General features: G+C 71.4%; 102 protein-coding genes, 3 tRNA genes and 1 riboswitch (1 of these 106 cut by a window edge). Of the genes, 58 read left to right on the top strand and 47 right to left on the bottom strand.

The annotated features are described in order from the left end of the window. Positions 1-1,052, top strand: the 3' portion of a protein-coding gene (locus ACIGEZ_RS06375) for a glycosyltransferase family 87 protein (protein WP_399826499.1). It extends 505 nt beyond the left edge of the window; the window shows 1,052 of its 1,557 coding nt (coding positions 506-1,557); its start codon lies off the left edge, out of view; its stop codon occupies positions 1,050-1,052. Positions 1,053-1,113: 61 nt separating this feature from the next. Here ACIGEZ_RS06375 and ACIGEZ_RS06370 read toward each other — a convergent pair whose 3' ends face one another. The 3 genes from ACIGEZ_RS06370 to ACIGEZ_RS06360 form a co-directional block, all read right to left on the bottom strand. After that, positions 1,114-2,145 carry an alanine racemase gene (locus ACIGEZ_RS06370; RefSeq protein WP_399826496.1) on the bottom strand — a complete coding sequence of 344 codons (1,032 nt, stop codon included), beginning with the start codon at positions 2,143-2,145 and terminating at the stop codon, positions 1,114-1,116. Between the two features lie 76 nt (positions 2,146-2,221). Next, positions 2,222-3,340, bottom strand: coding sequence for a lipid II:glycine glycyltransferase FemX (locus ACIGEZ_RS06365; protein ID WP_399826494.1), 1,119 nt, complete (start codon positions 3,338-3,340; stop codon positions 2,222-2,224). Between the two features lie 129 nt (positions 3,341-3,469). Then, a complete protein-coding gene (locus ACIGEZ_RS06360) occupies positions 3,470-3,769 on the bottom strand; it encodes a hypothetical protein (protein WP_399826492.1) in 300 nt (99 codons plus the stop codon). 245 nt (positions 3,770-4,014) lie between these two features. Between ACIGEZ_RS06360 and rpsF the strand changes: the two genes are divergently transcribed. The 4 genes from rpsF (at position 4,015) to rplI (ending at position 5,714) form a co-directional block, all read left to right on the top strand. Then, positions 4,015-4,305 (top strand): 30S ribosomal protein S6, encoded by a 291-nt coding sequence (gene rpsF, locus ACIGEZ_RS06355; protein WP_004950685.1) that lies wholly within the window; start codon positions 4,015-4,017, stop codon positions 4,303-4,305. 74 nt (positions 4,306-4,379) lie between these two features. Continuing rightward, entirely contained in the window at positions 4,380-4,955 is a 576-nt protein-coding gene (locus ACIGEZ_RS06350) for a single-stranded DNA-binding protein (protein WP_399826490.1), read from the top strand. Between the two features lie 57 nt (positions 4,956-5,012). Next, a complete protein-coding gene (gene rpsR / locus ACIGEZ_RS06345; RefSeq protein WP_128983236.1) occupies positions 5,013-5,249 on the top strand; it encodes a 30S ribosomal protein S18 in 237 nt (78 codons plus the stop codon). Between the two features lie 18 nt (positions 5,250-5,267). Beyond that, positions 5,268-5,714 (top strand): 50S ribosomal protein L9, encoded by a 447-nt coding sequence (gene rplI / locus ACIGEZ_RS06340; protein ID WP_399826488.1) that lies wholly within the window; start codon positions 5,268-5,270, stop codon positions 5,712-5,714. Between the two features lie 96 nt (positions 5,715-5,810). On the opposite strand, the gene ACIGEZ_RS06335 is transcribed toward rplI, so the two are convergent. Then, complete coding sequence (locus ACIGEZ_RS06335; protein ID WP_399826486.1) at positions 5,811-7,148, bottom strand: MATE family efflux transporter; 1,338 nt, start codon at positions 7,146-7,148, stop codon at positions 5,811-5,813. 442 nt (positions 7,149-7,590) lie between these two features. Between ACIGEZ_RS06335 and dnaB the strand changes: the two genes are divergently transcribed. Both dnaB and ACIGEZ_RS06325 read left to right on the top strand, forming a co-directional pair. Next, positions 7,591-9,054: a replicative DNA helicase gene (gene dnaB, locus ACIGEZ_RS06330; protein WP_399827567.1), complete on the top strand. Its 1,464-nt coding sequence runs from the start codon at positions 7,591-7,593 to the stop codon at positions 9,052-9,054. Positions 9,055-9,289: 235 nt separating this feature from the next. Continuing rightward, on the top strand, positions 9,290-10,672 hold the full coding sequence (locus tag ACIGEZ_RS06325) for a serine hydrolase domain-containing protein (RefSeq protein ID WP_399826484.1): 1,383 nt from the start codon (positions 9,290-9,292) through the stop codon (positions 10,670-10,672). Positions 10,673-10,759: 87 nt separating this feature from the next. Here the strand turns inward: ACIGEZ_RS06325 and ACIGEZ_RS06320 are convergent, their stop codons facing one another. The 4 genes from ACIGEZ_RS06320 to ACIGEZ_RS06305 all read right to left on the bottom strand — a co-directional run bounded on the left by ACIGEZ_RS06320 (position 10,760) and on the right by ACIGEZ_RS06305 (position 13,244). Beyond that, positions 10,760-11,212: a GNAT family N-acetyltransferase gene (locus ACIGEZ_RS06320; RefSeq protein WP_399826482.1), complete on the bottom strand. Its 453-nt coding sequence runs from the start codon at positions 11,210-11,212 to the stop codon at positions 10,760-10,762. Between the two features lie 28 nt (positions 11,213-11,240). Continuing rightward, positions 11,241-11,699 (bottom strand): MarR family winged helix-turn-helix transcriptional regulator, encoded by a 459-nt coding sequence (locus ACIGEZ_RS06315; RefSeq protein WP_399826479.1) that lies wholly within the window; start codon positions 11,697-11,699, stop codon positions 11,241-11,243. A gap of 124 nt (positions 11,700-11,823) precedes the next feature. Then, positions 11,824-12,687 (bottom strand): GNAT family N-acetyltransferase, encoded by an 864-nt coding sequence (locus ACIGEZ_RS06310; RefSeq protein ID WP_399826476.1) that lies wholly within the window; start codon positions 12,685-12,687, stop codon positions 11,824-11,826. Positions 12,688-12,692: 5 nt separating this feature from the next. Beyond that, the gene (locus ACIGEZ_RS06305) at positions 12,693-13,244 is read right to left on the bottom strand and encodes a DUF2269 domain-containing protein (RefSeq protein WP_399826474.1); all 552 of its coding nucleotides are present in this window, start codon (positions 13,242-13,244) and stop codon (positions 12,693-12,695) included. A gap of 77 nt (positions 13,245-13,321) precedes the next feature. On the opposite strand from ACIGEZ_RS06305, the gene ACIGEZ_RS06300 reads away from it, so the two are divergent. Both ACIGEZ_RS06300 and ACIGEZ_RS06295 read left to right on the top strand, forming a co-directional pair. Further along, positions 13,322-13,975, top strand: coding sequence for an HAD family hydrolase (locus ACIGEZ_RS06300; RefSeq protein ID WP_399826471.1), 654 nt, complete (start codon positions 13,322-13,324; stop codon positions 13,973-13,975). Positions 13,976-13,991: 16 nt separating this feature from the next. Beyond that, positions 13,992-15,260, top strand: coding sequence for a globin domain-containing protein (locus ACIGEZ_RS06295; protein WP_399827564.1), 1,269 nt, complete (start codon positions 13,992-13,994; stop codon positions 15,258-15,260). A gap of 17 nt (positions 15,261-15,277) precedes the next feature. Here ACIGEZ_RS06295 and ACIGEZ_RS06290 read toward each other — a convergent pair whose 3' ends face one another. The 5 genes from ACIGEZ_RS06290 to ACIGEZ_RS06270 all read right to left on the bottom strand — a co-directional run bounded on the left by ACIGEZ_RS06290 (position 15,278) and on the right by ACIGEZ_RS06270 (position 18,983). After that, positions 15,278-15,757: an NUDIX domain-containing protein gene (locus ACIGEZ_RS06290; protein WP_399826468.1), complete on the bottom strand. Its 480-nt coding sequence runs from the start codon at positions 15,755-15,757 to the stop codon at positions 15,278-15,280. A gap of 35 nt (positions 15,758-15,792) precedes the next feature. After that, the gene (locus ACIGEZ_RS06285; RefSeq protein WP_399826465.1) at positions 15,793-16,689 is read right to left on the bottom strand and encodes a LysR family transcriptional regulator; all 897 of its coding nucleotides are present in this window, start codon (positions 16,687-16,689) and stop codon (positions 15,793-15,795) included. A 238-nt stretch (positions 16,690-16,927) separates the two neighbouring features. Continuing rightward, positions 16,928-18,112 carry a cystathionine gamma-lyase gene (locus tag ACIGEZ_RS06280; RefSeq protein ID WP_399826462.1) on the bottom strand — a complete coding sequence of 395 codons (1,185 nt, stop codon included), beginning with the start codon at positions 18,110-18,112 and terminating at the stop codon, positions 16,928-16,930. Next, positions 18,109-18,600: a low molecular weight protein-tyrosine-phosphatase gene (locus ACIGEZ_RS06275; RefSeq protein WP_399826460.1), complete on the bottom strand. Its 492-nt coding sequence runs from the start codon at positions 18,598-18,600 to the stop codon at positions 18,109-18,111. Before ACIGEZ_RS06275 ends, ACIGEZ_RS06280 begins: the two co-directional genes overlap by 4 nt. A gap of 5 nt (positions 18,601-18,605) precedes the next feature. Then, positions 18,606-18,983, bottom strand: a complete 378-nt coding sequence (locus tag ACIGEZ_RS06270; RefSeq protein WP_399826457.1) for a phage holin family protein — start codon at positions 18,981-18,983, stop codon at positions 18,606-18,608. A gap of 51 nt (positions 18,984-19,034) precedes the next feature. On the opposite strand from ACIGEZ_RS06270, the gene ACIGEZ_RS06265 reads away from it, so the two are divergent. The 4 genes from ACIGEZ_RS06265 (at position 19,035) to ACIGEZ_RS06250 (ending at position 21,283) form a co-directional block, all read left to right on the top strand. Next, a complete protein-coding gene (locus tag ACIGEZ_RS06265; protein WP_399826454.1) occupies positions 19,035-19,352 on the top strand; it encodes a cupin domain-containing protein in 318 nt (105 codons plus the stop codon). A 149-nt stretch (positions 19,353-19,501) separates the two neighbouring features. Beyond that, positions 19,502-19,714 carry a DUF5326 family protein gene (locus ACIGEZ_RS06260; protein WP_399827563.1) on the top strand — a complete coding sequence of 71 codons (213 nt, stop codon included), beginning with the start codon at positions 19,502-19,504 and terminating at the stop codon, positions 19,712-19,714. A 232-nt stretch (positions 19,715-19,946) separates the two neighbouring features. After that, positions 19,947-20,711: an IclR family transcriptional regulator gene (locus tag ACIGEZ_RS06255; protein ID WP_399826452.1), complete on the top strand. Its 765-nt coding sequence runs from the start codon at positions 19,947-19,949 to the stop codon at positions 20,709-20,711. Between the two features lie 137 nt (positions 20,712-20,848). After that, positions 20,849-21,283, top strand: coding sequence for an SsgA family sporulation/cell division regulator (locus ACIGEZ_RS06250; protein ID WP_399826450.1), 435 nt, complete (start codon positions 20,849-20,851; stop codon positions 21,281-21,283). A gap of 15 nt (positions 21,284-21,298) precedes the next feature. Here the strand turns inward: ACIGEZ_RS06250 and ACIGEZ_RS06245 are convergent, their stop codons facing one another. Further along, positions 21,299-22,747 (bottom strand): YibE/F family protein, encoded by a 1,449-nt coding sequence (locus tag ACIGEZ_RS06245; RefSeq protein WP_399826447.1) that lies wholly within the window; start codon positions 22,745-22,747, stop codon positions 21,299-21,301. A 72-nt stretch (positions 22,748-22,819) separates the two neighbouring features. After that, positions 22,820-22,935: riboswitch (TPP riboswitch) on the top strand. On the opposite strand from ACIGEZ_RS06245, the gene thiC reads away from it, so the two are divergent. Beyond that, positions 22,929-24,704, top strand: a complete 1,776-nt coding sequence (gene thiC / locus ACIGEZ_RS06240; protein WP_399826444.1) for a phosphomethylpyrimidine synthase ThiC — start codon at positions 22,929-22,931, stop codon at positions 24,702-24,704. (Overlaps the previous riboswitch by 7 nt.) A 102-nt stretch (positions 24,705-24,806) precedes the next feature. Here the strand turns inward: thiC and ACIGEZ_RS06235 are convergent, their stop codons facing one another. The 3 genes from ACIGEZ_RS06235 to ACIGEZ_RS06225 all read right to left on the bottom strand — a co-directional run bounded on the left by ACIGEZ_RS06235 (position 24,807) and on the right by ACIGEZ_RS06225 (position 28,413). After that, positions 24,807-25,589, bottom strand: a complete 783-nt coding sequence (locus ACIGEZ_RS06235; RefSeq protein WP_399826441.1) for a hypothetical protein — start codon at positions 25,587-25,589, stop codon at positions 24,807-24,809. 160 nt (positions 25,590-25,749) lie between these two features. Beyond that, positions 25,750-27,012, bottom strand: coding sequence for a metallophosphoesterase (locus ACIGEZ_RS06230; protein WP_399826439.1), 1,263 nt, complete (start codon positions 27,010-27,012; stop codon positions 25,750-25,752). A 294-nt stretch (positions 27,013-27,306) separates the two neighbouring features. Further along, the gene (locus tag ACIGEZ_RS06225) at positions 27,307-28,413 is read right to left on the bottom strand and encodes a LacI family DNA-binding transcriptional regulator (RefSeq protein WP_046908646.1); all 1,107 of its coding nucleotides are present in this window, start codon (positions 28,411-28,413) and stop codon (positions 27,307-27,309) included. A gap of 358 nt (positions 28,414-28,771) precedes the next feature. On the opposite strand from ACIGEZ_RS06225, the gene hisC reads away from it, so the two are divergent. Next, a complete protein-coding gene (gene hisC, locus ACIGEZ_RS06220) occupies positions 28,772-29,869 on the top strand; it encodes a histidinol-phosphate transaminase (protein ID WP_399826435.1) in 1,098 nt (365 codons plus the stop codon). Here hisC and ACIGEZ_RS06215 read toward each other — a convergent pair. Continuing rightward, the gene (locus ACIGEZ_RS06215) at positions 29,866-30,252 is read right to left on the bottom strand and encodes a cyclophilin-like fold protein (RefSeq protein WP_399826433.1); all 387 of its coding nucleotides are present in this window, start codon (positions 30,250-30,252) and stop codon (positions 29,866-29,868) included. The genes hisC and ACIGEZ_RS06215 overlap by 4 nt on opposite strands. 201 nt (positions 30,253-30,453) lie before the next feature. Between ACIGEZ_RS06215 and ACIGEZ_RS06210 the strand changes: the two genes are divergently transcribed. The 4 genes from ACIGEZ_RS06210 (at position 30,454) to ACIGEZ_RS06195 (ending at position 38,453) form a co-directional block, all read left to right on the top strand. Then, positions 30,454-31,962, top strand: a complete 1,509-nt coding sequence (locus ACIGEZ_RS06210; protein ID WP_399826430.1) for a cytochrome ubiquinol oxidase subunit I — start codon at positions 30,454-30,456, stop codon at positions 31,960-31,962. An 18-nt stretch (positions 31,963-31,980) separates the two neighbouring features. Continuing rightward, positions 31,981-32,982, top strand: a complete 1,002-nt coding sequence (gene cydB, locus ACIGEZ_RS06205) for a cytochrome d ubiquinol oxidase subunit II (protein ID WP_399826427.1) — start codon at positions 31,981-31,983, stop codon at positions 32,980-32,982. Between the two features lie 79 nt (positions 32,983-33,061). Further along, positions 33,062-36,721: a thiol reductant ABC exporter subunit CydD gene (gene cydD / locus ACIGEZ_RS06200; RefSeq protein WP_399826424.1), complete on the top strand. Its 3,660-nt coding sequence runs from the start codon at positions 33,062-33,064 to the stop codon at positions 36,719-36,721. A gap of 19 nt (positions 36,722-36,740) precedes the next feature. Further along, the gene (locus tag ACIGEZ_RS06195; protein ID WP_399826422.1) at positions 36,741-38,453 is read left to right on the top strand and encodes a GAF domain-containing protein; all 1,713 of its coding nucleotides are present in this window, start codon (positions 36,741-36,743) and stop codon (positions 38,451-38,453) included. Here ACIGEZ_RS06195 and ACIGEZ_RS06190 read toward each other — a convergent pair. The 7 genes from ACIGEZ_RS06190 to ACIGEZ_RS06160 form a co-directional block, all read right to left on the bottom strand. Further along, entirely contained in the window at positions 38,450-39,310 is an 861-nt protein-coding gene (locus ACIGEZ_RS06190; protein ID WP_399826419.1) for a Cof-type HAD-IIB family hydrolase, read from the bottom strand. The genes ACIGEZ_RS06195 and ACIGEZ_RS06190 overlap by 4 nt on opposite strands. Positions 39,311-39,401: 91 nt before the next feature. Further along, a complete protein-coding gene (locus ACIGEZ_RS06185; protein WP_399826416.1) occupies positions 39,402-40,304 on the bottom strand; it encodes an LLM class flavin-dependent oxidoreductase in 903 nt (300 codons plus the stop codon). A 49-nt stretch (positions 40,305-40,353) separates the two neighbouring features. Further along, complete coding sequence (locus tag ACIGEZ_RS06180; RefSeq protein ID WP_399826414.1) at positions 40,354-40,812, bottom strand: hypothetical protein; 459 nt, start codon at positions 40,810-40,812, stop codon at positions 40,354-40,356. Positions 40,813-40,841: 29 nt separating this feature from the next. Next, complete coding sequence (locus ACIGEZ_RS06175) at positions 40,842-41,384, bottom strand: RNA 2'-phosphotransferase (RefSeq protein WP_399826412.1); 543 nt, start codon at positions 41,382-41,384, stop codon at positions 40,842-40,844. Positions 41,385-41,473: 89 nt separating this feature from the next. Then, positions 41,474-42,421 carry a MerR family transcriptional regulator gene (locus tag ACIGEZ_RS06170; RefSeq protein ID WP_399826410.1) on the bottom strand — a complete coding sequence of 316 codons (948 nt, stop codon included), beginning with the start codon at positions 42,419-42,421 and terminating at the stop codon, positions 41,474-41,476. 103 nt (positions 42,422-42,524) lie between these two features. After that, the gene (locus ACIGEZ_RS06165; RefSeq protein WP_399826408.1) at positions 42,525-44,315 is read right to left on the bottom strand and encodes an SDR family oxidoreductase; all 1,791 of its coding nucleotides are present in this window, start codon (positions 44,313-44,315) and stop codon (positions 42,525-42,527) included. After that, positions 44,315-45,187, bottom strand: a complete 873-nt coding sequence (locus ACIGEZ_RS06160; RefSeq protein WP_399826405.1) for a M24 family metallopeptidase — start codon at positions 45,185-45,187, stop codon at positions 44,315-44,317. The genes ACIGEZ_RS06165 and ACIGEZ_RS06160 overlap by 1 nt, the downstream gene beginning before the upstream one ends. A gap of 262 nt (positions 45,188-45,449) precedes the next feature. Between ACIGEZ_RS06160 and ACIGEZ_RS06155 the strand changes: the two genes are divergently transcribed. The 4 genes from ACIGEZ_RS06155 to ACIGEZ_RS06140 are packed head-to-tail and all read left to right on the top strand — an operon-like array spanning position 45,450 to position 49,006. Next, the gene (locus ACIGEZ_RS06155) at positions 45,450-46,418 is read left to right on the top strand and encodes an ABC transporter ATP-binding protein (RefSeq protein WP_399827561.1); all 969 of its coding nucleotides are present in this window, start codon (positions 45,450-45,452) and stop codon (positions 46,416-46,418) included. Then, on the top strand, positions 46,415-47,311 hold the full coding sequence (locus ACIGEZ_RS06150) for an ABC transporter permease (protein WP_399826402.1): 897 nt from the start codon (positions 46,415-46,417) through the stop codon (positions 47,309-47,311). The genes ACIGEZ_RS06155 and ACIGEZ_RS06150 overlap by 4 nt, the downstream gene beginning before the upstream one ends. Before the next feature lie 49 nt (positions 47,312-47,360). After that, the gene (locus ACIGEZ_RS06145; RefSeq protein ID WP_399826399.1) at positions 47,361-48,272 is read left to right on the top strand and encodes an ABC transporter ATP-binding protein; all 912 of its coding nucleotides are present in this window, start codon (positions 47,361-47,363) and stop codon (positions 48,270-48,272) included. Positions 48,273-48,286: 14 nt separating this feature from the next. Then, on the top strand, positions 48,287-49,006 hold the full coding sequence (locus ACIGEZ_RS06140) for an ABC transporter permease (protein ID WP_399826397.1): 720 nt from the start codon (positions 48,287-48,289) through the stop codon (positions 49,004-49,006). A 28-nt stretch (positions 49,007-49,034) separates the two neighbouring features. Here ACIGEZ_RS06140 and ACIGEZ_RS06135 read toward each other — a convergent pair whose 3' ends face one another. Next, positions 49,035-50,249: a CynX/NimT family MFS transporter gene (locus ACIGEZ_RS06135; RefSeq protein WP_399827559.1), complete on the bottom strand. Its 1,215-nt coding sequence runs from the start codon at positions 50,247-50,249 to the stop codon at positions 49,035-49,037. A 173-nt stretch (positions 50,250-50,422) separates the two neighbouring features. Then, a complete protein-coding gene (locus tag ACIGEZ_RS06130) occupies positions 50,423-51,106 on the bottom strand; it encodes a FadR/GntR family transcriptional regulator (RefSeq protein WP_399826395.1) in 684 nt (227 codons plus the stop codon). Positions 51,107-51,227: 121 nt separating this feature from the next. Here ACIGEZ_RS06130 and lpdA point away from each other — a divergent pair, with 121 nt between their 5' ends. Then, positions 51,228-52,631 carry a dihydrolipoyl dehydrogenase gene (gene lpdA, locus ACIGEZ_RS06125; protein ID WP_399826392.1) on the top strand — a complete coding sequence of 468 codons (1,404 nt, stop codon included), beginning with the start codon at positions 51,228-51,230 and terminating at the stop codon, positions 52,629-52,631. Positions 52,632-52,677: 46 nt separating this feature from the next. Further along, entirely contained in the window at positions 52,678-53,346 is a 669-nt protein-coding gene (locus tag ACIGEZ_RS06120; protein ID WP_399826389.1) for a rhomboid-like protein, read from the top strand. A 130-nt stretch (positions 53,347-53,476) separates the two neighbouring features. On the opposite strand, the gene ACIGEZ_RS06115 is transcribed toward ACIGEZ_RS06120, so the two are convergent. From ACIGEZ_RS06115 to ACIGEZ_RS06075, 9 genes are all read right to left on the bottom strand, one after another. Next, positions 53,477-54,283: an HAD family hydrolase gene (locus ACIGEZ_RS06115; protein WP_399826387.1), complete on the bottom strand. Its 807-nt coding sequence runs from the start codon at positions 54,281-54,283 to the stop codon at positions 53,477-53,479. Beyond that, positions 54,280-55,569 (bottom strand): serine--tRNA ligase, encoded by a 1,290-nt coding sequence (serS, locus tag ACIGEZ_RS06110; RefSeq protein WP_399826385.1) that lies wholly within the window; start codon positions 55,567-55,569, stop codon positions 54,280-54,282. The genes ACIGEZ_RS06115 and serS overlap by 4 nt, the downstream gene beginning before the upstream one ends. A gap of 423 nt (positions 55,570-55,992) precedes the next feature. Then, positions 55,993-56,928, bottom strand: coding sequence for a prephenate dehydratase (pheA, locus tag ACIGEZ_RS06105; protein ID WP_399826382.1), 936 nt, complete (start codon positions 56,926-56,928; stop codon positions 55,993-55,995). Between the two features lie 39 nt (positions 56,929-56,967). After that, on the bottom strand, positions 56,968-58,236 hold the full coding sequence (gene efeB, locus ACIGEZ_RS06100; RefSeq protein ID WP_399826380.1) for an iron uptake transporter deferrochelatase/peroxidase subunit: 1,269 nt from the start codon (positions 58,234-58,236) through the stop codon (positions 56,968-56,970). A gap of 4 nt (positions 58,237-58,240) precedes the next feature. Further along, a complete protein-coding gene (locus ACIGEZ_RS06095) occupies positions 58,241-60,142 on the bottom strand; it encodes a copper resistance CopC/CopD family protein (protein WP_399826378.1) in 1,902 nt (633 codons plus the stop codon). Between the two features lie 25 nt (positions 60,143-60,167). Beyond that, positions 60,168-60,635, bottom strand: coding sequence for a copper chaperone PCu(A)C (locus tag ACIGEZ_RS06090; protein WP_399826376.1), 468 nt, complete (start codon positions 60,633-60,635; stop codon positions 60,168-60,170). Next, positions 60,632-61,381 (bottom strand): SCO family protein, encoded by a 750-nt coding sequence (locus tag ACIGEZ_RS06085; protein ID WP_399826373.1) that lies wholly within the window; start codon positions 61,379-61,381, stop codon positions 60,632-60,634. The genes ACIGEZ_RS06090 and ACIGEZ_RS06085 overlap by 4 nt, the downstream gene beginning before the upstream one ends. Before the next feature lie 30 nt (positions 61,382-61,411). Continuing rightward, a complete protein-coding gene (locus tag ACIGEZ_RS06080; RefSeq protein WP_399826370.1) occupies positions 61,412-62,176 on the bottom strand; it encodes a YcnI family protein in 765 nt (254 codons plus the stop codon). A gap of 133 nt (positions 62,177-62,309) precedes the next feature. After that, positions 62,310-63,086, bottom strand: coding sequence for a hypothetical protein (locus ACIGEZ_RS06075; protein WP_399826367.1), 777 nt, complete (start codon positions 63,084-63,086; stop codon positions 62,310-62,312). Positions 63,087-63,333: 247 nt separating this feature from the next. Here ACIGEZ_RS06075 and ACIGEZ_RS06070 point away from each other — a divergent pair, with 247 nt between their 5' ends. Continuing rightward, complete coding sequence (locus tag ACIGEZ_RS06070; protein WP_399826365.1) at positions 63,334-63,771, top strand: ATP-binding protein; 438 nt, start codon at positions 63,334-63,336, stop codon at positions 63,769-63,771. A gap of 220 nt (positions 63,772-63,991) precedes the next feature. Here the strand turns inward: ACIGEZ_RS06070 and ACIGEZ_RS06065 are convergent, their stop codons facing one another. Beyond that, positions 63,992-65,464, bottom strand: coding sequence for an aminopeptidase P family protein (locus ACIGEZ_RS06065; RefSeq protein WP_399826362.1), 1,473 nt, complete (start codon positions 65,462-65,464; stop codon positions 63,992-63,994). A 182-nt stretch (positions 65,465-65,646) separates the two neighbouring features. Beyond that, positions 65,647-67,050, bottom strand: coding sequence for a PP2C family protein-serine/threonine phosphatase (locus ACIGEZ_RS06060; RefSeq protein WP_399826359.1), 1,404 nt, complete (start codon positions 67,048-67,050; stop codon positions 65,647-65,649). An 858-nt stretch (positions 67,051-67,908) separates the two neighbouring features. Here ACIGEZ_RS06060 and ACIGEZ_RS06055 point away from each other — a divergent pair. Continuing rightward, a complete protein-coding gene (locus ACIGEZ_RS06055) occupies positions 67,909-68,589 on the top strand; it encodes a bifunctional DNA primase/polymerase (RefSeq protein ID WP_399827556.1) in 681 nt (226 codons plus the stop codon). A gap of 263 nt (positions 68,590-68,852) precedes the next feature. Beyond that, positions 68,853-69,494: a hypothetical protein gene (locus tag ACIGEZ_RS06050; RefSeq protein ID WP_399826356.1), complete on the top strand. Its 642-nt coding sequence runs from the start codon at positions 68,853-68,855 to the stop codon at positions 69,492-69,494. A 199-nt stretch (positions 69,495-69,693) separates the two neighbouring features. Here the strand turns inward: ACIGEZ_RS06050 and ACIGEZ_RS06045 are convergent, their stop codons facing one another. From ACIGEZ_RS06045 to ACIGEZ_RS06035, 3 genes are all read right to left on the bottom strand, one after another. Continuing rightward, complete coding sequence (locus ACIGEZ_RS06045) at positions 69,694-70,671, bottom strand: DUF5926 family protein (protein ID WP_399826354.1); 978 nt, start codon at positions 70,669-70,671, stop codon at positions 69,694-69,696. Positions 70,672-70,863: 192 nt separating this feature from the next. After that, positions 70,864-71,466: an ATP-binding protein gene (locus ACIGEZ_RS06040; RefSeq protein ID WP_399826352.1), complete on the bottom strand. Its 603-nt coding sequence runs from the start codon at positions 71,464-71,466 to the stop codon at positions 70,864-70,866. A 95-nt stretch (positions 71,467-71,561) separates the two neighbouring features. Beyond that, a complete protein-coding gene (locus ACIGEZ_RS06035) occupies positions 71,562-72,386 on the bottom strand; it encodes a glycerophosphodiester phosphodiesterase (RefSeq protein WP_399826349.1) in 825 nt (274 codons plus the stop codon). Positions 72,387-72,550: 164 nt separating this feature from the next. Between ACIGEZ_RS06035 and ACIGEZ_RS06030 the strand changes: the two genes are divergently transcribed. Next, the gene (locus ACIGEZ_RS06030) at positions 72,551-74,134 is read left to right on the top strand and encodes a S1C family serine protease (RefSeq protein WP_399826346.1); all 1,584 of its coding nucleotides are present in this window, start codon (positions 72,551-72,553) and stop codon (positions 74,132-74,134) included. 88 nt (positions 74,135-74,222) lie between these two features. Beyond that, positions 74,223-74,307, top strand: a tRNA-Ser gene (locus tag ACIGEZ_RS06025). A 54-nt stretch (positions 74,308-74,361) separates the two neighbouring features. Here ACIGEZ_RS06025 and ACIGEZ_RS06020 read toward each other — a convergent pair. Continuing rightward, positions 74,362-75,270, bottom strand: coding sequence for a bifunctional DNA primase/polymerase (locus ACIGEZ_RS06020; protein WP_399826343.1), 909 nt, complete (start codon positions 75,268-75,270; stop codon positions 74,362-74,364). Positions 75,271-75,669: 399 nt separating this feature from the next. Here ACIGEZ_RS06020 and ACIGEZ_RS06015 point away from each other — a divergent pair, with 399 nt between their 5' ends. From ACIGEZ_RS06015 to ACIGEZ_RS05975, 9 genes are all read left to right on the top strand, one after another. Next, positions 75,670-75,975 carry a hypothetical protein gene (locus ACIGEZ_RS06015; RefSeq protein WP_399826340.1) on the top strand — a complete coding sequence of 102 codons (306 nt, stop codon included), beginning with the start codon at positions 75,670-75,672 and terminating at the stop codon, positions 75,973-75,975. Positions 75,976-76,246: 271 nt separating this feature from the next. After that, positions 76,247-77,419, top strand: a complete 1,173-nt coding sequence (locus ACIGEZ_RS06010; protein ID WP_399826337.1) for an acyl-CoA dehydrogenase family protein — start codon at positions 76,247-76,249, stop codon at positions 77,417-77,419. Further along, entirely contained in the window at positions 77,416-78,366 is a 951-nt protein-coding gene (locus tag ACIGEZ_RS06005; protein ID WP_399826335.1) for a bifunctional MaoC family dehydratase N-terminal/OB-fold nucleic acid binding domain-containing protein, read from the top strand. The genes ACIGEZ_RS06010 and ACIGEZ_RS06005 overlap by 4 nt, the downstream gene beginning before the upstream one ends. A 1-nt stretch (position 78,367) precedes the next feature. Next, positions 78,368-79,405: an acyl-CoA dehydrogenase family protein gene (locus tag ACIGEZ_RS06000; protein ID WP_399826333.1), complete on the top strand. Its 1,038-nt coding sequence runs from the start codon at positions 78,368-78,370 to the stop codon at positions 79,403-79,405. A 20-nt stretch (positions 79,406-79,425) separates the two neighbouring features. After that, positions 79,426-79,893, top strand: a complete 468-nt coding sequence (locus tag ACIGEZ_RS05995) for a MaoC family dehydratase (protein WP_399827555.1) — start codon at positions 79,426-79,428, stop codon at positions 79,891-79,893. Beyond that, complete coding sequence (locus ACIGEZ_RS05990) at positions 79,890-81,056, top strand: lipid-transfer protein (RefSeq protein WP_399826331.1); 1,167 nt, start codon at positions 79,890-79,892, stop codon at positions 81,054-81,056. Before ACIGEZ_RS05995 ends, ACIGEZ_RS05990 begins: the two co-directional genes overlap by 4 nt. Positions 81,057-81,108: 52 nt before the next feature. Continuing rightward, on the top strand, positions 81,109-82,212 hold the full coding sequence (locus ACIGEZ_RS05985; RefSeq protein ID WP_399826328.1) for a DUF1906 domain-containing protein: 1,104 nt from the start codon (positions 81,109-81,111) through the stop codon (positions 82,210-82,212). Between the two features lie 126 nt (positions 82,213-82,338). Next, entirely contained in the window at positions 82,339-82,986 is a 648-nt protein-coding gene (locus ACIGEZ_RS05980) for a SigE family RNA polymerase sigma factor (RefSeq protein ID WP_399826325.1), read from the top strand. A gap of 171 nt (positions 82,987-83,157) precedes the next feature. Next, positions 83,158-84,810: a long-chain fatty acid--CoA ligase gene (locus ACIGEZ_RS05975; RefSeq protein ID WP_399826323.1), complete on the top strand. Its 1,653-nt coding sequence runs from the start codon at positions 83,158-83,160 to the stop codon at positions 84,808-84,810. A gap of 39 nt (positions 84,811-84,849) precedes the next feature. On the opposite strand, the gene ACIGEZ_RS05970 is transcribed toward ACIGEZ_RS05975, so the two are convergent. Further along, the gene (locus tag ACIGEZ_RS05970; protein ID WP_399826320.1) at positions 84,850-88,788 is read right to left on the bottom strand and encodes a PAS domain-containing protein; all 3,939 of its coding nucleotides are present in this window, start codon (positions 88,786-88,788) and stop codon (positions 84,850-84,852) included. Positions 88,789-88,957: 169 nt separating this feature from the next. Beyond that, entirely contained in the window at positions 88,958-89,383 is a 426-nt protein-coding gene (locus ACIGEZ_RS05965) for an SSI family serine proteinase inhibitor (protein ID WP_399826317.1), read from the bottom strand. Between the two features lie 254 nt (positions 89,384-89,637). Between ACIGEZ_RS05965 and ACIGEZ_RS05960 the strand changes: the two genes are divergently transcribed. From ACIGEZ_RS05960 to ACIGEZ_RS05950, 3 genes are all read left to right on the top strand, one after another. Then, positions 89,638-89,728, top strand: a tRNA-Ser gene (locus ACIGEZ_RS05960). Between the two features lie 276 nt (positions 89,729-90,004). Continuing rightward, positions 90,005-90,077, top strand: a tRNA-Arg gene (locus tag ACIGEZ_RS05955). Positions 90,078-90,642: 565 nt separating this feature from the next. Next, complete coding sequence (locus ACIGEZ_RS05950) at positions 90,643-91,227, top strand: DinB family protein (RefSeq protein ID WP_399826314.1); 585 nt, start codon at positions 90,643-90,645, stop codon at positions 91,225-91,227. 25 nt (positions 91,228-91,252) lie between these two features. On the opposite strand, the gene ACIGEZ_RS05945 is transcribed toward ACIGEZ_RS05950, so the two are convergent. Beyond that, positions 91,253-91,381, bottom strand: coding sequence for a hypothetical protein (locus ACIGEZ_RS05945; RefSeq protein WP_399826311.1), 129 nt, complete (start codon positions 91,379-91,381; stop codon positions 91,253-91,255). Between the two features lie 544 nt (positions 91,382-91,925). Between ACIGEZ_RS05945 and ACIGEZ_RS05940 the strand changes: the two genes are divergently transcribed. The 15 genes from ACIGEZ_RS05940 to ACIGEZ_RS05870 all read left to right on the top strand — a co-directional run bounded on the left by ACIGEZ_RS05940 (position 91,926) and on the right by ACIGEZ_RS05870 (position 108,666). Then, entirely contained in the window at positions 91,926-93,035 is a 1,110-nt protein-coding gene (locus ACIGEZ_RS05940; protein ID WP_399826309.1) for a DUF6192 family protein, read from the top strand. 2 nt (positions 93,036-93,037) lie between these two features. Further along, on the top strand, positions 93,038-93,457 hold the full coding sequence (locus ACIGEZ_RS05935; RefSeq protein ID WP_399826307.1) for a RacP protein: 420 nt from the start codon (positions 93,038-93,040) through the stop codon (positions 93,455-93,457). 70 nt (positions 93,458-93,527) lie between these two features. Further along, the gene (locus ACIGEZ_RS05930) at positions 93,528-94,367 is read left to right on the top strand and encodes an IS5 family transposase (protein WP_399826305.1); all 840 of its coding nucleotides are present in this window, start codon (positions 93,528-93,530) and stop codon (positions 94,365-94,367) included. Positions 94,368-94,583: 216 nt separating this feature from the next. Further along, complete coding sequence (locus ACIGEZ_RS05925; protein ID WP_399826302.1) at positions 94,584-95,960, top strand: pentapeptide repeat-containing protein; 1,377 nt, start codon at positions 94,584-94,586, stop codon at positions 95,958-95,960. A 335-nt stretch (positions 95,961-96,295) separates the two neighbouring features. Beyond that, positions 96,296-96,763, top strand: a complete 468-nt coding sequence (locus ACIGEZ_RS05920) for a histone deacetylase (protein ID WP_399826299.1) — start codon at positions 96,296-96,298, stop codon at positions 96,761-96,763. A 90-nt stretch (positions 96,764-96,853) separates the two neighbouring features. Further along, entirely contained in the window at positions 96,854-97,876 is a 1,023-nt protein-coding gene (locus ACIGEZ_RS05915; RefSeq protein ID WP_399826296.1) for a Bro-N domain-containing protein, read from the top strand. Between the two features lie 68 nt (positions 97,877-97,944). Continuing rightward, positions 97,945-98,811, top strand: coding sequence for a DUF2797 domain-containing protein (locus ACIGEZ_RS05910; RefSeq protein WP_399826294.1), 867 nt, complete (start codon positions 97,945-97,947; stop codon positions 98,809-98,811). A gap of 94 nt (positions 98,812-98,905) precedes the next feature. Next, complete coding sequence (locus ACIGEZ_RS05905; protein ID WP_399826291.1) at positions 98,906-99,241, top strand: antibiotic biosynthesis monooxygenase family protein; 336 nt, start codon at positions 98,906-98,908, stop codon at positions 99,239-99,241. Beyond that, complete coding sequence (locus ACIGEZ_RS05900; RefSeq protein WP_399826288.1) at positions 99,228-100,340, top strand: amidohydrolase family protein; 1,113 nt, start codon at positions 99,228-99,230, stop codon at positions 100,338-100,340. The genes ACIGEZ_RS05905 and ACIGEZ_RS05900 overlap by 14 nt, the downstream gene beginning before the upstream one ends. A gap of 19 nt (positions 100,341-100,359) precedes the next feature. After that, positions 100,360-101,097 carry a response regulator transcription factor gene (locus tag ACIGEZ_RS05895; protein ID WP_399826286.1) on the top strand — a complete coding sequence of 246 codons (738 nt, stop codon included), beginning with the start codon at positions 100,360-100,362 and terminating at the stop codon, positions 101,095-101,097. Between the two features lie 5 nt (positions 101,098-101,102). Continuing rightward, positions 101,103-102,599, top strand: coding sequence for a sensor histidine kinase (locus ACIGEZ_RS05890; RefSeq protein ID WP_399826283.1), 1,497 nt, complete (start codon positions 101,103-101,105; stop codon positions 102,597-102,599). A gap of 63 nt (positions 102,600-102,662) precedes the next feature. Next, entirely contained in the window at positions 102,663-104,057 is a 1,395-nt protein-coding gene (locus ACIGEZ_RS05885; RefSeq protein ID WP_399826281.1) for a glycosyltransferase, read from the top strand. Then, positions 104,054-106,225, top strand: coding sequence for an ArnT family glycosyltransferase (locus ACIGEZ_RS05880; protein ID WP_399826278.1), 2,172 nt, complete (start codon positions 104,054-104,056; stop codon positions 106,223-106,225). Before ACIGEZ_RS05885 ends, ACIGEZ_RS05880 begins: the two co-directional genes overlap by 4 nt. 87 nt (positions 106,226-106,312) lie before the next feature. Continuing rightward, positions 106,313-107,851, top strand: a complete 1,539-nt coding sequence (locus tag ACIGEZ_RS05875; RefSeq protein WP_399826276.1) for a DHA2 family efflux MFS transporter permease subunit — start codon at positions 106,313-106,315, stop codon at positions 107,849-107,851. Positions 107,852-107,895: 44 nt separating this feature from the next. After that, positions 107,896-108,666 (top strand): TetR/AcrR family transcriptional regulator, encoded by a 771-nt coding sequence (locus ACIGEZ_RS05870; RefSeq protein WP_399826274.1) that lies wholly within the window; start codon positions 107,896-107,898, stop codon positions 108,664-108,666. 105 nt (positions 108,667-108,771) lie between these two features. Here the strand turns inward: ACIGEZ_RS05870 and ACIGEZ_RS05865 are convergent, their stop codons facing one another. Then, positions 108,772-110,436 (bottom strand): MDR family MFS transporter, encoded by a 1,665-nt coding sequence (locus tag ACIGEZ_RS05865; protein WP_399826272.1) that lies wholly within the window; start codon positions 110,434-110,436, stop codon positions 108,772-108,774. A gap of 74 nt (positions 110,437-110,510) precedes the next feature. After that, on the bottom strand, positions 110,511-110,972 hold the full coding sequence (locus tag ACIGEZ_RS05860; protein WP_399826270.1) for a MarR family winged helix-turn-helix transcriptional regulator: 462 nt from the start codon (positions 110,970-110,972) through the stop codon (positions 110,511-110,513). A 217-nt stretch (positions 110,973-111,189) separates the two neighbouring features. Between ACIGEZ_RS05860 and ACIGEZ_RS05855 the strand changes: the two genes are divergently transcribed. Then, complete coding sequence (locus ACIGEZ_RS05855) at positions 111,190-111,420, top strand: hypothetical protein (RefSeq protein ID WP_399826267.1); 231 nt, start codon at positions 111,190-111,192, stop codon at positions 111,418-111,420. Positions 111,421-112,567 lie beyond the last annotated feature (1,147 nt).

Here is a 112,567-nt window from a genome sequence, read left to right as displayed (position 1 = left end):
CCAAGACCCACCGCAGGCGCCCCTGGGACGCCCTGCTCGTCGCGCTGGCGCCGGCCTTCCTGCTCACCGCCACCATCAACTGGGACCTGCTGGCCGTCACCCTGGCGGCCGCGTCGCTGCTGATGTGGTCGCGGGGCCGCACGCTCGGCTCGGGCGTCCTGCTGGGGCTCGCCACGGCCGCCAAGTTCTATCCGGTGCTGCTGCTCCTGCCCCTGTTCCTGCTGTGCTGGCGGGCCGGGAAATGGCGTGAGTTCGGTACGGCGGTGCTCGGCGGGGCCGGCGCGTGGCTGGTGGTGAACCTGCCGGTGATGCTCCTCGCGCCGGAGGGCTGGAAGCAGTTCTACGTCTTCAGCACCGAGCGGAACGTCGACTTCGGGTCGGTCTGGCTGTTCCTCAGCCAGACCACCGGCGGGCAGATCCCGCCGGCGACCGCCAACATCTGGGCGCTGTTCCTGATGCTCCTGGCGGCCGCGGGCCTCACGTACCTGGCGTTCACCGCGCCCCGCAGGCCGCGCCTGGCCCAGCTGGCCTTCCTGATCGTGGCCGCGTTCGTGCTCACCAACAAGGTCTACTCGCCGCAGTACGTCCTGTGGCTGATTCCGCTGGCCGCGCTCGCCCGGCCGCGCTGGCGGGACTTCCTGGTGTGGCAGGCGTGCGAGGTCATGTACTTCCTCGCCATCTGGTTTTACCTGGCCTACACGAGCAGCGGGAACAAGCAGGGGCTGCCGACCGACGGCTACCAGTTCGCGATCGTCCTGCACGTCCTCGGCACGCTCTATCTGTGCGCCCTGATCGTCCGCGACATCCTGGTGCCCGACCGGGACCGGGTGCGGCAGGACGGCTCGGACGACCCCTCGGGAGGCGTCCTGGACGGCGCCGAGGACGTCTTCGTCCTGGGCAGGGCGGCGCATCCCGCGCGGCACGCGGCTCCGGCCGTGGAGGGCCCCCGAGTGGACTGGGGCGTTCCGGGGAGCGGTCCCCGGGCGGCGGCCCCAGGGAACGACCCCTGGGCGGCTCCCGGGAGCAACCCTTGGGCGGCTCCTCGGGAGTGAGCCCGGGAAGCGACGAGCGGCCCCTGGGGGACTCCCCCGGGGGCCGCTCGTCTCGGGCGGCTCAGCGCTCGACGATCCGGTCGAACTGGGTGGTGGTGTGGCGCAGGTGGGCGACCAGCTCGTCGCCGACCTGAGGCTCCTGGGCGTCGGCGGGTACGAACAGGATCGACACCTGCATGTGCGGCGGCTCGGCAAACCAGCGCTGCTTGCCGGCCCAGACGAACGGGGAGAGGTTCCGGTTGACGGTCGCGAGACCGGCGCGGGCCACGCCCTTGGCGCGCGGCATCACGCCGTGCATCGCCTTGGGGGCCTCGAGGCCCACGCCGTGCGAGGTGCCGCCGGCGACCACCACGAGCCAGCCGTCGGACGCGGCCTTCTGCTGGCGGTAGCCGAAACGGTCCCCCTTGGCGACGCGGGTGACGTCGAGGACCGAGCCGCGGTACTCAGTGGCCTCGTGGTCGCCCAGCCACAGCCGGGTGCCGATCCGGGCGCGGAAGCGGGTCTGCGGGAACTGCTGCTGGAGCCTGGCCTGCTCCTCGGCGCGCAGGTGGCTGACGAACATGGTGTGCAGCGGCAGCCGGGCGGCCCGCAGCCGGTCCATCCAGGCGATGACCTCCTCGACCGCGTCGGTGCCGTCCGGCCGGTCCAGGGGCAGGTGCAGGGCGAAGCCCTCCAGGCGTACGTCCTCGATGGCGGCGTGCAGTCGGCCGAGCTCCTCCTCGCGGACGCCGTGGCGCTTCATCGAGCTCATGCACTCGATGACCACGCGGGCCCCCACGAGGGCGTGTACGCCGTCCACGGAGGAGACGGAGCGGATCACCCGGTCCGGCAGCGGCACCGGCTCCTCGCCCCGCCGGAACGGGGTGAGGACCAGCAGGTCGCCGCTGAACCAGTCCTTGATCTTCGCCGCCTCGTATGTCGTGCCCACCGCGAGCATGTCGGCGCCGAACCGGGCGGCCTCGTCGGCCAGCCGCTCGTGGCCGAAGCCGTAGCCGTTGCCCTTGCAGACCGGGATCAGACCGGGGAACTGGTCGATCACGGTCTTCTGGTGCGCCCGCCAGCGCGCGGTGTCGACGTAGAGGGAGAGCGCCATGGCCGGCCCGGAACCTTTCTGGTGGCTGCGGTGTATCAAAGGTGTGTACGAGACTACGCAAGCCTCGGTCGCGTCGTCAGCGACGCGACATGTAGATGTCCAGGGCCTTGTGCAGGAGCTTGTTGAGCGGGAAGTCCCACTCGCCGACGTACTCCACCGCCTCGCCGCCCGTGCCGACCTTGAACTGGATCAGACCGAAGAGGTGATCGGTCTCGTCCAGCGAGTCGGAGATGCCCCGCAGGTCGTAGACGGTCGCGCCCATCGCGTACGCGTCGCGCAGCATCCGCCACTGCATCGCGTTCGAGGGCCGGACCTCGCGGCCGATGTTGTCGGAGGCGCCGTAGGAGTACCAGACGTGGCCGCCCACGACGAGCATGGTCGCGGCGGACAGGTTCACGCCGTCGTGCCGGGCGAAGTACAGCCGCATGCGGTTGGGGTCCTCGTTGTTGAGGACGGTCCACATGCGCTGGAAGTACGAGAGCGGGCGCGGGCGGAAGTGGTCGCGGACGGCCGTGATCTCGTACAGCCGCTGCCACTCGGCCAGGTCCTCGTAGCCGCCCTGGACGACCTCGACGCCGGCCTTCTCGGCCTTCTTGATGTTGCGGCGCCACAGCTGGTTGAAGCCCTTGAGGACATCGTCGAGCGAGCGGTTGGCGAGCGGGACCTGGAAGACGTAGCGGGGCTGTACGTCGCCGAAGCCGGCGCCGCCGTCCTCGCCCTGCTGCCAGCCCATCTTGCGCAGCCGGTCGGCGACTTCGAAGGCGCGCGGCTCGATGTGGGTGGCCTCGACGTCCCGCAGGCGCTTGACGTCCGGGTCCTGGATGCCGGACTTGATGGCGGCCGCGTCCCAGCGGCGGATGACGACCGGCGGGCCCATCTTCACCGAGAAGGCGCCCTGCTGCTTGAGGTGCGCGAGCATCGGCTGCAGCCAGTCGTCGAGGTTCGGGGCGTACCAGTTGATGACCGGGCCCTCGGGGAGATAGGCCAGGTAGCGCTTGATCTTGGGGAGTTGGCGGTAGAGCACCAGGCCGGCGCCGACGAGCTCGCCGGCCTTGTCGAACCAGCCGAGGTTCTCCGAGCGCCACTCGGTCTTCACATCCGCCCACGCCGGGACCTGGCAGTGGCTCGCCGAGGGCTGGCTCTGGATGAATGCCAGATGCTGCTCACGGCTGATGGTCCTCAGGGTCAGGCTCATGCGGGGCGCTCCTCGGCAGGTGTGTCCCCATCGGTTCAGGGGCTCCGGCTCTCGCGCCGAAGCCTACTGCGACCGGGGAGCGCCCCCGATGGGACGTGTGTCCCTCGGCCGGGCGGCCGACCCTTCGCCTCAGGTGAGGCCCCCGTAGAACATGCCGAGATAGAAGCCCACGGCCGAGGCGCCGAGGCCGACGATGAGGACGAAGCGTTCCCTGGTGGTGACGGAGATGAACTGTCCGTAGGCACCGGCCACGATGCCGATCAGTCCGGCCCAGGACGCCAGCGCGTGCAGGCTGTGGAACTGCGCGGTGATGAAGGAGAGGACGCCCAGGAAGAGCGTCACTCCCATCAGGGTGTCCTGGAGCGGGTGTGGTTTGCCGTCCGTCGCGAAGAGGGAGTGTCCGGGGTCGGGTCGCATTGCCTGTGCCATGGGGCACCTCCTGGCGTGCCAGCCGGAAGGCGGCGCATTGTGGCGCCGCCCACATCCGATGTGTACAGATTGCGTCCCCTCACCGCCGGATTTCAACCGCAAGCGGGTGACCGGGTACTCTGTACGGTCTGCACCGGTCTCTGCCCAGTCCACTGTCAGTGGTGGCGGATACCGTTGCTTACGCATCACGACCCTCCTGCCACGGAACGACCGTGGCCGCTGAGTCCAAAGGAGGTGGGTTCCACATGCGTCACTACGAGGTGATGGTCATCCTCGACCCCGATCTCGAGGAGCGCGCTGTCTCCCCGCTGATCGAGAACTTCCTTTCTGTCGTCCGTGAGGGCAACGGAAAGGTCGAGAAGGTCGACACCTGGGGCCGTCGTCGTCTCGCCTACGAGATCAAGAAGAAGCCCGAGGGCATCTACTCGGTCATCGACCTGCAGGCCGAGCCTGCGGTCGTCAAGGAGCTCGACCGACAGATGAACCTGAACGAGTCGGTCCTCCGGACCAAGGTCCTCCGTCCCGAGACCCACTGAGCATCTAGCTCAGAGGTCATCGGGTTTCGAGTAGCAGTAAGCAGCCAGAAGCAATCCCGCCGAGAGGTTCACCCATGGCAGGCGAGACCGTCATCACGGTCGTCGGCAATCTTGTCGACGACCCCGAGCTGCGCTTCACCCCGTCCGGTGCGGCGGTCGCGAAGTTCCGTATCGCGTCCACTCCCCGCACCTTCGACCGTCAGACCAACGAGTGGAAGGACGGCGAGAGCCTGTTCCTGACCTGCTCGGTCTGGCGTCAGGCGGCGGAGAACGTCGCCGAGTCGCTCCAGCGAGGCATGCGCGTCGTCGTGCAGGGCCGGCTGAAGCAGCGGTCCTACGAGGACCGCGAGGGCGTCAAGCGCACGGTCTACGAGCTGGACGTCGAGGAAGTCGGCCCCAGTCTCAAGAACGCCACGGCCAAGGTCACCAAGACCACCGGTCGCGGCGGCCAGGGTGGATACGGCGGCGGTGGCCAGCAGGGTGGCGGCGGTAGCTGGGGTGGCAACTCCGGCGGTGGCCAGCAGGGCGGCGGAGCTCCCTCCGACGACCCCTGGGCCTCCAGCGCCCCGTCTTCCGGCGGCCAGCAGGGCGGCGGTAGCTGGGGTGGTAACAGCTCCGGCGGCGGCTACTCGGACGAGCCCCCCTTCTAGGGCACTCCCCTCGAAGCAGCTCGCACCCAAACTTCTTGATCACACAGGAGAAACACCATGGCGAAGCCGCCTGTGCGCAAGCCTAAGAAGAAGGTCTGCGCGTTCTGCAAGGACAAGGTCGCGTACGTCGACTACAAGGACACGAACATGCTGCGGAAGTTCATTTCCGACCGCGGCAAGATCCGTGCCCGTCGCGTGACCGGCAACTGCACGCAGCACCAGCGTGACGTCGCCACGGCCGTCAAGAACAGCCGTGAGATGGCGCTGCTGCCCTACACGTCCACCGCGCGATAAGGGAAGGGTGACCGAAAAATGAAGATCATCCTGACCCACGAGGTCTCCGGCCTCGGCACCGCTGGCGACGTCGTCGACGTCAAGGACGGTTACGCTCGCAACTACCTGGTCCCGCGTGGTTTCGCGATCCGCTGGACCAAGGGTGGCGAGAAGGACGTGGCGCAGATCCGCCGCGCCCGCAAGATCCACGAGATCGCGACCATCGAGCAGGCCAACGAGATCAAGGCCCAGCTCGAGGGCACGAAGGTGCGCCTGGCCGTTCGCTCCGGCGACGCCGGCCGTCTCTTCGGCTCCGTGACCCCGGGTGACATCGCTGCGGCGATCAAGTCCGCGGGTGGCCCCGACGTCGACAAGCGTCGCGTCGAGCTCGGTTCGCCGATCAAGACCCTGGGCTCGCACCAGGTGTCCGTGCGTCTGCACCCCGAGGTTGCCGCGAAGCTCGGCGTCGAGGTCGTCGCCGCGTAACGCTGCCGCCGGGCAGTCTGCGCTCAGCAGCCGCTCAGCAGTAAGGAAGGGCCGCACCCCTCGGGGTGCGGCCCTTCCGCCGTTTCACGTGAAACATCAGCGCGTGGCGCCGGTGACGATCCAGCGGCCGGAGCGCACGCGGAACCAGAGCGTCGCCATGCGAACGGTCATCATCAGCGTCATCGCTCCCCAGAGAGCTGTGAGTCCGCCGCCGAGTGCGGGCACCAGGAGGGCGACGGGAGCGAAGACGGCCAGCGTCAGGAGCATCGCCCAGGCGAGGTAGGGGCCGTCGCCCGCGCCCATGAGCACGCCGTCGAGGACGAAGACCACCCCGGAGATCGGCTGGGAGAGCGCCACGACCAGGAGGGTGGGCATCAGGGCGTCCTGGACTGCGGAGTCGCTGGTGAAGAGCGGAGTGAAGAGCGGGCGGGTGAGGACGAGCAGCAGTCCGAGCACAGCCCCGGAGACCACGCCCCACTGGACCATGCGGCGGCAGACCTGGCGGGCGCCTTCAGCGTCCTCTGCGCCGAGATAGCGGCCGATGATGGCCTGGCCCGCGATGGCGATGGCGTCGAGGGCGAAGGCCATCAGGTTCCACAGGGACAGGATGATCTGGTGGGCGGCGACATCGGCATCGCCCAGCCGGGCGGCCACGGCGGTGGCGATCATCAGAACCGCGCGCAGTGACAGCGTACGGACGAGGAGCGGGGCGCCGGCCTGGGCGCTGGCCCGAATCCCGGCGGCGTCGGGGCGCAGGGAGGCTCCGTGCCGTCGGGCGCCGCGGATGACGACGTAGAGATAGGCGGCGGCCATGCCGACCTGGGCGATGACCGTGCCCCAGGCGGAGCCGGCGATGCCGAGGCCGGCGCCGTAGACCAGTCCGAGGTTGAGCCCGGCGTTGGCCACGAAGCCGGCGATGGCGACGTAGAGCGGCGTCCGGGTGTCCTGGAGGCCGCGCAGGACGCCGGTGGCCGCCAGGACGACGAGCATGGCGGGGATGCCGAGGCTGGAGATCCGCAGATAGGTGACGGCGTACGGCGCTGCCGTGTCTGAGGCGCCGAAGACGTCGATGAGCCAGGGCGCGGTGGGCAGGGTGAGCGCCACCACGGCGGCGCCGAGGAGCAGGGCGAGCCAGATGCCGTCGATGCCCTGGCGGATGGCGGACTGCAGATCGCCCGCGCCGACGCGGCGGGCGACGGCCGCGGTCGTGGCATAGGCGAGGAAGACGAAGACGCTGACCGCGGTGGAGAGCAGCGTCGAGGCGATGGCGAGTCCGGCGAGCTGGGGGGTGCCGAGGTGGCCGACAATGGCGCTGTCGGCGATCAGGAACAGGGGCTCGGCGACGAGTGCGCCGAAGGCCGGAACGGCGAGCGAGACGATCTCGCGGTCGTGTTGCCGACGAACGGCCTTGGGGGTCGCGGGAGCCTGATGCATGGGGTCAATCTAATCTTCCACAGGTAAGAGACGCAATGACATTGAGACCCTTACTTCGGCGGTGGGTGAGTCTTCGCGTGTGCGCCGTTTGTTCTGATCTTGGTTCCCGTGGAAAAGTTTTTCTCCCCCACAGCCCGTGGACGGAAAAACCGCAGGTCAGAGTGGCTTGAACGAGTCCGATATGAGTTTGTCCACATGGCTGTCCCCTGATCCGTGCACAGGTTCTGGGGAGTTCTCCACAGCATCTGGGCGTTCACCCACAGGCCCTGTGGATAACCAGATTGGCTGACGGTGCCCGCGGGCCTACCGTGGTCCGGCGCCCGACGCGCCAGAAGCGGAGTCAAAGCCTCTTGTTTGTCCGAGCCGTGGCGTAAGAAAGAGTGGCACGGCTAGGTCCGCGGAGCGGACGGGAGGAGGTGGCTTGGTGAGCATTCCCGAGCCCATGGACGATCCCTGGACCGACGGCGGACCAGGCGACCGGCTGCCTACCCGTACCCGCGGTGAGGCCCGGGGACGCGGCCGCGGTCGTGAGGACCAGCACGAGCGAGGGAGTGAGGGCTCCTGGGACGCCGGCATCTCCGGCTTCGAGCGGGTTCCCCCGCAGGACCTGGACGCCGAGCAGTCCGTCCTCGGCGGCATGCTGCTCTCCAAGGACGCCATCGCCGATGTCGTGGAGATCATCAAGGGCCACGACTTCTACAAGCCGGCCCACGAGACGGTCTACGCGGCGATCCTCGACCTGTACGCGAAGGGCGAGCCCGCCGACCCCATCACGGTCGGCGCCGAGCTCACCAAGCGCGGTGAGATCACCCGCGTCGGCGGCGCCTCCTATCTGCACACGCTGGTCCAGTCGGTGCCGACCGCCGCCAACGCCTCGTACTACGCGGAGATCGTCCACGAGCGCGCCGTGCTGCGCCGCCTCGTCGAGGCCGGCACCAAGATCACGCAGATGGGATACGCGGCCGACGGCGACGTCGACGAGATCGTCAACCGGGCGCAGGCCGAGATCTACCAGGTCACCGAGCAGCGCACGACCGAGGACTACCTGCCGCTGGGCGACATCATGGAGGGCGCGCTCGACGAGATCGAGGCGATCGGCTCCCGCAGCGGTGAGATGACCGGTGTGCCCACGGGCTTCACCGACCTCGACGCGCTCACCAACGGTCTGCACCCCGGCCAGATGATCATCATCGCGGCCCGTCCCGCCATGGGTAAGTCGACGCTCGCCCTGGACTTCGCCCGGGCCGCCTCGATCAAGCACAACCTGCCCAGCGTCATCTTCTCCCTCGAAATGGGCCGCAACGAGATCGCGATGCGTCTGCTCTCGGCCGAGGCCCGGGTGGCGCTGCACCACATGCGCTCCGGCACCATGACCGACGAGGACTGGACCCGGCTGGCCCGCCGGATGCCGGACGTCTCCGGGGCCCCGCTCTTCATCGACGACTCGCCGAACCTGTCGATGATGGAGATCCGCGCCAAGTGCCGCCGGCTCAAGCAGCGCACCGGCCTGAAGCTCGTCATCATCGACTACCTCCAGCTGATGCAGTCCGGCGGCTCCAAGCGCGCCGAGAGCCGCCAGCAGGAGGTCTCCGACATGTCGCGAAACCTGAAGCTGCTCGCCAAGGAGCTGGAGCTGCCGGTCATCGCGCTCTCCCAGCTGAACCGTGGCCCCGAGCAGCGCACGGACAAGAAGCCGATGGTCTCCGACCTGCGTGAATCCGGCTCGATCGAGCAGGACGCGGACATGGTCATCCTGCTGCACCGCGAGGACGCGTACGAGAAGGAGTCCCCCCGCGCGGGCGAGGCCGACATCATCGTCGGCAAGCACCGTAACGGCCCGACCGCGACCATCACCGTGGCCTTCCAGGGCCACTACTCACGCTTCGTGGACATGGCGCAGACCTGATCGAAGGCGGGACTTCCGTCGGAGTGCCCGCTGCTCGCTGCCCCGCGGCTTCGACCTCGACCCGCTCCGTGCCGTCCGTGTCACCGGCGCGGCCAAGGCGGTCCTCGCCTCGCTCGGGAAGTCCCTGGCCGAGGAGTCAGGGCCCCAGGACGTGCGCGTGAACACCGTCTCCCCCCGGCGTGGTCCGTTCTGAAATGAAGGAGAGAACGGCGGGGACTCGCGGCATGATCACCGCATGACATCTTCCTTGCAAGCCCTGCTGCCCAGTACCGAGCGCGCCCTGCTGCACCGGATCGCCGTCGCGCAGACCGAGGGCCGGGCGCCCTCGCTCGTCGGCGGCGTGGTCCGCGAGGGTGAGACGGTCTGGTTCGGGGCGCGCAGCTGCGTTGACGGACATGCCCCGGACGCCGATACGCAGTACCGGATCGGCTCGATCACCAAGGTGTTCACGGCGGTGCTGGTGATGCGGCTGAGGGACGAGGGGCTGCTCGGTCTCGAAGACCCCCTGGAGAAGCATCTGCAGGGCACCGGCGTCGGCGAGGTGACGATTGCTCAGCTCCTGGGTCACAGCTCCGGTCTCGGTGCGGAGGCGCCGTCGCCGTGGTGGGAGCGGACGCCGGGGACGCTGCGGCCGGAGCTGGCCGACGTGCTGGGGGAGCGGCCGATGGTGCATCCCGTCGGACGGGTGCACCACTACTCCAACCCGGGCTACACGCTGCTCGGTTCGCTGGTCGAGGCGGTGCGCGGGGTCTCCTGGGAGGAGGCGCTGCGCACCGAGATCCTGGAGCCCCTGGGGATGACGCGGACGACGCTCCAGCCTGTTGCGCCGCACGCCGGTGGCTGGGCGGTGCATCCGTGGGCCGATGTGATGATGCCCGAACCCGCCGAGGACCTGGGGCTGATGGCGCCGGCCGGGCAGCTCTGGTCCACCGTCGGTGACCTCTGCCGGTTCGCCGGCTTCCTGGCGCAGGGTGACGACCGGGTGCTCGCCCGCGCGTCCGTCGAGGAGATGAGGGTCCCCGCGGCGCCCTCGGCGGCCGCTGATCCGGAGTCGGGCTACGGCCTGGGCCTTCAGTTGGTGCGCAAGGACGGTCGCACGCTCATCGGCCACACGGGCTCGTTGCCGGGTTTCGTCGCCACTCTTTGGGTGAGCGTCGAGGACGGTCTCGCGGCGGTGGCGCTCGCGAATGCCACCTCGGGCCCCTTGGTGGGGCTCGTGGCCGCCGATCTCGTGCGGATCGTGGCGGAGGCCGAGCCGCGCGTTCCGGAGCCCTGGCGCCCCCTTCCCGAGGCGGAGGTCGACCAGGAGCTCCTGGCGCTGACGGGTCCCTGGTACTGGGGGACCTACGCCTTCGGGCTGCGGGTCGGGGCGGCGCGCGGGGTGACCCTGGAGCCCTTGCGGGGTGTCGGACGCCGGGCGGCCTTCCGGGCGCTGCCCGAGGGCGGATGGATCGGCCTCGACGGGTACTACCAGGGGGAGACGCTCCGCGTGGTGCGGCGCCCGGACGGCACCGTGAGCCATCTCGACCTCGGGTCCTTCGTCTTCACGCGCGAGCCGTACGAGCAGGGCGACGCGGTGCCGGGTGGCGTGGACGAGGCCGGCTGGCGCGGCCTCTGAAGCCGGACGGGCGCTGTTTCACGTGAAACAGCGCCCGCGCGATCAAGAACCCGGATCGCCGGCTCGCCGCATCGCAGACGCTGCGGATCACAGGCTCAGCTTGAAGCCCACATGTGAGGCCTCGAAGCCGAGTCGCTCGTAGAACCGGTGGGCGTCGGTGCGGGCGACGTCGGAGGTCAGCTGCACCAGCGCGCAACCCTGGGCGCGGGACTCCTCGACGGCCCACTCGATGAACCGGGTACCCAGTCCGCTGCCGCGTTCGTCGGCGTGGATCCGGACCCCCTCGATGATCGAGCGGGTCGTGCCCCGGCGCGAGAGCCCGGGAACGATCGTGAGCTGGAGGGTGCCGACGACCTTGCCCGCTCGCTCGGCCACGACCACATGCTGGTGGGGGTCCTGGGCGAGACGAGCGAAGGCGGCCTCGTACGGCGCGAGGTCGTCGGGCGACTCGCGCTGGGCGCCCAGGGGGTCGTCGGCGAGCATCGCGACGATGGCGGGAAGGTCGTCCTGGCGCGCCGGCCGTATCTCAAGATCGCTCATGGACGGCAGGCTACGCCTGCATGGCGGCTCAGACCGGGGCGCCGAGGCCCTCGACCACGCGGACCAGGGGGGCCAGCTCCGGGTTCAGGGCGGCTTCGTCCAGGGCTTCGCGCAGGGCGGCGTCGTTGGTGGGGCGGGCCTCGTCGAGCAGCTTCTGGCCGGCCTCGGTGACATCGGTGTAGATGCCGCGCCGGTCGGTGGCGCAGAGGTACCGGGTGAGCAGTCCACGGTCCTCGAGGCGGGTGACGAGCCTCGTGGTCGCGCTCTGGCTGAGGACGACGGCGTCGGCGACCTGCTTCATCTGCAGGTGTCCGCCCGGGCCGTCGTGCTGGCGGCTGAGGACGTCGAGGAGCGAGAACTCGCGCACGCTCAGACCGTGCCCGGACTCCAGGGCGCGCTCGATGTTCGACTCGATCCTGCCGTGCAGGAGGGAGAGAGCGCACCAGCCCTGGGAGAGGGCCGTCATTGCGGGGTCCGTCGCGGTCATCGTGTCTCCTCGGTTCCTCGGTGTCTCCCCGGTCCGGCTCCTTACCAGCGTAATCGATGAAGCGCAAAAGTCCGCGTGTGCAATTAAATCCGGTCGGCGGCCGCCTCGGCCTACCAGGGATGTCCTAGCCCGCCGCGACGGTCAGCGGGGCGAAGCGGCGGCGCCAGTCGCCGGGAAGGTCGGGGAGGGAGCGGATCATGATCGCCGTGGTGGCGATCTGCTCCAGGCCGTTCGCCTTCAGCCAGGTGGTGAGGGTCGTGTGGCGGGTGTCGACGTCCGTGCGCAGCGGGCGGTCCGTGGCGGCGGCCAGGGAGGCGACCAGGGCTTGCGCCGTGGCGGTGTCGCGGGCGATCAGCGGGCCGATGACATGGGTGTCCATGTTGGGCCAGATCGCGGCGAAGCCCGTGATCTCCCCGCCCTCTTCCGCGACCCTCAGATGATCGGCGAAGGCCGGCAGACGGGTGATCATCGGGGTGCGGTCCACGCCGAAGATCTCGTTGTCGAGCCGCAGCACCGCCTGGAGGTCCTCCGCGGTGGCCGGACGGATCGCGACGTCGGGCGCCGGCTCGGCGAAGTCGAAGCGGCCCCTGAGCATCTCGGCGTGGCCGACATCGGCGAAGCCCAGCTGCTCGTAGAGCGGCTGTCCGTTCGACGTGGCGTACAGGGTGAGCGGGGTGTCACCGGCCTCGGCGATCACATGCCGCATCAGCCGGCGGCCGATGCCCTGGCGCGCGTAGCGGTCGGAGACCAGCACCATGCCGATCGCGGCGAGGCCCGGGCCGTACGAGGTGACCACGCAGGCGGTCACCAGCCCCTCGCCGGACGGGTCGTCGATGCCGTACCCCTGCCCCGCCGTGAGCAGCAGGCCCCATTTGTACTCCTCCCGGGCCCATCCCCGGTTCTCGGACAGGTCGGCGCAGGCGAGGACGTCCTCCGAGGTGAGGCGCCGGATGGGGAGCTGATCAAGCGGGAGGTGCGATGAGGGCATGCGGCTCAGGCTGTCCGACCCGGCCGGGGCACGTCCACCGCTTTACGGGAAGTGGCCGGGGCGCGCGTGCGGGAAGTGGCCGAGAGGCGCAGGCGACGGCCGCGCCTGGTCAGCCCCCAGGGCTTGAGCACCGAGATCGCGGTCATGAAGAGATAGGCCGTGGTCGAGACGATCGGGGCCGCGACCAGGCTGACGTCCGGCACACCGGCCGCTGCCGCGTGGGTGATCCCCGGGCGGAGCGCGAAGATCGTCGCGGTCGCCGTGGCCAGGGTGATCCAGAACTTGATCCAGACCCATCGGTGCCGGGCCAGCCCCCAGGGGGTTCCCAAGGAGAGGACCAGGCCGCTCACCAGGGTCACCAGGGCGACCGGGGCCAGGAGCCAGTCCGCGAACACCTTCATCGCCCGGTATGCCGCCTGCGTCAGGGAGAGGTCCTGGGTCGTGTAGGCGGTGATGCCGAGCGTCAACAGTCCCAGGCTGAGGCCGAGCCAGGCCACGGAGACCGCCACATGGACGACGAGAAGTGCCCGCCGCGCGGGCCGCTGGAGATGTTTCACGTGAAACACGGTGCCGTCCGGCCGTCATCTGCCGCGTCTGACCGGGGGAGTAACCGGCCGTACTAGCCTCGGCGTACATGAGGACCATCGGCGGCAGGCGCAGGCTGCATCTTTTCGATCTCGACGGCACCCTGATCCACGGTTCGGCGGCCGCGGTGGAGATCTCGCGGCAGCTCGGGCTGAGCGAGGAGATCGCGGAGCTGGAGCAGGGCTTTCTGCTGCACGGGCTCACCCCGGACGAGTTCGCGGTCCGGGCGCGGGCCCTCTGGGCGGAGCTCACCCCGGAGCAGGTGACGGCGGCCTTCGAGGGTGCTCCCTGGCTGGCCGGCATCCGGGACGTGTGGGCGGAGATCCGGGCCGAGGGCGGCCACTGCGCGGTCATCTCCCTCTCACCCGACTTCTTCGTCGAGCGGCTGTTGTCCTGGGGAGCCGACGCGGCCCATGGGTCTCGCTGGCCGTCGGTCCCGTTCACCGAGCAGATCCACCGCCCCGGAATCCTCGACGCGTCGGCGAAGGTACGGATCGCGGGGGAGCTCTGCGAGCGGTTCGGGGTGGAGCCGGCCGACTGTGTGGCGTACGGGGACTCGATGTCCGATGCTGCGCTCTTCGCGACCGTCCGGGAGACCGTGGCCGTGAACGCGGACCACCACCTCGCGGACCTGGCCCGGCACCGCTACACCGGAACCGATCTGCGTGAGGCGTACGCCCTGGTCCGAAAGGGCGCAGCTTAGTCGCCCGCACGGGTCGATTGGCCGGGATTCCCACTTTCTGTCCGGGGCCGCCGCAGTACTGCCATCCTTCGACCACGGAGGCCGACTGCGGGGAGGCGAGGACATGACGAATGCTCCGGCTGCGGCCACGGACGCGCCGCCGCCTCGAATACCGGGGGCGCAGAGCCGTGTGCCGCCCCCGGCGCCCTCACTCGACGCGGTCCTGGTCCGCCGCACCCTGGCCGAGGTCGCACCTGTCGCCGACCGGCTGACCTCGTACTTCTACGCCCTGCTCTTCGTCCGCAACCCCGAGCTGCGCGCGATGTTCCCCGCTGCCATGGACACCCAGCGCGACCGGCTGCTCAAGGCTCTGCTCACGGCCGCCGAGCACCTGGACGACGCCCCCGTGCTCACCCGGTACCTCCAGAACCTCGGCCGCGGCCACCGCAAGTACGGCACCCGGTCCGTCGACTACCCGGCCGTCGGCGAGGCCCTGATCGGCGCGCTGCTGCGGTACGCCACCACCACCTGGGACGAGGAGACGGAGGCGGCCTGGATCCGTACGTACACGACGATCTCGCAGATCATGATCGACGCGGCGGCCGAGAACGAGCAGCACGCCCCCGCCTGGTGGCAGGCCGAAGTGGTCTCGCACGACCTGCGGACCCCTGAGGTCGCCGTGGTCACCCTGCGCCCCGACCAGCCCTACCCGTTCCTCGCCGGGCAGTACACGACGCTGGAGACCCCCTGGTGGCCGCGGATATGGCGGCACTACTCCTTCGCCTCGGCGCCCCGCCCCGACGGGCTGCTCACCCTGCACGTGAAGGCGGTACCGGCCGGCTGGGTGTCCAACGCCCTGGTGCACCGCGCCCGTCCGGGGGACGTGCTGCGCCTCGGGCCGCCCGCCGGATCGATGACCGTCGACCACTCCACCGACAACGGGCTGCTCTGCCTCGGCGGCGGCACCGGCATCGCACCGATCAAGGCCCTGGTCGAGGACGTCGCCGAGCACGGGGACCGGCGCCCCGTCGAGGTCTTCTACGGGGCGCGCAGCGACCACGACCTCTATGACATCGACACGATGCTGCGGCTCCAGAAGACCTTCCCCTGGCTGGCCGTCCGCCCGGTCACGGAGGAGCAGGGCAGGCTCCCGGACGCCCTGCGCCGGTACGGGCCGTGGGCCGAGTACGACGCCTATCTCTCCGGGCCGGTCGGCATGATCCGCAGCGGGGTCGACGCCCTGCGCGGCGCCGGTATCCCCACCGACCGGATCCGCCACGACCACCTTGAGGAACTGGTGCCCTGAAGCGTGCCCTGGGGCCGTCAGCCCAGGTCGGGGGCGTGCATCGCGCGGACGCCCTCGATGTTGCCGTCCAGGTAGTGGCGCAGGGAGAGCGGTACGAGGTGGACGGCGGCGATGCCCACGCGGCTGAAGGGCACCCGGACGATCTCGTACTCGCCCAGGGGCTCGTCGACCTCGGGACCGTGCCGCTGCGAGGTGTCCATCGACTCCAGCCGGCAGACGAAGAAGTGCTGCACCTTCACCCCGGAGACCCCGCCGTCGACGATGTGCTCGACGGTGTCCACGAAGCAGGGCACCACGTCGGTGATCTTGGCGCCGAGTTCCTCGTGCACCTCGCGGTGCAGGGCCTCGACGACGGTCGAGTCGGAGGATTCGACCCCGCCGCCGGGCGTCAGCCAGTAGGGATCCACCCCCGGCTTGGTGCGCTTGATGAGGATCAGGTCGTCCCCGTCGAGCAGGATGGCGCGTGCGGTGCGCTTTACCACAGGTCGTTCGGTCATGGGAAGAAAATGGCCCGTCCCCGGTGTCCTGAAACTCACCAGTCCTCTGCGGATCTCAGCAGCCACTCATGGGCCCGCGCGATGTGAGGCAGGGCGAGCGTGCCCGTACGGACGACGAGGAAGTAGGTGCGCAGGGGCGGCACCGGCGGGTCGAGCAGGGCCACGAGCCGGCCGCGCTCCAGGGCGTCCTCGCACAGATAGCGCGGCAGCACGGCGAGGCCGGCCCCGGAGGCGGCGGACTCGAGGACGGCCCGCAGGTCCGGGGCGATCACGGTCGCGGCGGCGGTCGGCTTGGTCTCGAAGACGGTCGCCCAGTAGCGGGCGACGAACGGCAGCGATTCGTGCACCTCGACCACGGGCAGCTGCTCCAGGACGACCGCGCCCCTGCTCAGCAGCAACCCGGGCGACAGCCGGGCGGCCCAGCGGGGCGCCGCGACCAGGGCGTGCTCCTCGTCGCAGAGCGGGGTGGCGGCGAACAGCCCGCCGCGCGGCCGTGCCGTGGCGACGGCCAGATCGTGGTGTCCGGCGGCGAGCCCGTCGAGGGTCTCCTCCGCACTGCCCAGGAAGGAGGCGCGGACCGCCAAGCCCTGGGCGACCAGCGGGGTCAGGGCGGGCAGCACGCGGGCCGAGGTGAACTCGGGCGGCCCGGCGACGTGCAGGGTGCGGACCCCGCTCTGCTCGTCCAGACCGGTCTCGGTGATCTCGACGAGTGCGTCCAGATGTGGGGCGGCGCGATGGGCGAGCTCGTCGCCGATGGTGGTGGGGGTGACCCCACGGGCCTGTCTGAGGAAGAGCGGGCGGCCGAGTTGCCGTTCCAGGGTGCGGATCTGGCTGGTGACCGCGGGCTGGGAGAGGCCGAGCAGCGCGGCGGCGCGGGTGAAGGAGCCGGCCCGGTGCACCGTGACGAACGTGCGCAGCAGGGTCAGATCCATGTCCGCCCCCTCCCGGCCGGGTGCGGCCGTTCGACTCAGGCGGCCCGCTGACGGCGCCTCAGGACCGTCCAACTATAAATAAGTCGATAGGTCTCTGTCGCTACGGTGATTGGACACTGACGCAGAGTCAACTAGCCTTGTTCAGGCGGTTGTCCGCTGAGGAATCCGCAGGGGGGACGGGGGCGTTCCGAGCCACGAGGGGGGAGGTTCGGAACGCCCCTTCACGCTGCTCCGCGCGCTATCCGGCGGCCTTGTCGAGCGCCCGCAGGACGTCCGCGATCAGGTCCTCCGGGTCCTCCGCGCCCACTGAGAAGCGGACGAAGCCCTCGGGCACGGCGTCCCCGCCCCAGCGGCCGCGCCGCTCGGCCGTCGACCGCACCCCGCCGAAGCTGGTGGCGTCGTCGACGAGCCGCAGTGCGTCAAGGAACCGGTCGGCCCACGCGCGGTCCGGCAGGACGAAGGAGACGACGGAGCCGAAGCGCCGCATCTGCCGGGCTGCGACCTCGTGCGAGGGGTCGCCGGGAAGCCCCGGGTAGCGCAGCCCGGTCACGTCCCGGTGCGCGGCCAGGGCCTCGGCGAGGGAGAGCGCGGTGGCGCATTGCCGGTCGATGCGCAGCTGGAGGGTGGCCAGGGACCGGTGGGCGAGCCAGGCCTCCATCGGGCCCGGGATCGCGCCGACGATCTTGCGCCAGCGCCGTACCTCGGCGGCTCGCCGCGGATCACGGCAGCTGACGTGGCCGAGCAGGATGTCGCCGTGCCCGGTCATGCCCTTGGTGTCGCTGGCGACGGAGAAGTCGGCGCCCAGCTGCAGGGGCCGCTGGCCGAGCGGGGTGGCCAGGGTGTTGTCGACGGCGACCAGGGCACCGGCCTCGTGGGCCGCGGCCACCATGCGGCGCAGGTCGCACACGTCGAGCCCGGGGTTGGACGGGGTCTCCAGCCACAGCAGCTTGGCGCCGTCCAGGACGGACAGCTGGGCGTCCCCGCCGGTCGGCGCGGTGCGGACCTCGATGCCGTACGCCCGCAGCTGTTCGTGCAGCAGGGGTAGCGCCTGGTAGCCGTCGTCGGGGAGGACGACGGCGTCGCCGGTGCGCAGCTGGGAGAGGAGGACGGCGGAGATGGCGGCCATCCCGGAGGCGAAGACCAGGGTCTCGACGCCGCTCTCCCCCGGTGCCTCCAGCTCGCCGATGGCGCGTTCCAGATGGGTCCAGGTGGGGTTCTCGTCGCGGCCGTAGGTGTACGGGCCGGTCGGGTCGCCGGGCAGGTGGAAGTGGGCCGCGAAGACCGGGCCCGGCAGGGTGGGCTCGTACTTCACGGGCTCGGGCAGCCCGGCCCGCACCGCGAGGGTCCCGTCGCCGAAGCCGCCGGTGCTCGCGGCCGCAGAGGCCGGGCCAGGGGCACGCCCCGTGCCGTTCGTGCTGTTCATGCCGTCCGTTCCTCCACCTCGTCGCGCACGGCGGCGAGCAGGCCCTCGCTCGCCGCCTCCACCATCTCCAGACACTCCTCGAACAGGTCCCGGCCGCCGTAGTAGGGGTCCGGTACGTCGAGGTCGGCGCCGGCGCCGGGGTCGTAGGAGCGCAGCAGTCGTATCTTGGCGGCTTCCTCGGGTGTACGGGCCAGCCGCCGCAGCTCCCGTACATGGCCCTCGTCGAGGGCGATCACCAGGTCGAGCGCCGCGAACCAGGAGGCGCGGAACCGGCGGGCGGTGTGTTCCGACCCGTAGCCGCCCTCCTCGAGGACGGCGACCGTGCGCGGGTCGGCGCCGTCGCCCTCGTGCCAGCCCCCGGTGCCGGCGCTGTCCACGACGACCGCGTCGGCCAGACCGGCCTCCGTCACACGGGCCCGGAAGACGTGCTCAGCCATCGGCGAGCGGCAGATGTTGCCGGTGCAGACGAAACAGACGCGGTACGGCATGGCCCTCAGTCCCCGTCGGGGAGTACGACGTTCAGCGCCCACGAGACGACGGAGATGATCAGGCCACCGAGGACGGCGGTCCAGAAGCCTTCCACGTGGAAGCTGAGGTCGAGCTGGTCGGCCAGCCAGGACGTCAGGAGCAGCATGAGCGCGTTGACGACGAGGGTGATCAGACCGAGCGTCAGAATGAAGAGCGGAAACGTGAGCAGCTTCACGACCGGCTTCACCAGGAAGTTCACCAGGCCGAAAACCAGCGCGACCAGGATCAGGGTCCAGGCCTTCTTGCCGGTGCTGTCACCGGTCAGGGTGATGTCCTGGATCAGCCAGATGGCCACCAGGAGCGCGCCCGCGTTGGCGAGCGTCTTGACTACGAAATTCTTCATGTGTCAGATCGTGGCAGACACGATCGGGCCAACGGCAGGGGCGGACGAGCGATGAAGGCATTCCGACTGGACGAGCTGGAGGCGGAGCGCGCCGCGAACGACGGCGCCTACCTCCAGTTCCTGCGCGAGCGGAACATGTCCGTCGGCCTGTACGCGCTCGACGCGGGGCAGCTCGACCCGCAGCAGCCGCACGGTCAGGACGAGGTGTACTTCGTGGTCAGCGGCCGGGCCGCGATCACGGTCGGGACGGAGACGACCCAGGTGGCGCGGGGCAGCGTGGTGTACGTGCCGGCGGGGGTGGCGCACAAGTTCCACCACATCACCGAGGATCTGCGGGTCATGGTGGTGTTCTCCCCGCCGGAGGGCTGACCCCCTAGGGGGCGGATCAGGGAAGTCCGGGGGCTGTGAGGCCCCCGTTCGCTTGCTGTGCGCCCCTAGCATCGAAGGTGTCCGGCGCAGAGAGCGCCGGCTGACCCTTCGGGCTCGGACTCTTCGGAGATGAGGTAAGCGCAATGGCGGTGAAGGAGATTCTCGCGGGGATGCCGTGGTGGGTGAAGTGGGTCGCCATACCGCTCATCGCACTGGTCGTCTTCGGCGGTCTGATCACCAGCGTCCTGACCTTCGTGGTCGGTCTGCTCTTCAAGCTGCTGGTCTTCGTGGCGCTGGTGGGTGGACTGATCTACGTCGTACGGAAGTTCACGTCCTCGTCCTCCTCGCGTGAGGACTGGTAGCACGAGTTATCTATGGGTACGGGCGTCCGCCGGGGATTAGCCCGGCCGAGGGAACGCGCAGGTGGAAAGGGAGTGTGCCCGCAGAGGCTGCTACTACATTGGTAAAGCTCTGCCGCCCCGGGACAACAGGCGTAGATCTCCCACCGGTTCCAGGCCGCGGCGGGCGCGCGGGGGCGGCCCCCGCGGGCGGGTGCGACGCACTCGTCGACACGCCTGGGGGTGACCTTTGGCCATGGCTTCGCAGCCCGCCGCTCCTACCCTGATCGGCTCGGTGCAGCGCGCGCTGAGACTACTGGAGGCCGTGGGCTCCCATGAGGACGGAGCCCCCGCCAAACAGCTCGCGCGCGAGGCGGGACTCCCGCTTCCCACCGCGTACCACTTGCTCCGCACCCTGACGCACGAGGGCTATCTGCGTCGCGAGAAGGGTGTGTTCGTCTTCGGCGACGCCGCCGGCCGTCTGGTCGGCGGCGGAGTTCTGCAGAATCGTCGCACCAAGATCGAAAAATCTCTCGCGCACTGGCGGGACGTGATCGGCGTCCCCGTCTACTTCGCGATCTACCGCGAGGGTGAGATCGAACTCGTCGCCGTCGCCGACACCCCCTCGTCCCCCGCCGTCGAGGAGTGGGCCGACTTCCGGGAGACCGGCCACGCGCACGCCATCGGGCAGTGTCTGCTCAGTCAACTCGATCTGAAGAGTCGTCAAGACCACCTCGACCGTCATCCGGTGGATGCCATCACGCCGTATACGGTGCGTAACCGCCGTGCCTTTTTGGATCGTTTGGGCGGAATGGGGCGAATGGAGCCCCTGGTGGAGCGTCAGGAATATGCGCTGGGCACGGTCTGTGCCGCCATCCCCATCACGGCGGGGTCCACGGCGGCCGCGGTGGCGATTTCCCTCCCCCTTCACCAGGAAGAACGGTTGCTGCCCGCAGTCGAATGGCTACGCAATGAGATCGGAAGGCTCTTCAGTTCCCTCGCGCTCTCTATCAGTATCTGAAAAATCACTCCTTGTGATCTGCTAGTGCGTGCACCACGATTGCGTCAAGAGGGCCATGGGGGATCATTCCTGGCCGTTTCGACCACAGCTTTCAGCAGAGTGTTTACACAACTGCTCCACCGACTGCGGGGTACATGATGCGAGAGACGGTTCAGGCCGAGGTCCTGATGAGCTTCCTCGTCTCCGAGGAGCTCTCCTTCAGGATCCCGGTGGAACTGCGATACGAGACCCGTGACCCCTATGCGGTGCGGATGACCTTCCACCTGCCCGGAGACGCTCCGGTGACCTGGGCGTTCGGGAGGGAGCTGCTGCTCGACGGGATCAACCGGCCCAGCGGGGACGGTGATGTGCACATCGCCCCGACCGAGCCCGAGGGCCTCTCCGATGTGATCATCCGGCTCCAGGTCGGCGCCGACCGCGCCCTGTTCCGGGCGAGCGCGCCCCCGCTGGTCGCCTTCCTCGACCGTACGGACAAGCTCGTCCCGCTCGGTCAGGAACGGACACTGGGTGACTTCGAGGACCACCTGGAGGCGGCACTCGGCCGGATTCTTGCGGAGGAGAACGCGGGCTGACGACGTCCCCGCACGTCACTTGGCCCGTCGCCGGCGTCCGCCCCCGCCGGCTCGGCCGGCCCGTCCGGCCCGTCCGGCCCGGACCGACCCCGGCTCGGTGGTCCCCGGGCGGTCGGCGGAGACCACCAGCGCCGCGAGTCCGGTGGTGACCGGGACCGAGGCGACCAGGCCGATCGACCCGACCAGCGTGCGGACGATCTCCACCGCCACCAGTTCGCTGTTGGCCACCGTCCCCACGCTGCTCTGGGCGATCGAGAACAGCAGCAGGAGCGGCAGCGCGGCACCGGCGTACGCGAGGACCAGGGTGTTCACCACCGACGCGATGTGGTCGCGGCCGATCCGGATTCCGGCCCGGTAGAGCGCCCGCGGCCCCATGCGCGGATCGGCCTGGTGCAGCTCCCAGACGGCGGAGGTCTGGGTGACCGTCACGTCGTCGAGCACGCCGAGCGAGCCGATGATGATGCTGGCGAGCAGCAGACCGGACATGTCGATCTGCGGGAAGAGCCCGTGGATGAGACCGGTGTTGTCGTCCGTGTTGCCGCTGAGTGAGGCCCAGCCGACGAAGAGCGAGCCGAGCAAGCCGATCAGCAGCAGCGACACCAGCGTGCCGAGCACCGCGACCGAGGTACGGGCCGACAGCCCGTGGCACAGGTAGAGCGCGATCAGCATGATCGTGCTCGATCCGACGACGGCGACCAGCAGCGGATTGGACCCCTGCAGGATCGCCGGGAGGATGAAGAAGGTCAGCACGACGAAGCTCGCGGCGAGCGCGATCAGCGCCATCACCCCGCGCATCCTGCCGACGAGCACGACCGCGAGCGCGAAGATGCCGGCGAGCAGGGCGATCGGCAGCTTCCGGTTCACGTCCGTGACCGAGTACTGCAGGTCGCGCGGCGCGTCGGGCGCGTACGCGACGACCACCCCCTGTCCCTCGTGGAGCTGCCGTGGAGCGTCGGGCTGCACGATCTCGGTGAAGGTACGGCCCTTGTTCGGACCGGTGGTGACGACGACGGTCGCCTTCGCGCACCGGCCCTGCTGGGCGTTGACCGCCTCGCGCCCCTCGGGGGTCGAGGTGTCGCCGGTCGGCGGGACCTGAGCGGCGTTCACGTCCTTGCAGTCGACGTGTTCGACGGAGCTGACCTTGCCCTGCTCGGTCTGCCGGTCGAAGCCGACCCCGGTGCGCTCGTGCGCGGGGGCGCCACCCGGCCACAGCACCGCGAGCCCGACCACCACGGCGGTGGCGAAGGGGATCAGGACCGCGGCGATGACCTTGCGCAGATGACGCGAGACGGGCGCGGCCGGACCGTGGCTGTGCGAGTGGCCGTGGCCCCCGTGTCCGTGGCCGCCGTCTCCGTGGCCGCCGGGCCCGTTGCCGGACTGTCCGTGGCCGCCGTGTCCGTCGCCGACGTGCCCGTCCTGCCCGTCGTGGCCGTGTGGTTCGGGGGTCTGCTCGGTGGAAGTCACCGACCGATCATCGCAAGAACGTAGAGAGACCCACTGTTCAGCACGCCAGGGATGGCGCTAGCGTGGTGACACCTTTGCACACGCGGGAGCTCGGAGCACCGGGCTGAGAGGGCGCTGACGATTCGCTGCGCCGACCGCCGAACCTGTTACCGGGTAATGCCGGCGTAGGGAGATCGGTCTCATGACCATTCAGGATGCACACACGCCTGCCTCCAGCCAGGGCGAGCGCACGCCGGGCTGGCACAAGGGATACGTCGAGGGCTCACGCCCCGACCTCCGGGTGCCCGTCCGTCAGGTGCACCTCACCAACGGCAAGGACGTGACGCTGTACGACACGTCCGGTCCGTACACCGACCCCACCATCGACACCGACGTACGGCGCGGTCTGCCGCCGCTGCGCGAGAACTGGATCATCGGCCGCGGCGACACCGAGGAGTACCCGGGCCGCCCGGTCCGCCCCGAGGACGACGGCATCAAGCACACCTCGCCGCGCGGCGGCGGTCTGAAGAACCTCGACGCGGTCTTCCCCGGCCGTCCGCGGCTGCCCCGCCGGGGCCGCGACGGGCAGGCGGTGACGCAGCTCGCGTACGCCCGCCGGGGAGAGATCACCCCGGAGATGGAGTACGTCGCGATCCGCGAGAACGTCTCCCCCGAGGTTGTACGGGAGGAGATCGCGGCGGGTCGCGCGGTGCTGCCGGCGAACGTCAACCACCCGGAGATCGAGCCGATGATCATCGGCAAGCGCTTCCTGGTGAAGGTCAACGCCAACATCGGCAACTCCGCGGTCACCTCCTCCATCGAGGAGGAGGTGGAGAAGATGACCTGGGCGACCAAGTGGGGCGCCGACACGGTCATGGACCTGTCCACCGGCCGCAACATCCACACCACCCGCGAGTGGGTGCTGCGCAACTCCCCCGTGCCGATCGGCACCGTGCCGCTCTACCAGGCCCTGGAGAAGGTCGACGGCAAGGCCGAGGAGCTGACCTGGGAGATCTACAAGGACACGGTCATCGAGCAGGCCGAGCAGGGCGTCGACTACATGACGGTGCACGCCGGCGTGCTGCTCCCGTACGTGCCGCTGACCGCCCGCCGCAAGACCGGCATCGTCTCGCGCGGCGGCTCGATCATGGCCGCCTGGTGCCTGGCGCACCACCAGGAGAACTTCCTCTACACGAACTTCGAGGAGCTCTGCGAGATCCTGGCGGCGTACGACGTCACGTACTCGCTCGGCGACGGCCTGCGGCCCGGCTCGATCGCGGACGCCAACGACGCGGCGCAGTTCGCCGAGCTGAAGACCCTCGGCGAGCTCAACACCATCGCCAAGCGCCACAACGTGCAGACGATGATCGAGGGCCCGGGCCATGTCCCGATGCACAAGATCAAGGAGAACATCGACCTCCAGCAGGAGATCTGCGAGGAGGCGCCGTTCTACACGCTCGGCCCGCTGACCACGGACGTCGCGCCCGCGTACGACCACATCACCTCGGGCATCGGCGCGGCGATGATCGCCTGGTGGGGCACGGCGATGCTCTGCTACGTCACACCCAAGGAGCACCTGGGCCTGCCCAACCGCGACGACGTGAAGACCGGCGTCATCACGTACAAGATCGCGGCACACGCGGCGGACCTGGCGAAGGGCCACCCGGGCGCCCAGGAGTGGGACGACGCACTGTCCGACGCGCGCTTCGAGTTCCGCTGGGAGGACCAGTTCAACCTGGCCCTCGACCCGGACACGGCCCGCGAGTTCCACGACGAGACGCTGCCGGCGGAGCCCGCGAAGACGGCGCACTTCTGCTCGATGTGCGGCCCGAAGTTCTGCTCCATGAAGATCTCCCAGGACATCCGCCGTGAGCACGGCGGCGACCTGAAGGCGGAGGAGATCGAGGCGGGCATGGCCGAGAAGTCGGCGGAGTTCGCGGCGTCCGGCAACCGGGTCTACCTGCCGATGGCGGAGTAGCCGCCGGGAGCTGCCCGGTACGGGACCGGCCCGCGAGCCACGGGGGGAGTCGCGGGACGGTCCCTTTCTGCTGTGTGCTGCTCCGGCCGCTCTGCTGCGGGGCTATTCCGGCCCGTGTTCCGGCGGGGCGTAGTCCGGGCTGGTGAAGTCCGGGCTCGTGAAGGTCGGGCGGGGGGACGGGGAGCCTTCGTTGGGGCTGGTGAAGTCCGGGCCGCTGTACCCGACCTTCGGTATGCGGCCGGCCGGCGGCTGGTGCTGTTTCGGGAGGGACGGCGGCGGCGGGGCGGCCAGGGCGTCGCGGAGGAAGGGCAGGATGCCGCGGTCCAGGAGGGCGCGGCACCAGGCTTGCCGGGCGCGGGAGAGTTCGTCGTCCGGGTCCGGGGCCGGGACTTCCGTGGCGCTGTTGCGCAGCGCCGTCACCAGCAGGCCGGCGGCGGCGCAGAGCAGGCCGGCCGCGGCGACGGCGCCGAAGAGGAGGCCCGCGGTCAGCAGGGTGTCGGCGAAGGCGGGCGCAGGGTCCAGCATCTTCAGGACCGCGCCGACCAGGAGGAGGATCACCGCCGCGGTGCCGGCGAGGATCGGGGCGAGGACGGTGACGATCGCGACGACGCCCGCGCCGCCCGTGTCGCTCAGCACCTCGCCCGTCCCGCTCGTGGAGCGGACCTGTTCGCGGACCTTCACGAAGTGGTCGTACTCGACCGCCGCGGCGGTCGTGATGAGCGCTGTCGCATTCAGCGCCATCGAGCGCAGCTGTGCCGTCGTGAGCCGGGTCCCGACCTCGGTGAGATCCGGCCGTTCGTGTGCGTTGCGCAGTGCGTCGTCGAGGACCCGCTCGAACTCGGCGCGGTCCTCGGTCAGCAGGTGCGGAGCCACGTTCATGTGCATCCCCCGATGCTCCGTAGGGCCTTCGGCGGCCGTGGTGAACGGCCCGTTGGGCGGAAACGGAGGAGAGCCTGCTACGGATGAGCCGATGGTATTGCGGTTACGGCACGCGGTGACAGGGTGTTTCGGGAAATCGACTTCCCCGGATGCGTAGGGTTATGCGTCAGGCGGGCAGCGGGAGTTGAACGACCAGCAGCTTTCCGGCCATGGTCACGCCGCCGTCCATCGCGATCGCCAGACCGTCCGCGTACACGTGCGGTCCGTCGACGACCGGGCGGTCGCCCTCCTCGCCGTCCTCCGTGCCGACCTGGCCGAGGAGGTACGGGATGGGGCTGTGGCCGTGCACGATCCGGCGGCCGCCGTAGGTGCCGAGCAGCTCCTGCACGGCGTGCGGGCCCGCGGCCTCGTCGCGGAAGGCGAAGCGCTTGGTGAACTTCCGGAACAGGTCCCAGACCTCGTCCGCGTCGTTCCGGTTGAGGATCTCGTGGACGGTGTCGTTGACGTCCGCGATGGTCTGGCCGTACTCCAGATATGCGGTGGTGTCCGAGTGCAGGAGCAGGTGCCCGTCCTCCTCCACCACGGCGTCGAGCCGGGACATCCACTGGAGGTGGACGTCCTGGAGCCGGTCCATGTCGTGCTTCTGGCCGCCGTTGAGCAGCCAGGCGGCCTGGAAGGTGGCGGTGCCGGCGCCCGAGCTGACCGGGGTGTCGCCGAACCGCTTGGCGCCGATGAGCAGCAGCTCGTGGTTGCCCATGAGGGCCTTGCAGTAGCCGCCGGCGGCCGCGGCCTCGGCGGACAGGCGCATCACGAGGTCGATCACGCCGATGCCGTCGGGCCCGCGGTCGGTGAAGTCGCCGAGGAACCACAGACGGGCGTTGCCCGCGGCCCAGCGGCCGTTGTCGTCGATCAGGCCCTGGGCGTGCAGCGCGGCGATGAGCTCATCCAGATAGCCGTGGACGTCGCCCACGACGTACAGCGGGCCGGTGCCGCCGTCGCCGGTGGGTGCGGGCCGGGGGACGGGGGTGACCTGCACCTGGACGGTGTCGCCGCGGTTGATGACCGGGAGGTCGCGCTCGGTCGGGGTGTAGCCCTCGGGCGGCTCGTCGTCGGGGTACGCGTTCCCGGGGTGGCCGCTCGCGACGGCGCCCAGCGGGACGGTTCCCGTCGGGGCGGTGCCCATGGGCACCGAGCCCGTGGCGTCTCCCGTGGCGACCGAGACGATGGAGGAGCCGCCGCCCAGGTGGAGCGTGGCGTCGGCGGGCACGGGGGCGGCGGGTGCCGCGTGAGCCACGGAGGCCGCGGGGACCTCGGCGGGGAAGGGCTCCACCGCGTGCCCCTGGACGGGCACCCGGGCATACGGAGGTACACGGAAGTCACGCAACGTCGCCGTGCGCACCACGGGTTCCTGCCCGGCCCCCTGTGTCATCGACCCCTCCACCACCTTCGCGATGCCCTGCACATCGCGGACCGGCCTGGTCGGGGTGGTCCGCGGTGTCGTCCGCCCATCATAGGAATGAGGTTCCTCCTGTGTGACGCACCAGGGGTGGTGAATCCGGGTCCACTCCGGGTTCACCGGTTGTTTCGCCCGAATTGAGAAGGTACAGACCGGGGATGTGGCCGGGCCGCACCGAGGTTTGCCCTCGACGCGGCCCAGAAGCTGCCCCCGATGCTGCCCTTTGAAGTGCCCCCTAAAGGAGCTCCCCGGCCTTTCGACCCCGGCTCAGTCCTTCGAGGGAGATCGCGGCGGGCTGACCGTCGTCCGCGGTGAGCGCCTCTGCGAGGAGGTGCGGACGATCAGCTCCGTCGGTATCACCTGTTCGACCGGTCCGTCCGTCTCGATCCCCTCGATGGCGTCGATGAGGAGCTGGACGACGGCCGTGCCGATCCGGCGCGGCTTGAGCGAGAGGGTCGTGATGGGTGGTTCGGTGTTGGCGTAGACGGTGGATTCGCTGCAGCAGACCAGCAGCAGGTCGTCCGGCACCCGCAGCCCGTAGCGGCGGGCGGCCGCGAGCAGGTCGGTGCCGTTCGGGTCGAACAGCCCGTACACGGCGTCGGGGCGGTCCGGGCGGGCGAGCAGCCGGTCGGCCGCGACGGCGCCCGCGCACGGGTCGTGCGCCGGATAGGCCTCGTAGACGGGGTCCTGGCCGACCCGCTCGCACCAGTTGAGGTACGCGGTGGTGGAGAGCCGGGTGTAGGTGTCGGTGGTGGTGCCGGTGAGCAGGCCGATCCGGCGGGCGCCTGCGGCGGCGAGATGGTCGAGGAGATCGAGGACGGCCGCCTCGTGGTCGTTGTCGACCCAGGCGGTGACCGGCAGGGTGCCGGCGGGCCGGCCGTCGGATACGACGGGTAGTCCCTGGCGGACGAGTTCGGTGACGACGGGGTCGTGGTCGGAGGGGTCGATGACGACGGTCCCGTCGAGCGCGACGTTCGACCAGACGTCGTGACGGGAGGTGGCGGGCAGGATGACCAGGGCGTAGCCGCGCGCGAGCGCGGCCGATGTGGCGGCTCTGGCCATCTCCGCGAAGTACGCGAATTCGGTGAAGGTGAAAGGTTCATCCCCGTACGTGGTCACGGTCAGGCCGATGAGTCCCGACTTGCCGGTACGGAGCGTTCGGGCCGCTGCCGACGGGCGATAGCCCAGCCGGTCTGCGACCTCGCGGACGTGACGGCGGGTGGCGTCCGGGAGCCGGCCCTTGCCGTTGAGCGCGTCGGAGACAGTCGTGATGGAGACCCCGGCGGCGGCGGCCACGTCCCGGATGCCCGCTCGGCCCTGCCGGCTTCCCCGGGTCTGTGCCCGGCTCACCTGGTGCTTCCCTGCTGCTGTCATGGCGAGCCGATAGTAGGGCGAGGGCGGTGGGTTGGGCCGGTCGCATATTCACGCGTTGACAGGCACGTTTCTGCATGATCATTAATGCCCAATGACCTTTGAAACCAAGTAAGTTGGGGCCATTTCCATGGGACCTGCGGTCCCCGGTACCCATGAGCCTGGCGAGGGGGCGAGGTCTCGAAGAGGTCTCAACTCACCTCTACGGGGGATGCGCGCCACGGCGCTCGCCACCAGCGCACGCCACCCCTGGGCGCGCTCCCCCTGTTGCCGCTCCGTTGTCCACAGCCCATTCGCAGGGGAGCCGAATCCTCATAAGGTGAGGAGCATTGGTGGTACGGACGGTCGAGGAGGCCACACTGTGAGCGAGACCAGCGGGACGAGCACCGGCAGCCCGAAGCTGCGCGCAGAGCTGGACGGCATCCCCACCTACAAGCCGGGCAAGCCGGCCGCCGCGGGCGGACCGGTCGCCTTCAAGCTCTCCTCCAACGAGAACCCCTATCCGCCGCTGCCGGGTGTGATGGAGAGCGCGCTGGCCGCGGCCGCGAACTTCAACCGCTACCCGGACCTGGCCTGTACGGGCCTGACGGCCGAGATCGCCGAGCGCTTCGGCGTCCCGCTCGCCCACGTGGCCACGGGCACCGGCTCGGTCGGGGTGGCGCAGTCCCTGGTGCAGTCCACCTCGGGCCCGGGCGACGAGGTCATCTACGCCTGGCGCTCCTTCGAGGCGTACCCGATCATCACGCGGATCAGCGGGGCGACCCCGGTGCAGGTGCCGCTGACCGACGGCGAGGTGCACGACCTCGACGCCATGGCCGAGGCGATCACCGACCGAACCCGGCTGATCTTCGTCTGCAACCCGAACAACCCCACGGGCACCGCGGTGCGCCGTGCGGAGCTGGAGCGCTTCCTGGACCGGGTGCCCTCCGACGTCCTCGTCGTGATCGACGAGGCGTACCGCGAGTTCGTCCGCGACACCGAGATCCCGGACGGCGTGGAGCTCTACCGTGACCGGCCGAACGTGGCGGTGCTGCGGACCTTCTCGAAGGCGTACGGCCTGGCCGGCTTGCGGGTCGGCTTCGCGATCGCCCATGAGCCGGTGGCGGCGGCGCTGCGCAAGACGGCCGTGCCCTTCGGCGTCAGCCAGCTCGCGCAGGACGCGGCGGTGGCCTCGCTGCGCGCCGAGGACGAGCTGCTCGGGCGGGTCGGCTCGCTGGTGGCCGAGCGGGCGCGGGTCCATGCGGGGCTCGTGGCCCAGGGCTGGACCGTGCCGGAGACCCAGGCGAACTTCGTCTGGCTGCGGCTCGGCGAGCGGACCATGGACTTCGCGGCGGAGTGCGAGCGGCACGGCGTGGTGGTGCGTCCGTTCGCGGGCGAGGGCGTCCGGGTCACGATCGGTGAGACCGAGGCGAACGACCTGTTCCTGAAGGCGGCGGAGGGCTTCCGCAAGGAGGCCTAGTCCACCTGGGCCACCGCCTCCACGCGGATCGGGTCGCCGTCCCGCACGGTGGCCAGGATCCGAGGGTCACCGTCGAGCGCGCCCAGGATGTTGCACGGGCTCGCCAGCCGCGGTTCGTCCCCGCGCGAGATGGGCGTGGGGCCGTAGGGGAGGGCGAGTGCGTCGCCCTCCGTCCAGAACGCCACCGTGCCGGGGGCGACCACCTGTCGGGCGTCGGGCTCGACGGCGACGGAGACCGGAGTGTCGAAGTAGACCTCCTCGCCCCAGGTCCGGGCGGTGGAGACGATCGGGAGAGCCCCCACGAGCGCCTTGCTCGTGGGGGTTTCGTCGAGGGTGGCCGTGGCGTGGCCGGCGGGCCATGAGATGCGTATCCGAAGGGTCATGGCCCGGATTCAACAATATGTTGAAGGTCTTGGGAAGGGGTGGCTTTCGGTAGGGGGACCCCGACTGAAGGTGCGGATTTCGTATGAGCCATAATGCTTGTGAATGTGAACGCGTTCACAAGCGTGGCCCTGTTTCTCCCTGGATGGGTGGGATTAAAGGGGCAAACTGCCGATGTGACCACGGCGATGTAAGGAGATGACGTGGACCTCGCTCTGGCGCCGGAGACTCTGGCGCGCTGGCAGTTCGGCATCACCACCGTCTACCACTTTCTCTTCGTCCCCATGACGATCTCCCTCGCGGCACTCACCGCCGGTCTCCAGACCGCCTGGGTGCGCACGGAGAACGAGAAGTACCTCAGGGCGACCAAGTTCTGGGGCAAGCTCTTCCTGATCAACATCGCCATGGGTGTCGTCACCGGCATCGTGCAGGAGTTCCAGTTCGGCATGAACTGGTCCGACTACTCTCGCTTCGTCGGCGACATCTTCGGCGCCCCGCTCGCCTTCGAGGCACTGATCGCCTTCTTCTTCGAGTCCACCTTCATCGGCCTGTGGATCTTCGGCTGGGACAAGCTTCCCAAGAAGATCCACCTTGCCTGCATGTGGATGGTCTCGATCGGCACGATCCTGTCCGCGTACTTCATCCTCGCGGCCAACTCCTGGATGCAGCACCCGGTCGGCTACCGCATCAACGCCGAGCGTGGCCGCGCCGAACTCACCGACTTCTGGCAGGTGCTCACCCAGAACACCGCCCTCACGCAGTTCTTCCACACCATGACGGCGGCCTTCCTGGTCGGCGGCGCCTTCATGGTGGGCGTCTCCGCCTTCCACCTGGCGCGCAAGAAGCACATCCCGGTGATGAGGACCTCGCTGCGGCTCGGCCTGATCACCCTGATCATCGCGGGCCTCGGCACCGCGATCAGCGGTGACCTGCTCGGCAAGGTCATGTTCAAGCAGCAGCCCATGAAGATGGCCGCGGCCGAGGCGCTCTGGGACGGCGAGGCACCCGCCCCCTTCTCCGTCTTCGCCTACGGCGACGTCGAGAAGGGCCACAACACCGTCGCCATAGAGATCCCGGGCCTGCTGTCCTTCCTCGCGAACGACGACTTCAGCTCGTACGTCCCGGGCATCAACGACGTCAACAAGGCGGAGCAGGAGAAGTTCGGCCCCGGCGACTACCGGCCGAACATCCCGGTCGCCTACTGGGGCTTCCGCTGGATGATCGGCTTCGGCATGGCTTCGCTGGCCATCGGAATCCTGGGCCTCTGGCTGACCCGCAAGAAGTTCATGCTGGCACCGGGGCTGCGGACCGGTGACGACGAGGTGCCGCATCTGGTCCTGTTCAAGCGGAAGGCGCTCAACCCCCGCCTGACCAAGTGGTACTGGATCATCGCCCTGTGGACGATGGCCTTCCCGCTGATCGCCAACTCCTGGGGCTGGATCTTCACCGAGATGGGCCGCCAGCCGTGGGTCGTCTACGGCGTGCTGCGCACACGTGACGCCGTGTCCCCCGGGGTCTCCCAGGGCGAGGTCATCGCCTCGATGACGGTCTTCACCCTCCTCTACGCCGTCCTCGCCGTGATCGAGGTGAAGCTGCTCGCCAAGTACGTCAAGGCCGGCCCGCCCGAGCTCACCGAGGACGACCTCAACCCGCCCACCAAGATCGGCGGGGACCACCGCGACCCCGACCGGCCGATGGCCTTCTCGTACTGAGGCTGAGGAGATCGAGGCATGGAACTCCACGACGTCTGGTTCGTACTCATCGCCGTCCTCTGGACCGGCTACTTCTTCCTCGAGGGCTTCGACTTCGGGGTCGGCGTCCTGACCAAGCTGCTGGCCCGCGACCGCACCGAGAAGCGGGTGCTGATCAACACCATCGGCCCGGTCTGGGACGGCAACGAGGTGTGGCTGCTCACAGCCGGCGGCGCCACCTTCGCCGCGTTCCCCGAGTGGTACGCAACGCTCTTCTCCGGCTTCTACCTGCCGCTGCTGATCATCCTGGTCTGCCTGATCATCCGAGGCGTCGCCTTCGAATACCGGGTGAAGCGGCCCGAGGAGAACTGGCAGCGCAACTGGGAGCAGGCCATCTTCTGGACCTCCCTGATCCCCGCGTTCCTGTGGGGTGTGGCCTTCGGCAACATCGTGCGCGGAGTGAAGATCGACCGCGAGATGGAGTACGTCGGCACGTTCTGGGACCTGCTCAACCCGTACGCCCTCCTGGGCGGACTGGTCACGCTCACCCTCTTCACCTTCCACGGCACGGTCTTCGCGGCGCTCAAGACGGTCGGCGACATCCGCACCAGGGCGCGGGTGCTCGCGCTCAGGCTGGGCCCGGTCACGGTGGCGCTCGCACTCGCCTTCCTCATCTGGACCCAGGTGGACAAGGGCGACGGCTGGAGCCTCCTGGCGATGGTGATCGCCGCGGTGGCGCTGGTCGGGGCGATCGGGGCGATCCGGCTCGGACGCGAGGGCTGGTCGTTCGCGCTCTCGGGCGTCACGATCGTGGCAGCGGTGGCGATGCTTTTCCTGGCGCTCTTCCCGAACGTCATGCCCTCGTCGCTCGACCCCGCGTGGAGCCTGACGGTGACCAACGCGTCGTCCAGCCCGTACACGCTCAAGATCATGACCTGGTGTGCGGCCATCGCGACCCCGCTCGTGCTGCTCTACCAGAGCTGGACCTACTGGGTCTTCCGCAAGCGGATCGGCACACAGCACATCGCCGAGGCGCACTAGCGGGCCTCTCCAGGCAGCCCTCAGCCCTCTCCAGGCGGCGCTGTCCCGCCGGCCCTCACCCAAGGGGAGCATGTTTCACGTGAAACCGATCGATCCGCGGCTCATGCAGTACGCCAGGGCCACCCGCGGCTTCCTCGCGGCCGTGGTCGTCCTCGGCCTCGTCGGGGCGGCGCTGGTCATCGCCCAGGCGATGCTCATCGCCGAGGTCGTGGTCGGGGGCTTCCAGAAAGGTCTGTCGGTTTCCGGGCTCACCACGCCCCTGCTGCTGCTCGCTGGCGTGGCGGCGGGGCGCGGGCTCGTCGCCTGGCTGACCGAGCTCGCCGCCCACCGGGCGAGCGCGGCGGTCAAGTCCGAGCTGCGCGGCCGGCTCCTCGCGCACGCGGCGCGGCTCGGACCGGGGTGGCTGAGCGGTCAGAGGGCCGGTTCGCTGGCCGCGCTCGCGACCAGGGGGGTGGCCGCGCTCGACGACTACTTCGCTCGCTATCTGCCCCAGCTGGGGCTCGCTGTGGTGGTTCCGGTGGCGGTCCTCGCCCGGATCGTCACCGAGGACTGGGTCTCGGCCGCCGTCATCGTGGTGACGTTGCCACTCATCCCGGTCTTCATGATCCTTATCGGCTGGTACACCCAGGCCCGGATGGACCGTCAGTGGAAGCTGCTGTCCCGGCTCTCCGGCCACTTCCTCGACGTGGTGGCCGGCCTGCCGACGCTCAAGGTCTTCGGCCGGGCGAAGGCCCAGGCCGAGAACATCCGGTCGATCACCGCGGACTACCGGCGGGCGACCATGCGCACGCTGCGGATCGCCTTCCTCTCCTCCTTCGCCCTGGAACTCCTGTCGACCCTGTCGGTCGCCCTGGTCGCGGTCGGCATCGGCATGCGACTGGTCCACGGAAGCCTGGACCTCTACACCGGGCTCGTCATCCTGGTCCTCGCGCCCGAGGCGTATCTGCCGCTGCGACAGGTGGGGGCGCAGTACCACGCGGCCGCGGAGGGGCTGGCCGCCGCCGAGGAGATCTTCGAGGTCCTGGAGAACCCGGTGCGGGCCGGCGGTACGGGGGCGGTGCCCGACTCCGTACGGCTTGAGCTCGACCGGGTGACCGTACGTCACGAGGGGCGCTCCGAAGCTTCGCTGGAGGCCGCTTCGCTGACCGTGGAGCCGGGGGAGACGGTGGCCCTGGTGGGGCCGAGCGGCGCCGGCAAGTCGACGCTCCTCGACGTGGTGCTCGGGTTCACGAAGCCGGAGGAGGGCGGCACGGTCCGGGTCGGCGGCGCGGACCTGGCCTCGCTGGACCCGGAGGAGTGGCGGGCGCGGATCGCCTGGGTGCCGCAGCGGCCGTACTTCTTCGCCGGGACGATCGCCGAGAACGTCCGCCTGGCCCGGCCGGACGCCTCCGGCGAGGCGGTATGGCAGGCCCTGCGGGACGCGGGTGCGGACGGATTCGTCGCGGAGCTGCCGGAGGGCGCGGACACGGCCCTGGGGGAGGACGGCGCCGGTCTGTCGGCCGGGCAGCGTCAGCGGCTCGCCCTCGCCCGGGCGTTCCTGGCCGACCGTCCACTGCTGCTCCTGGACGAGCCGACCGCCGCGCTCGACGGCGAGACCGAGGCGGCGGTCGTCGACGCCGTCCGCCGCCTCGCGGTCGGCCGCACCGTGCTCCTGGTGGTCCACCGGCCGGCGCTGCTGGCGGTCGCGGACCGGGTGGTACGGATCGGGGGCGGCGGCCCGGCGGCGCTGTCCGGCCCGGACGCCGAGGCGGGTTCGGCGGTGAGCGCGGCCGTCAGCGCGGCGGCCGCGGGCGACTCCCCCGCCGCCCCGGCCCTCCCCGCCGCCCCGGCCCTCCTCGACGCCCCAACCCTCCTCGAGACCCCTGTCCGGCTCGACTCCCCGGCCCGCCCCGACACCCCTGTCCTGCTCGACTCCCCCGACCTCCCCGGCTCCCCCGCCGGTCCCGCAGCGCCGGACTCCCCCGCCCGCTCGGTGTTCGGGCGCGTGCGCGCCATGGCAGGGGAGCTCAAGGGGCGGATGGCGCTCGCCCTGCTGCTCGGCAGCCTGGCGCTCGGCTCCGCCGTCGGACTCATGGCCGTGTCCGGCTGGCTGATCTCCCGGGCCTCCGAACAGCCGCCCGTGCTCTATCTGATGGTCGCCGTCACCGCCACCCGCGCCTTCGGGATCGGCCGGGCGGTCTTCCGCTACGCCGAGCGGCTCGTCTCGCACGACGCCGTCCTGCGGATGCTGGCCGACCTGCGCGTCGCCGTCTACCGGCGCCTGGAGCGGATCGCCCCCGCCGGGCTGCGCCGCACCCGTCGCGGCGACCTGCTCGCCCGGCTGGTGCAGGACGTCGACGCGCTGCAGGACTACTGGCTGCGCTGGCTGCTCCCGGCGGGCGCCGCGCTCGTCGTCGGCGCGGGGTCGGTCGGGTTCACCGCCTGGCTGCTGCCCGAGGCCGGTGCCGTGCTCGCCGTCGGCCTGCTGGTCGCCGGAGTGGCCGTGCCGCTGCTCGGCGCCGCCCTCGCCCGCCGCGCCGAGCGTCAGCTGGCCCCCGCGCGCGGCGCGCTCACCACCACCGTCGTCGACCTGCTGCGCGGCTGCGCCGAACTCACCGTCGCCGGAGCCCTGAAGGGCCGCGTCGAGCGGGCCGCGGCGGCCGATCGCACCCTCACCTCCATCGCCTCCCGGCAGTCCGCCGCCACCGCGCTGTCCGCCGGGCTCTCCGCCCTGGTCTGCGGTCTGACCGTCGCCGCGGCCGGGCTCGCCGGTGTGCAGGCGGTACGCGAAGGGCGGCTGGACGGTGTGGCCCTCGCCGTCGTCGTGCTGACCCCGCTCGCCGCCTTCGAGGCCGTCACCGGACTCCCCCTGGCCGTCCAGTACCGCCAGCGGGTCCGGCGCAGCGCCGAGCGCGTCTTCGACGTGCTGGACGCGCCCGTGCCCGTACACGAGCCGGAGGCGCCGGCCACGCCGCCGGCGGGCCCGTTCCCGCTGGAGCTCGTCGGGCTCACGGCCCGTCACGCGGGGCAGGACCGGCCGGCGCTCGACGGCTTCGGGCTCACCCTGGAGGCCGGGCGGCGGGTCGCCGTGGTCGGCGGGTCCGGCTCCGGCAAGACCACGCTCGCGCAGGTGCTGCTGCGCTTCCTGGACGCCGAGTCCGGCACGTACCGGCTCGGCGGCACGGCGGCCACAGCGCTCGACGGGGACGACGTCCGCCGCTTCGTCGGCCTCTGCGCGCAGGACGCCCACATCTTCGACAGTTCGCTGCGGGAGAACCTGCGGCTCGCCCGGCCCGGTGCGGACGACGCGGCCCTGCGCGCCGCGCTCGGCCGGGCCCGGCTCCTGGAGTGGGTGGACGGGCTGCCGGACGGGCTCGACACCCTCGTCGGCGAGCACGGCTCGCGGCTGTCCGGCGGGCAGCGCCAGCGCCTCGCGCTCGCCCGGACGTTCCTCGCCGACTTCCCGGTGCTCGTCCTCGACGAGCCGGCCGAACACCTGGACCTGGCCACCGCCGACGCGCTCACCGACGACCTGCTGCGGGCCACCGAGGGCTGCACCACCGTCCTGATCACCCACCGTCTGCACGGCCTCGACGCCGTCGACGAGGTGATCGTCCTGGACCGGGGCCGTACCGTGCAGCGCGGGCCGTACGCGCGGCTCGCGGCGGCCGACGGGCCGCTGCGGCGGATGCTGGAGCGGGAACGGGAGAGCGATCTGCTGCTCACGACGGCGAACACCCCGACTTTTCTCTCCAAATAGGACTTACTAGGCTCAGGGCATGACCGCCGCAGTGCCCGACGCCCCGGACCCGCTCGAAGCCGCGACCCAGGCGACCCGCAGCCTCCACGGGCTGTCCACCGAGCTCACGGCCCGCGTGCCCCAGCTCCTGGAGGCCATGCGATCCGTCGGCACCGGCCTGGAGCTGCACTCCACGCTGGACCGGATCTGCGAGACCGCGGCCGAGCTCGCCGACGCCCGCTACGCCGCCATCGGCGTGGTCGACGAGGAGGGCGACGGCCTCTCCGACTTCGTCACCTACGGCGTCGACGAGGACGTGGCCCGCCGCATCGGCCGCCGCCCCGACGGGCACGCGGGGCTGCTCGGCGCGCTCATCCGGGACCCGCAGACCATCCGGCTCACCGACCTTTCGGCCGATCCGCGCGCGGCCGGATTCCCGCCGGGCCACCCCCCGATGCGGAGCTTCCTCGGCGTCCCGATCCGGGTCCAGGGCGAGATCTTCGGCAATCTCTACCTCGCCGAGAAGAACGGCGGAGGCGACTTCAACGACTACGACGTCCACATGGTCCGGGTGCTCGCCACCGAGGCCGGGATCGCCATCGGCAACGCCCGTCTGTACGAGGCCGCCCGGCAGCGCGAGCGCTGGATCGACGGCTCGGTCGCCGTCACCACCGCCCTGCTCTCCGGCGGCGACGCCGACGACGCCCTGACCGTGGTCGCCGAGCAGGCCCGTCGGCTCGCCGACGCGGCCGTCGGCATCGTGCTGCTGCCGGCCGAGGAGGGCGGCCTGGAGATCGTCGCGGTCTCCTCGCCCCGCCCCACCAAGTGGCTCGGCGTGGTCATCCCGCCCGAGAGCCCCGTGGTGGAGCAGTTGATGGAGGGCGAGGCGGTGTTCGTCACCGACGCCTCCACCGACGTACGGATGATCCACCGGCTCTCGGCCCAGTACGGGCCCGCGATGCTGCTGCCGTTGCAGAGCGGCGGCCGGGTCCTGGGCGCGCTCGCCACGCCGCGGGCCCGCGGCGCCCGCGAGTTCACCGAGGCCGAGCGAACCCTGGGCACGCAGTTCGCCTCGCAGGCGGCGTTGGCCCTGATGATGGCCGAGGCGCAGCGGGACAGGGAGCGGCTCGCGGTCTTCGAGGACCGCGACCGGATCGCCCGCGACCTGCACGACCTGGTCATCCAGCGGCTCTTCGCCACCGGGATGATGCTGGAGAGCGCCCAGCGCAAGTCGGTCGTGCCGGCGGTGCAGGACGGCGTCGGCAAGGCCGTGGACGAGCTGGACGTGACCATCCAGGAGATCCGTACCGCGATCTTCGCGCTCCAGCAGGGGCCGGCCGAGGCGCCTTCGGGGCTGCGCACCCGGGTGCTGCGGGAGATCAACATGGCGGCCGTGCCGCTCGGCTTCAAGCCCGCCCACCGTTTCCTCGGCGCGATCGACGCGACCGTCGCCGAGCTCACCGGAAAGAACCTCGTCGCCGCCCTGCGCGAGGCCCTGTCCAACGCCTTCCGGCACGCGGGAGCGAGCCGGATCGAGGTCGTCGTGGACGCCACCGTGACCCTGCCGGACGGCACGGCGGGCGTCCGGCTCTCGGTCGCGGACGACGGCGTCGGGCTCCCCGAGGGCGGCCGGCGCAGCGGGCTGCGCAACCTGGCCCGCCGGGCCGAGTCGCTGGGCGGCGCGAGCTGGTGCGGCCCGGGGATCGGCGAGGACGGCGGTGGTACGACGGTGGTGTGGGAAGCCCCGCTCTAGCGCTCCCGTACGGCTTCGGCCACGAGCTGTTCGATGACGACGGCCACGCCGTCCTCGTTGTTGCCGACGGTGCGGCCGGAGGCGGCGGTGATCACGTCGGGGTGGGCGTTGCCCATCGCGTACGAGAGGCCCGCCCAGCTGAGCATCTCGATGTCGTTGGGCATGTCGCCGAAGGCCGCGACCTCCTCGGGCGCGATGCCGCGCTGGGCGCAGCACCGGGCGAGGGTGGAGGCCTTGGAGACGCCGAGACCGCTGATCTCGATGAGGGCGGTGGGGCTGGAGCGGGTGAAGGAGGCCAGGTCGCCGGCGGCCCCGCGGGCCGTGGCGAGGAAGGCGTCGGGGTCGAGCTCGGGGTGCTGGGCGAGCAGCTTGAGTACGGGGGCTGCGGCGCCGGGCGCCTCCTCGAACAGGAGCTTTTCGGCGGTGGCGACGGTGGCGCCCGGATCGAGGAAGAAGGGCGGGTACTCCGGCTCGTAGTGGATGCCGGTGGTGAGCTCGACCGCGAAGGAGGTGCCGGGGGCGGCCGCGCGCAGCGCGTGCACGACCTCCAGGGCGACCGGCCGCTCCAGCGGGCGGACCTCCAGGAAGGTGCCGCCCGCGTGGAGGTCGACGACCGCGGCGCCGTTGGCGCAGATCGCGAGGCCGTGGCCGTGGACGTGGTCGCTGACCACGTCCATCCAGCGGGCTGGGCGCCCGGTGACGAAGAAGACCTCGATGCCGGCCTGCTCGGCGGCGGCGAGCGCCGCGACGGTGCGCTCCGAGACGGACTTGTCGTCCCTCAGCAGGGTGCCGTCGAGGTCGGTGGCGATCAGCCGGACGGCCGGGGTGTCGGGGCGCGCGGAGTGGGGTGAGGTCACCGATCCATTCTTCCGCACAACGTGCACGGGCGTGCGAGGGGGCGCACATCTGAGTATGGGCATGTGGCCCCCGTGCGGCGCTTCCCGAGGCTCAACCCAGCTGGGCGACGGCCTCGGTGGCGATCTTCTCGAAGACGGCCTCGTCGGCGGCGAAGTCGGAGTCCGGGATCGGCCAGTGGATCACGATCTCGGTGAAGCCGAGCTCCTGGTGGCGGCCGGCGAAGTCGACGAAGGCGTCGAGGGAGCCGAGGATCGTGTTCTGCTCGGGGGTGAAGCCGGTGAGCAGGATCTTGTCCAGTTCCGCCGGGTCCCGGCCGATGTCCGCGCAGGCCTTGCCGAGCTTGTCGAGCTGACCGCGGATCGCCGCGAGCGACTGCTCCGGGGTGCCCGCCTCGTACAGCTTCGGGTCGCCCGTCGTCACCCAGCCCTGACCGTGGCGGGCCGCGAGCTTCAGGCCGCGCGGGCCGGTCGCCGCGACGGCGAACGGCAGTCGGGGGCGCTGGACGCAGCCGGGGATGTTCCGGGCCTCGACCGCCGAGTAGAAGGTGCCCTCCTGGGTGACGGCGTCCTCGGTGAGCAGCCGGTCGAGCAGCGGCACGAACTCGGCGAAGCGGTCCGCGCGCTCCCGCGGGGTCCAGGCCTCCTGGCCGAGGGTGGTGGCGTCGAAGCCGTTGCCGCCGGCGCCGATGCCCAGCGTGACGCGGCCGCCGGAGACGTCGTCGAGGGAGATGAGCTCCTTGGCGAGGGTGACCGGGTGCCGGAAGTTGGGCGAGGTCACGAGCGTGCCGAGGCGCAGCCGCTCGGTCGCCGTGGCGGCGGCGGTGAGCGTGGGCAGCGCGCCGAACCAGGTGCGGTCCCGGAAGGAGCGCCAGGACAGGTGGTCGTAGGTGTAGCCGGCGTGGAAGCCGAGCTCTTCGGCCCGCTGCCACTTGGCGCGGCCGCCCTCGTGCCAGCGGTCGACAGGAAGGATCACGGTGCTCAGGCGCAAGGTCATACCCACGAGCCTACGTCCGTCCCACGGGTCCCACGGTGCACTCCCGCGGTCAGCGGACGTTGCGGGAGAGCCAGGGGGTCAGGGTGCTCGGGAGGATGAGTTCCTTGTACGTCTCGTCGCCGGGCAGCGGCACGACGAGCCGCCAGCCGGGCGGGAAGAACCGGCCCTTCACGTGGGCGAGGCCGCCGTAGACGGCGCGGAGGAAGGCGGGGACGGTGTCGCGGGGGATGTCGTCGAAGGCGACGTCCTCGACCGTGATCCTCGCGTCGTCCTCGGGGTAGAGGCGCACGGAGACCGACGGGGTGCCGCCGAGTTCGACGAAGGCCTCGTGGGGGAGGGAGCCGTCCGGGTCGAGGACGGCGAAGGCGCCGGCGGAGGTGCGGCGTGAGGTCTGGTCGGCGCCTATGTCGTCGGTCACGATCATCTCCAGGTCGTACTCCTGGGCGATCTCACGGACGGCGGCGACGGCGGACTCGGTCGTGGGCAGGTGCTGGTGCGGGGATCCCATGGCAACGATCATGCCCCAGCGTTCAGGCCTCAGGGGAAGCGGATGAACTCCGGTGGTACGGCGTCGGTGAGCCAGACCCCGTTGGCACTGACGTGGAAGACGTGGCCCGCCCGGTGCATCGCCCCCGCGTCCACGCCGAGCACCACGGGGCGGCCGCGGCGGGCGCCGACCCGGGTGGCGGTCTCTCGGTCGGGCGAGAGGTGGACGTGGTGGCGGGCCATGGGGCGCAGGCCCTCCGCCCAGATGGCGGGGAGGCTGGCGGCGACCGTACCGTGGTAGAGGTACGCGGGCGGCTCGGCCGGCGGCAGGTCCAGGTCGACCCGGACGGTGTGGCCCTGGCTGGCCCGGATGCGGGTGCCCTCGATCGCGAAGCGCTTCTTGTCGTTGGCGGCGACGACGTGGTCGAGCTCGGCGCGGGTGATCGGGAAGCCGTGGTCTGCGGCGGCCCGCAGCAGGGCGTCGATCTCGGTCCAGCCGTGCGGGTCGAGGACGAGCCCGATGCGTTCGGGCTGGTGGCGCAGGTGCTTCGAGAGGTACTTCGACACCCTCACGGTGCGTTTCTCGTCATTCATGAATTCATTGAAGCCCCAGGTTTGATCCACAGCCAAGTGGGTTTATCCACAGGCCAATTGACGGTTCTGTGGACAACGGTTGTGGATCTTCAGGTGACTTGGTCAATTTGGGCGGTATGTTCGGCATTTGAGGCAAGAGTGTCCAATGTTCGCGTCTGCACCTCTCGTTCGGCTGCCGCAGCGATGAACGCCGACACGTTGTCCACACCAACGAGCCGCTGAACCGCCCGAATCGTCTCGGGCGGGAGCACCACCGCCCGCGGCTCGTCCTCCCTTACGGCGGGCGCGTCCGGTGAGAGGTGCTGCTGTAGGTGGCGGGTCGCGAACAGGCGCATCGCACGGGCGAGTTCCGCGTCCACCGTCTGCTGGGCGAGGGGCCTGAGGCGCCGCACCATGGTCGCCGCCTCGGCCGCGTCAGCGTCCGTCGGCGGACGGTGCTCCAGGTAACGGGCGAAGACATGCTCGGTCGTGAACTCCAGGAAACGGGAGGCGATGTGCTCGACCTGGCCGCGAAGTTCCCGCAGATGGCCCGTGATCGCGGACAGCGGCACGCCCGCCGCGTGCAACTCGGCGGCCACCGCCAGCTCTTGGGGGCTCGGGACCAGGAACTCCTCGGCCTCCCGGTCCGCGATGCGCTCCAGGACGCCGAGCTCGATCGCCTCCCGGACGGCCTCCTCGTCGGGCCGGCCGCCGAACCGCGCGTCGAGCTCGGCCCGCGAGATCCGGTCCGCCTCCTCGTCCGTCCACGGGCCGTCGACCTCGGCGACCAGACCGAGCACCCCGCCGAGACCCCGCCCGGCGTCCCAGGCCTCCAGGAGCTCCTTGATGGAGGCCAGGGTGTAGCCGCGGTCCAGCAGGTCCGCGATCTGGCGCAACCGGGCCAGGTGGGTGTCCCCGTACACGTTCGACCGGCCGCGCCGCTCAGGGCGGGGCAGCAGGCCGCGGTCCTGGTAGGCACGGATCGTCCGGACCGTGGCCCCGCTGTGATGGGCCAGATCCTCGATCCGGTACTCCGGCTGTGCTGACTGCTCGGACAAACCCGCTCCCACCCGACCGCTCCCTTCACCCCGCCGCCGCGGGGCCCCTCCTGCGAGGGATGGTACGACCGCCCCGCGCCGGGAGCCCCCGCGCCGAAGGCCGCTACGCCGGCGGCTGCCAGCGGGCCAGCGCCCGCAGGGCCCCCGGGGACAGCCGGGACAGCAGGTGCGCGCCCCGGGCCTCCGGGGTCACCGGCACGACGGCCTGGTTGCGCAGCACCGCGCGCAGGATCGCGTCGGCGACCTTCTCCGGCGGGTAGTTGCGCAGCCCGTACAGCCGGGACGCCTTCTTCTGGCGGCGCTTCTCCTCGGCCTCGTCCGTGACCCCGGCGAACCGCGCCGTGGCGGTGATGTTGGTGTTGACGAGGCCCGGGCAGATCGCCGAGACCCCGATGCCCTGGCCCGCGAGCTCCGCGCGCAGGCACTCGCTCAGCATCAGCACCGCCGCCTTGGACGTGCCGTACGCGGGCAGGGCTCGGGAGGGCTGGAAGGCCGCCGCGGAGGCCGTGTTGACGATGTGGCCGCCCTGGCCGCGCTCGGCCATCTGCGCGCCGAACACCCGGCAGCCGTGGATGACGCCCCACAGGTTGACGTCGAGGACCCGCTTCCACTCCTCGCTCGTGGTCGCGAAGAAGGAGCCGGTCAGACCGATGCCCGCGTTGTTGACCAGTACGTCGACCACCCCGTACTCGCTCGCCACCTTCGCGGCCAGCTTCTCCATCGCCTGCTCGTCGGCGACGTCGACCGTCTCGCCCCAGGCCCCGGGCGCGCCGATCAGCCGGGCCATCTCGGCCGTACGGGCCGCGCCCTCGCCGTCGCGGTCCACCGCCACGAGCCGGGCGCCGGCCTCCGCGAACGCGAAGGCGGTGGCCCGTCCGATCCCGCTGGCCGCGCCGGTCACCAGGACCAGCTGGCCGCCGAACCGCTCCGCGTACTCCGGCCGCACGCCGCTCTTGGCGGCGGTCTTCGGCGCCTTCGTCGCCGGGTCCTCGTTCGCCTCGACGAACTCGGTGATCCAGGCGGCGAGCTGGTCGGGCCGGGTGCGCGGCACCCAGTGCTTGGCCGGCAGCGTGCGCCGGGTCAGGTCCGGCACCCAGGTCGCCAGGTCGTCGTAGAGCCGCTCGGACAGGAAGGCGTCGCCGTTCGGCGTGATCAGCTGGACCGGAGTGTGGGCGTAGGCGTCGGCCCGCGGGCGGGAGAGCCTTGCCCGCACGTTGTCCCGGTAGAGCCAGGCGCCGTGCGCCGCGTCGCTGGGCAGGGACGGTGTCGGGTAGTCGCCGGCCGGGACCCGCTCGACCCGTTCGAGGATCTTCGGCCACCGCCTGCCGAGCGGCCCGCGCCAGGCGAGCTCCGGCAGCACGGGCGTGTGCAGCATGTACACGTACCAGGACTTGGCGCCCTGGCCGAGGAGCTGGCCGACCCGGCGGGGCGTGGGCCGGGTCATCCGGCTCTTGATCCAGTGGCCGAAGTGGTCGAGTGACGGGCCGGACATCGAGGTGAAGGAGGCGATCCGGCCCTCGGTGCGCGGGACGGTGACGAACTCCCAGGCCTGCACCGAGCCCCAGTCGTGGCCGACCAGATGGACCGGGCGGTCCGGGCTCACCGCGTCGGCGACGGCCAGGAAGTCGTCCGTCAGCTTCTCCAGCGTGAACCCGCCGCGCAGCGGCGTCGGCGCCGTCGACCGGCCGTGGCCCCGCACGTCGTACAGCACCACGTGGAAGCGCTCGGCGAGCCGGGTCGCGACCTGTGACCAGACCTCCTTGGAGTCCGGATAGCCGTGCACGAGCAGCACGGTCGGCCGGCTCTCGTCGCCCAGCTCGGCCACGCACAGCTCTATCCCGCCCGTACGGACCCAGCGCTCCCGCGCCTTGTCGAGCCCCGCGATTCCCGCCATCAGGCCGCCGCCCCTTCCTCGTTCGCGTACTCGCTCCAGCGCCGCACGTGCGGCAGGTCGTCGTCCAGCCAGAACGCGCTCTGCTCGGGGTCCTTCGAGTCGGTGACGACCAGGATCTCCTCGAACTTCGCGCCCGTGCCCCGGAACCCGAGGTGCGGCTCCACCGCCCACAGGCCCGGCTTGGGCGGGTGGTCGGAGAACCGGTACGGGGACCACAGCGGCGACCAGCCGTCCCGGTGGCCGTGCAGGGCGTCGCTCGCCAGGCCCTTGAGGGACTGCGTGCCGAAGCCGAACAGTGTGGGCGACCAGCGCCGCTCCTTCACCCGGTCGATCTTGTGGGCGATGACGCCGAAGGGATAGGCCCGGTGCCGGTTCGCGTACCCCTGGCGGACCATGAGCCGGTCCACGTCCTCGTAGATCTCCCGCAGCGTGCGGCGCTCGCGCACCTCGCGCAGGATCAGCTCCCGGTGCGCCTTCAGGTCGGCGAGCAGCTTGTCGTGGACGGGGTCGAGGCCGAGGCAGCCGGAGTAGCCGATGTCCGCCGTGTAGCCCTTGTAGACCGGGGCCATGTCGAGGATGAAGGGCATCCCGGCCTCGAGCCGCCGGCTGGTCGGGAAGAACTGCAGCGGGATCCTGAAGTCGACGAAGGCCGTGCGGTCGCCGAACCAGGCGAACGGCCGGTGGAACCAGTCCCGCACCCCCCGCTCGTACAGCCACTCGCGCTGCATCCGCGCCGCCTCGCGCTCGGTCACACCGGGCTTGAGCTGTCCCGCGACGGCCTCCGCGCACTCGTACGAGAGGCGCTGGACTTCCTTGAATCCCCGTAGCTCCGCGGCCAGTTCGCGCGTCACTGCCGTACCTGCTGAGGTCATGCCACCCGCCGTCCCGTGTGAGCAACCGTGTGAGCGTCCGTGCGCGCTACGCGTCCGTAACTTGCCACTGATGAATGTGACAATGCCTGCAGGCTGCGTCAAGGGGTGTGCACGAGCCCTGTGGAAAACGGCGCGCGGCCCGTGGCCGGAAAGACTTTGGTCTCGGCTCCCCTACGGGCTTGTACGCCTGGAGTCGGATACGGATCGAGCCGTTGGGCTGACGACTCCTGTGGCCCACGCCACTACCTTCTAAGACGTGACTGTGATCGCGACCGAAAGCCTCAGCAAGCGGTTCCCCCGGGTGACCGCTCTCGACCGGCTCTCCCTGGACATCGGGCCCGGTGTGACCGGACTGGTGGGTGCCAACGGAGCCGGCAAGTCCACGATGATCAAAATCCTGCTCGGTCTGTCCCCGGCCACGGAGGGCCGCGCCGAAGTCCTCGGGCTCGACGTCGCCACCTCCGGCGCCCGGATCCGCGAGCGCGTCGGCTACATGCCGGAGCACGACTGCCTGCCGCCCGACGTGTCGGCGACCGAGTTCGTCGTCCACATGGCGCGCATGTCCGGGCTGCCCGCGACCGCCGCCCGCGAGCGGACCGCCGACACCCTGCGCCATGTCGGTCTGTACGAGGAGCGCTATCGCCCCATGGGCGGCTACTCGACCGGCATGAAGCAGCGCGTGAAGCTGGCCCAGGCCCTCGTCCACGACCCGCAGCTGGTGCTGCTCGACGAGCCGACCAACGGCCTCGACCCGGTCGGCCGCGACGACATGCTCGGCCTGATCCGGCGGGTGTGGACCGACTTCGGCATCTCGGTCCTCGTCACCTCGCACCTGCTCGGCGAGCTCGAGCGCACCTGCGACCACGTCGTCGTCATCGACGGCGGCCGGCTGCTGCGCTCCAGCTCGACCAGCGACTTCACCCGGACCACCACGACCCTCGCGGTCGAGGTCACCGACTCCGACGCCCACCCCGACGGCACCGAGGCGCTCCGCGGTGCCCTGGCCGCCGCCGGCGTCAGCCTGCACGCGGGCGTGGAGGACGGGCTGCCGGGCGCCGGGCACATCCTGCTCCTGGAGGCGGCCGGCGAGGAGACGTACGACCTCGTCAGGGACACCGTCGCCGGCCTCGGCCTCGGCCTCGTCCGCATGGAGCAGCGCCGCCACCATATCGCCGAGGTCTTCAAGGCGAACGACCAGGCGAAGGAAGAGGAGGAGGTGCCGGCGCGATGAGCTCCCAGGCCCCCGAGACCACCCAGATCCACAACATCGGCTACCGCAGCTACGACGGGGAGCGCCTCGGCCGCGCCTCCGCGCGCCGGGCCCTGTTCTCCCAGTCGCTGCGCGGCTCCTACGGACTGGGCCGCAGCGCCAAGTCCAAGGTCCTGCCGATGCTGCTCTTCGCCGTGATGTGCGTGCCCGCCCTGATCATCGTCGCGGTCGCGGTCGTCACCAAGTCCTCGAAGCTGTCGATCGAGTACACGCAGTACGCGACCTTCCTCCAGATGGTGATCGCCATCTTCGTGGCCGCCCAGGCCCCGCAGTCGGTCTCCCGCGACCTCAGGTTCCGCACCGTTCCCCTCTACTTCGCCCGCCCGATCGAGCGCGTGGACTACGTGCTCGCCAAGTTCGGGGCGATGGCCTCCGCGATGTTCATCCTCACCGCCTCCCCGCTGCTGATCCTCTTCGTCGGCTCGCTGCTCGCCAAGATGGACTTCGCCGAGCAGGCGCAGATGCTCGGCCAGGGCCTCGTGTCCGTGGCGCTGCTCTCGCTGCTCTTCGGCGGTATCGGCCTCGTCATGGCGGCCCTCACCCCGCGCCGCGGCTTCGGCGTCGCCGCCGTCATCGCGACCCTGGTGATCTCGTTCGGGGCGGTCTCCACCCTCCAGGGCATCGCCTACGGCACCGACAACGTCGGCGCCGTCAAGTGGATCGGCCTGTTCTCGCCGATCACCCTCATCGGCGGAGTGCAGGACGCCTTCCTCGGCGCGCCCACGGCCGCCCCCGGCGGGGAGGCCGCGGCGCCCGGCACCGCGGTCGGCGTGGTCTATCTGCTGGTCGTCCTCGCGCTCATCGCCGGTTCGTACGGCGTGCTGATGCGCCGCTACCGAAAGGTCGGGCTGTGACCGCCTTCCCGTCGCCCACCACCACCCTTTCAAAGAATGGGCTGCGCCCATGAGCGTCCTCTCCATCGACCACGCCTCGCGCTGGTTCGGCAATGTCGTCGCCGTCAACGACGTCACCATGACCATCGGCCCGGGCGTCACCGGTCTGCTCGGCCCCAACGGCGCCGGAAAGTCCACCCTCATCAACATGATGGGCGGCTTCCTCGCCCCCTCCACCGGCACCGTCACCCTCGACGGGGAGACGATCTGGCGCAACGAGTCCGTCTACCGCACGATCGGCGTCGTCCCCGAGCGGGAGGCGATGTACGACTTCCTCACCGGTCGCGAATTCGTCGTCGCCAACGCCGAGTTGCAGGGCCTCGGCGACAAGGAGGCCCAGCGGGCCCTCGCCACGGTCGAGATGGAGTACGCGCAGGACCGCAAGATCTCCACGTACAGCAAGGGCATGCGGCAGCGCGTGAAGATGGCCTCGGCTCTCGTCCACGAGCCGTCGGTGCTGCTGCTCGACGAGCCCTTCAACGGCATGGACCCGCGCCAGCGCATGCAGTTGATGGAGCTGCTGCGCCGGATGGGTGCCGAGGGCCGCACGGTCCTGTTCTCCTCGCACATCCTGGAGGAGGTCGAGCAGCTCGCCGCGCACATCGAGGTGATCGTGGCCGGACGGCACGCCGCCTCCGGCGACTTCCGCCGCATCCGCCGTCTGATGACGGACCGGCCGCACCGCTATCTCGTCCGCTCCAGCGACGACCGGTCCCTGGCGGCGGCGCTGATCGCCGACCCGTCGACCGCCGGGATCGAGGTGGACCACGGGGAGGGCGGCCTGCGCATCCAGGCCGTGGACTTCGGGCGGTTCACCGAACTGCTGCCGCAGGTCGCCCGGGACCGGGGCATCCGGCTCCTCACGGTCTCGCCCTCGGACGAGTCCCTCGAATCGGTCTTCTCGTATCTCGTAGCGGCCTGAAAGGAGCCTGACCGATGTACAACCCCACAGTCGCCCGGCTCACCTACCGGGCCCTGCTCGGCCGCCGACGGGCTCTGATCCTGTTCGCGCTGCCGGCGATGCTCATCGTGATCGCCGCGGCGGTCCGCCTGTTCAACGGGGCCGACGACCAGGTCGCCGCCGACGTCCTCGGAGGCTTCGCGCTCGCCACGATGGTGCCGCTGATCGGCGTGATCGCCGGCACCGGCGCGATCGGCCCGGAGATCGACGACGGATCGATCGTCTACCTCCTCGCCAAGCCCGTGAAGCGGCCGACGATCGTCTTCACCAAGCTGATCGTCGCCATCGCCGTCACGATGGTCTTCTCGGCCGTGCCGACGTTCATCGCCGGCTTCGTCCTCAACGGCAACGGGCAGCAGGTCGCGGTCGCGTACACCGTGGCGGCCCTGGTGGCCTCCATCGCGTACAGCGCGCTCTTCCTCCTGCTGGGCACGGTCAGCCGGCACGCCGTCGTCATCGGTCTGGTCTACGCCCTGGTGTGGGAGGCCCTGTTCGGCTCGCTGATCTCCGGCGCCAAGACCCTCAGCGTCCAGCAGTGGGCGCTCGCCCTCGCGGAGAAGGTCACCGGCGACAGCCTGATCAGCTCCGATGTGGCGCTGCCGACGGCCGTCGTCCTCCTGATCGCCGTGACGGTCGGGGCGACCTGGTTCGCCGGCCGCAAGCTGCGGACGATGACCCTGGCGGGCGAGGAGTAGGACCCGCCGTGGCCCGGAGCCGTACGCGTCATCGGACCGTACGGCTCCGGGCCGCGAGCAGTCCCGCCGCGAGCGCCGCGGCGCACACTCCGAGCACGGCGGCGATCGGCGGCGTCCAGGAGCCGGTCGCCTGGTGCAGGGCGCCGGCGGCCAGCGGCCCGACCGCGGCGAGCAGATAGCCGACGGTCTGGGCCATCCCGGAGAGCCGGGCGGCCGTCGCCGCGTCGCCCGAGCGCAGCACGATCAGGGTGAGTGCGAGGCCCACCGCACCGCCCTGGCCGACCCCGAGGACCGCCGACCAGAGCCAGGCGCCCGCCACCGGGGCGACCATGAGCCCCGCGTACCCCGCCGCGACCAGCGTCGTCACCAGCACCACCAGCGGTCGCTGGCTGCGCATCCGCCCCGCGAGCAGCGGCACGGCGAATGCGCCCGCCACCTGGATCAGGTTGTTGAAGGCGAAGACCACACCGGCCGTCGACCGGCTCATCCCGTGGTCCGTGAAGATCGTCGGCATCCAGGCGATCAGGACGTACGACCACAGTGACTGGAGCCCCATGAACAGCGTGACCTGCCAGGCCAGCGCCGACCGCCACACCGACCGGGTGGGCGCCGCGCCGGCGGCCGCGGTCCGCGCCTCGTGTCCCGTACGGCTCCGGGCGATCAGCACCTGCGGCAGCCAGGCGAGCGCCGCCACCGCGGCCAGCAGCGACCAGAAGCCGAGCGAGGCCTGCCAGCCCCCGAGCGTGCGCTCCAGCGGCACCGAGGCGGCCGCCACGACCGTGGCGCCCGCGATCATGGCGCCCGTGTAGACGGAGGTCATGGACGCGGCCCGGTCCGGGAAGTCGCGCTTGATCAGGCCGGGCATCAGGACGTTCAGCAGGGCGATGGCCGTGCCGACCAGGACCCCGCCCGCGTACAGCGCGGCCGCCGACGGCAGCACCCGCACGAGGATGCCGGCGCCGAGCAGCAGCAGCGCCGCGAACAGCACCCGCTCGGCGCCGAACCGCCGCCCCAGCCAGGGCGCCACCAGGGCGCCGAGGCCCAGGAAGAGCACCGGCACCGAGGTCACCAGCGAGCTCGCGGCCGAGGACAGCCCGTACGCCCCGGCGATCTCGCTCACCAGCGGCGACACGCTCGCCAGGGCGGCCCGCATGTTGACCGAGGCGAGCACGATCCCGACCAGGAGCAGCACCGGGTGGGCGAAGAGCGCCCGCCGGGCGCCGGCGCCGGCGGCGGAGGGCAGGACTCCGGCCGCGGTGTCGACCGTGACATCCGCCGCGACACCTGCCGTGACATCCGCCGAGGCATCCGCCGCGCCACCTGCCGCGACATCCGCCGTGCCACCTGCCGCGCCACTCGCCGCGCCACCTGCCGAGGCATCCGTCCGCACATCCGTCCGGACATCCGTCTCGGCCGTCACCGTGCTTCCCCCACCAGCGCCGCCACCGTCTCCATCGGCACCCGCAGCAGCTCGCGCGCCCCCGCTTCCGCCGCGTCCGGATCCCCCGCCTCGATCGCGGCGACCAGCGCCTCGTGGGCGTCGATGTCGACCGGTGGCATCGCGTGGTCGCCGAGCGCCTCGACCAGGACCTCGTGCACCTGGGCGGAGAAGAAGCGGTAGACCTCGCGGAAGGCCGTGTTGTGGGTGGCCTCGACGACCGCGAGGTGGAAGGCGAGGTCGGCGTCCGCGTCGCGGTCGCCCTCCTCGCGCAGGGTGGTCAGGGCGGCTCTCAGCCGCAGCAGGTCGTGCGTGTCCCGCCGTACCGCCGCGAGCCTGGCCGCCTCCGCCTCCAGGGCGGCGCGCAGTTCGAGGACGTCGCGGGCGCCCGCGTGCCGTACGCCGTGCAGGACGGCTGCCGGATCGGCGGTGGACCTGACGAAGGTGCCGTTGCCCTGCCGCGACTCCAGGAGCCCGGCGTGCACCAGGACACGCACGGCCTCGCGCACGGTGTTGCGCCCCACCCCGAGGAGCTGGGCGAGCTCGTGCTCGGTGGGGATGCGGTCGCCGACGGCCCATTCGCCGTCCGCGAGCTGGGCCCGCAGCTGCCCGACCACGGAATCCACCAGCGAGGTCCGCCCCGCCGCCTTCAGCGCCGCCATCACCACACTCCTCAATTCGCCCGGTTGCCCAGTCATCCTACAACTGACCGCGCAGGGGGCACCGGACTACTGTGGCCTCGTACGCGGACACGAACACCCTCACCACTCTCGGGAGTCAGTCATGTCAGACCGCTTCGACGTCGTCGTACTCGGAGCTGGCCCCGGCGGCTACGTCGCCGCCATCCGCGCCGCCCAGCTGGGCAAGCGGGTCGCGGTCGTCGAGGAGAAGTACTGGGGCGGCGTCTGCCTGAACGTCGGCTGCATCCCGACCAAGGCGCTGCTGCGCAACGCCGAGCTCGCCCACATCTTCAACCACGAGGCCAAGACCTTCGGCATCAAGGTCGACGGCACCGTCTCCTTCGACTACGGCGAGGCCTTCCGCCGCAGCCGCACGGTCGCGGACGGCCGCGTCAAGGGCGTCCACTTCCTGATGAAGAAGAACGGGATCACCGAGTTCGACGGCCGGGGCACCTTCCTCGACGCGAACACCCTCCAGGTGGCGAAGTCCGACGGCACCACGCAGACCATCGCGTTCGACAACTGCATCATCGCCACCGGCGCCACCGCACGTCTGCTGCCCGGCACCTCCCTCAGCGACCGCGTGGTCAGCTACGAGGAGCAGATCCTCGCCGAGGACGCCCCGCAGTCGATCATCATCGCCGGCGCCGGCGCGATCGGCATCGAGTTCGCCTACGTGCTGAACAACTACGGCACCAAGGTCACCATCGTCGAGTTCCTCGACCGCATGGCCCCGCTGGAGGACGAGGAGGTGTCCAAGGAGCTCGCCAAGCAGTACCGCAAGCTCGGCATCGACGTCCTCACCTCCACCCGGGTCGAGTCCATCGACGAGTCCGGCCCGCAGGTCCGCGTCACCGTCACCGGCAAGGACGGCGCGAGCAAGGTCCTGGAGGCCGACAAGGTCCTGCAGGCGATCGGCTTCGCGCCGAACGTCGCCGGCTACGGCCTGGAGAACACCGGCGTCGCCCTCACCGAGCGCGGTGCGATCGACGTCGACGGCCGCTGCCGCACCTCCGTGCCGCACATCTACGCCATCGGCGACGTGACCGCGAAGCTGATGCTCGCGCACACCGCCGAGGCCATGGGCGTCATCGCCGCCGAGACCATCGCGGACGCCGAGACCATGGAACTCGACTACCCGATGATCCCGCGCGCCACCTACTGCCAGCCGCAGATCGCGAGCTTCGGCTACACCGAGGCCCAGGCCCGTGAGAAGGGCTACGACGTCAAGGTCGCCAAGTTCCCCTTCATGGCGAACGGCAAGGCGCACGGCCTCGGCGACTCCACCGGCTTCGTGAAGATCGTCGCCGACGCCAAGTACGGCGAGATCATCGGCGCCCACCTGATCGGCCCCGACGTCACCGAGCTGCTGCCCGAGCTCACCCTGGCGCAGCAGTGGGACCTGACCGTCCACGAGGTGGCGCGCAACGTCCACGCGCACCCGACGCTGGGCGAGGCCGTGAAGGAAGCGATCCACGGTATCGCCGGACACATGATCAATTTCTAAGGTTTCTCCCATAAATCACCCAGCTCGGGGTGATAGGCACGGATATGTGCCGAGTGAAACCTCACCTCATGCCCCGGGTGGCGAACCGTCCCGACCGATCAGGTCGTGGGTGCGTTCGTCGCCCGGTACGCATGTCTGGCTGGCCGTCATCGCGATCACCAGCCTGGTCCTCGCGTTCTCCCCGGACGGTCTCGAGCACTATCTGCTGCACCGCAACAGCAGCAATCTGTACGAGCTCTCCCGTCACCCGATGCGCGCACTGCTCGGCAGCGCCTTCTGGATCCAGAACCCGGCGAGCCTGCTGTTCTACGCGGTGCTCTTCGAGGTCTTCCACGCGCCGGTCGAGCGCTGGCTCGGCACGGCGAAGTGGCTTGTCGTGGTCGCCACGGCGCACATCGCGGCGACGCTCATCAGCCAGAAGGTGGTCCTGGAGGCCATCCAGGACCACGACGTGCCGCGCAGCATGGCGCACGTCGTCGACATCGGGGTGAGCTACGGGCTCGCCGCCTCGGCGGGCATCCTCACCTACCGGCTGCCCAGGCCCTGGCGCTGGTTCTACCTGGCGGGGGCCGTGGCCTTTTTCGCCGTACCGCTGGTCACCAACCACACGTACACCGACCTCGGGCACGCCATCTCGCTGGTGATCGGGCTCGCGTTCTGGCCGCTCACCCGGCATAAACCGGTGGTCCAGGGCGGGCCGACCGGCGCACACTAGGGGTACGGAAACGGGGCGGCCGCTTCGAGCGCGCGGGGGCGAAACCGCGCGGGCCGCCCCGCTTCTCAACGCCGGCGGTCACCTCTTGGCACGCCGCCAGTCACCTCTTGGTGCCGTCGCATCCCCGCCGTCACCTGCCGAGCAGGCGCTCCAGGACGACGGCGATGCCGTCCTCCTCGTTGGAGGCGGTCACCTCGTCGGCCACCGCCCGCAGCTCGTCGTGCGCGTTGCCCATGGCGACGCCGTGCGCGGCCCAGCCGAACATCGGGATGTCGTTGGGCATGTCACCGAAGGCGATCGTCTCCGCCGCCTTCACGCCCAGCCGGCGCGCCGCGAGCGAGAGACCCGTCGCCTTGCTCAGTCCGAGCGGCAGGACCTCGACTATTCCCGGCCCCGCCATGACCACGTCCACGAGCCCGCCGACCGTCTCGCGTGCGATCCGGGTCAGCTCGTCGTCGCCGAGCGTCGGGTGCTGGATGTAGAGCTTGGTCAGCGGCGCCGTCCACAGCTCGGCGGGGTCCTCGTACGGGAGGTACGGCAGTGGACCCTCCTGGACCCGGTAGCCGGGCCCGATCAGGACCGCGCCCTCCAGGCCGTCGCGGCTCGCGGCGAGGGCCAGCGGGCCGACCTCGGACTCGATCTTCGACAGGGCGAGGCCCGCGAGCTGCCGGTCCAGGGTCAGCGAGGTGAGCAGCCGGTGCTCGCCCGCGTGGTACACCTGCGCGCCCTGCCCGCAGACCGCGATCCCCTCGTAGCCGAGGTCGTCGAGGATGTGCCGGGTCCAGGGCACCGCCCGCCCGGTCACGACGATGTGCGCGGCGCCCGCCGCGGTCACCGCGGCGAGCGCTTCCCGCGTACGGTCCGAGACGGACTCGTCGGCCCGCAGCAGCGTGCCGTCGAGGTCCGTCGCGACCAGGCGGTAGGGGAAGGTGCTCACTTGGAGATCGGCTCCAGGACCTCACGGCCGCCGAGGTAGGGCCGCAGGACCTCCGGCACCCGCACCGAACCGTCCGCCAGCTGGTGGTTCTCCAGGATCGCCACGATCGTGCGCGGGACGGCGCACAGCGTGCCGTTCAGGGTGGCGAGCGGCTGCACGACCTTCTTGCCGTCCTTGTCGTCGCGCATGCGGACGGACAGGCGGCGGGCCTGGAACCCGTCGCAGTTGGAGGCGGAGGTCAGCTCGCGGAACTTGCCCTGGGTCGGGATCCAGGCCTCGCAGTCGAACTTGCGCGAGGCGGAGGCGCCCAGGTCGCCGGTGGCGACGTCGATCACCTGGAACGGCAGCTCCAGGGAGGTGAGCCACTGCTTCTCCCAGTCCAGGAGTCGCTTGTGCTCGGCCTCGGCGTCCTCCGGGGCGACGTACGAGAACATCTCGACCTTGTCGAACTGGTGGACGCGGAAGATGCCGCGGGTGTCCTTGCCGTACGTGCCGGCCTCCCGGCGGAAGCACGGGGAGAAGCCGGCGTAGCGCAGCGGCAGCTTGTCGGCCTCGATGATCTCGTCCATGTGGTACGCGGCGAGCGGGACCTCGGAGGTGCCGACCAGGTAGTAGTCGTCCTTCTCCAGGTGGTACACGTTCTCCGCGGCCTGGCCGAGGAAGCCGGTGCCCTCCATGGCGCGCGGACGGACCAGGGCCGGGGTGAGCATCGGGATGAAGCCGGCCTCGGTGGCCTGGGCGATCGCCGCGTTGACGAGGGCGAGCTCGAGCAGCGCGCCGACGCCGGTCAGGTAGTAGAAGCGCGAGCCGGAGACCTTGGCGCCGCGTTCGACGTCGATGGCGCCCAGCGCCTCGCCGAGCTCCAGGTGGTCCTTGGGCTCGAAGCCCTCGGCCGCGAAGTCGCGGATGGTGCCGTGGGTCTCGAGGACGACGAAGTCCTCCTCGCCGCCGACCGGTACGTCGGGGTGGACGAGGTTGCCCAGCTGGAGCAGCAGCGCGCGGGCCGACTCGGCGGCCTCGTTCTGCTCGGCCTCGGCGGCCTTGACGTCGGTCTTGAGCCGCTCCGCCTTCTGGAGGAGCTCGGCGCGCTCCTCGGGCGAGGCCTTGGGGATCAGCTTGCCGAGCGCCCTCTGCTCGGAACGGAGCTCGTCGAAGCGGACGCCGGACGACCTGCGCCGCTCATCGGCGGAGAGCAGGGCGTCGACGAGCGCGACGTCCTCTCCACGGGCGCGCTGGGAGGCGCGAACACGGTCGGGGTCCTCACGGAGCAGGCGAAGGTCAATCACCCCACCAGGCTACCGGTGCGCGCTCACGCGACCCCACCCGATATAGCCTTGCGTGTCGCTTTGCCCGAATTGCTTTCTTTATCCATTCTTTCCGTATTCGCCAAAGAATGGGTGATCAAGGCCGGTGGGTTCTCCACAGGAATGCCCAACGAGGGTGAGTTATCCACAGGCTGTGCGAAAGATCTGTGGACCACGGTGATCCCCTCCATTTTCCCACTCAATCGAGTGGGAATAGCTCGCCCCAAAGAGTTGATCTCCGGAGCGAGGGTGACGAATCGGTGACGGAGGGGCGGCAGCGATTTGTCGACCCGGTGGAAGAGGCTTGTCGACTTGTCCCCAGGTCGAGCCGCAAACCTGTGGATAACTTCTGTGGGTAACCGAAAAGTATGCAGGTAGGACCGGCTGTTCGTACCTGTGGACGACTCAGGCCCTGCCGTCCTGCGCCCGCGCCAGCCAGTCGGAGGCGTCGGTGAACTCCACATCCGAGGTTCCGCGCCGCAGCGGCCGCACGTCCTCGGTCGCGACACCCGCCCGCGGATACGAGCCGAGGAAGCGCACCTTCGGGCAGATCCGCTTCAGACCCATCAGCGCCTCGCCGACCCGGCGGTCCGCGATATGGCCCTCGGCGTCCACGGCGAAGCAGTAGTTGCCGATGCCCGCGCCCGTGGGCCGGGACTGGATCAGCATCAGGTTGACCCCGCGCACGGCGAACTCCTGGAGGAGTTCGAGCAGCGCACCCGGGTGGTCGTCGCCGAGCCACAGCACCACCGAGGTCTTGTCCGCACCCGTCGGCGCCGCCGGCCTGGCCGGCCGGCCCACGAGCACGAAACGCGTCTCGGCGTTCTCCGCGTCGTGGATCTCGGTGACCAGGGCCTCGAGACCGTACGTCGCCGCCGCGAACTCGCCCGCGAAGGCCGCGTCGAACCGGCCCTCCTGGACCAGCCGGGCCCCGTCCGCGTTGGACGCGGCCGACTCCCACAGCGCGTCCGGCAGATGGGCCCGCAGCCAGTTCCGCACCTGCGGCTGCGCCACCGGGTGACCCGTGACCGTCTTGATCTCCGACAGCTTGGTCCCGGGCCGTACGAGCAGGGCGAACGCGATCGGCAGCAGCACCTCGCGGTAGATCATCAGAGGCTCGCCCGAGGCCAGCTCGTCGAGGGTCGCGGTCACCCCGCCCTCGACCGAGTTCTCGATCGGCACGAGCGCGGCCGCGGCCTCCCCGTTCCTTACGGCGTCCAGCGCGGCCGGGACCGACACCATCGGGACGAGCTCCCGTGTCGCGGCCTCGGGCAGCGTACGCAGCGCGGCCTCCGTGAAGGTGCCTTCAGGACCGAGATACGTATACCGGGTGGCTGACATACGGTCACCCTAATGGCAGCGGGTCTTTCACGACTTCTCTTACGACTCCAGCAGCCGCTGCCCCACGTATTCGCCCTCCGCCGCCCCGCCGGGCACCGCGAAAAGACCGCTCGCCTCGTGCCGGATGAACGGCGACAGGGCGTCGCCCCGGTCGAGCTTGCGCTGCACCGGCACGAAGCCCCGCAGCGGGTCCGCCTGCCAGCAGACGAAGAGCAGACCGGCGTCCGGAGTCCCGTCGGCCCCGATTCCGTCGTGGAAGGAGAACGGCCGGCGCAGCATCGCCGCCCCGCCGTTCTGTTCGGGGGCGGAGATCCGGGAATGGGCGTTGTCGGGGATGACCGTCTTGCCGTCCGGGCCGATCTTGTCCAGATCCGGCTCGGTCGTCTCGGTCCCCCCGGTCAGCGGCGCACCGTCCGCCTTCCGCCGTCCGATCACCTTCTCCTGCTTGTCCCGGGCCAGCTTCTCCCAGTCGTCGAGCAGCATCCGGATCCGCCGGACGACCGCGTACGAGCCGCCGGCCATCCAGTCCTGGGCGCCGGCCGCGCCCTGGGGCACGAAGATCCGCCGGTCGAAGTCGGGGTCCGTCTGCTTGGGGTTGCCCGTACCGTCGATCTGGCCCATCAGGTTGCGGGCGGTCATCGGCCGGGCGGTGGCCCCGGCCGAACGGTTGAAGCCGTTCATCTGCCAGCGCACCCGCGCCGCACCCTCCGCGTCCTTCTGCAGCGCGCGCAGCGCGTGGAACGCGACGAGCGCGTCGTCCGCGCCGATCTGCACCCACAGATCGCCCTCCGAGCGCTTCGCGTCGAGCGCGTCGGCGGAGAAGGCGGGCAGGGGGTCGAGCTGCATCGGGCGGCGCGCGGTCAGCCCGGTGCGATCGAAGAAGGTGCGGCCGAAGCCGAAGGTCACCGTCAGGGAGGACGGCCCGGCGTCGAGTGCGATGCCCGTGTCGTCGGTCGCGGCCCTGCCCGCCATCAGCGCCTTCGCCGTGGCCGACCAGCGGCGCAGCAGCGCGGCGGCCTCCTTGCGGCCCGCGCCCGGGGCGAGGTCGAAGGCGACGAGATGCCCGCGGGACTGAAGCGGAGTGGTGATCCCCGCTTGATGTTTCCCGTGAAACATCACCTCGGTCGCACCGACCGTCGTGAGGGCGGGGGAGCCGGCGGACCCGGAGGACTTCTCCTCCCCTGCCGCGGAGATGCCGATGCCGCCTGCGGCGCCGATGACGACACCTGCCGCCCCCGCCGCGCCGACGGTGCCGAGCAGCCGCCGCCGGGAGATGTCGAGATGGTCGTTGCTCACGGTGTCGCTCACGGGGTCAGCCGATCTTCACGTTCTTGTCGATGGTGGTCTGGTCGATCTCGGAGGTGCGCACCGTCACCTGCATCAGCCACTCACCCGGCATCGGCAGCTGGACGCCGTTCGCGCTCCAGTGGCCGGTCTGGATGCGGTCGGGCAGCACGGGCAGCGGGCCGATCTGCTTCTCCTTGAGAGTGAAGGCGACCTTCACCTCGGGCACGTCCAGCGGCCGTCCGTTGGGCCGCAGCACGTAGATGTGCAGGGCGTTGGCGCCGGTCCGGCCGGGGTCGAGGGTGAGCTGCACGGTGCCCTTGCCGTCCACGCCGCCGGTGTCGAAGGGCAGCCGGACGTCGATCGGACGGTTGGGGACCGCGGAGGAGCCGGCCGTGGCCCTGCTCCGGCCCGCCTCCTCCTCGGTACGGGCCGGCTCGGTGGACGTCAGGACGGTGGTCACCGCGAGGAGCACCACCGCGACGGCGGCCTCGGTCAGCACCGAACGGCGCAGCCCGGCCCGCTCGGGGTCGGCGTCCCGCTCGCGCTTGCGCCGCGCGGTCGCGACGGCGGCGCGCTGCCGCGCGAGCTGCTCCGCGCGCTCGGCATCGACCTCTTCAGGGGCTTCGGCGTCCTCTCCAGGAGCCTCGGCGGCGGCCTCGGCATCGGCCCCCGCCGTCCCCGTCGCCGCCTCGCCCAGCCTGTGCACCCACCGCCGTGACACCCAGGCGATGCCCACGAGCACGGCGACCAGGCCGATCTTGACCAGGAGCAGCTGCCCGTACCGCGTGTCGGTCAGCGCCGACCACGTGCCGACCTGCCGCCAGGACTGGTAGACGCCGGTGGCCGCGAGCACGACGACCGAGCCGAACGCCACCTTCGAGAAGCGCTCGACCGCCGTGCGCTCGACCGACGGCTCCCGGTAGAGCGCGACGAGCAGCGCCGTGAGACCGCCGAGCCAGGACGCGACCGCCAGCAGGTGCAGGATGTCGACCGGCATGGCGATGCCCGGCTGCAGCCCGGTCGAGGCGTGCTCGGCGAGTGCCCAGGTGCCCGCGATGCCGGCCGCGACGACGGTGCCGCCGATCGCGAGCCCGAAGGTGAGGTCCTTGCGTTCCTTCTCGTCCGTGCGCCGGGTGTACGCGCCGAACAGCACGGCCACGAAGAGCGCCGCCGCGCCGAGCAGCAGCAGCCGCGAGGAGAGCGCGGCCCCGGTCTTCGTCTCCAGGACGGTCCGCAGCCCGCCCAGGTCGAAGACGTCGGCGAGCTTGCCCGAGCCCGTGTACGGGTAGCGCAGCAGCAGCATCGCCAGGGTGGCGGCGGTCAGCGTCAGCCAGCCCCGGACCACCAGGCGCTGCACGGGCCGTACGGTCGCCCCGCGCGGCCAGCAGGCGAGTACGAAGGCGCCGCCGCCGACGAGGACGACGAAGCCGGCGTACGAGAGGTAGCGCGCGATCCCGTAGAGCGTTCCGACGAGTCCGCCGCCCACGGTCTGATCGGGAAGCGCGACCGAGGTCTTGGAGGGGGCGCCGACGGAGAAGGTGAAGGCCCCGGCGACCGGGTGGCTGTCGGCCGAGACGGTCTGCCAGGCCACGGTGAAGGTGCCGTCGGGCAGGCCGGGCAGCAGCTCGACGCCGTACCGGACGATCGAGCCGCTGCACATGTCGCGGATCTCGCCGGTGTCGACGCGCTTGCCCGAGGGGTCGAGGACCCGGATGGAGTCGCCGCTCATGGCGACCTGTTCGGAGAAGGTCAGGTTGACCTCCTTGGGGGCGGTGGCGACCACCGCCCCGTCCTGCGGGTCGCTGCCGGTCAGTGCCGCGTGCGCGGACGCGGGGCCCGCGGTGGCGAGCAGCGTGCCCAGGAGCGCGGCCGCGACGAGCAGCAGCCGGACGAGGGCCGGTCCGAGGCGCGGGGCGGTGGTTGTCATCGGTTCTGTCACTCCCTCAACGAGCTCAGTGCTGCTTCGGGTTGTGGTTCGCCGCCTCGACGGGAAGGTCGACCTTGATGGGGTCGGACTTCTCGAAGTGGAGCTCGATGGCGACCTTCTCGCCCTGCTTCGGCTGCTTCTTCAACTCCATGAACATGATGTGGCTGCCACCGCGTTCGAGCTTGAGTTCGCCGTTCGCCGGGATGTCGAAGGACTTCACCTCCTGCATCTTCTGGTTCTTCGTCTCGTGGATCGTGACGTCGTCCGAGAGGCCGCTGGTGACGGAGGTGAGCTTGTCGGCGGCGTCGCCGCTGTTGGTGATGGTGAGGAAGCCGCCGGCCATGTCCATCACGGGCTGGGGCATGAACGCGCCGCTCACCTTGAGGTCCGGTCCGCTCTTGGAGTCGGCGGAGTCGGAGGACGAGCACCCGGTCAGCGCGAGCGCGGCGGTGAGCGCGACGGCGGCGGACAGGGCGGTGGTGCGGCGGTTCACGGGTTCTCCCCCTTGATGAGCTTGGGCAGGTCGGCGGCGTACTGGTCGGCGGTGGTGTCCTCGCCGTACAGGACGTAGCCCTGGTCGGACGTCGGCGAGAACGCGATCACCTGCGCTCCGTGCATGGAGACGACCGAGCCGTCCTTCTCCTTCTTCGGCGGGTCGATGCCGATGCCGATCGCGCGGGCGCCGGCCTGGATCGTCTTGAAGTCGCCGGTCAGGCCGGTGAAGGACGGGTCGCCGGCGGCCGGCAGCCACTTGCCCAGCTCGGCCGAGGTGTCCCGCTCCGGGTCGGTGGTGACGAAGACGACCTGGAGCTTGTCCTGGTCGGCCTTGGGGAGCTGCTTGCGCGCGATGGCGATGTTGCTCATGGTCAGCGGACAGACGTCCGGGCAGTGCGTGTAGCCGAAGTAGAGCAGCGTCGGCTTGCCCTTGGTCTGCTCGCGCAGGTCGAACTTCCGGCCCTGGGTGTCGGTGAGGACGAGGGCCGGCTTGGCGAACGGCCGGTCGAGGACGGTGGCGGCCTTGGTGTTGTCGCTGCCGCCGGAGACCTGGGCGACCGGCCCGGTCTTGGCGCCAGGAGCCTTGTCACCGCCCCCGAGGCCGACGGCGGCCGTGATGCCGATCGCCGCGGCGATCGCCACGACGGCGGCGATCAGCGGGGCGCGCCGGCCGGGCCGGGCGCCCTCCTGACCGCCGTCCTTCGCCGCACCGGGGTTCGCCGCGGCTGTCTTGTTCTGGGACATGACGCTTCTTTCGGGTGTCGGGGGCGGCTGTCAGGCCGAGCGGCGGCGTCCGGCGAGGACGCCGAAGGCGACTCCGGCGACGCCCACGAGGATGCCGATCACACCGAGCACGCGGGCCGCGTTGTCGGTGGAGCCGGACGCGGCGGCCTCCTCGTGGTCGCCGCCCTTGTCGTCGTGTCCGGCCTTGTCGCCGGCCTTGTCGTCCGCGGCCGGGGTGGCGGCGCCGCCGCCGTGGTGGTCGGCGCTCGCGGCGGTCAGCTTCAGGACCGGGGCGGGGTTCTCGGGCTCGGCCGCGCCCTCCTTCGGCTCCTCGATCCAGCGCACGACTTCGTTGTTGTCGTAGGTCTGGATCGCCTTGAGGACCAGCTGGTCGGTGTCCTCGGGCAGCCGGCCCATGGAGAGCGGGAACTGCTGGAACTGGCCGGGACCGATCTTCGAACCGTCCGCGGACCAGGTGACCTTGGCGACCGCCTCATTGATCTTCTTGCCGTGCAGCTCCAGCGGCTTGGCGAGCTTCGCCTTGGTGACCTCGACCTTCCAGCCGGGGACCGGCTGCGGCATCACGGAGGCCAGCGGGTGGTCGGTGGGGAAGTTGACCTCGACCTTGACGGTGGAGGCGTTGTCGCGCTCGTTCGGCACCTTCACGTTGACGGTCGCGTAGCCGCCCTTGGCGGCCTCGCCCTGCGGCTGCACGCCGACGTGCGCGAAGGCCGTGCCCGAGAGCAGCAGGACGGAGGAGAGGGCGACACCGCCGGCGAGGGCGGTACGGGTCAGGTGCGTACGGGAGACGCTCATGGCAGGACACTCCAGCTCAGGAGAAGGTCGGGAAAGTGGTGCAGGAAGTCGGCGCGCGGGCCGGGCGACCGGTAGGGCCGGCAGCCGGCGAGCGCGGACGACCGCGGATCCACTCCCTCGGAGCGGGTCCGCGTCAGGCTGCGAGGACGCAGGCGGCGGCGGGCGGGCCGCGCCTGATCACGGTGTGCTGGAGTGCCTCGGCGACCGGCGGCGGCGAGGAGTCGAAGCCGGTACGGGCGGGCCCGCGCGGCCCGGCGGCCGGAGCCCCCGGCAGCCCGGCGAGCAGGGCCCGTACGAGGTGGAGCGCGGCCCGCAGCGACCGTACGAGAGCGCACTCGGCGACCTCGACGGCGCCCTCGGCGGACAGCCGGCCCAGCCGGCCGAGCGCCAGGTCGCCGCGGCGCAGCAGCCAGCCGGTGGTCAGCGCGGCCAGCAGGTGGCCGAGCAGCATCGGCAGGCTGGGCACCAGTTCGGCGGCCTGCGCGGTGGCGGTCGCAGTGCCGGTCATGCCGGCCATGTGGTCGTGGATCCCGGCCGCGGCGGGTGCGGCGGGGGCGAGGCCCGCGTCGCTGACGATCCGGGCCGCGTCGGCGGGGTTGAGGGACGCGCCGCCCTGCCCGCAGACCAGCTTGGCGGCGAGCCGTACGAGGGCGTCGTCCGTTTCCGGTCCCATGGTGAGCCGGCGCTGCCCGAGCCCGAACAGGGCGTGCAGGCCGATCTGTCCGGCCGCCAGCGCGCCGACGATCACGGGCAGCGAGCGCTCGCGTCCGGTGAAGAGCACCGTGATGCCGAAGACGCCGAGGAACCCGGCGGCCATCGACCACAGCGCGATCCCCGCGCACGCGGCCAGCGCGTGGCCGAGCCCGGACAGCACGACGCAGACCGCGGTGAACACCGCGGCCCTCAGCATGCGAGACGCGAACCCGGGGGCAGACATGGCGGGGCCCATCATCGCACCAGGCCCGCCCCCTCCATGAGGCAGGTCCGGAAGATCACCCTTGGGGTCCTTCGGGCTGACATACACCGGCGCACGGGATGTGTGCATCCGCCGAACGAGGGCTCTTGCGGCGCCCAGGGGCTTATGGACCACCCCGCACGGCAATACGTAACGGTATGTCGTGCCGCAGCATGTCGAGCCGCAGCCAGGAGGCTGGAGCATGAGCATCTGGTGGTCCCTGCACCTGCGGCGCGAGGCTGCGAGCGTCCCGCTCGCCCGGCGGCTGCTGCTCGGCACGATGGAGACCGCGGGCGTCGACCCGGACGTGTCCTACGAGCTGTCGGTGGCCCTGACCGAGGCGTGCGCCAACGCGGTCGAACACGGGGGCGCCCTGGGCCGGAGCGAGGCCTCGCAGGCGTACCGGGTCACCGCCTACCTCGACGGCGAGACCTGTCGTATCGAGGTCGCCGACTCCGGACCCGGCTTCTCCGGGGACGCGTCGCCCGCCCCCGCGGACGCCGAGAACGGCCGGGGGCTGCGGCTGATCGAAGAGCTCGCCGACCACGTCCACTTCGGCCGTACCGGCAGGGGCGGAGCGCTGGTCAGCTTCGACAAGATCATCAAGTGGCGGCCGGACGCTCCGCTGGCGCTGACCTGAAGCCCCTACGGCCCTGCGTGGGCTCCGCACGCCCTGCGTGGGCTACGTACCGCCCTGCGTGGGTTCCGTACGCCCTGCGTGAGCTCCGTACCGCCCTGCGTGGGCTCCGTACCGCCCTGCGTGAGCTCCGTATGCACCGCTTGGGCTCCGTGCGTACGAAGGCCCCCGCCGAACGGCCGTCGGCGGGGGCGCTTCGAGGGATCGGTCAGCCCTCGACCGGTCAGGCCTTCAGGCCGGCCATCCACGCCTCGACCTCGTCGGACCGGCGCGGCAGCGTGTCCGAGAGGTTCCGGTTGCCGTCCTCCGTGACGAGGATGTCGTCCTCGATCCGGACGCCGATGCCGCGGTACTCCTCCGGCACGGTCAGGTCGTCGGCCTGGAAGTACAGACCCGGCTCGACGGTCAGGCACATGCCCGGCTCCAGGGTCGTGTCGACGTACGCCTCGGTGCGCGCGGCGGCGCAGTCGTGGACGTCCATGCCGAGCATGTGACCGGTGCCGTGGAGGGTCCAGCGGCGCTGCAGGCCGAGCTCCAGGACCCGGTCGACCGGACCCTCGACGAGGCCCCACTCGACCAGCTTCTCGGCGAGCACGCGCTGGGCGGCGTCGTGGAAGTCGCGGTAGGCGGCGCCGGGCTTCACCGCGGCGATGCCCGCCTCCTGCGCCTCGTACACGGCGTCGTAGATCTTGCGCTGGATCTCGCTGAACCGGCCGTTGATCGGCAGGGTGCGGGTGACGTCGGCGGTGTAGAGCTCGGTGGTCTCCACGCCGGCGTCGAGCAGCAGCAGGTCACCGGAGCGGACCGGGCCGTCGTTGCGGACCCAGTGCAGGGTGCAGGCGTGCGGGCCGGCGGCGCAGATGGAGCCGTAGCCGACGTCGTTGCCCTCGACACGGGCGCGCAGGAAGAACGTGCCCTCGATGTAGCGCTCGCTGGTCGCCTCGGCCTTGTCGAGGACCTTGACGACGTCCTCGAAGCCGCGGGCGGTGGAGTCGCAGGCCTTCTGGAGCTCGGCGACCTCGAACGCGTCCTTCACGAGGCGGGCCTCGGAGAGGTAGACGCGCAGCTCCTCGTCGCGCTCGGCGGTGACCTTGTCGACGAGGGCGGCCTCGATGCCGGCGTCGTGGCCGCGCACGTTGCGCACCGGGCCGGTGGCCTCCTTCAGCGCGGCGGCCAGCTCGCGGACGTCCTTGGCCGGGATGCCGAGCAGCTGCTCCGCCTCGGCGAGGGAGTGGCGGCGGCCGACCCACAGCTCGCCCATGCCGTCGAGCCAGAACTCGCCGTTCTCGCGGTCGGAGCGGGGCAGCAGGTAGATCGTGGCGGTGTGGCCGCCGGCCTTGACCGGCTCCAGGACGAGCACGCCGTCGTGCGTCTGGTCGCCGGTGAGGTACGCGTACTCGGTGGACGCGCGGAAGCTGTACTCGGTGTCGTTCGACCGGACCTTCAGGTTGCCGGCCGGGATCACCAGGCGCTCGCCCGGGAAGCGGGCGGACAGGGCGGCGCGGCGGTCGGCCGTGTGCGCGGCCTGGGCGATCGGCGCCAGGTCGTGCAGCTCGGTGTCGGCCCAGCCGGACTTCATGTTCTCGGCGAGCTCGTCGGAGACGCCCTGGTACAGGCCGTTCTTGCGCTGCTTGATCGCCTGCTCTTCGGACTCTTCCGGGGTCTCCGGGTAGTCCGGCGTGAGCTGATCGGCCACGGGTCTGCCTCCTCTGGTACGACACTGAACCCTCCCCATCGTACGGTCGTACGGAAGGGGGCCCAGGGGCGTAAGACCCATTACCGGTCGGTCACATCAGTGGCGGTTCTCACTCGGCTCGCTTCGGCTGTCGTGGGCTGTCCCGTCGGCTCCCGTCGGCCCCCGTCGGCCCGCGTCGGCCCTCAGTCGAAGCGGGCGGCCAGGATCACCACGTCCTCGCCGTCGGAGGTCGCTGCGGCCGAACCCTCCGGAAGGATCGTCCGCAGGACGTGATCGGCGACGGCGCCCGGGTCGGCGCGGGCCGCCTTCGGTACGCCCGCGGCGGCGGCGTGCAGCCGTGCGAAGGCCCGGTCCATGGGGTCGCCGGTACGGCGGAGCAGCCCTTCCGTGTACAGCAGCACCGTTTCTCCAGGCGCGGGAGAGAGCTCCACGCTGGGCGCCTCCCAGCAGGCCAGCATGCCCAGCGGGGCGGAGAGCGAGGTCTCGACGTACTCCGTCCGCTGATCGCCGATGATCAGCGGCGGGGTGTGGCCCGCCCCGGCCAGGACGATCCGGCGGGCCTGCGGCTCGGCGTAGGCGAAGAGCGCCGTCGCCGAGCGCGCGGGCTCCGTCAGCCGCAGCAGCAGCTCCAGGTCGGAGAGGACGGCGACCGGGTCCTCGCCCTCCATTACGGCGTACGCGCGCAGCGAGGCGCGCAGCCGTCCCATGGCGGCCAGGGCGCTCGGCCCGCTCCCGGAGACGGAGCCGACGGCGAGGCCGAGGGAGCCCTCCGGCAACGGCAGCGCGTCGTACCAGTCGCCGCCGCCGCGGGCGCCGGTGCGGTGCCGTGCGGCGAGCTGGACCCCGGGGACGCGGGGGAGGCGTCTGGGCAGCAGCTCCTCGGCGACGGTGGAGAGCTGCGTACGGGCGCGCTCGACGTCGAGGAGGCGGGCGAGGTGTTCGGTGGCGAACCTGCCGTAGAGGCCGACGAGGTGCCGCTGCCGTTCGGCGGGCTCGGCGGGTTCGTCGTACAGCCAGACGAGCGCGCCGAGCCGGCCGGCCTGTCGGGTGGCGAGGGGGAGGGCGTAGCTCGCGGCGTAGCCGAGGCGGGCGGCGACCTCGCGGTGGCGCGGGTCGAGGTCCTCCTCGCTGCGCAGGTCGGGGATGGCGACGGGGCGGGGCAGGGATCCCTCGGGCAGCGGATCGAGCCCGTCGAGGATGCGGCCGTACGAGGTGACGCTGCGCGGCACGGTCTCGATGGTGCCGAGGTCGGAGTGGGCGAGGCCGAGGCCGACGGTGCTGACCGGACCGAGGCCGTCGGAGGGTTCGAAGACCGCCATGCCGCGGCGGGCGCCCACGAGGGCGGCTCCGGCGCGCAGCACCTCGTGGAGCGCGTCGTCGAGGGAACCGGTCCTGATCAGGGACTCGGTGAGTTCGTGGAGGAGGGAGAGGTCCGAGACCCAGCCGGCGAGGCGGTCCTGGAGGGCGCCGCCCGACCGGAGGTCTCCGGAGGGCAGCGGCGGGGCGGCGGGAGGAGCCGCAGTGTGCGGGGGAGGGGGAACGGTGGAATCGATTCCGGCCACTTTCGGCGCACGCGGCGTACTCATGGCACTCGGCTTTCCGACCTGCGTGTTTCATGCAATAGCATCGCAAACCCCCAAGTCATTCTGCGCCGCTATCCATGGATCCACATCTACACGCACATGTAGATCGATGTCCAGCATTGTCACCATGGGACTTGTGGTGTCCGTGAGATGTGGCGAGAGGGTTGAAGAGTAGGGGAAGTTGGCCGAAAATTACCCCCTGCGTGCACCATTTGCGGTCGACTGGCGTCGTTTGAAAGTGCGTCATTTAGAGCGTGACGGGTACGTAATCGGTGACGGGCAGGGGCAGTTGGAGACGCCCCTGAATACGGACGCGGAACCCGGGCGTCCTCATCACCGCAGGCCGCACCCTCTACCCCGAGTGGCGGGGAACGTGTTCCGGCAGGACCGACCGCCAGGACCGACCGCCGAGCGTGGACGCAGCTTGTACGCGTTGTACGCGCTGAGATGCACAGCGATACGCACAGCGATACGCACGGTGAAGTGATCTACACGTGGTGTGATGTGGATTCGGCGTTCAACGGAAAGGAACGAGCGCTCATGCGCGAGATCCTCGGAAGGCGACGCAGGCTCCGGTTCCGGCGCGGGAAGCGCGAGGAGCGCGCGGAGCGCGAGACGGTCGTCGCACAGCTCGACACGGCGCTGCGATGCGCCACGGAATGGGACTGGCCCGTCCTGCCCGGCGTGGGCCTGAGGTCCGGGCCGCGGGGGACGGGGGCGGGGGCGTCACACGACTCACGCGCGGCGGAAGCGCGTGCGGGTGAGGCGCGTAGGGCGGAAGCGCGTTCGGGTGAGGCGCGAGCGGACGGGTCGGCCGCGGCCGGATCGCGTTCGGGCTGGTCCAGGGCGGCCGGCGCCTGGGTGGCCGGAGCGCGTGCGGGCTGGGCCCGTACGACCGAGTCGCGCAGGGCCGAGTCGCGCGGTGCCGAGTCGCGCGGTGCCGAGTCCCGTGCGCTCGGGGCGCAGGACGCGCCGCGGGACGTGACGCGGGACGTGACGCGGACGACCGCCGTCGCGAGTTGCGCCTGCCCCGACCCCGAGTGCGTGGTGCCCGGGGCGCATCCGTTCGACCCCGGGCTGCTCGCGGCCACCACCGACGCCCGCATGATCCGCTGGTGGTGGGGCGGTCGCCCGGACGCCCCGGTCCTGCTGGCCACCGGCGGCCGTGCGCCCTGCGCGGTGAGCCTGCCGGCCGTCGCGGGCGCCCGCGCGCTGGCCGCCCTGGACGCGTTGGGCATGCGGCTCGGCCCGGTCGTGGCCACCCCCACCCGGTGGGCGATCCTCGTCGCCCCGTACAGCCTCGAACGGCTCGGCGAACTGCTGTACGCCAAGGACAGCGTGCCCAGTTCGCTGCGCTTCCACGGCGACGGCGGCTACCTGCCGCTGCCGCCCTCGACCACCGGCACCGGGCAGGTGTGGTGGGAGCGGGCGCCTCTGGCGGGGTCGGCCCGGCCGTGGCTGCCGGACGTCGAGGCGGTCGTGGACGCGCTGGTCGAGGCGAGCACGAGCGCGCCGGGCGGCGGCAGCAGACTCGCGTACTGACGCTCCCCGCTCCGCTGCGCTTTCCCCTCCACGGTCACCGGCATCTTCACCCGAACGGGTGTGGAACACCCCGTCATCCAGGGGGAAACGGGCGCGCGGCAGATCGGGAGCCCGCCGGCCGCCGCTATCTTCGCCGCGAGGGCCGCGAGGGCCGCGAGGGCCGCGAGGGCCGCGAGGGCCGCGAGGGCCGCGAGGACCGCGAGGACCGCGAGGACCGCGAGGATCCGTTCCCGGAGGAGCAGATGGGCCGACGTGTGGGGCGCATGAGTCCGGCGAGACTGCGCGCGATCGGACTCGGAGCCGCGGTGGTGATCGCCGTACTGGTGCCGATCGCGGCGTCGGCCGGTCCTGTGGGGGATCCCGGTGGGAGCGGAGGGCGCGGTGGGAGCGGCGAGACCGGCGGGGTTCGCGAGGGCGGCGGGAGTAGTGCGTCAGATGCGGCCGACGGGAAGGGGCGGTCGGAGGGCCTGTTCTCGGAGCTCGGCCTCGGGACCTCCCGTACGCCGGCGGCTCCGGAGAACGCCGCCGCCCCCGTCTCCCCGGCCGTCCTGCCGTCCGCGACGCGCTGCGGACCCGAGCTCGCCTCGCCCGACGGGGTCGAGGCGCAGACCTGTGTGGTGACCGCGGGCGCCGACACCTGGGCACGTACGTACTACCGCAACGCCACCGGTCAGGAGCTCGACGCCGTACTCACCCTGATGGCTCCCGGAGGGCGGACCGTGCAGGTGCGCTGCCCTGTTCCGGCGCGTGACGAACCGGGGACGTGCGAAACGCCGAGAGAACGTAGTCGGGGTGCCGCTGAGGGCTATTCGGCGGTCTCGGAATTCGCCGGTGCGGGGGAGGGCGACAGTACGCCGTTGCTGCTGCGCTCGGGGAGTAACGCGGCCGAGCCGGACGGCAGTTGAGCGTTCCCGGGCATGAGAAGGCCCGGTCGCTGGCGACGGGGGATGCACCAGCGACCGGGCTTCTAGAACGGTAACAAGAGATCTGCCGTTCGCAAATTCGATCTCGGTTATTCGGACAGCGATTTACCGCCGGGAACCCGCCGTTGTGGCGGAAGTCACCGACTGGCCGGTCTGTCAGTCACCGATACCACCTGGGGTATCAGCTGAGCGTCACCTGGCGGTTGGTGAGGCCACCGCGCGCACGGCGCTCCTCGATGCTCAGCGGGGCGTCCGAGGCGAGCGCCTCGGCGAGCCGCTCGGCGAACGCGGCGGCCGGCTTCTCGCAGTCCTCCGCCGTCATGGAGGTCGGCAGGTCCCACACCGGAACCATCAGGCCGTGGGCGCGGAAGGAGCCCACGAGCCGGGTGTCCGCGCCGAGCGAGGACGTGCCGGCGGCCTGGAGCCGGGCCAGCGCGTCGAGCAGCTTCTCCTCCGCGTGCGGCATGACCCAGCGCAGGTGGTTCTTGTCCGGGGTCTCGCACCAGTACGCGGAATCGACACTGGTCAGCTTGACGGTCGGGATCGCGGCGGCGTTGGCCCGTTCCAGGGAGGCGGCGACCTCCGGGTTGGAATTGTCTGCGGACTCCGGAATCCAGAATTCGAATCCGGAGTGCACGTCCGGCGCAAAATCGCCGTTCGGGTCGAGCAGGTCCTGAAGTCGCGGACCCTCGGCGGGTACGCGACGGGGGGCGACCGGCGAACCGGGCTCGGCCTCCAGGGCGCGCAGCAGGGTGTCGCCGAGGTCGCGGGCCAGGTCTCCGGAGGACGAGTCGTTCTGCAGCGCGAGCAGGACGGAGCCGTCGTCGCGGCGCAGCGCGGGCCAGGCCATCGGGAGGACGGTCGCCAGGGTCACCGACGGAACGCCCTCGGGCAGCCCGTCCTTGAGGGTGAGCGGCACGGTGGCGGCGGGCACCAGCTCGCGCAGCGCGACCCAGTCGCACTCGCCCGGCAGGCCCTCGAAGGGACGCTGGACGAGCTCGGTCACGGCGTGGGCGGCGGCCCGCCCGTGACACGCCTTGTAGCGGCGGCCGGAACCACAGGGGCACGGCTCGCGCGCACCGACGACCGGGATCTCCCCGTTCGTGACCTGGGCCTGGCCGGCCTTGCCGGGCTTCGTCTGGGGGCGCTTCTTGGCCATGGTGTGGCTTTCTCCCGATAGCGGCGGTGCTGTCTCGGGCGCGAGCCTAGCCGTAGCGGATGCCGTGCGCCGGGATGCCGGTGCACCTTCCGCCGGGCGGGGGTTCATCCGGACGGTCGCGCCGACCCGGACCGGTGGGCCCGAGACGTCGTCCGGATGGTTCCTCCCGGCAGCGGCCGCCGGCACGGGTCGTCACTCCAGCTCGTCGTACGCGTCCAGGAAGTCGAGCCCGGAGCCGCCGCCGACCCGCGCCGCGAAGTCCTCGCGGCGATGGCCCTCGGTGACGACCACCCAGACCGTGACCTCGCCGGTCGCGCTGTCCCGCACGCCCCAGTCCTGGGCGAGCGCGCTGATGATGTTCAGCCCGCGGCCGCCGCGTGCCGTGACCGAGGGCGTGGCCGGAACCGGCCGGGTGGGACCACCGCCGTCCGTCACCTCGACCGTCAGCCCGCCGGCCCGGTCGATGCTCCAGGCCGCCCGTACGTCACCGTCTCCGACGTCCGCGCGGCCCAGCGGTCTGCCGTGTCTACACGCATTGCTCAGCAATTCGGAAAGGATCAGCACCGCGTCGTCGACCACCGATTCGGACATGCCGTTGCGCTTCAACTGCTCGCGCATACGGTGTCGCGCCTCACCCACGCCCGCAGGGCCATGGGGTACGGCCATGCTCGACGACGTGGGCACCTCCTGTGCCACCACCAACGCCACCCCCGAGACCTCCTTTGCCCCACGCCACGGTGTGGATGCCCCAATGGCCTGGACCGGAAACCGGCCAGTCAGGGTCTGGTGACGCACTCGTGACGATCGCGTACGTCCTGAACGCGCCGGGGCACACCCCGTACGCCTGTGACAGGTGGGACGCAGGGGGCCAAAGGCGGACTAAAGACCGACTAAAGGCGACCCAGTTGGGACAGCACCTGCTTCGGCCGGTTGGTGATGATCGCGTCGACACCGAGCCGCTCGCACAGCTCGACGTCCTCGGCTTCGTCGACGGTCCAGACGTGGACCTGGTGACCGGCCTTCTGGAGCCGGAGGATCACGGCGGGGTGGTGGCGGACGATCCGGATCGAGGGCCCGGCGATCCGCGCGCCCGCGGGCAGGCGTCCGTCGCGCAAGCGCGGGGTGACGAACTGCGATAGGGAGACGGTGGGCAGGGCCGGCGCCGCGGTCGCGATGCGCTGCAGGGAGCGCGCCGAGAAGCTCATCACGCGTACGGGGGAGTCCTCGGGGGCGGTGGGCGCGGCGAGGCCGAAGCGGTCGAGGAGCTGGAGCAGCTTCTCCTCCACCTGCCCGGCCCAGCGGGTGGGGTGCTTGGTCTCGATGGCCAGCTCGATCCGCCGCCCGGCGTCGGAGACGAGCTCCAGGAGGCGCTCGAGGGTGAGGACGGAGGTGAGCCCGGGGTCGCCCCAGTCGGGGCTCTCCCCGGCCTCCTCGCGCCCCTTCCAGGTGCCGAAGTCGAGGGCGGCGAGATCGGCGAGCTCGAGAGCCGAGACGGCGCCCTTGCCGTTGGAGGTGCGGTTGACGCGCCGGTCGTGGACGCAGACGAGATGGCCGTCGGCGGTCAGGCGGACGTCGCACTCCAGGGCGTCGGCGCCGTCCTCGATGGCCTTCACGTAGGCCGCCAGGGTGTGTTCCGGGGCGTCTTCGGAGGCGCCGCGGTGGGCGACCACCTGGACGGGGAGGCGGTTCGGTGGCTGCGGTGCTGCGTGGGTCACCGCGTCATCGTAAAGGTGTCCGTTATGCCTCTATATAAAGAAAGAGGTGCGGACGCACAGCTCCGGCTTACAGTGGCCTGACGCGCTGTGGGAAAAGCTGACCGCAGCACCATGGAGCAGGCATCCACCCACGGTAGTCGTGCAGGGAACGAGGAGAGAGAGCTGTGAGCACCGAGAACGAGGGCACGGCGGTTCCGGCGGACCGGAGTGCCCCGTCCGCCCCTCCCACACCTCCCACGACTCCGCCCGAGGCCACCACCGCTCCGGACGCGCCGAAGCCCGCGGCGACGGACGCACCGGAGCCGACCCAGGCCCCGGCGGCTCCGACCCCGGCACCCGCGGCAGCGGACGCACCGGACCCGACCCCGGCCCCCGCGCCGACGCACGCACCGGAGCCCACCCAGGCGCACGCACAGGAGCCTGCCCAGGCACATGCCCAGGCGCACGCGCCGGAGCCCGCCCAGGCCCCGGCCTACGCCGCCTCCCAGGCGTCAACCCCCTCCCCCTCCTTCTCCCCCTCCCCTGTCCCTGCCCCCGCCCCGGCCGGGGCGGACGGCTGGCCCCCCGCTCCCCCCGTGACGCCGGTGTGGGGCGCCCCCGTACCCCCCGCCCCCGCGCCCCCGCGCAAGCGCACCGGCGGCCTGGTGGCGGCCATCTTGGCCGCGGCCCTGATCGCGGGCGGTGTAGGCGGCGGTATCGGCTACTGGGCGGCGTCCCAGCGCGAGGAGGAAGCGACGAGCTCGACGACGGTCGCCGCGGGCGACGCCCCCGCCTCCTTCAAGCGCGACCCGGGCACGGTCGCGGCGGTGGCGGCGAAGGCCCTGCCGAGCGTGGTGACCATCCAGGCGAAGTCCGGCGGCTCGGACGGCGAGGGCGGCACGGGCACGGGCTTCGTGTACGACAAAGAAGGCCACATCGTCACGAACAACCACGTGGTGGCCTCCGCGGCCGACGGCGGAACGCTCTCCGCGACCTTCTCCGACGGCAAGACGTACGACGCGGAGGTCGTCGGCCGTGCCGAGGGCTACGACGTGGCCGTACTGAAGCTGAAGAACGCCCCGTCGAACCTCAGCCCCCTCGCCCTGGGCGACTCGGACAAGGTCGCGGTCGGCGACTCGACGATCGCGATCGGCGCGCCCTTCGGCCTGTCGAACACGGTCACGACGGGCATCATCAGCGCCAAGAACCGCCCGGTGGCGTCGGGCGACGGTGGTGGCGGCAAGAACTCGTACATGAGCGCCCTGCAGACCGACGCCTCGATCAACCCGGGCAACTCCGGCGGCCCGCTGCTCAACGCGAACGGCGCCGTGATCGGCATCAACTCCGCGATCCAGTCGGTCGGCAGCGGCTTCGGCCAGTCCCAGGCGGGCTCGATCGGCCTGGGCTTCGCGATCCCGGTCAACCAGGCCAAGAACGTCGCCGAGCAGCTGATCAAGACCGGCAAGCCGGTCTATCCGGTGATCGGCGCCACGGTGAACATGCAGGACAAGGGCGAAGGCGCCACCATCGCCGACCAGGGCTCCGGCGGCACCGCCGCGGTCACTCCGAACGGCCCCGCCGCGAAGGCCGGCCTGAAGGCGGGCGACGTGATCACCGCTTTCGACGACCGCCAGATCGACAGCGGCCCGACCCTGATCAGCGAGATCTGGACCCACAAGCCCGGCGACACGGTCAAGATCACCTACGAGCGCAACGGCAAGTCCGCCACCGCCAACGTCACCCTCGGCGAACGCACCGGCGACAGCTGACGCCACCCCCTCGCCCGAACGACGAACCCACCCCCGAACCACAGCCGGTAGGCTGTAGCCCGCTTCGCCCCGGGTGGGTCGGAGTGAGGGTGGGTTGCCCGAGCGGCCTAAGGGAACGGTCTTGAAAACCGTCGTGGCGAGAGTCACCGTGGGTTCAAATCCCACACCCACCGCAGCACCTGGAACGGCCCCCGACCGGTATCACCGGTCGGGGGCCGTTCGCTTTGTCAGGTCGGCTCGGGTGGGTGGGGCAGGGTTGCGCGGGTGGTGATCGCGGCTGCCGAGGCGAGGGTCGCGGTGATCTCGGGTGGCTCGAGGCCCGTGCTCAGGGCGGCCTCGGTGAGGCGGGGGAGGAGGGTGGCGGCGAGGCCCGTCTCGTAGGCGCGGCAAGCTGCCCAGAAGAGGCGGGTGTTGCGCTGGCCGCGTGGCGAGGCCCCCACGAAGCGGACCAGGCCTTCGCCGGCGGGCGGGCCGGTCGAGGCGGGTGTGCGAGGGGTGGCCGGCTGGTCCGGTGGGGCCATCAGGAGCAGGAGGGGGCCCGGGCACGGGGCCGGGGGGAGGTCGGCTGTGCCGGGGGCCAGGCGGTAGGTGCCGCGTGGGGTGATCGAGCCGGGGCCGACCAGGTAGCCGCCCGCGCCGCGGATGTCGACGCCGGGGGCCAGGCGGCTCGCCGAGTTCGGGACCACGGCGTCCGGCGGGCCGGTCAGCCACAGGTGGCGGCCGCCGCCCGGGGTGAGGACCGTGACGGTGGGCGGCACCGTGAACAGGTGCCGGCGGGCGAGGGCGTCCAGTGCCGCCACGCCGTCCTGCCCCGGCCGCACGTCCAGGTCGACCCCGATGAGGTGGTGCGGCGGGCGCCCGCAGGCGATGCCGTAACCGGTGGCCCAGGGAGCGGCCGCGAACAGGGCCCGTACGGCGGCCGGGTCGGTGGTGGCGTCGTACACGCCGTGGCCGGGCAGGCCGCACTCCCCACGGCAGGGGACGGGCCGTCGCTCGCCGCGGTGTGGTGACCGCAGGGCCGGGAGCTTGGTGCGGGACAGGGGGATGACGGGAAGCCCGCGCTCCGCGGCGGACAGGGCGTGCGCGAGGGACAGGGCATGGGACAGGGCGGCGGTCTGCCGGGCAGAGGCGGCCATGCATTCAGTTTCGTACATAAGTTCGAAAGAAGGAAGGGGGGAGGGCGGGGGAGGCGGGAGGGGTGCGTTAAAGCAGAGGGGCAGATTGGCTGAAAAGCTGCCGAAACGCTTCCCCTCTTGCGTCGCCCGGCCTCCCCGGCCCGCCACGGCCTGCACTCGTGTGAGCTGTGGCTTTGTTGTGACCAAAGGGGTTTATCGACTTGTCCTCACGCTTGAGGGGGAATAAGGCGCTAGGGGGTGGTTCGCCGGGGATTCGGTGGGCAACTCTGGACTCGCGACGTCGAGCACAACGACCGAGGCGGTCGGCCAACTGCCTTGGAAATGGCCGCAGTTCAGCAGTAGTTCCGCAGCGTTTCAGAGCTTCAGAGCTTCATCGCTTCAGTTCCCGGAGGAACAGACATGGCAAGCATCCGTACCGCCCGCGTTCTCGCCGCTGTCGCCGCCCTGCCCCTCGCCGCCGCGCTCTTCGCCGGGGTGGCCCAGGCCGACAACGGAGGATTCGCGAACGACGGATCGAATGCGAGCGTCGCCACGATCATCGGCAGCGGTGTCGGTGGCAACAACCACGGCAACTCGACCACCACGCAGCAGGTGGCGACCGGATCCGGCGCCTCCAACCAGAACAACACCGCGAGCGTGAACGGCTCCGCCTTCACCCACATCGACCAGTCCAACGCGGTGGTCAACTTCCATCCGTGGTGGTAACCGGCCCGACGGGGGGATGATCACGGGGTGAACGACGGCCTGTGCGGCGGTGCTTCGGCACCGGCGTGCAGGCCGTCCTGTTGCCTCCGGTCGTCTCCTGTCGCCTCTGGTCGACTCCTGTCGTCTCCGGTTCCCGCCGGTTGCCCCAAGGCTCAGGCGTCCCTCGCCCTCGCTCCGCGACCTTGACAGGGGTCCTCGATCTGACGGACAGTCAGAAACCTTAGAGGGAAGACCCGAAGGCTCGAACCCTGTCCTCACGAGAGGCGTCGCCGTGCACCTCGCCCCCACCGAGCGCCAGCTGCGGCTGCGCGCCGAGCTCCGCGCGTACTTCCGCGACGTGATGCCCGACGGGCCCCCGCCCGCCACCGACAGTGCCGCGCAGCGCCGGCTCCTGCGCCGTATCGGCGACGACGGCATGCTGGGGCTCGGCTGGCCCGAGGAGTACGGCGGCCAGGGCCGCGGCCCGGACGAGCAGTTCGTCTTCTTCGACGAGGCCTACCGGGCCGGCGCCCCCGTCTCGATGGTCACCCTGAACACCGTCGGCCCCACCCTGATGAAATACGGCACCGACGACCAGAAGGCGTACTTCCTGCCCCGCATCCTGCGCGGCGAGACCGTCTTCGCCATCGGCTACAGCGAGCCCGAGGCCGGCACCGACCTCGCCTCCCTCCGTACCCGGGCCGTACGCGACGGGGACTCCTGGCTGATCGACGGGCAGAAGATCTTCACCTCCAACGCCCAGAACGCCGACTGGATCTGGCTCGCCTGCCGCACCGACCCCGCCCCCGAGACCCCCCGCCACCACGGCATCTCGATCGTGCTCGTGCCCACCGACGCGCCCGGGTTCTCCTGGACGCCGATCGAGACCGTCGGCGGTCTGACCACCACGGCCACCTACTACGACTCCATCCGCGTCCCCGCCGGCAACCTCGTCGGGGCCGAGAACGGCGGCTGGGGCCTCATCACCAACCAGCTCAACCACGAGCGGGTCGCGCTCGCCGCCATCGGCATGCAGGCCGAGGACTTCTACGAGGCGGCGCTGCGCGGCGCCCGTACACCCGATCCAGTGACGGGTGAGCGTCGGATTGACGAGCCGTGGATACGGATTCGGGCTGCCGAAGCACATGCCAGGCTGGCGGCAACGCGCCTGCTCAACTGGCGTTTGGTGGGGGATGTGGGGGCGGGCCGGCTGGCCCCCGGGGACGCGAGCGGAGTGAAGTTCGCGGGAACCGAATCGGCGGTCGAGGTGTATCGAATGTGTCAGGAGATCGCGGGCGGGGCCGGGCTGGTCCGAGCGGGGTCGCCGGGAGCGTTCGACGGAGGCGAGCTCGAGCGGATGAACCGGGCCGCCCAGATCAACACCTTCGGGGGAGGGGTGAGCGAGGTGCAGCGCGAGATCGTCGCGACGATGCGGCTCGGCATGAAGGGGAGGGGGCGGCGATGAGCCGGGACGGGTGGCACGAGCAGGTCGACTCGCACGACCTGCTGTACGAGCGGCTGAAGACGTACGAGGGACGGCCCACCGCCGCCCCCGGCACCGGCAAGGACCTCGTCAACGAGCCCATGATCAGACACTGGTGCGAGGCCATGGGCGATACCAACCCGGCGTACGGCGGGCCTGACGCCATCGCCCCGCCGACCATGCTCCAGGCGTGGACGATGGGCGGCCTCTCCGGCAACACGGACCGCGCGGGAGCGTACGACGAGCTGTCCACCCTGCTCGACGGCGCCGGATACACCTCGATCGTCGCCACGGACTGCGAGCAGGAGTATCTGCGGCCGCTGCGGCCGGGGGACGCGATCACCTTCGACTCCGTCATCGAGTCCGTCTCGCCGCGCAAGACGACCAAGCTCGGCACCGGCCACTTCGTCACGACCCGCATGGACGTACGCGCCGGCGGCGAGCTCGCCGGCACCCATCGCTTCCGCGTCCTCAAGTACGCGCCCGCCGGCCGGCCCCCGGCCCCGAGGCCCGAGCCGTCGGTCACGCCGAAGAGACCCCGGCCCGTCATCAACCGTGACAACGCCGGCTTCTGGGAGGGCGTGGCCGAGCACAGGCTGCTGATCCAGCGCTGCACCGACTGCGAGGTCCTGCGCTTCCCCTGGCTGCCGGGGTGCAACGCCTGCGGATCGCTCGCGTGGGACACCGTCGAGGCGAGCGGTGAGGGCACCGTCTACTCGTACGTGGTGATGCACCACCCGCCCTTCCCCGCCTTCGACCCGCCGTACGCGGTCGGGCTGATCGAACTGGCCGAGGGCGTGCGCATCGTCAGCAACGTCGTCGGGGTGCCGTACGACAAGGTCAGGATCGGGATGCCGGTCCGGCTGGAGTTCCTGAAGGCGGACGAGGAGCTCGACCTGCCCGTCTTCCGCGCGGGAGGGGAGGACTGAGATGGACTTCACCCCCACCGAGGAGCAGGACGCGGCCCGGGAGCTGGCCGCGCGGATCTTCGGCGACCTCGCCACGCACGAGCGCCTCGCGGCCGCCGGCACCGGCACGGACGCCGAGCTGTGGAAGGCCCTGTGCGCCGCCGGACTTCCCGGGGCCGTCGAGGAGGTCGGACTGCTCGGCCTCGTCCTGCTCGCCGAGGAGCAGGGACGCACGACGGCGCAGGTCCCGTTCACGGCGAGCTGTGTGTACGGGCTGCTCGCCGTGGCCCGGCACGGCACGGAGGAGCAGCGCGCCCGGCTGCTGCCCGGGCTCAGGGACGGCTCGTTGATCGCGACCGGCGCCTTCCCGGCCGCGCCGGGCTCGGGGGCGGTACGGGCCGACGCGGGCGGCCGGCTGTCCGGCACCGTCGACTGGGTGCCCTGGCTGCGTGACGCCACCCATGTCCTCGTACCGGACGAGGAGCGGTGCCTGTGGCTGGTGCGCCCGGCGGACGCCGGGCCGGTCGAGGCGGTCGAGCTCACCGCCCCGTGGTCGGCCGGGAGGCTCGTGCTCGAAGGGACGCCTGGGGAGCGGCTCGGGCGTGCGGGCTACGACGACGTGCTCGCCGCCGCCCGGATCGCCTTTGCGGGGCTTCAGGCCGGTGTGTGTGCCGGGTCGTTGGCCCGGGCCGTCGCGTACACCTCGGAGCGGGAGCAGTTCGGGCGCCCGCTCTCCTCCCACCAGGCGGTCCAACTGCGTGCCGCCGACGCCCACATGGACACGGAGTCCATCCGGGTCACCGCCTACGAGGCGGCCTGGCGGCATGACGAGGGCCTGCCGGTCGCCGAACACGCGCTGACGGCCGCCTGGTGGGCCTCCGAGGCGGGCAAGCGGGTCGTGCACGCCGGCCAGCATCTGCACGGCGGCCTGGGAGCCGACCTCGAACACCCCGTTCACCGGCATTTCCTCTGGGGGCGGCAGCTCGACGCCTATCTGGGTTGCGGCACCGAACTCCTGGCCGAACTGGGCGATCTGCTCGCGAAGGGAGCGGCGGCATGACCGTGACGCAGCAGCACACCGTGCGGGCCGGGGACGAGCTGGCACCGCTCGTCGTGCCGATCACCCGCACCCTGATCGTCGCCGGGGCCGTCGCCTCCCGGGACTACCAGGACGTGCACCACGACGCCGAACTGGCCAGGGAGAAGGGCTCCCCGGACATCTTCATGAACATCCTCACCACCAACGGCCTGGTGGGGCGGTACATCACCGATCACTTCGGTCCCCGGGCCGCACTCCGCAAGGTCGCCATCCGCCTCGGGGCACCCAACTATCCGGGAGACACGATGACGTTGACCGGCACGGTCACGGAGATCGACGGCGCTCTCGCGCACGTGCGGGTCGTCGGCGCCAACGGCCTGGGCCACCACGTCACAGGCACTGTCGTCGTAGAACTGCCACCGGAAGTGGCGCCGGACTCGCCGCCGGAAGTGGCGCCGGACGTGCTGGTGGAGGTACCGGCGGAGCCGTCGTGGGAGGGGGAGCGATGAGCGTCCGCGGACGGGACTCGCTCGGCGGCCGGGCCGCCATCGCCGGGATCGGAGCGACCGAGTTCTCCAAGGACTCGGGCCGCAGCGAGCTCACCCTCGCCGTCGAGGCCGTGCACGCGGCGCTTCAGGACGCCGGGCTCGCCCCAGGCGACGTCGACGGGCTGGTCACCTTCACCATGGACACCAGCCCCGAGATCACCGTCGCCCAGGCGGCCGGAATCGGCGAGCTGTCCTTCTTCTCTCGGGTGCACTACGGGGGCGGTGCCGCCTGCGCCACCGTCCAGCAGGCCGCCCTCGCCGTGGCCTCGGGGATCGCCGAAGTCGTCGTCTGCTACCGGGCGTTCAACGAGCGCTCGGGGCGCCGCTTCGGCTCCGGGGTGCAGCAGCGCGAACCGTCCGCGGAAGGCGCGGCGCTCGGCTGGCAGCTGCCGTTCGGGCTGCTCACGCCGGCTTCCTGGGTCGCCATGATCGCCCAGCGCTACCTCCATACGTACGGGCTCACCCCGGAGGCCTTCGGGCATGTCGCCGTGACCGACCGCCAGTACGCGGCCCGCAACCCCGCCGCGTACTTCCACGGCAAGCCGATCACGCTCGACGACCACGCAGCCTCCCGCTGGATCGCGGAGCCGCTGCGGCTGCTCGACTGCTGCCAGGAGACCGACGGCGGTCAGGCACTCGTCGTCACGTCCACCGAACGCGCCCGCGATCTGCGCCGCCCGCCCGCGGTGATCGTGGCCGCGGCCCAGGGCGCCGGGCGCAACCAGGAGGCGATGACCAGCTTCTACCGGGACGGTCTGACCGGGCTGCCGGAGATGGGCGTGGTGGCCCGTCAGCTCTGGCGGAGCTCGGGTCTCGCGGCCGGCGACATCGACGTGGGCATCCTCTACGACCACTTCACTCCGTTCGTCCTGATGCAGTTGGAGGAGTTCGGCTTCTGCGGGCCGGGGGAGGCGGCCGACTTCGTGGCGGCGGACGCGCTGCCGCTGAACACCCACGGGGGGCAGCTGGGCGAGGCGTATCTGCACGGGATGAACGGGATCGCGGAGGCGGTTCGACAGATGCGGGGCACGTCCGTGAACCAGATACCCGGGGCGGCCAGGACGCTGGTCACGGCGGGCACCGGGGTTCCCACGTCCGGGTTGATCCTGGGCACGGACGGCTGAGGCGACGGCCCCAGCGGTGGCCGCGCGGGGCGCGGCGCTCTTCACTCGCGCCATGAACGACATGAACGACATGAACGCCACGAACGGCATGGACGCACCGAAGCCGCCCGCTCCGCCCCTCCCCACCGCCCCGCCCGCCCGCCGGCCGCGTCACGCCCGCCGCCGGGTCCTCGCCGTACTGGCCGCCGCCGCCACGCTCGCGACCGTCGCGCTCCTGGCTGCCCAGACGCACGGGCCCGCGCCTGGCGAGGCCGCGGGACGCGGGCACCCCGGCCACCAGTCCCCTGCCGCCGGCATGTCCCCTGCCGCCGGCACGTCCGGTGCCGACCGCACGTCCGGTGCCGACCGCACGGCCGGCATCGACCGCACCGCCGCCGGCACCGCCCCTGCCGGGGCCGGTGGGGCCGCGCCCGCTCTGCGGTACTTCGAGGGGCGGGCCTTCGACACCTGCGATGCGCCGTCGCTCGCCGTGATGCGGGCATGGCAGGCGTCGCCGTACCGGGGGGTCGGGGTGTACTTCGGCGGGCGCGGGCGGGCCTGCCCGGCGCAGCGGCAGCTCACGCCCAGCTGGGTCGCCTCCGTGCACGCACTGGGCTGGCGGTTGCTGCCGCTGTTCGTCGGCTCGCAGGCGCCGTGCGTGTTCGCCGAGGCCAAGCGGCGGTACGCGATCGGCTCCAGCCCCTGGTCCCAGGGCATCCGCGAGGGCGGGGAAGCGGTGCGGGCGGCCCGGGCCCTCGGGATCGACACGGCCAGTCCGCTCTACCTCGACATGGAGGCGTACCGGCACACCGACACCCGCTGCGCCTCGACCACCCTGCTCTTCGTCCGCGGCTGGAACCGGGAGGTCCGCCGGCTCGGCTACGTGCCCGGCTTCTACAGCAGCGCCGAGACGGGCATCCGCCACATCGAGGCGGCGCGGCGGGCGGGGGCCGCGGACCTGCCGTCGGTGGTGTGGTTCGCGCGCTGGCGGGGCGCCCCCGCCCTCGACACCGAGACGGTGCTCCAGCCCCTCGCCTGGCAGCCCCGCGCCCGGATCCACCAGTACGTGGGCAACGTGTCGGAGTCGTACGGGGGCAGGCGACTGAGCATCGACCGCAGCGCCGTCGACGCCCCGGTCGCCCGTATCAGCGCGTCCCGCGCCGGCGCGCGACCCTGACCCGGAGTCGCCCGCGGCTCCACCTAGAGGAGGTGCAGCTGTCCCCACCCCTACAACCTGAGGCGGAGTGCGGTTCGGGACCTGGGGCCGATCCCCAGGACGGGTCCCCGCTCATAGCGTGGAGCCATGACCCCGCCACCCTCTGGCCCCGTCTGCGCCGGCGCCTCCAAGGCCGCCGGCCGCCCCGCGACCGGACCCATGGCCCACCTCGCGACCGGCCCCACGACGGCCCGCGCGACGGCCCGCGCGACCGGACAAGCGCCGTATGCCCCGCACCCCTCGTACCCGTCGTTCAGCTCGTACGTGAGGGCCCGCGGCCCCGTCCTCCTGCGTACCGCGCGCTCGCTGACCGCGAACCCGTCGGACGCCGAGGACCTGCTCCAGACTGCGCTGGCCAAGACCTTCGTCGCCTGGGAGCGCATCGAGGACCACCGCGCCCTGGACGGTTACGTCCGCCGGGCGCTGCTCAACACCCGTACGTCCCAGTGGCGCAAGCGCAAGGTCGACGAGTTCGCCTGCGACGAGCTTCCGGAGCCGGCCGGGCTGCCCGAGCCGGACCCGGCCGAGCGGCAGGTGCTGCACGACGCGATGTGGCGTGCGGTCATGAAGCTCCCCGACCGCCAGCGGGCGATGGTCGTCCTCAGGTACTACGAGGACCTGAGCGAGGCACAGACCGCCGAGGTGCTCGGCGTCTCCGTCGGCACGGTCAAGAGCGCCGTCTCGCGCGCGCTCGGCAAGCTCCGCGAGGACCCGGAGCTGTCCCCCGTACGGTGACCCGGTCGTACGGTGAAATGCCCCGAAATGCAGCCGCCACCACGCGTTACCCTCGGTTATGCCAGTGATCGCTGGCGAATTCGTACTCCCGGGTAGTGACATACCGAGCGGTACGTGCGCAGAATCGCAGCACCCTTACTACTGCCACGTAGCGCCCACCGGGAGGACGCCGTGCTGAGCACCATGCAGGACGTACCACTGACCGTGACCCGCATCCTGAAGCACGGGATGGCGATCCACGGAAAGTCCGTCATCACCACCTGGACCGGGGAGCCCGAGCCGCAGCGCCGCACCTTCGCGGAGACGGGAGCCCGAGCCGGCCGGCTGGCCAACGCCCTGCGCGACGAGCTCGGAGTCACCGGCGACGAGCGGGTCGCCACCCTCATGTGGAACAACGCCGAGCACGTCGAGGCGTACTTCGCGATCCCCGCCATGGGTGCGGTCATCCACACCCTCAACCTCCGCCTGCCCGCGGAGCAGTTGGCCTGGATCGTCAACCACGCCGCCGACCGTGTGGTCATCGTCAACGGCTCGCTCCTCCCCCTCCTCGCCCCGCTGCTCCCGCACCTGCCGACGGTCGAGCACGTCGTCGTCTCGGGCCCCGGCGACCGCTCCGTCCTCGACGGCGTGGCCCCGCGCGTGCACGAGTACGAGGAGCTGATCGCCGGCCGCCCCACCACGTACGACTGGCCCGATCTCGACGAGCGCGCCGCCGCCGCCATGTGCTACACCTCCGGCACCACCGGCGACCCCAAGGGCGTCGTGTACTCCCACCGCTCCATCTACCTGCACTCCATGCAGGTCAACATGACCGAGTCGATGGGCCTGACCGACGAGGACACCACCCTCGTCGTCGTGCCGCAGTTCCACGTCCTCGCCTGGGGCCTGCCGCACGCCACCTTCATGACCGGCATCAACATGCTCATGCCGGACCGTTTCCTCCAGCCGGCTCCGCTCGCCGACATGATCGAGAGCGAGAGGCCGACCCACGCCGCCGCCGTCCCCACCATCTGGCAGGGCCTGCTCGCCGAGGTCACCGCCCGCCCCCGCGACCTGACCTCCATGGCCCAGGTCACCATCGGCGGCGCCGCCTGTCCGCCCTCCCTCATGGAGGCGTACGACCGCCTGGGCGTCCGCCTCTGCCACGCCTGGGGCATGACGGAGACCTCCCCGCTCGGCACGATGGCCCACCCGCCGGCCGGCCTGACCCCCGAGGAGCAGTGGCCGTACCGCATCACGCAGGGTCGCTTCCCGGCCGGCGTCGAGGCCCGCCTGGTCGGCCCGGCGGGCGAGTTCCTGCCCTGGGACGGCGAGTCGGCCGGCGAGCTCGAGGTCCGCGGCAACTGGATCGCCGGCGCCTACTACGGCGGCGCGGCGGGCGGGGAGCTCCGCCCCGAGGACAAGTTCAGCGCGGACGGCTGGCTCAAGACCGGCGACGTCGGCGTCATCAGCCCCGACGGCTTCCTCACCCTCACCGACCGGGCCAAGGACGTCATCAAGTCCGGCGGCGAGTGGATCTCCTCCGTCGAGCTGGAGAACGCGCTCATGGCCCACCCGGAGGTCGCCGAGGCCGCCGTCGTCGCCGTACCGGACGAGAAGTGGGGCGAGCGCCCGCTCGCGACCGTCGTCCTCAAGGAGGGCGCGAGCGCGGACTACGAGACGCTGCGGTCCTTCCTCGCCACCGAGGGCGGCATCGCCAAGTGGCAGCTCCCGGAGCGCTGGGCGATCGTGCCGGCGGTCCCGAAGACGAGCGTCGGCAAGTTCGACAAGAAGGTGATCCGCAAGCAGTACGCGGAGGGCGACCTGGACGTCACGCAGCTCTGACGGCGCCCGCGATCGGCACCGACCGGCCCTGCGTACGGGCTAGTTGGTGCCGATCTTCGCGAGCAGGTCGACGATCCTGGCCTGCACCTCGTTGCTGGTGGACCGCTCGGCGAGGAACAGCACCGTCTCGCCCGACGAGAGCGTGGGCAGTTCGGCCTCGTCGAGGTCGGCGGAGGTGTAGACGACGAGCGGGGTGCGGTTCAACTGGCCGTTGGCGCGCAGCCAGTCGATGATCCCGGCCCGCCGGCGGCGCACCTGCATCAGGTCCATGACCACGAGGTTCGGCCGCATCTGGGTGGCCAGCGCGACCGCCTCGGTGTCGGTCGCCGCGCGCGCCACCTGCATCCCACGCCGCTCCAGGGTCGCCGCGAGCGCCTGCGCGATGTCGTCGTGCTCCTCGATGAGCAGGACCCGCGACGGGTGCTGCTCGCTGTCGCGCGGCGCCAGCGCCTTGAGGAGTACGGCGGGATCGGCGCCGTACGCCGCCTCCCGGGTCGCCTGCCCGAGCCCCGCCGCGAGCAGTACGGGCACCTCGGCGGCGACGGCCGCCTGGCGCAGGGACTGCAGCGCGGTACGGGTGATGGGCCCGGTCAGCGGGTCGACGAACAGCGCGGCCGGGAAGGCGGCGATCTGCGCGTCGACCTCCTCGCGGGAGTGCACGATCACCGGGCGGTAGCCGCGGTCGCTCAGCGCCTGCTGCGTGGCGACGTCCGGCGCGGGCCAGACGAGCAGTCGGCGCGGATTGTCGAGCGGCTCCGGGGGCAGCTCGTCGTCGACGGGCTGGGGCTGCGGCTGATTGGACACCTCGACCGCACCGCCCGGCCCGTCCAACGGCTCCGGCCCCTCGGCCGAGCCCTCGGCGGGCGCCCCTATGGCGTAGGCGCGCCCTTCGGGGACGGGGTTCGGGGCGAGCTTGGGCGCGGCGGACACGGGCTGCGCCGGGGGGAGAGGGTGCGGCTCGGCGGCGACCGCTTCGGGCGCGGTCACGGATGCGGGCGCGGATGCGGTCGCCGGTGTCGGGGCCGATGCCGCCGCCGACGCCTGGCGGCTCTCCTCGGCCGGGTTGCCGAGCTTGCGGCGGCGGCCGGAAGGAGTCGAGGCGGGGACGGGGGCGGGGGCGACGGGGGCCGTGGGAGCGGCGGGCGCCGCCGGGTTGGCGGGCTGGTGGGCGAAGGGCACGCCCTGGCCGAGGGTCCGGACGCTGAAGGCCCGCCCCTGGGTGGAGTCCTTCGCCGGAGCGGCGGGGGCGCCGGGGAGGCCAGGGACGCCCGGAAGGCCAGGGACGCTGGGAGCCGCCGGGGTAGCGGGAGCCGCCGGGGTAGCGGGGGCCGCCAGGGCGGTCGGCGGGACCGGGACCTCGGGCGGCAGCGGCACCGACCCCGTACCCGTACCGCTGGTCGTCTCGTTCGACCCACGGCGACGTCCGGTCGCACCGCTCGCACCGCCGTTCCGGCCCGGCAGGGGGTGCGGCTGCGGCGGGGTGTGGTCGTCCTCCGGCAGCGCCCGTACGGCCTCGTGGCGCTCGTCGTGGTCCGGGGAGTGCCCGGGGGCGGGCCGGGGCACCTGGACCGGGCGCGGTCCTGCGGCCTGCTCCGGCCCGCGGTCGGACTCCGCCGGCGGCAGCGCGAACGGCGTACGCGGGCCCGCCTCGGCCGCCGCCGCGCGCTCCTGAGCGGCCGCGAGCGCGCGCCGCCTGCGCCCGGTGGGCCGAGCCACCTGGGGCTCCTCGGAAGCGACGGCGGGCAGCGCCAGCGCCGGAGCGAGCGCCGGGGCGTGAGCGGGCACGGGGGCGTGAGCGGGGGCGTGAGGATGGGCGGACGCGTCGACGGACACACCCTGCGGCGGAACGGTGTCGCCCAGCGCGGGCCGTCCCTGCGCACTCTCCGCCGCAGTCACCACGGACCCCTCGGCGGGACGCCCGCGGCGCCGCCCGGTGGGCTCGACGGGCCCGGTGTTCTGGGCCGGGATCAGCTCGGCGGGGGTACCGGCGGGCGGCGTGTCGTCCGTACGGCCCCGGCGGCGCCCAGTCGGCTCGAGCGCGGTGGCCTCGCTCTCGGGGGCCATCGGGCTCACCAGGAACGCGTCGGTGGAGGCCCGCCGCGCCCGCCGCCGCCCGCCCCCGTTCGTACCGTCCACCGGCACGGCGGGAACGGGCGCGGACGAGGACGCGGATCCGGCCCCGGACTCGAACCCCGAGCCGGCCCCGGACGCCGCCCCTGCCCCGGCCACAGCCGTGACCCCGGACCCGGACCCGGACCCGGACCCGGCCCCGGACGACGAAGCCTGCGCGGGCAGCGCGAGCTGTGAGCGCTCGGGCTCCGGCGGCGCCGGGGCGACGGTCCCGCGCCCTGCGCCGAGCGGCACTTCCACCACGTACGCGCTGCCGGCCATCCCCGGCACCTCGTGCGTCTGCACCACACCGCCGTGCGCGCCGACGATCCCCTGCACGATCGGCTCGTGCACCGGATCGCCGCCCGCGTACGGGCCGCGGACCTCGATGCGTACGACGTCACCGCGCTGTGCGGCCGCGACGACGATCGTGGAGTCGGCGTACCCGCCGGGCTGGGCGGTCTTGCTCTTGCCGGTCGCGTCGACCCCGGCCACGTCCGCGACGAGGTGCGCGAGCGCGGTCGTGAGCCGTACCGCGTCCACCTCCGCCTCGATCGGCGGCGCGTGCACGGCGAACTGCGCGCGCCCCGGGCCGATGAGCTCCACGGCCCCGTCGATGCCCGCCGTCACGATCCCGTCGAGCAGCACCACGCGCTTGTCGAGCGATTCGGTGCCCGCGTCGAGCCGCTGGTAGCCGAGGACGTTGTCGACGAGGGTCGTCATCCGGGCGTAACCGGCGGCCAGGTGGTGCAGCACCTGGTTGGCCTCGGGCCACAGCTGGCCGGCGTCGTCGGCGGCGAGGGCGCCGAGCTCGGCGCGCAGTTCCTCGAGAGGCCCGCGCAGCGACTCGCCGAGCACGGCCGTCAGCTGCCGGTGCCGGGCGGCGAGGGACGCGTGACGCTCCTTCTCGCCCGCCAGCTCGGTCGCGTCCCGCTCCCGCTCGGCCGTGTGCCGTTCGTTCAGCTGCTCGAGCTCGGCCGCGTGGCGCTCCCTCACCCGCTCGAGCTCGGCCGCGTGGCGCTCGGCGCTTTCGGTGAGCTCGACGGCGTGCTGCTCGGCCTGCTCCTCGTACGGCCTGCGGTCGGTGAAGGTCATGACGGCGCCGACGAGCTGGTCCCCGTCCCGTACCGGCGCGGTGGTCAGGTCGACCGGCACCCGGTCGCCGTTCTTCGCCCACAGCACCTGGCCGCGGACCCGGTGCTTGCGGCCGGACTTGAGGGTGTCGGCGAGCGGCGACTCCTCGTACGGGAAGGGCTCGCCGTCCGCGCGCGAGTGCAGCACCAGGGGATGCAGCTCGTGGCCGCCGAGGTCGCTCGCGCGGAAGCCGAGGATCTGGGCGGCGGCCGGGTTGACGAGGACGACCCGCCCGTCGGTGTCGGTGCCGACCACGCCCTCGGCCGCGGCGCGCAGGATCATCTCGGTCTGGCGCTGGGAGCGGGCGAGTTCGGCCTCGGTGTCGAGGGTGCCGGTGAGGTCCCGCACGACGAGCATGAGCAGCTCGTCGCCGGTGTACCCGCTGTACGAGTCGTAGGCCTCGCGCCCGTCCTCGAGGCTGGCGCTGGTCACCTCGACCGGGAACTCGCCGCCGTCCGTACGGCGGGCCATCATCCGGGTCGGCTTGGTGCGCCCGCGCTCGTCGGCGCCCTCGGGGCGGCGCATCGAACCGGGGATCAGGCGCGAGTCGAAGTCCGGCAGCAGATCGAGCAGCCCCCGCCCGACGAGCGCGGTGCCGGGGGTCTCGAACATGCCGAGGGCGATCGTGTTGGCGTTGACGACCGTGCCGTTGCAGTTGACGAGCACGAGGCCGTCGGGAAGCGCGTCGAGTATGGCTGCGAGGCGAGCAGCGCCTCGGGATGGCCTGCTGCTCACGACGACGGTCCTCCCTGACCCACTGCACTTGCCTATCGCCTGTCGGCCGGCCCCATCTTGCCCCGCGGGCCGCAGCCTGTCACGGAGGGAGTCTAAGGGAGGCGTCGGCTCCGCCTCTGGACACGGGGTGGAGGTTCGGTGATCTGCGCAGGACGGCGGCGCTGGACGGCTACACGCGGGGGAGGACGGGCCGCAGGTTCTCCCAGCGGTCGATCTCGCAGCCGTCGGTACGGGAGAAGCGGGCGTCGATGCTGCGCCCCCGCCACTTCCCGGTGATGTGCGCGATGGCCGGGCCGCCGTACTGCTGCGTACACAGCTGCCCCTCCGGCACGGGGGCGAACGGCTTGCCGCCGGCCTGGGTGATCTGGTCGAGCCGCTTGCAGGCCTTCGCCGCGGCCGGGTGGTTCCCGCCGGGCGTGCCGCCGCACTCGAGCCGAAACGTCCCGTCGGCCTCCGGGTGTCCGGTCCGCTCGATGTGCACGGTCAGCGAGTCGCCCCCCGACAGCAGCGGCAACGGGGGCAGCGACCCGAGCCCGCCCGCGGCGGCGGTGGCGGCGAGCGGAGCGAGGGTCGCGAGGGCGAGGTGGCGCAGCATACGAACTCCAGGGCGACGGGTGGCGTGCGAGCGGTTCCCGAGGACGGGGCGTGGGGCACATCCCCTACACCCCTCTAACGCTCGGTGCTCCGCTCCGTTGCGCAACCGGGATGGGCCGGGAGAGGGCGGAGGCGCGGCGGCGCGAGGACTTTGCCCTCGGCCCCCGGGTCCTAGTACGGTGATAAGCGATTGGTGACACCGCGCTCGTCTGTGTCATCATCTGCACGCACCACTCGCGTACGCGCGGGGTGCATGGAGGCGTCGCCTAGTCCGGTCTATGGCGCCGCACTGCTAATGCGGTTTGGGTCTTAAAGCCCATCGAGGGTTCAAATCCCTCCGCCTCCGCCCCACACCGAAGCCCCGGCCCACACGGCCGGGGCTTCGGCCGTTGTACGCCGCGGCCCGCACCGGCCGGACCGTGTGACCCCGGTCTCTTCCGGCGCTTTTCCGCCCCGCGGGCCCCGGCCGCCACACCCGCCCCACCGGACTCTCGCGAGACGTTTCCGCAGGTCACAAGGGGTGAGGTCAATGGATTTCACATGGCGGCGGCAGTCATGTAATGTTCTTCCTGTCGCCGCGAGCGGGCCGAAAGGCCGGGGAGCGAAGACGAAAACAGAACAAGCACTCGTAGCTTAACGGATAGAGCATCTGACTACGGATCAGAAGGTTGCAGGTTCGAATCCTGCCGAGTGCACACAGGTAAGAGGCCCGGACGAGAGTCCGGGCCTCTTACGTTTCCGGCTGTACCGCAGCGAGGTACCGCAACCGCGTCCCGACCGCGCGGTCAGCCGCCCCCACCGACGACATCGGACAGCCCGCCGATCACGGCGCGGACGTCTTCCTCGCCGGCCTCGGCGGAGACCTCCGTCGGCATGGCGGGTATTCCGGACCGGGATGACCCGGAGACCGGCGCGACGGGCTCGCAGAGCGAACATGCGGGCAGGTTCCCGGGCTCGATGGGGGGGCGTCGTACTTCGTGCCGAAGGTGAGCTGCCGGCTGTCCTGCCACGGCTCCCCGGCCGCGTTCCGGTCCCCGCTCTGCTGGGTGCGGCGCATGAGGAGGGCCTTTGCGCACTCCCCTTTTCCGGCGGAACTTCCCTGTTCCCCTTAGCGTTTGCCACCGTGGCGATCGAAGTACCGTCGGGGAGCTTGGGAGCAGGTCAGGGTGGCGGCCGTGGCCAGGCGTCGGGTCTGCCTGTCGTTGCGGGCCGGGTACGGGATCTTGAGACCTCGAGCGGCCCATGCCAGGCTCATGCCGCATGATCGACGAATTCGCGAAAGACAACCTGCACGGGAGACTGCGGCGGGACCGCGAGGGGCTGCTCTGGAAACTCGACGGCTTGTCCGAATACGACGCCCGGCGACCTTTGACGGCGACCGGGACCAACCTCCTCGGCCTGGTCAAGCACGTGGCCACCGTCGAGGCCAGGTACTTCGGCGAGGTCTTCGACCGCCCTTCCCCGGAACCGCTGTCCCGGTGGCAGGACTACAACGGCAGCGATCTGTGGGCGACCGAGGACGAGACCCGCGATCAGATCGTCGGGTTCTACCGGCGCACGTGGGAACACTCGGACGCGACGATCAACGAGCTCCCCCTCGACGCCCCCGGCCACGTGCCGTGGTGGCCGGAACCTCATGCCGACACCAACCTGTTCGCCATCATGGTCCATGTCCTCGGCGAGTCCATCCGGCATGCCGGCCACGCCGACATCCTGCGTGAGGGCCTCGACGGCCGGACCGGGTTGCGCGCCGAACTCGAGAGGCAGATCGACGACGAAGCCCGTGCAGCCCACTGCGCGAAGATCGAGCAGGCCGCCAGGTCGGCCGCGCCCATCAAGGCTTAGAGGTTGTCTCGCGTGACGGGGTGGGTCAGCTGAGGAGTTCGACGAAGCCGCCGCGGGAAGTGTGGGCCATTTCCCCGCCGCCGGCGGCGAGGGCGGGCAGGTCGTCGTGCACGGGCGCTTCGGCCAGTACGAGCAGCGGGACGACGCCTCGCACGAACAGGGTCCGCTCAGTCCCTGTTTGCGATCCCCAGATTCGCGGGGGTGGTGGGCCTAGTCTGGTGGGATGTCGGCTGGCGCTGGTCGGGTGGGAGAGCGTCGGTGCCGAGGGTGCGACGAGTCCCTGGCGCCGGGGGCCGGCACGGGTGCGATCTTCTGTTCCTCGGTGTGTCGTTCCAGGTCGTGGCGCCGTCAGCGGCGGCTGCGGGCGCGATTGGCGGCCGTGATGGGTGGCGTGGGCATGGTCGAGTGCGTGGTGTGTGGGCAGGGTTGGGTTGCCGGTCTGGACCGGCGGTCGAATGCTCTGTACTGCTCGGGCCGGTGCAAGGTGAGGGCCTGGCGGTCGAGGAACGGAACGTTCGGCGAACGGTCACAGTAACCGCAGCGCGAACGCCCACTCGGTCACGCTATGTCCAATTCCATTCATTTCCATGGCTTTTGATGCGTTGGGCTGGTTTGTGGTCCGACGCTGGCAGTGCTGCGGGCCGTGACCCGTCGCGGCCCTGGAGGCCGTGGCCGGCCCGCTTTGGGTGGTGATTCACATGCCCGAAGATCACAACGAGGTCGGAAGCATCAGCCACAGGCGATACGAGCAGATCGTCGCCGAGCTGCGCGAAGTAGTCGGACAGCAGTCCCGCGGGATGTTCGTCATCGGGGACCGTGCTTTGGAAATCGAACCGATGCGCCCGCAGGGCGGCCGACCGGCCGGCGACAGGACGCCCGTGGTCCGCGAGTCCTTGCTGAGGCTGGCCGAAGACATCGGTCTGTCCCACGGGATGATCGTGGCGGCGAGGACCACAGCCGCCAGGTGGCCCAAGGAACATCGCAGGCCGGATGTTTCGTTCAAGGTCCACCGGCTCCTGGCGGCCATCGAGGACGAGGAGGAGCGGTTCGCCTCGATCCTCACGCCGCCGGCAGGCAAGACCCGCTGGTCCGTCGATGACGCCAACCGGAGGGTCGGCCGCCAGGTGGACACCCCGGTCTCGCCCCAAGAGAAGCTCAGCGCGATCCACGCTCTGGCCAGGGACGAGGAGGTCGCCGCGGCGGTCACGACCGAACTCCTTCGCCGGCCCGCGGTGGCGGCCCAGGTCAGCGCCGAGGACAAGGTCCGGGTCGTGGAGGAGCTCACCCGGGACGAGAAGGTGGCGGCCGCGGTTACGACCGGCCTGCTCAGGCGTCCGGCCGTGGCGGCCCAAGTCCCCCGCCAGGACAAGGTCCGGGTGGTGGAGGAGCTGACCCGCGACGAAGTGGTGGCCACCGAGGTCACCACCGGCCTGCTGCGCAGGCCAGACGTCGCGTTCAAGGCCATGGCCGACGACACCGCCCGCCACCAGGTCAATCACGCCCAGGTCGAACGGGGCCGACAGGCCCGCGAGCACTTCGAACGCACCAGCCCGGTCGCGCCTGCGGTCCGCCGGATCGAACGGACGATGGAGTTCATCGACCTGGTGGCGGCCTGCCACTCCTTCGTCGCGGCCGCCGGCCGCACCGTCCCGGGGCTGCGGGACCGGCAGCTCGGCGAGGACGAGAAGACGATCGTCCACGAGAACGTGTCCAGGGTGAGGGCCACTTTGGACTGGATCGAGACCGCTGTCGACACAGGCAAGGTCGACGTCGACGGCGAGCTCGCCCGCCTTCTGGCCGGCGAATAGCCATGCCCCGCGCGTCCAGGCGCCGGGGCCAGGCCGCCCAGCGGCACGCCGACACACTCCGCTTCATCCTGTTCGAGGCCCGCCCCGCGGGCCTCGTCTTCCACCAGCTGGCCACGGCCAGCGAACTCTCACCCAGTCAAGTACGGGCAGGGCTCGCTACCCTGCGGGACGTGATCGCCTCCAACGGCTGGCCACCCCTGATCTGGACCAGGGAGAACGGCTACCAGCTCGGAGCCGAACGAGCCGCTCTGGAAGCCTATGAACGGCAGGTGATCAACGAGAAGCTCACCGAGTTCCGCCGGTTCATCACCGGCACGGTCGCACCCCATGCCGCCGCCCACCCGGGCGACAAGTGGGTCCGCCACATCGTCGCGCAGCTCAACTCCATCGAATCCACCCTCGACCTCATCGCAACTGCCTGACCTGCACGGGGGTGGTGGACCGGCAGGCCGGTCCACCACCCCCGCTTTCGACTTCACCCGGGTGAACTTCATGCGCCACCGCCGCTACCCCTCCGACACCACCGACGCCGAGTGGGCCCTGATCGAACCCCTCCTTCCCGTCCCTGCCTGTCAGACCGAGGCCGGCGGAGCCCCTGAGAAGTGGCCCCGCAGAGAGATCGTCGACGCGATCCGCTACGTCGTCGACACCGGTTGCAAGTGGCGGGCCCTGCCCGCCGACTACCCGCCATGGCGCACGGTCTGGGGCTTCATGGCCCGCTGGACCGCTGCTGGCATCGTCGGGCAGATCCGCGACCACCTGCGCGGACGCATCCGCCGGGACATGGGCAAAGGCCCCAGAGCCGTCGCCACCGTCATCGATTCCCAGAGCGTCAAGGCGGCCGAGACCGTCGGCAAGGACTCACGCGGCTACGACGCCGCGAAAAAGATCAACGGCAGGAAACGCCACCTTGTGGTGGACACCCGAGGGCTCCCGCTGCTGGTCATGGTCACCCCCGCCGATATGACCGACCGCGACGCGGCCAAGGAAGTCCTCTTCCGCCTCCGCCTGATGCACCCCGAGATCACCATTGTCTGGGCCGACTCCGCTTACGCCGGACAACTCGTCGACTGGGCGAAGAAGTACCTCCGCCTCACGATCAAGACCGTCAGCCGGCCCAAGGACGCCACCGGATTCGTCGTCCTGCCCCGCCGCTGGGTCGTCGAACGCAGTCTGTCGTGGATTATGCAGGCCCGCCGCCACGCAAGAGACTACGAAAGACTCGTCCAGCACAGCGAAGCCCTCATCACCTGGGCCGCTATCACCCTCATGACCCGCCGCATCACCCAGAAGAAGAAGCTCAGCCGCTCCACCCTTGCAAAGGCTGCCTGAGCCCCCACATCACCAGCTGTCCACGTACTTCTTTAAGCGCTCTGCGGAGTACGGAGTTATGCGCACCAGTCATCGCTGGCTAGGGGTGCCAGGTCTGGGGGCTCGTTGCGCCCAAATGCGGAGGCCATCCTCATTTCATGAGGCAACCTGGCGTGCTGCAGTGGACGGCGGCGCGTTGCCGCTGCCGGCGGCGGCCTGTGATGTTGTGGTGGACGGGTGAGAGAATTTCTGCCCCGCTGGCGGCCGGAACAGCAGCGCGGCCTGCGCCTGTGGCCGATTCGCCGGGTCTTTGTGCTGGCCTTCGTTGCTGCCGTTGTCGCGGCCGCCGCGGTGTTCATCATTGGGTGGAAGCTACTCGGCGTCCAGGGAGTGGCGTCCGAGCAGCGCATCGGCCCCACAGCCCTGTTTGACCTCGCGAAGCTGTCCTTCGGCGTGGTCGCGGGCGCCGGTGCCCTGGTTGCCCTGGTCGTGGCCTACCGGCGTCAAAAGGTCGCCGAGGACGCGGTCGGACGCGAGAAGACTCGGCTGCACAACGAACGCTTCACCAATGCCGTCGATCAGCTCGGCAACGAGTCCGAAGCTGTGCAGCTCGGTGCCGTGCACGCCCTAGCTGGCGTGGCCGACGACGCCCCCACCCGCGACTTGCGTCAGACTTGCATCGACGTGCTGTGCGCCTACCTCCGTCTGCCCTACACCGCCGAGGCCGACCTGCCGGAGGGCGATGCACAAGCCCGGCACAGCTACCTGGCCCTGCGGGAAGTCCGGCACACCGTGATTCGCCTCATCCGGAACCATCTCCGGCTCGCTCCCGAGCATCCGCACTCGTGGCAGGGCCACCAGTTTGACTTCACCACCGTCACGTTCGACGGGGGAGACTTCTCCGGCGCTGTGTTCTCTGGCGGCACGGTCAACTTCTTCGCGGCGGAGTTTTCCGGCGGCACGGTCAACTTCTCTGGAGCCCGTTTCACCGGCGGCAAGGTCACCTTTCGCAATGCAAAGATCTCCGGCGGCATGGTTAACTTCTATGGCGCCATGCTCTCCGGAACTCGGGTCGATTTCCGCAACGCGAGGGTTCCCGGCGGCACGGTAACCTTCCGCAACGCGAAGATTTCCGGCGGCATGGTCGACTTCGGCGACGCAGAGATCTCTGGCGGCACCGTCAGCTTCCGCGGGGCGGAGATCTCCGCTGGCAGGGTCAACTTCTCGGGCTCGGGGTTCACCGGCGGCACGAGCGACTTCCGCGGCGCGAAGCTCGCTGGCGGCCTGGTCAACTTCTCTGGGGTGAGGTTCTCAGGCACTCGGGTCGACTTCTCAAATGTGGAGGTCTCCGCGAGCCAGGTGACCTTCTTCGGAGCGAAGTTCTCCGCTGGCAGGGTCGATTTCCGCCGCGTGGGATTCACTGGCGGCAGCGTCAACTTTGGTGCGGTGTTCACCAGGGGCACGGTCAACTTCTCTGGGGCACAGTTCTCCGGCGGCACGGTTGACCTGTCGACGGCGAGCGGCGTCCCGCCAGCAGGCCTGGTCCCGGAACACAGGGGGCCTCTCCCCGCCGGGCTGACTCTGCCTGCTGACTGGTATCTGCCGGAGGCATGACAAGGGTTTGCGCCTGTCGCAGCTTCGGACCTGCTGATCCTCCAGCACTTCCTGTCATGGACGGATCAGACGCAGGCGCTCAGGGTTCTGCAACATCGGGCCACTCCCGCAGCTGGCTCTGCCATGCCTCCGCCCCGGGCGGTTGCGGCGCAAGCGGTAGCGTCGGTGGTGTGACGGCTCCATCCTCGGTATCGCACGTCTGGTACGTGGCCTACGGGTCCAACATGCATCGCTCTCGGCTCGAGTGCTATCTCGCCGGTGGCAGGCCGGTGGGCGGCGCGCGGGACTATCCCGGGTGTCGGGAGTCGGGTGCGCCGGCCGCGGCGCGGGCCGTTGTGCTTCCCGGGGTTGTCCACTTCGCCACCGAGTCGGTCGTCTGGGGTGGGGGTGGGCGGGCGTTCTACGACCCCGGGGGTGAGGGGCTCGTGCTCGGTCGGGCCTTCCTCGTCACCGCCGGGCAGTTCTCCGACATCGCCGCTCAGGAGATGTACCGCCAGCCTGGGCAGGACCTTGATCTCGCCGCCGTGGTTGCACGGGGACGGGTCGAGTTCGGGCCCGGGCGGTACGAGACCGTCGTCTGCGCCGGAGAGATGGATGGGGTGCCCCTTCTGACCTTCACCGCGCCCTGGGGGGTCGGTGACGTCGAGTCGCGGCCGCCCTCGGTCGCGTACCTGCGGCACATCGTGGCCGGGTTGCGTGAGGCGGGGGACTGGGAGGGCGAGGAGATCGCCGCCTACCTGGGTGCGTGTCCCGGGGTCGCCGGGCGGTGGACGGCCGGGGACCTGCTTCGGCTCCTGCCCTGACGTCCTGCTGACACCTTCGGGTGAAACAGGATGATTTCCATGTCAGTTGAATATGCCCTCGGCCTAGCTTGCAGGTGGAGGTGATGGCCGATGAACGCCATCGACATCGACGACTTCGTGTACGCCGCCACGGGAGCGCGGCTGCGGAGGCTGACCCTGCCGGACGGGAGCCACTGGTTCCCCGCCGTGGACGTCGCCAGGGCGCTCGGGCACCGCGGTGTGCGGCAGGCTCTCCGCGCGTATGTCGGGGGCGAGTGGTACACCACGCTCGGTGAGCTTCCGGTCGGACCGAACCCGAGCGGGATGGGCAAGGCGGGCCGCAAGGACTCCATGCTGATGGTGTGCCTCGAAGGGGTCGTCCAGCTCGTCAACGCCTCGCCCCGCGCCCAGACCGCGCCCTTCCGGGCCTGGGCCGCCGAAGTCGTCGCCGGCGTGCGGCACCGCGGGTACTACGACCTCGAACGCTCCCCCACGCACGCCGGGTTCGTCCTGCCGCAGCGGCTGCTCGACGCGCTCGTACGGCTTGAGGAGGGCGAGCTGCTGCTCGACGAGGGGCAGGTCGCGGTGCTGCGCGAGGCCGGGCGGGATCTGCGGCGGATCGCCGAGTCCCTTGAGCGGGCGTCCGTGCCCGGACAGAGGGATTCCGCAGCTGGTCGGATGGATTCCGTGCCCGGACAGAGGGATTCCGTGCCCGGCCAGATCGATGCCGGGGCCGGGCAGATTGATGCCGGGGCCGGGCAGATTGATGCCGGGGCCGGGCAGATTGATGCCGGGGCCGGGCAGATCGATCCCGGGGACGTTGCGCGGGCTGCCGTGCCCGTTCAGCGGGCCGGGCACGCGCTCACCCCGCAGGAGTTGCTCGCCTCCTGGCGCGAGCGGGATGTGGTGGTGAGCGCGGATGTCCATGCCGTCGCCGCCTATCTCGCGCCCGCGCTCGTACGGGGTGGGGTCCGGTACCGCCTGGAGGAGGTCGCCCGGCGTACCGGGCTCACCTCCGAACGGGTCCGTGACTGCGTCCGCATGCTCGTCGAGCGCGGCTGCATGCGTCATGCCGGCGGCAGCGGCGGCAACGGTGGTGGGGGAGACGGCGGGCTGCTCTACGTCCTGCCCTGACCGGTGCTGACCGGCAGTGCGCTCGCCGTCCGGCCCTCACTGACAGTGCCATGGACCAGACTGGTCCCATGGTGTGGCGGAGTGCCGGAATGTCCTGGCGGGGTGGTGTGCCCGGGCTGCGGTGGGAGGGCGGCCGGGTCAGCGCGCTCGGGTACGGGCGGGTGATCGGGTTCCGGGCGGTCGGGGAGCGGCGGTGTCCCGGTGCCCGGGGGAACCCCTGCCCCCTGTCCGCCGTCGTGTCCGGGCGCAGCACCGGCGGGCTCTGCGCGGAGTGCGCGCGGCTCGACCGGGTGCATTCCGTGGCCGCCGACACCCTCGCCGACGACCCTCGGCCGTACCGCGTCTACCTCGCCTGGTTCGGGCCCGGCATGGTCAAGGTCGGGATCACCGCCGAGCAGCGCGGCGACGCGCGGCTGCTCGAACAAGGCGCCGTCGCCTTCAGCTGGCTCGGGCGGGGGCCGCTCATGGCCGCGCGGCGGACCGAGGAGGTGCTGCGGCACGCGCTCGCCGTGCCCGACCGCATCCCGTACGCGCGCAAGCGTGCCGTCCGGCACAGCCTCCCACCCGCCGACGAGCGGGCCCGCGGGGTCGAGGAGCTGTACGGGCGGGCCGTCGGCGTCGGCGCCTGGGCGGAGACCCTTGAGCGGCTGCCCTGCCAGGTGCACGACCACGTGGACGTCTTCGGGATCGGCGACCTGCCCGCGTACGACGGCAGCGTCGTCGAGCTCGTGGCCGGCGGGGTCGTCGCCGGGCGGCTCCTCGCCGCCGCCGGACCCGATCTGCACCTCCTCGACCGCGAGGGGCGCCACCTCGCCCTCGACACCCGGCTCATGACCGGGTGGGGCCTTGAGGCCGTGCGGCCCGCGTCCGCGCCCGGTCATGCCGCCGTCACCGTGCCCCTGAACTGCGGGGACGGGCAGGAGCAGCTCTTCTGAGACCGAGGGCAGCGGTCCGACCGTACGTAAAGTCTTGGATCCCTTCGCCCGGCTTCCATGGACAGCCCGACCCGCCCCGCCGCAGGGTGATCACATGACCCAGAGCCTGGTGGCGGGCCTCGAACCGCCTTACTACACCGCTGTCTTCACCTCCATCCGCCCCGACGCGCCCGAGGGCTACGCCGAGACCAGCGCCCGCATGCAGGAGCTCGTCCGGGACGTGCCCGGCTTCCTCGGGTACGAGTCCGCCCGCACCCCCGGCGGCATCGGGATCACCGTCGCCTACTTCCGTGACCTGGACGGGCTCGCCGCCTGGCAGCACCACCCCGAGCACCTGGCCGCCAAGCGCCACGGGCGCGAGCACTGGTACGACAGCTACAGCGTGCACATCGGCAAGGTCGAGCGGAGTTACGGCTTTGACCGGGGCTGAGCCGGCCCGGGGCGAAGGGATCGGCGCCGAGCGGGCCGGGGCTGAGCCGCGCGGGGGCGAAGGACTCGGGGCCGAGCGGGCCTGTGCTGAAGGGATCGGCTCCGAGCCTGCCGAGGCCGAAACGACCCCGGCCCGGGCGACCCCGGCCCGGGCGACCCCGGCCCGGCACACCGACGCCGAAGGCGCCGCCCGTTTCGCCCGCCGGCTCGGCCTTCCCGGGCTCGTCGACGTCCACACCCACTTCATGCCCCAGAACGTCCTCGACAAGGTTTGGGCCTACTTCGACTCCGCCGGGCCCCTGACCGGTCGTGCGTGGCCCATCACCTATCGCGAGGAGGAGGAGCGGCGGGTCGCGCTCCTCCGTGAGTTCGGGGTGCTCGCCTTCACCTCGATGCTCTACCCGCACAAGGCCGGCATGGCCGCCTGGCTCAACGACTGGGCCGCCGACTTCGCCGGCCGCACACCCGACTGCCTCCACACCGCGACCCTCTTCCCCGAGGCCGGCGCCCCCGCCTACGTACGCCGTGCGCTCGATCGCGGGGCCCGGGTCTTCAAGGTGCACCTCCAGGTCGGGGACTTCGACCCGAACGACCCCCTGCTCGACGACGTGTGGGGCGTGCTCGAAGAGGCCGGGACGCCGCTCGTCGTGCACTGCGGCTCCGGGCCCGCACCCGGCAAGTACACCGGGCCCGGGCCCGTCGGGCGGCTGCTCGCCCGCCACCCCGGGCTGCGGCTGATCGTCGCCCACATGGGGATGCCCGAGTACGGGGACTTCCTCGACCTGGCCGAGCGGTACGACGGCGTCCACCTCGACACCACCATGGCCTTCACCGACTTCAGCGAGCGGCTCGCGCCCTTCCCGGCCACCGAGCTGCCGCGCCTCGTCGGCCTCGGGGAGCGGATCCTCTTCGGGTCGGATTTTCCCAACATTCCGTATCCCTATCTCCACCAGCTTCATGCCCTGGAGCGGCTCGGCCTCGGGGACGACTGGCTGCGGGGCGTCTGCCACGACAACGCCGTACGCCTCTTCGAGCTCGGTGGGCCGTCCCGGCCGCATTCTCAGCAGATTCACAGGGAAGCGAAAGAAGGGTCTCAGTAGCGCCGGACACCTTTGTCCCATGACTGCGACCACTCCTCGATCGCGTACCGATCTGCTCCGGTCCGACGGCACCGCCGTCCGTGTGCTCGTCGTCGACGACGAGGCCTCGCTCGCCGAGCTGCTCTCGATGGCCCTGCGCTACGAGGGCTGGCAGGTGCACAGCGCGGGCGACGGGGCCGGGGCCCTGAAGCGGGCCCGGGAGTTCCGGCCCGATGTCGTCGTGCTCGACATGATGCTGCCGGACATGGACGGGCTCGCCGTCCTCGGCCGGCTGCGGCGCGAGCTGCCCGAGGTGCCGGTGCTGTTCCTGACCGCCAAGGACGCCGTCGAGGACCGGATCGCGGGGCTCACGGCGGGCGGCGACGACTACGTCACCAAGCCCTTCAGCCTGGAGGAGGTGGTGGCCCGGCTGCGCGGGCTCATCCGGCGCTCCGGGGCCGCGCAGGCGCGCAGCGAGTCGCTGCTCACGGTCGGGGACCTCACCCTCGACGAGGACAGCCACGAGGTGACCCGGGGCGGCGAGTCCATCCACCTCACCGCCACCGAGTTCGAGCTGCTGCGCTACCTCATGCGCAATCCGCGCCGGGTGCTCAGCAAGGCGCAGATCCTGGACCGGGTGTGGTCGTACGACTTCGGCGGCCAGGCCAACGTCGTCGAGCTCTACATCTCCTACCTGCGGCGGAAGATCGACGCCGGGCGCAGCCCGATGATCCACACGCGGCGCGGGGCGGGGTACCTGATCAAGCCGGGGGAGTAGCACCCGTGCGCATCCGCCCCGGGGCGCCCTGGTCGCTCCGTACCCGGCTCGTCGTCTCCGCCGTCGCGCTGATCGCCGTCGTCGCCGCCGTCATCGGCACGGTGACGACGATCGCGTTCCGGTCCTATCTGTACGACCAGGTCGACGACCAGCTGCGGGCGGTCTCCAACCGGGCCGCCGGGCCGCCGAACCTCTCGCCCGTGCCGATGCCCTGGTCGGCCGGCTCCCACGAGCCGCGGGACTTCGTCACCGGGCCCGGCGCGCCGCTCGGGACGGTCGGCGCGGCCGTCGTGGCCGGGCAGGTCTCGTCCGGGTCGGTGTCCGTGCCGCCCGGGGACGGGCCGTACGGGCCGAGGTACGAGCCCAAGGCACTCGAGGCCGGGCAGGTCGCCGCCCTCTCCTCCGTACCGCGCGACGGCGAACCGCACACCGTGGCGCTGCCCGGCGGCCTCGGGGACTACCGCGTGCAGTACGCGTCGGGCCGCAACGGCGACTACCTCGTCGGCATACCGCTCGCCGAGCTCCAGGACTCCCTGTCCACCCTGATCGTGGTCGAGCTGAGCGTCACGGGCGCCGGGCTCGTCGCCGCCTCGCTCGCCGGGACCGTGCTCGTACGGGTCGCGCTGCGCCCGCTGCGCCGGGTCGCCGCGACCGCCGCCCAGGTCGCCCGGCTGCCGCTGCACAGCGGCGAGGTGGCCCTCGACCACCGGGTGCCCGAGGCCGAGGCCGATCCGCGGACCGAGGTCGGGCAGGTCGGCGCGGCCATCAACCGCATGCTGGACCATGTCCATTCGGCGCTCGACGCCCGCCAGCAGAGCGAGACGCGGGTACGGCAGTTCGTCGCGGACGCGAGTCATGAGCTGCGCACCCCGCTCGCCTCGATCCGCGGGTACGCGGAGCTCACCCGGCGCGGCCGCGAGGAGTGCGGGCCCGACACCCGCCACGCCCTCGGGCGCATCGAGTCCGAGGCGACCCGGATGACGGGCCTGGTCGAGGACCTGCTGCTGCTCGCCCGGCTCGACACCGGACGCCCGCTCTCCTACGAGGGCACCGATCTCTCCCTGCTCGTCCTCGACGCCGTCTCCGACGCCCGCGCCGCCGGGCCCGACCACCGCTGGCGGCTCGAACTGCCCGACGGGGGCAGCGCCGTGAAGGTCCCGGCCGACGGCGCCCGACTGCATCAGGTGCTCGTCAACCTGCTCGCCAACGCCCGTACGCACACTCCGCCCGGTACGACGGTCACGGCGCGGCTGCGCGAGTCCGCCGGCGGCCACGCGGTCGTCGAGGTCGAGGACGACGGGCCGGGGATCGCACCCGAACTGCTCCCCTCCGTCTTCGAGCGGTTCGCGCGCGGCGACGCCTCGCGATCGCGGAACGCCGGCAGCACCGGGCTCGGGCTGGCCATCGTCCGGGCCGTCGTCCTCGCCCATGGTGGTGAGGTGAGCGTCGACAGCGTGCCCGGTCGCACGCTCTTCTCGGTCCGGCTCCCCGGACAGCGCTGACTCACAGCCACGGCACAGGCTCGCCACACCGCCGTGACAGCGGGCCTGGCGAGGGTCTGTTCCATGTACACCTCACCATCCGCCGAAACGCTGCCCGCCCGGGAGCACCTGCCCGTCGGCGTGGCCGGCCGGCCCGTCCTCGATGTGGTGATCCCCGTCTACAACGAGGAGAAGGACCTGGAGCCCTGCGTGCGGCGGCTCCACGACCACCTCTCCCGTACCTTCCCGTACGACTTCCGCATCACCGTCGCCGACAACGCGTCCACCGACGCCACCCCCGACGTGGCCCGTTCGCTGGCAGCCGGGCTGCCCGCCGTACGCTCCGTGCGACTTGAGCAGAAGGGTCGCGGACGGGCGCTGCGGACCGTGTGGTCCGCCTCGGAGGCGCCGGTCCTCGCGTACATGGACGTGGATCTGTCCACCGACCTCAACGCGCTGCTCCCGCTTGTCGCGCCGCTCATCTCCGGCCACTCCGACCTCGCCATCGGCTCGCGGCTCGCCCGCTCGTCGCGCGTGGTGCGCGGGCCGAAGCGGGAGTTCGTCTCCCGCGCGTACAACCTGATCCTGCGCGGCTCGCTCGCCGCCCGCTTCTCCGACGCCCAGTGCGGGTTCAAGGCGATACGGCGGGAGGTCGCCGAGCGGCTGCTTCCCATGGTCGAGGACACCGGGTGGTTCTTCGACACCGAGATGCTGGTGCTCGCGGAGCGGGCCGGGCTGCGGATCCACGAGGTGCCGGTCGACTGGGTCGACGACCCGGACTCGACCGTGCACATCGTCCGCACCGCGACCGACGACCTGAAGGGCGTGCTGAGGGTGGGGCGGGCGCTCGCGACCGGTTCGCTGCCGCTCGACCGCCTGGCGCGGCCCTTCGGCGACGACCCGCGGGACCGCGAACTGACCGGCGTGCCGGGCGGACTGGCCCGCCAGCTGGTCGGCTTCTGCGTGGTCGGGGCCCTGTCGACGCTGTTCTACGTCGTCCTGTACTCGCTCTTCCGGCTCGGCGTCGGCTCCCAGCCGGCCAACGCCGCGGCCCTCCTCGTCTCCGCCGTCGCCAACACGGCCGCCAACCGGCGGCTCACCTTCGGCGTACGGGGCCGGGAGCGGGCCGCCCGCCACCAGGCGCAGGGGCTCGTGGTCTTCGCCATCGGCCTCGCCCTGACCAGTGGTTCCCTTGCCGCGCTCGGCGCCGCGACCGGCGATCCGGCGCACTCGACCGAGCTCGCCGTGCTGGTCGTCGCCAACCTCGCTGCGACCGTCGTGCGCTTCCTCCTCTTCCGGCTCTGGGTCTTTCCGGAGCGTTCTCCTCGGACCCCCACGCGTCGAAAGGCGACCGGCTCGTCCGACACGACCAGCCCGACCAGCCCGACCAGCCCCACGAGCCCGATCAGCCCGACCACTCGGACCGACACGACCACTCGGACCGACACGACCAGCCCGACTAGGACGTCCACTCGATGAACTCCCTGACCCGACGCCTCTGGCGCGGCCGTCCCGAGGACGCCCCCTGGGTGCGGCCCGTCTTCCTCGGCCTGCTCCTCGCCACCGCCGGCCTCTACCTCTGGAACCTGAGCGCGAGCGGCTACGCCAACTCCTTCTACTCCGCCGCCGTCCAGGCCGGCGGCGAGAGCTGGAAGGCCTTCTTCTTCGGCTCGCTCGACGCGGCGAACGCCATCACCGTCGACAAGCCCCCGGCCGCCCTGTGGCCGATGGCGCTGTCCGTCCGCCTCTTCGGCCTCGGCTCCTGGCAGATCCTCGTGCCCGAGGTGCTGATGGGCGTGGCCACGGTCGGCGTCCTGTACGCGGCCGTCCGCCGCCGCTTCGGCGCGGGCGCCGGACTGATCGCGGGGGCGGTCCTCGCGCTCACGCCGGTCGCCGCGCTGATGTTCCGCTTCAACAACCCGGACGCGCTGCTGGCGCTGCTGATGACGGTCGCCGTCTACTGCGTGCTGCGCGCCCTGGAGCTGGACAAGGGCGCCGCGAGGTGGCTGGTGTGGGCGGGTGTCGCGCTCGGCTTCGCGTTCCTCGCCAAGACGCTGCAGGCCTTCCTGATCCTGCCGGTCCTCGCGCTCGTGTACGTGGTGTGCGCGCCCGGCGGTGTCGGGCGGCGGATCGGCCGGATCGGCCTTGGCGGGCTCGCGATGGTCGTGTCGGCGGGCTGGTGGGTGGCCCTGGTCGAGCTGTGGCCGGCGTCCTCCCGGCCGTACGTCGGCGGCTCGCAGAACAACAGCTTCCTTGAACTGACCTTCGGCTACAACGGCCTGGGCCGGCTGAACGGCGACGAGGTCGGCAGCGTCGGCGGCGGTGGTGCCGGTGGCGGCGGGGGCCGTGGCCAGGGCATGGGCATGGAGCTGCCGACCGGTGCGGAGTTCGCCGGCGGGCCGGGCGGTGGCGCGGGCGGCGGCCGGGGCGGTGGCGGCTGGGGCGAGACCGGCCTCGGCCGGATGTTCAACGAGCAGATCGGCGGCCAGATCTCGTGGCTGCTGCCGGCCGCGCTGATCCTGCTGGTCGCCGGGCTCGTGGTGACCTGGCGGGCGGCGCGTACGGACACGGCGCGCTCGGCGTTCCTGGTGTGGGGCGGCTCGCTGCTGCTGACGACGGCCGTCTTCAGCTTCATGGCCGGCATCTTCCACGAGTACTACACGGTGGCGATGGCCCCGTACCTCGCCGCCCTGGTCGGCATGGGCGGGGCGGTGCTGTGGGAGGAGCGGTCCCGGCTGCTCGCCTCGGCGGGCCTGGCGGCGGCGGTCGCCGTGACGGCGGTGTGGGGGTGGGTGCTGCTCGGCCGTACGCCGGACTGGCAGCCGTGGCTGCGCTGGGCGGTGCTGGTCACGGGCTGCGCGGCGGCGCTCGGGCTGCTGCTCGCGGGCCGGGTGGACCGGCGGCTGGGCCTCGCGGCGGCGGGGCTCGGCCTCGCGGCGGGGCTCGCGGGCCCGTTCGCCTACACCCTGGCCACGGTGGCCGACGGCCACCAGGGCTCGATCGTGACGGCGGGCCCGTCGGGCGCGATGGGCGGCGGGCGTGGGCCGGGGATGGGCGGTGGCGGTGGCGGTGGCGGCCGGATGTTCGCCGGTGGTCAGGCTCCCGGTGGCGGTCAGGGCATGGGGCGGTTGCCCGGTGGTCCGGGCGGCGGCCAGGGCATGGGGCAGTTGCCCGGCGGTCCCGGCGGCGGTCAGGGCATAGGCCAAGGCGTGGGCCAAGGCATGGGCCAAGGCCAGGGCCGGACCGACGGCGAGAACGGCCGCGCCGGCGGTGGCATGGGCGGGCTTCTCAACGGCGCCAGCGTCGGCGCCGAGGCAGCGCAGGCCCTCACCGCCGACGCCGACTCCTACACCTGGGTCGCCGCCGCCGTCGGCGCCCAGAACGCGGCCAGCTACCAGCTCGCCACCGAGAAGCCGGTGATGGCGATCGGCGGCTTCAACGGGAGCGATCCGTCCCCGACCCTCGCGCAGTTCAAGCAGTACGTCGCCGAGGGGAAGATCCACTACTTCATCGCGTCCGGCGGCGGTGGCGGCGGTATGGGAGGCGGCAACGGTACGAGCGCCCGGATCACCGAGTGGGTGACGGCCACCTTCGCCTCGAAGACCGTCGGAGGAGCCACTTTCTACGACCTGACCAGCAAGAAGTAGGCCGCGGGAAAAAACCCCTATACAGCGTACGAGAGACTCCTATACGGTGTACGAGAACTCGCCTCGTACACCGTATAAGGAGTTGCCATGACGGCGTCGACCGCCGCGAACGAAAGGGCCGCCGCCGGCGGGGGCCACCCGCAGCGCTGGCTGATCCTCGGCGTCATCTGCCTCGCCCAGCTCACCGTGCTGCTCGACAACACCGTGCTCAGCGTCGCCATCCCCTCGCTGACCACCGAGCTGCACGCCTCCACCAGCGACATCCAGTGGATGATCAACGCCTACTCGCTCGTGCAGTCCGGCCTGCTCCTGACCGCGGGCAACGCCGCCGACCGCTACGGCCGCAAGAAGCTCCTCGCCGCCGGCCTCGCGCTCTTCGGCCTCGGCTCGCTCACCGCCGGACTCGCCGACTCCACCGGCCAGCTGATCGCCGCCCGCGCGGGCATGGGCGTCGGCGGTGCGCTCCTGATGACCACCACCCTCGCCGTCGTCATGCAGATCTTCGACGAGTCCCAGCGGGTCAAGGCCATCGCCATCTGGGCCACCATCGGCTCCCTCGGCTTCGCCGCCGGCCCGCTGATCGGCGGCGCGATCCTCAACCACTTCTGGTGGGGGATGATCTTCCTGGTCAACATCCCGGTCGCCGTCATCGGCCTGGTCGCCGTCCTCAAGCTGGTCCCGGAGTCCAAGAACCCGCAGGGCGACCGCCCCGACCTGTTCGGCGCGCTGCTCTCCACCATCGGCATGGCCTCGCTCGTCTACGCGATCATCACCGGCCCCGAGCACGGCTGGGTCTCCGCCGAGGTCCTCGTCCCGGCCGCGATCGGCGTCGTCGTGCTCGCCGCGTTCGTGCTGTGGGAGCTGCGCATCCCGTACCCGATGCTCGACATGCACTTCTTCCGCAACCAGAAGTTCGTGGGCGCCGTCGCCGGCTCGATCCTGGTCATGCTCGGCATGGGCGGTTCGATGTTCCTGCTGACCCAGCACCTGCAGTTCGTGCTCGGTTACGAGCCGCTGGAGGCGGGTCTGCGGATGGCGCCGATCGCACTGACGATCGTGGTCCTCAACCTCTCCGGCCTCGGCCCGAAGCTCGTCATGAAGATCGGCGGCGCGCCCTCGGTCGCCCTCGGCCTGAGCCTGGTCGCGGCCGGTCTCGCCTCGATCGCCCTGCTCGGCGGCGGCAACGACGGCTCGTACGCCGGCATGCTGCTCGGCATGATCCTCATGGGGGCGGGCATCGCGATCTCCAACCCGGCGATGGCCAACGCCATCATGAGCGCGATCCCGCCGGAGAAGGCGGGCGTCGGCGCCGGTGTCAACGGCACCCTCGCCGAATTCGGCAACGGCCTCGGCGTCGCCATCCTCGGCGCCGTCCTCAACGCCCGCTTCGCCGCCCTGGTCACCGTCACGGCGACCTCGCTCCCGGCCGCCCTGGCCGCCGCGGGCAGCGAGAGCGAGCGGCAGCAGATCTCCGACGCTTTCGCGAGCGGCCTCCAGACCAGCCAGCTGGTCGGCGCGATCGCCGTCTTCGCCGGCGGTCTGCTGGCCGCCGCCCTGCTCAAGCGCGCCGAGGGCGTGGAGCGGCGGGCCGCGCAGCAGTCCGAGAAGCTCGAGGCGGCTGCATAGCATGGGCCGTAACCGTTGACAGGCCGAAAAGACGGAGGAACGCCATGGTCAAGGCGGCCGACAGGGCCAAGAACCCGGCGCGTTCCAGCGTCTGGCTGGAGAACCGGGCCGCCCGCAGCGGGGGCGGCCCGGGCGGGCTCGACCGGGACCGGATCGTCACCGAGTCGATCCGGATACTGGACGAGGAGGGCCTGGCCAAGCTGTCGATGCGCAAGCTCGCGACGGAGCTGAACGTCACGGCGATGTCGCTCTACTGGTACGTGGACACCAAGGACGACATCATCGAGTACGCCCTCGACACCGCCCACGCCGGGATCGACCTGGCCGCCGTCGAGGGGGCGTCGACCTGGCAGGAGCGGGTGAAGATCCTCGCGAACGGCTACCGCCGGATGCTGGTCCGCCACCCGTGGGTCTCCTCGGTGTCGGGCACGTACCTCAACGTCGGACCGCACGCGATGGCGGTCTCGAAGGCCATTTACACGGTCATCGAGTCGACCGGACTCCCGGTCGTCGCCCGGGCGGGTGCCACCTCGGCCGTCTTCCAGTTCGTGTACGGCTTCGGCACGGTCGAGGGGCACTTCGAGCGCCGGGCCGCCGAGACGGGCATGTCGCAGGACGAGTACTACCGCGAGGCCATCGACGCCTTCCGGGAGGAGCCCAGGTTCGCCGAGGAGCTGGGCGTCATGAAGCCCCTCATCGACGAGCGGGTCAACACCACGATGGACGTCATGTGGGACCGCGACTTCGACTACGCGCTCGACGTGCTGATCGCGGGCATCGAGACCATGGTCGAGCGGAGCCGTTCGGAGAAGTGACGGACCAGAGAAGGAAATGACGGAGCGGCGGGCCGTCCCCTGCCCGCCGCTCCGTACCCGACCCGGCCGCGCCTCCGCTCGAAGCGCGGCCGGGAGTTTCTTGTGTCAGCTCTCCTTGGCAGCCGTGGCCGGCGCCGGCACCGGGGCCGTGACCGGGTCTGCCGCCGTGTCCGTGGCCGTGTCCGTGGCCTTGGCCGGGCTGTCGCCGCTGCCCTTGAGCGCGACCTCCTTGATGAACAGCGTCACCACGAAGGCGAGCAGCGCGAAGGGCGCCGAGTAGAGGAACACGTCGCCGACACCGTGGCCGTACGCGCTCTCCATGACCGTACGGATCGGGGCGGGCAGCTTGTCCATGTCCGGGATGCCGCCGCCGGAGCCGCCCTGGCCCATGGCCGCGGCGGCCTTCGGGCCGAGCTCGGCCAGGCCGTCCTTGACGTAGTCGGTGACCCGGTGGGCCATGACCGCGCCGAGCGCCGAGACGCCGATCGCACCGCCCAGGGAGCGGAAGAAGGTGACGACGGAGGAGGCGGCGCCGAGGTCGGAGGGGGCGACCTGGTTCTGGGTGCACAGGACCAGGTTCTGCATCATCATGCCGAGGCCGAGGCCGAGGACCGCCATGAAGATCGCGATGTGCCAGTACGCCGTGTCGTAACGGATCGTGCCGAGCAGGCCGAGGCCGCCCGCGGCGAGCGCGCCACCGCTGACCAGCCAGGCCTTCCAGCGGCCGGTCTTGGTGATGATCATGCCGGAGACCGTCGAGGAGACGAACAGGCCGCCGATCATCGGGATGGTGAGGACACCGGACATCGTCGGCGACTCGTTGCGGGCCAGCTGGAAGTACTGGCTGAAGAACACCGTGCCGGCGAACATCGCGACGCCCACGAAGAGCGAGGCGAGCGAGGCGAGGGTGATCGTGCGGTTGCGGAAGAGACGCAGCGGGATGATCGGCTCGGAGGCCCTGGACTCGACCAGGACGAAGATCGCGCCGAGGGCGATCGAGCCGCCCACCATGACGGCGGTCTGCCAGGACATCCAGTCGTACTTGTCGCCCGCGAAGGTGACCCAGATGAGCAGCAGGGAGACGGCTGCGCTGATGAAGAGGGCGCCGGCCCAGTCGACCTTCACCTGGCGCTTCACGACGGGGAGCTTCAGGGTCTTCTGCAGCACGAGCAGCGCGATGATCGCGAAGGGCACGCCGACGTAGAAGCACCAGCGCCAGCCGAGCCAGTCGGTGTCGGTGATGACACCGCCGAGCAGCGGGCCGCCGACGGTGGCGACGGCGAAGGTGGCGCCGAGGTAGCCGCTGTACCGGCCGCGCTCACGCGGGGCGATCATGGCGGCGAGGATGATCTGGGAGAGGGCGGTCAGACCGCCGACGCCGATGCCCTGGACGACGCGGCAGGCGATGAGCATGCCGGTGTTCTGCGAGAGACCGGCGACGACCGAGCCGGCGACGTAGATGACCAGGGCTATCTGGACCAGCAGCTTCTTGGAGAACAGGTCCGCGAGCTTGCCCCACAGCGGCGTGGTCGCCGTCATCGACAGCAGGGCGGCGGTGACGACCCAGGTGTACGCGGACTGGCCGCCGCCGAGGTCGGTGATGATCTGGGGGAGGGCGTTGGAGACGATCGTCGAGGACAGGATGGCGACGAACATGCCGAGCAGGAGCCCGGACAGTGCCTCCATGATCTGCCGGTGCGTCATGGGAGTGGCGCTCCCCTGACCGGTGAGGCCGTCCCGCGCAGCGGCGTCTGGCGAGGTCGTAGCCATGAACTTCCTTCGTTCTCGGGTGTTCTCAGGTGTTCTCGGGTGCTTGCGGGGCTTGCGGGTGCTTGCGGTTGTTCTCAAGCGTGGTGGGCCCGGCAGTCCCCGAAGGAGTCGCGGAGGCGGGCGAGCAGGGCGGTGAGCACTGCCACGTCGTCGTCGGACCAGTCCGCGAGGTGTCGGGCGAAGGCCTCGGTCACCCGGCGGTCGAGTTCGTCGAGCATGGCGTGGCCCGCTTCCGTGATCCGGAGGATCCGGGAGCGCCGGTCGTCCGGGTCGGGCAGTCGCTCGACCCAGCCGTGCTCGACGGTGTGGGCGACATGGCGGCTGCAGACCGACATGTCCACGGCCATGAACTCGGCGAGCCGGCTCATCCGCATGGCGCCGTGGTGCTGGAGGAGTGCGAGGACGGCGGCGGAGCCGCCCGGGCACTCGACGGGCAGGACGCGGGCGAGTCCGCGTTTGACGGCCCCGATGGCGCTGACCTGGCGGGCCAGGTTCTCGTATCGGTTGCCGTGGACGCCTTGGACCGTCGCTTCCATCGGGACACTCCACTGACTGATGTTGTTGCTTAGGGCAACCATAGAGATGGTTGGTTGCTTCAGGCAAACTAAATCGGTCAAAGCGCGCTAAAGAATCGGCAAAGGTGACCGTGAGGGGGGCGTGCGGGGGGAGCGAGGGGGAGGAACGTGCAGGTCCCGGGCAGGGCCGCCGGGCGGGGCTTGGGGCCGGAAGCCCACCTTCGCTAGGGTCCGGGCCATGGCACACAACCCCCAAGCACCGTACGGCCAGGGCGGCCAGGGCCCCGAGGGCTCCTACGACCCCGCCGGCAGCACCCAGATGTTCCGCGCCTTCGTCGACGAGGGCACCCCGCAGCGACAGCCCCAGGCCGCCGCCCCTTCCTCCTCCGGGCCCCGCGTGGGCCTGATCGTCGGCGTGGTGCTGGCGATCGTGGTCCTGGCGGGGGTGGCTTGGCTCGCGCTGAGCTGACCGGCCCGGTCGGGCGGTCGCACATCGGCGACCAGCACCTGAGTGACGGAGGGCGGTCGTGCCGGAGGTTCCTTGCGGGCTTCTGGTGCGGCCGCCCTCTTTCCGAGTGTGGCCCCCTCCACCACCGCGTCAAGGGCGCTCCCGTTGGTCGCGTCGCTCCGCGATGGCCTACGGCCACCCTTGACCCGGCGGCTCCGGGGGCCCTTTCACACTCGGAGGGCGGCCGGGGGGCGGGGCCGCGCGACCAGGCCGGGTAGCGGCCGGGGTGGCAGGGCGGCGAGCAGGCCGGTGGGTGGTGAGGCCGGGGAGTGGTGGGGGCGGTTCCCATGTGCGGCCCGGTGGGTGGTGAGGCCGGGTAGTGGTGGGGGCGGTTCCCATGTGCGGCCCGGTGGGTGGTGAGCCCGGGTAGTGGTGCGGGTGCGTGAGCCTGTGCCGCCGGGTGGGGTGGGGGCTCGGCTTGTGGCGGGGGCGGGTGGGGGCCCTTCCGGTCGGTTGGTGGTGCGCGGCAGTGGCATGGGGTGCACCGACCCGGCTCAGCGACCGACGGCCGTCGCCCGGCCGGGCTTCAAGCCCCGCTGATCACCGCCGGTGGGTGGAGGGGCCAGCAGGGAGCCAAGTCACTCCCGTCACGCGAGGGATCCCCCGTCCCGTCGGGTGGTCGCGGGTGGTCGCGGGTGGTGCAAACTCCGTTCCCCACGCCCCCGGGTCGGCTGGGGCTGCCTCTCCCGTCACACGAGTGATCCCCCGTCCCGTCGGGTGGTCGCGGGTGGTCGCGGGTGGTGCAAACTCCGTTCCCCACGTCTCCGGGTCGGCTGGGGCTGCCTCTCCCGTCGCACGAGGGATCTCCCGTCCCGTCGGGTGGTCGCGGGTGGTGCAAACTCCGTTCCCCACGTCCCCGGGTCGGCTGGGGCTGCCTCTCCCGTCACACGAATGACCCCGCGTCCCATCCGACGGCGGCGGCGGACGGTGCAAACTCCGTTCCCCACGCCCGCGGGTCGTCCGGGGATGCCTCTCGCGTCACACGAGTGATCCCCCGCCTCATCCGACGGCGACGGATGATGCAAACCCCGTTCTCCACGCCCCCGGACGGCCCGAAGTCGCCTCACACGTCACACGAGCGCACTGCCGTCCCATCCCGGCGCGCGAG

Origin of the sequence: Streptomyces sp. NPDC085481 (genome assembly GCF_044541845.1) — a bacterium.
Taxonomy (GTDB): Bacteria; Actinomycetota; Actinomycetes; order Streptomycetales; family Streptomycetaceae; genus Streptomyces.
The sequence above is the reverse complement of the archived record's forward strand: the minus strand, read 5'-3'. Positions and strand labels throughout refer to the sequence as shown.

What these genes read in the sequence shown, in the direction of transcription:
- ACIGEZ_RS06175 (WP_399826412.1), bottom strand. Translation starts at nt 41,384, where the DNA reads ATGAATGACGAGAAACGCACCGTGAGGGTGTCGAAGTACCTCTCGAAG.
- ACIGEZ_RS06370 (WP_399826496.1), bottom strand. Translation starts at nt 2,145, where the DNA reads ATGGCGCTCTCCCTCTACGTCGACACCGCGCGCTGGCGGGCGCACCAG.
- ACIGEZ_RS05980 (WP_399826325.1), top strand. Translation starts at nt 82,339, where the DNA reads ATGACCCCGCCACCCTCTGGCCCCGTCTGCGCCGGCGCCTCCAAGGCC.
- ACIGEZ_RS05910 (WP_399826294.1), top strand. Translation starts at nt 97,945, where the DNA reads ATGGTGTGGCGGAGTGCCGGAATGTCCTGGCGGGGTGGTGTGCCCGGG.
- ACIGEZ_RS06255 (WP_399826452.1), top strand. Translation starts at nt 19,947, where the DNA reads ATGGCTTCGCAGCCCGCCGCTCCTACCCTGATCGGCTCGGTGCAGCGC.
- ACIGEZ_RS06050 (WP_399826356.1), top strand. Translation starts at nt 68,853, where the DNA reads ATGAGTCCGGCGAGACTGCGCGCGATCGGACTCGGAGCCGCGGTGGTG.
- ACIGEZ_RS05990 (WP_399826331.1), top strand. Translation starts at nt 79,890, where the DNA reads ATGAGCGTCCGCGGACGGGACTCGCTCGGCGGCCGGGCCGCCATCGCC.
- ACIGEZ_RS05875 (WP_399826276.1), top strand. Translation starts at nt 106,313, where the DNA reads ATGACGGCGTCGACCGCCGCGAACGAAAGGGCCGCCGCCGGCGGGGGC.
- ACIGEZ_RS05885 (WP_399826281.1), top strand. Translation starts at nt 102,663, where the DNA reads ATGTACACCTCACCATCCGCCGAAACGCTGCCCGCCCGGGAGCACCTG.
- rpsR (WP_128983236.1), top strand. Translation starts at nt 5,013, where the DNA reads ATGGCGAAGCCGCCTGTGCGCAAGCCTAAGAAGAAGGTCTGCGCGTTC.
- ACIGEZ_RS06235 (WP_399826441.1), bottom strand. Translation starts at nt 25,589, where the DNA reads ATGCACATGAACGTGGCTCCGCACCTGCTGACCGAGGACCGCGCCGAG.
- ACIGEZ_RS06045 (WP_399826354.1), bottom strand. Translation starts at nt 70,671, where the DNA reads ATGGCCAAGAAGCGCCCCCAGACGAAGCCCGGCAAGGCCGGCCAGGCC.
- ACIGEZ_RS06085 (WP_399826373.1), bottom strand. Translation starts at nt 61,381, where the DNA reads ATGTCCCAGAACAAGACAGCCGCGGCGAACCCCGGTGCGGCGAAGGAC.
- ACIGEZ_RS05950 (WP_399826314.1), top strand. Translation starts at nt 90,643, where the DNA reads ATGATCGACGAATTCGCGAAAGACAACCTGCACGGGAGACTGCGGCGG.
- ACIGEZ_RS06005 (WP_399826335.1), top strand. Translation starts at nt 77,416, where the DNA reads ATGAGCCGGGACGGGTGGCACGAGCAGGTCGACTCGCACGACCTGCTG.
- ACIGEZ_RS06225 (WP_046908646.1), bottom strand. Translation starts at nt 28,413, where the DNA reads ATGACAGCAGCAGGGAAGCACCAGGTGAGCCGGGCACAGACCCGGGGA.
- ACIGEZ_RS06290 (WP_399826468.1), bottom strand. Translation starts at nt 15,757, where the DNA reads ATGACCGAACGACCTGTGGTAAAGCGCACCGCACGCGCCATCCTGCTC.
- cydB (WP_399826427.1), top strand. Translation starts at nt 31,981, where the DNA reads ATGGAACTCCACGACGTCTGGTTCGTACTCATCGCCGTCCTCTGGACC.
- ACIGEZ_RS06310 (WP_399826476.1), bottom strand. Translation starts at nt 12,687, where the DNA reads ATGCCCTCATCGCACCTCCCGCTTGATCAGCTCCCCATCCGGCGCCTC.
- ACIGEZ_RS05930 (WP_399826305.1), top strand. Translation starts at nt 93,528, where the DNA reads ATGCGCCACCGCCGCTACCCCTCCGACACCACCGACGCCGAGTGGGCC.
- ACIGEZ_RS06140 (WP_399826397.1), top strand. Translation starts at nt 48,287, where the DNA reads ATGTACAACCCCACAGTCGCCCGGCTCACCTACCGGGCCCTGCTCGGC.
- ACIGEZ_RS05905 (WP_399826291.1), top strand. Translation starts at nt 98,906, where the DNA reads ATGACCCAGAGCCTGGTGGCGGGCCTCGAACCGCCTTACTACACCGCT.
- ACIGEZ_RS06075 (WP_399826367.1), bottom strand. Translation starts at nt 63,086, where the DNA reads ATGCTGAGGGCCGCGGTGTTCACCGCGGTCTGCGTCGTGCTGTCCGGG.
- ACIGEZ_RS06335 (WP_399826486.1), bottom strand. Translation starts at nt 7,148, where the DNA reads ATGCATCAGGCTCCCGCGACCCCCAAGGCCGTTCGTCGGCAACACGAC.
- ACIGEZ_RS06000 (WP_399826333.1), top strand. Translation starts at nt 78,368, where the DNA reads ATGGACTTCACCCCCACCGAGGAGCAGGACGCGGCCCGGGAGCTGGCC.
- ACIGEZ_RS06060 (WP_399826359.1), bottom strand. Translation starts at nt 67,050, where the DNA reads ATGAGTACGCCGCGTGCGCCGAAAGTGGCCGGAATCGATTCCACCGTT.
- ACIGEZ_RS06265 (WP_399826454.1), top strand. Translation starts at nt 19,035, where the DNA reads ATGAAGGCATTCCGACTGGACGAGCTGGAGGCGGAGCGCGCCGCGAAC.
- ACIGEZ_RS06365 (WP_399826494.1), bottom strand. Translation starts at nt 3,340, where the DNA reads ATGAGCCTGACCCTGAGGACCATCAGCCGTGAGCAGCATCTGGCATTC.
- pheA (WP_399826382.1), bottom strand. Translation starts at nt 56,928, where the DNA reads ATGTCAGCCACCCGGTATACGTATCTCGGTCCTGAAGGCACCTTCACG.
- ACIGEZ_RS05855 (WP_399826267.1), top strand. Translation starts at nt 111,190, where the DNA reads ATGGCACACAACCCCCAAGCACCGTACGGCCAGGGCGGCCAGGGCCCC.
- rplI (WP_399826488.1), top strand. Translation starts at nt 5,268, where the DNA reads ATGAAGATCATCCTGACCCACGAGGTCTCCGGCCTCGGCACCGCTGGC.
- ACIGEZ_RS06180 (WP_399826414.1), bottom strand. Translation starts at nt 40,812, where the DNA reads ATGGGATCCCCGCACCAGCACCTGCCCACGACCGAGTCCGCCGTCGCC.
- ACIGEZ_RS06350 (WP_399826490.1), top strand. Translation starts at nt 4,380, where the DNA reads ATGGCAGGCGAGACCGTCATCACGGTCGTCGGCAATCTTGTCGACGAC.
- ACIGEZ_RS06020 (WP_399826343.1), bottom strand. Translation starts at nt 75,270, where the DNA reads ATGGCCGCCTCTGCCCGGCAGACCGCCGCCCTGTCCCATGCCCTGTCC.
- ACIGEZ_RS06145 (WP_399826399.1), top strand. Translation starts at nt 47,361, where the DNA reads ATGAGCGTCCTCTCCATCGACCACGCCTCGCGCTGGTTCGGCAATGTC.
- ACIGEZ_RS05895 (WP_399826286.1), top strand. Translation starts at nt 100,360, where the DNA reads ATGACTGCGACCACTCCTCGATCGCGTACCGATCTGCTCCGGTCCGAC.
- ACIGEZ_RS06150 (WP_399826402.1), top strand. Translation starts at nt 46,415, where the DNA reads ATGAGCTCCCAGGCCCCCGAGACCACCCAGATCCACAACATCGGCTAC.
- ACIGEZ_RS06165 (WP_399826408.1), bottom strand. Translation starts at nt 44,315, where the DNA reads ATGGCGGGAATCGCGGGGCTCGACAAGGCGCGGGAGCGCTGGGTCCGT.
- ACIGEZ_RS06315 (WP_399826479.1), bottom strand. Translation starts at nt 11,699, where the DNA reads ATGACCGCGACGGACCCCGCAATGACGGCCCTCTCCCAGGGCTGGTGC.
- thiC (WP_399826444.1), top strand. Translation starts at nt 22,929, where the DNA reads ATGACCATTCAGGATGCACACACGCCTGCCTCCAGCCAGGGCGAGCGC.
- ACIGEZ_RS05865 (WP_399826272.1), bottom strand. Translation starts at nt 110,436, where the DNA reads ATGGCTACGACCTCGCCAGACGCCGCTGCGCGGGACGGCCTCACCGGT.
- ACIGEZ_RS06080 (WP_399826370.1), bottom strand. Translation starts at nt 62,176, where the DNA reads ATGAGCGTCTCCCGTACGCACCTGACCCGTACCGCCCTCGCCGGCGGT.
- ACIGEZ_RS05915 (WP_399826296.1), top strand. Translation starts at nt 96,854, where the DNA reads ATGAACGCCATCGACATCGACGACTTCGTGTACGCCGCCACGGGAGCG.
- ACIGEZ_RS05965 (WP_399826317.1), bottom strand. Translation starts at nt 89,383, where the DNA reads ATGCTGCGCCACCTCGCCCTCGCGACCCTCGCTCCGCTCGCCGCCACC.
- ACIGEZ_RS06280 (WP_399826462.1), bottom strand. Translation starts at nt 18,112, where the DNA reads ATGAACAGCACGAACGGCACGGGGCGTGCCCCTGGCCCGGCCTCTGCG.
- ACIGEZ_RS06015 (WP_399826340.1), top strand. Translation starts at nt 75,670, where the DNA reads ATGGCAAGCATCCGTACCGCCCGCGTTCTCGCCGCTGTCGCCGCCCTG.
- dnaB (WP_399827567.1), top strand. Translation starts at nt 7,591, where the DNA reads ATGGACGATCCCTGGACCGACGGCGGACCAGGCGACCGGCTGCCTACC.
- ACIGEZ_RS06320 (WP_399826482.1), bottom strand. Translation starts at nt 11,212, where the DNA reads ATGAGCGATCTTGAGATACGGCCGGCGCGCCAGGACGACCTTCCCGCC.
- ACIGEZ_RS06285 (WP_399826465.1), bottom strand. Translation starts at nt 16,689, where the DNA reads ATGGATCTGACCCTGCTGCGCACGTTCGTCACGGTGCACCGGGCCGGC.
- ACIGEZ_RS06300 (WP_399826471.1), top strand. Translation starts at nt 13,322, where the DNA reads ATGAGGACCATCGGCGGCAGGCGCAGGCTGCATCTTTTCGATCTCGAC.
- ACIGEZ_RS05870 (WP_399826274.1), top strand. Translation starts at nt 107,896, where the DNA reads ATGGTCAAGGCGGCCGACAGGGCCAAGAACCCGGCGCGTTCCAGCGTC.
- ACIGEZ_RS06130 (WP_399826395.1), bottom strand. Translation starts at nt 51,106, where the DNA reads ATGGCGGCGCTGAAGGCGGCGGGGCGGACCTCGCTGGTGGATTCCGTG.
- ACIGEZ_RS06185 (WP_399826416.1), bottom strand. Translation starts at nt 40,304, where the DNA reads ATGACCTTGCGCCTGAGCACCGTGATCCTTCCTGTCGACCGCTGGCAC.
- ACIGEZ_RS06195 (WP_399826422.1), top strand. Translation starts at nt 36,741, where the DNA reads ATGACCGCCGCAGTGCCCGACGCCCCGGACCCGCTCGAAGCCGCGACC.
- ACIGEZ_RS06250 (WP_399826450.1), top strand. Translation starts at nt 20,849, where the DNA reads ATGCGAGAGACGGTTCAGGCCGAGGTCCTGATGAGCTTCCTCGTCTCC.
- rpsF (WP_004950685.1), top strand. Translation starts at nt 4,015, where the DNA reads ATGCGTCACTACGAGGTGATGGTCATCCTCGACCCCGATCTCGAGGAG.
- ACIGEZ_RS06160 (WP_399826405.1), bottom strand. Translation starts at nt 45,187, where the DNA reads ATGACCTCAGCAGGTACGGCAGTGACGCGCGAACTGGCCGCGGAGCTA.
- ACIGEZ_RS05940 (WP_399826309.1), top strand. Translation starts at nt 91,926, where the DNA reads ATGCCCGAAGATCACAACGAGGTCGGAAGCATCAGCCACAGGCGATAC.
- ACIGEZ_RS06070 (WP_399826365.1), top strand. Translation starts at nt 63,334, where the DNA reads ATGAGCATCTGGTGGTCCCTGCACCTGCGGCGCGAGGCTGCGAGCGTC.
- ACIGEZ_RS06270 (WP_399826457.1), bottom strand. Translation starts at nt 18,983, where the DNA reads ATGAAGAATTTCGTAGTCAAGACGCTCGCCAACGCGGGCGCGCTCCTG.
- ACIGEZ_RS06360 (WP_399826492.1), bottom strand. Translation starts at nt 3,769, where the DNA reads ATGGCACAGGCAATGCGACCCGACCCCGGACACTCCCTCTTCGCGACG.
- ACIGEZ_RS05880 (WP_399826278.1), top strand. Translation starts at nt 104,054, where the DNA reads ATGAACTCCCTGACCCGACGCCTCTGGCGCGGCCGTCCCGAGGACGCC.
- ACIGEZ_RS06275 (WP_399826460.1), bottom strand. Translation starts at nt 18,600, where the DNA reads ATGCCGTACCGCGTCTGTTTCGTCTGCACCGGCAACATCTGCCGCTCG.
- ACIGEZ_RS06230 (WP_399826439.1), bottom strand. Translation starts at nt 27,012, where the DNA reads ATGACACAGGGGGCCGGGCAGGAACCCGTGGTGCGCACGGCGACGTTG.
- ACIGEZ_RS06215 (WP_399826433.1), bottom strand. Translation starts at nt 30,252, where the DNA reads ATGACCCTTCGGATACGCATCTCATGGCCCGCCGGCCACGCCACGGCC.
- ACIGEZ_RS05860 (WP_399826270.1), bottom strand. Translation starts at nt 110,972, where the DNA reads ATGGAAGCGACGGTCCAAGGCGTCCACGGCAACCGATACGAGAACCTG.
- ACIGEZ_RS05985 (WP_399826328.1), top strand. Translation starts at nt 81,109, where the DNA reads ATGAACGACATGAACGACATGAACGCCACGAACGGCATGGACGCACCG.
- ACIGEZ_RS06325 (WP_399826484.1), top strand. Translation starts at nt 9,290, where the DNA reads ATGACATCTTCCTTGCAAGCCCTGCTGCCCAGTACCGAGCGCGCCCTG.
- lpdA (WP_399826392.1), top strand. Translation starts at nt 51,228, where the DNA reads ATGTCAGACCGCTTCGACGTCGTCGTACTCGGAGCTGGCCCCGGCGGC.
- ACIGEZ_RS05935 (WP_399826307.1), top strand. Translation starts at nt 93,038, where the DNA reads ATGCCCCGCGCGTCCAGGCGCCGGGGCCAGGCCGCCCAGCGGCACGCC.
- ACIGEZ_RS06095 (WP_399826378.1), bottom strand. Translation starts at nt 60,142, where the DNA reads ATGACAACCACCGCCCCGCGCCTCGGACCGGCCCTCGTCCGGCTGCTG.